This window comes from Clostridium pasteurianum BC1, from assembly GCF_000389635.1.
GTDB classification, from domain to species: Bacteria; Bacillota; Clostridia; order Clostridiales; family Clostridiaceae; genus Clostridium_I; species Clostridium_I pasteurianum_A.
In genome coordinates this window covers 4,092,979-4,208,321 of the sequence record NC_021182.1, presented here as the reverse complement: position 1 = coordinate 4,208,321, position 115,343 = coordinate 4,092,979, and the positions used below count along the sequence as shown (strand labels likewise).

At 30.1% G+C, this 115,343-nt stretch carries 105 protein-coding genes and 2 riboswitches (2 of these 107 only partly in view); of the genes, 90 read left to right on the top strand and 15 right to left on the bottom strand.

The features are described from left to right. The 16 genes from CLOPA_RS19555 to CLOPA_RS19480 form a co-directional block, all read left to right on the top strand. On the top strand, positions 1-401 hold the 3' portion of the coding sequence (locus tag CLOPA_RS19555; protein ID WP_015617157.1) for an AAA family ATPase. 472 nt of this gene lie to the left of the window's left edge; only the last 401 of its 873 coding nucleotides appear in the window; its start codon lies beyond the left edge, outside the window; its stop codon occupies positions 399-401. A gap of 82 nt (positions 402-483) precedes the next feature. Further along, positions 484-1,662, top strand: coding sequence for a methionine adenosyltransferase (gene metK / locus CLOPA_RS19550; RefSeq protein WP_015617156.1), 1,179 nt, complete (start codon positions 484-486; stop codon positions 1,660-1,662). Positions 1,663-2,015: 353 nt separating this feature from the next. Then, the gene (locus tag CLOPA_RS19545) at positions 2,016-3,050 is read left to right on the top strand and encodes an ABC transporter substrate-binding protein (RefSeq protein WP_015617155.1); all 1,035 of its coding nucleotides are present in this window, start codon (positions 2,016-2,018) and stop codon (positions 3,048-3,050) included. A 41-nt stretch (positions 3,051-3,091) separates the two neighbouring features. Then, complete coding sequence (locus tag CLOPA_RS19540) at positions 3,092-3,925, top strand: ABC transporter ATP-binding protein (RefSeq protein WP_015617154.1); 834 nt, start codon at positions 3,092-3,094, stop codon at positions 3,923-3,925. A 15-nt stretch (positions 3,926-3,940) separates the two neighbouring features. Further along, a complete protein-coding gene (locus CLOPA_RS19535) occupies positions 3,941-4,723 on the top strand; it encodes an ABC transporter permease (RefSeq protein WP_015617153.1) in 783 nt (260 codons plus the stop codon). A gap of 53 nt (positions 4,724-4,776) precedes the next feature. Further along, positions 4,777-5,811: an ABC transporter substrate-binding protein gene (locus CLOPA_RS19530; protein WP_015617152.1), complete on the top strand. Its 1,035-nt coding sequence runs from the start codon at positions 4,777-4,779 to the stop codon at positions 5,809-5,811. A 272-nt stretch (positions 5,812-6,083) separates the two neighbouring features. Further along, the gene (locus tag CLOPA_RS19525; RefSeq protein ID WP_015617151.1) at positions 6,084-6,881 is read left to right on the top strand and encodes an ABC transporter ATP-binding protein; all 798 of its coding nucleotides are present in this window, start codon (positions 6,084-6,086) and stop codon (positions 6,879-6,881) included. A gap of 140 nt (positions 6,882-7,021) precedes the next feature. Next, positions 7,022-8,155 carry an anaerobic sulfatase maturase gene (locus tag CLOPA_RS19520; protein WP_015617150.1) on the top strand — a complete coding sequence of 378 codons (1,134 nt, stop codon included), beginning with the start codon at positions 7,022-7,024 and terminating at the stop codon, positions 8,153-8,155. 84 nt (positions 8,156-8,239) lie between these two features. Continuing rightward, a complete protein-coding gene (locus CLOPA_RS19515; protein ID WP_051115673.1) occupies positions 8,240-9,031 on the top strand; it encodes a sulfatase/phosphatase domain-containing protein in 792 nt (263 codons plus the stop codon). 261 nt (positions 9,032-9,292) lie between these two features. Further along, a complete protein-coding gene (locus CLOPA_RS19510; RefSeq protein WP_015617149.1) occupies positions 9,293-10,294 on the top strand; it encodes an ABC transporter substrate-binding protein in 1,002 nt (333 codons plus the stop codon). 33 nt (positions 10,295-10,327) lie between these two features. Next, a complete protein-coding gene (locus CLOPA_RS19505) occupies positions 10,328-11,158 on the top strand; it encodes an ABC transporter permease (RefSeq protein ID WP_015617148.1) in 831 nt (276 codons plus the stop codon). A gap of 12 nt (positions 11,159-11,170) precedes the next feature. Further along, positions 11,171-11,962 (top strand): ABC transporter ATP-binding protein, encoded by a 792-nt coding sequence (locus CLOPA_RS19500; protein WP_015617147.1) that lies wholly within the window; start codon positions 11,171-11,173, stop codon positions 11,960-11,962. Positions 11,963-12,001: 39 nt separating this feature from the next. Beyond that, positions 12,002-13,210: a radical SAM protein gene (locus CLOPA_RS19495; RefSeq protein WP_015617146.1), complete on the top strand. Its 1,209-nt coding sequence runs from the start codon at positions 12,002-12,004 to the stop codon at positions 13,208-13,210. 132 nt (positions 13,211-13,342) lie between these two features. Further along, on the top strand, positions 13,343-14,761 hold the full coding sequence (locus CLOPA_RS19490) for a nitrogenase component 1 (protein ID WP_015617145.1): 1,419 nt from the start codon (positions 13,343-13,345) through the stop codon (positions 14,759-14,761). A 1-nt stretch (position 14,762) separates the two neighbouring features. Continuing rightward, entirely contained in the window at positions 14,763-16,109 is a 1,347-nt protein-coding gene (locus CLOPA_RS19485; RefSeq protein WP_015617144.1) for a nitrogenase component 1, read from the top strand. A 66-nt stretch (positions 16,110-16,175) separates the two neighbouring features. After that, positions 16,176-17,639 (top strand): aryl-sulfate sulfotransferase, encoded by a 1,464-nt coding sequence (locus CLOPA_RS19480; RefSeq protein WP_015617143.1) that lies wholly within the window; start codon positions 16,176-16,178, stop codon positions 17,637-17,639. 38 nt (positions 17,640-17,677) lie between these two features. On the opposite strand, the gene CLOPA_RS19475 is transcribed toward CLOPA_RS19480, so the two are convergent. From CLOPA_RS19475 to CLOPA_RS19455, 5 genes are all read right to left on the bottom strand, one after another. Beyond that, the gene (locus CLOPA_RS19475) at positions 17,678-19,288 is read right to left on the bottom strand and encodes a GxGYxYP domain-containing protein (RefSeq protein WP_015617142.1); all 1,611 of its coding nucleotides are present in this window, start codon (positions 19,286-19,288) and stop codon (positions 17,678-17,680) included. 266 nt (positions 19,289-19,554) lie between these two features. After that, entirely contained in the window at positions 19,555-21,123 is a 1,569-nt protein-coding gene (locus CLOPA_RS19470; RefSeq protein ID WP_242834234.1) for a transglutaminase-like domain-containing protein, read from the bottom strand. A 697-nt stretch (positions 21,124-21,820) separates the two neighbouring features. Continuing rightward, positions 21,821-22,789, bottom strand: a complete 969-nt coding sequence (locus CLOPA_RS19465; protein ID WP_242834233.1) for a DUF58 domain-containing protein — start codon at positions 22,787-22,789, stop codon at positions 21,821-21,823. 167 nt (positions 22,790-22,956) lie between these two features. Further along, the gene (locus CLOPA_RS19460) at positions 22,957-23,919 is read right to left on the bottom strand and encodes an AAA family ATPase (protein ID WP_080648350.1); all 963 of its coding nucleotides are present in this window, start codon (positions 23,917-23,919) and stop codon (positions 22,957-22,959) included. Between the two features lie 545 nt (positions 23,920-24,464). Beyond that, a complete protein-coding gene (locus tag CLOPA_RS19455; RefSeq protein WP_015617138.1) occupies positions 24,465-25,334 on the bottom strand; it encodes an alpha/beta hydrolase in 870 nt (289 codons plus the stop codon). Between the two features lie 302 nt (positions 25,335-25,636). Here CLOPA_RS19455 and CLOPA_RS25350 point away from each other — a divergent pair, with 302 nt between their 5' ends. Then, positions 25,637-25,828, top strand: coding sequence for a hypothetical protein (locus CLOPA_RS25350; RefSeq protein ID WP_155241944.1), 192 nt, complete (start codon positions 25,637-25,639; stop codon positions 25,826-25,828). 232 nt (positions 25,829-26,060) lie between these two features. Here the strand turns inward: CLOPA_RS25350 and CLOPA_RS19450 are convergent, their stop codons facing one another. After that, positions 26,061-28,286 (bottom strand): sensor domain-containing diguanylate cyclase, encoded by a 2,226-nt coding sequence (locus CLOPA_RS19450; RefSeq protein ID WP_015617137.1) that lies wholly within the window; start codon positions 28,284-28,286, stop codon positions 26,061-26,063. A gap of 346 nt (positions 28,287-28,632) precedes the next feature. Between CLOPA_RS19450 and CLOPA_RS19445 the strand changes: the two genes are divergently transcribed. The 12 genes from CLOPA_RS19445 to CLOPA_RS19390 all read left to right on the top strand — a co-directional run bounded on the left by CLOPA_RS19445 (position 28,633) and on the right by CLOPA_RS19390 (position 41,709). After that, positions 28,633-28,881 carry a response regulator transcription factor gene (locus tag CLOPA_RS19445; protein WP_155241943.1) on the top strand — a complete coding sequence of 83 codons (249 nt, stop codon included), beginning with the start codon at positions 28,633-28,635 and terminating at the stop codon, positions 28,879-28,881. 488 nt (positions 28,882-29,369) lie between these two features. Then, positions 29,370-29,468: riboswitch (TPP riboswitch) on the top strand. Between the two features lie 120 nt (positions 29,469-29,588). Continuing rightward, positions 29,589-30,890, top strand: a complete 1,302-nt coding sequence (gene thiC, locus CLOPA_RS19435) for a phosphomethylpyrimidine synthase ThiC (protein ID WP_015617136.1) — start codon at positions 29,589-29,591, stop codon at positions 30,888-30,890. Positions 30,891-30,949: 59 nt separating this feature from the next. After that, on the top strand, positions 30,950-31,144 hold the full coding sequence (gene thiS / locus CLOPA_RS19430; protein WP_015617135.1) for a sulfur carrier protein ThiS: 195 nt from the start codon (positions 30,950-30,952) through the stop codon (positions 31,142-31,144). A 238-nt stretch (positions 31,145-31,382) separates the two neighbouring features. Further along, positions 31,383-32,147: a thiazole synthase gene (locus CLOPA_RS19425; protein ID WP_015617134.1), complete on the top strand. Its 765-nt coding sequence runs from the start codon at positions 31,383-31,385 to the stop codon at positions 32,145-32,147. 11 nt (positions 32,148-32,158) lie between these two features. Further along, entirely contained in the window at positions 32,159-33,268 is a 1,110-nt protein-coding gene (gene thiH / locus CLOPA_RS19420) for a 2-iminoacetate synthase ThiH (RefSeq protein ID WP_015617133.1), read from the top strand. A gap of 2 nt (positions 33,269-33,270) precedes the next feature. Then, complete coding sequence (locus CLOPA_RS19415; protein ID WP_015617132.1) at positions 33,271-33,873, top strand: thiamine phosphate synthase; 603 nt, start codon at positions 33,271-33,273, stop codon at positions 33,871-33,873. A gap of 171 nt (positions 33,874-34,044) precedes the next feature. Further along, positions 34,045-34,135: riboswitch (glycine riboswitch) on the top strand. Positions 34,136-34,313: 178 nt separating this feature from the next. Next, positions 34,314-34,583: an ACT domain-containing protein gene (locus CLOPA_RS19410; protein ID WP_015617131.1), complete on the top strand. Its 270-nt coding sequence runs from the start codon at positions 34,314-34,316 to the stop codon at positions 34,581-34,583. A 20-nt stretch (positions 34,584-34,603) separates the two neighbouring features. Beyond that, positions 34,604-35,962 carry a PFL family protein gene (locus tag CLOPA_RS19405; RefSeq protein WP_015617130.1) on the top strand — a complete coding sequence of 453 codons (1,359 nt, stop codon included), beginning with the start codon at positions 34,604-34,606 and terminating at the stop codon, positions 35,960-35,962. 563 nt (positions 35,963-36,525) lie between these two features. Beyond that, positions 36,526-37,980 carry an MDR family MFS transporter gene (locus CLOPA_RS19400; protein ID WP_015617129.1) on the top strand — a complete coding sequence of 485 codons (1,455 nt, stop codon included), beginning with the start codon at positions 36,526-36,528 and terminating at the stop codon, positions 37,978-37,980. Positions 37,981-38,122: 142 nt separating this feature from the next. Further along, positions 38,123-38,575 carry an ABC transporter transmembrane domain-containing protein gene (locus CLOPA_RS26680; protein WP_347460022.1) on the top strand — a complete coding sequence of 151 codons (453 nt, stop codon included), beginning with the start codon at positions 38,123-38,125 and terminating at the stop codon, positions 38,573-38,575. 37 nt (positions 38,576-38,612) lie between these two features. After that, on the top strand, positions 38,613-39,869 hold the full coding sequence (locus tag CLOPA_RS19395) for an ABC transporter ATP-binding protein (protein ID WP_347460021.1): 1,257 nt from the start codon (positions 38,613-38,615) through the stop codon (positions 39,867-39,869). Positions 39,870-39,897: 28 nt separating this feature from the next. Continuing rightward, on the top strand, positions 39,898-41,709 hold the full coding sequence (locus CLOPA_RS19390; protein WP_051115705.1) for an ABC transporter ATP-binding protein: 1,812 nt from the start codon (positions 39,898-39,900) through the stop codon (positions 41,707-41,709). Positions 41,710-41,914: 205 nt separating this feature from the next. On the opposite strand, the gene CLOPA_RS19385 is transcribed toward CLOPA_RS19390, so the two are convergent. After that, positions 41,915-43,090, bottom strand: coding sequence for a M20 family metallopeptidase (locus CLOPA_RS19385; protein ID WP_015617127.1), 1,176 nt, complete (start codon positions 43,088-43,090; stop codon positions 41,915-41,917). 364 nt (positions 43,091-43,454) lie between these two features. On the opposite strand from CLOPA_RS19385, the gene cobT reads away from it, so the two are divergent. From cobT to CLOPA_RS19340, 9 genes are all read left to right on the top strand, one after another. Beyond that, positions 43,455-44,522, top strand: a complete 1,068-nt coding sequence (gene cobT / locus CLOPA_RS19380; RefSeq protein ID WP_015617126.1) for a nicotinate-nucleotide--dimethylbenzimidazole phosphoribosyltransferase — start codon at positions 43,455-43,457, stop codon at positions 44,520-44,522. A gap of 4 nt (positions 44,523-44,526) precedes the next feature. Next, positions 44,527-45,069: a bifunctional adenosylcobinamide kinase/adenosylcobinamide-phosphate guanylyltransferase gene (gene cobU, locus CLOPA_RS19375; RefSeq protein WP_015617125.1), complete on the top strand. Its 543-nt coding sequence runs from the start codon at positions 44,527-44,529 to the stop codon at positions 45,067-45,069. A 1-nt stretch (position 45,070) separates the two neighbouring features. Next, positions 45,071-45,808, top strand: coding sequence for an adenosylcobinamide-GDP ribazoletransferase (gene cobS / locus CLOPA_RS19370; RefSeq protein WP_015617124.1), 738 nt, complete (start codon positions 45,071-45,073; stop codon positions 45,806-45,808). Then, complete coding sequence (locus tag CLOPA_RS19365) at positions 45,805-46,395, top strand: histidine phosphatase family protein (RefSeq protein ID WP_015617123.1); 591 nt, start codon at positions 45,805-45,807, stop codon at positions 46,393-46,395. Before cobS ends, CLOPA_RS19365 begins: the two co-directional genes overlap by 4 nt. 121 nt (positions 46,396-46,516) lie before the next feature. Continuing rightward, positions 46,517-46,978 (top strand): MarR family winged helix-turn-helix transcriptional regulator, encoded by a 462-nt coding sequence (locus tag CLOPA_RS19360; RefSeq protein WP_015617122.1) that lies wholly within the window; start codon positions 46,517-46,519, stop codon positions 46,976-46,978. Next, positions 46,975-48,417, top strand: a complete 1,443-nt coding sequence (locus CLOPA_RS19355; protein ID WP_015617121.1) for an MFS transporter — start codon at positions 46,975-46,977, stop codon at positions 48,415-48,417. The genes CLOPA_RS19360 and CLOPA_RS19355 overlap by 4 nt, the downstream gene beginning before the upstream one ends. Before the next feature lie 196 nt (positions 48,418-48,613). After that, a complete protein-coding gene (locus CLOPA_RS19350) occupies positions 48,614-50,536 on the top strand; it encodes a PrkA family serine protein kinase (protein WP_015617120.1) in 1,923 nt (640 codons plus the stop codon). A gap of 4 nt (positions 50,537-50,540) precedes the next feature. Next, positions 50,541-51,713: a sporulation protein YhbH gene (gene yhbH, locus CLOPA_RS19345; protein ID WP_015617119.1), complete on the top strand. Its 1,173-nt coding sequence runs from the start codon at positions 50,541-50,543 to the stop codon at positions 51,711-51,713. 6 nt (positions 51,714-51,719) lie between these two features. Next, entirely contained in the window at positions 51,720-53,084 is a 1,365-nt protein-coding gene (locus CLOPA_RS19340) for a SpoVR family protein (RefSeq protein ID WP_015617118.1), read from the top strand. A gap of 235 nt (positions 53,085-53,319) precedes the next feature. Here CLOPA_RS19340 and CLOPA_RS19335 read toward each other — a convergent pair whose 3' ends face one another. Beyond that, positions 53,320-54,597 carry an FAD-dependent oxidoreductase gene (locus CLOPA_RS19335; protein WP_041710993.1) on the bottom strand — a complete coding sequence of 426 codons (1,278 nt, stop codon included), beginning with the start codon at positions 54,595-54,597 and terminating at the stop codon, positions 53,320-53,322. A gap of 224 nt (positions 54,598-54,821) precedes the next feature. Here CLOPA_RS19335 and CLOPA_RS19330 point away from each other — a divergent pair, with 224 nt between their 5' ends. Beyond that, complete coding sequence (locus tag CLOPA_RS19330) at positions 54,822-56,219, top strand: MATE family efflux transporter (protein WP_041710992.1); 1,398 nt, start codon at positions 54,822-54,824, stop codon at positions 56,217-56,219. Between the two features lie 79 nt (positions 56,220-56,298). After that, complete coding sequence (locus tag CLOPA_RS19325; RefSeq protein WP_015617115.1) at positions 56,299-56,703, top strand: hypothetical protein; 405 nt, start codon at positions 56,299-56,301, stop codon at positions 56,701-56,703. 92 nt (positions 56,704-56,795) lie between these two features. On the opposite strand, the gene CLOPA_RS19320 is transcribed toward CLOPA_RS19325, so the two are convergent. Further along, positions 56,796-57,281 (bottom strand): QueT transporter family protein, encoded by a 486-nt coding sequence (locus CLOPA_RS19320; RefSeq protein WP_015617114.1) that lies wholly within the window; start codon positions 57,279-57,281, stop codon positions 56,796-56,798. 345 nt (positions 57,282-57,626) lie between these two features. On the opposite strand from CLOPA_RS19320, the gene ade reads away from it, so the two are divergent. The 12 genes from ade to CLOPA_RS19270 all read left to right on the top strand — a co-directional run bounded on the left by ade (position 57,627) and on the right by CLOPA_RS19270 (position 68,425). Further along, on the top strand, positions 57,627-59,336 hold the full coding sequence (gene ade / locus CLOPA_RS19315; RefSeq protein WP_015617113.1) for an adenine deaminase: 1,710 nt from the start codon (positions 57,627-57,629) through the stop codon (positions 59,334-59,336). A gap of 346 nt (positions 59,337-59,682) precedes the next feature. Continuing rightward, positions 59,683-60,549, top strand: coding sequence for a tRNA 2-thiocytidine(32) synthetase TtcA (locus CLOPA_RS19310; RefSeq protein ID WP_015617112.1), 867 nt, complete (start codon positions 59,683-59,685; stop codon positions 60,547-60,549). Positions 60,550-61,093: 544 nt separating this feature from the next. After that, positions 61,094-61,573 carry a hypothetical protein gene (locus tag CLOPA_RS19305; RefSeq protein WP_015617111.1) on the top strand — a complete coding sequence of 160 codons (480 nt, stop codon included), beginning with the start codon at positions 61,094-61,096 and terminating at the stop codon, positions 61,571-61,573. 226 nt (positions 61,574-61,799) lie between these two features. Next, positions 61,800-62,258 carry a hypothetical protein gene (locus tag CLOPA_RS19300; protein ID WP_015617110.1) on the top strand — a complete coding sequence of 153 codons (459 nt, stop codon included), beginning with the start codon at positions 61,800-61,802 and terminating at the stop codon, positions 62,256-62,258. Further along, positions 62,255-62,596: an accessory gene regulator B family protein gene (locus tag CLOPA_RS26290; protein ID WP_242834231.1), complete on the top strand. Its 342-nt coding sequence runs from the start codon at positions 62,255-62,257 to the stop codon at positions 62,594-62,596. The genes CLOPA_RS19300 and CLOPA_RS26290 overlap by 4 nt, the downstream gene beginning before the upstream one ends. Before the next feature lie 41 nt (positions 62,597-62,637). Continuing rightward, on the top strand, positions 62,638-62,907 hold the full coding sequence (locus CLOPA_RS26285; protein ID WP_242834230.1) for an accessory gene regulator B family protein: 270 nt from the start codon (positions 62,638-62,640) through the stop codon (positions 62,905-62,907). A gap of 6 nt (positions 62,908-62,913) precedes the next feature. Next, positions 62,914-63,051: a cyclic lactone autoinducer peptide gene (locus tag CLOPA_RS24575; protein ID WP_015617109.1), complete on the top strand. Its 138-nt coding sequence runs from the start codon at positions 62,914-62,916 to the stop codon at positions 63,049-63,051. Positions 63,052-63,109: 58 nt separating this feature from the next. Next, positions 63,110-64,954: a sensor histidine kinase gene (locus CLOPA_RS19290; protein ID WP_041710990.1), complete on the top strand. Its 1,845-nt coding sequence runs from the start codon at positions 63,110-63,112 to the stop codon at positions 64,952-64,954. A 186-nt stretch (positions 64,955-65,140) separates the two neighbouring features. After that, the gene (locus CLOPA_RS19285) at positions 65,141-65,773 is read left to right on the top strand and encodes a DUF2953 domain-containing protein (RefSeq protein ID WP_015617107.1); all 633 of its coding nucleotides are present in this window, start codon (positions 65,141-65,143) and stop codon (positions 65,771-65,773) included. Positions 65,774-65,812: 39 nt separating this feature from the next. Beyond that, entirely contained in the window at positions 65,813-66,211 is a 399-nt protein-coding gene (locus CLOPA_RS19280; RefSeq protein ID WP_015617106.1) for a GerW family sporulation protein, read from the top strand. A gap of 571 nt (positions 66,212-66,782) precedes the next feature. Continuing rightward, positions 66,783-67,262, top strand: coding sequence for an Lrp/AsnC family transcriptional regulator (locus CLOPA_RS19275; RefSeq protein ID WP_015617105.1), 480 nt, complete (start codon positions 66,783-66,785; stop codon positions 67,260-67,262). After that, positions 67,259-68,425, top strand: coding sequence for an aminotransferase class I/II-fold pyridoxal phosphate-dependent enzyme (locus tag CLOPA_RS19270; protein ID WP_015617104.1), 1,167 nt, complete (start codon positions 67,259-67,261; stop codon positions 68,423-68,425). The genes CLOPA_RS19275 and CLOPA_RS19270 overlap by 4 nt, the downstream gene beginning before the upstream one ends. Before the next feature lie 78 nt (positions 68,426-68,503). On the opposite strand, the gene CLOPA_RS19265 is transcribed toward CLOPA_RS19270, so the two are convergent. Beyond that, entirely contained in the window at positions 68,504-69,646 is a 1,143-nt protein-coding gene (locus CLOPA_RS19265) for a DEAD/DEAH box helicase (protein WP_015617103.1), read from the bottom strand. 336 nt (positions 69,647-69,982) lie between these two features. Between CLOPA_RS19265 and larE the strand changes: the two genes are divergently transcribed. The 7 genes from larE (at position 69,983) to speD (ending at position 78,331) form a co-directional block, all read left to right on the top strand. Continuing rightward, entirely contained in the window at positions 69,983-70,804 is an 822-nt protein-coding gene (larE, locus tag CLOPA_RS19260) for an ATP-dependent sacrificial sulfur transferase LarE (RefSeq protein WP_015617102.1), read from the top strand. Next, on the top strand, positions 70,801-72,240 hold the full coding sequence (locus CLOPA_RS19255; RefSeq protein WP_015617101.1) for a DEAD/DEAH box helicase: 1,440 nt from the start codon (positions 70,801-70,803) through the stop codon (positions 72,238-72,240). The genes larE and CLOPA_RS19255 overlap by 4 nt, the downstream gene beginning before the upstream one ends. Positions 72,241-72,623: 383 nt before the next feature. Beyond that, entirely contained in the window at positions 72,624-73,787 is a 1,164-nt protein-coding gene (locus CLOPA_RS19250) for an MGDG synthase family glycosyltransferase (RefSeq protein WP_015617100.1), read from the top strand. Between the two features lie 287 nt (positions 73,788-74,074). Beyond that, on the top strand, positions 74,075-75,316 hold the full coding sequence (locus tag CLOPA_RS19245) for an SAM-dependent methyltransferase (protein WP_015617099.1): 1,242 nt from the start codon (positions 74,075-74,077) through the stop codon (positions 75,314-75,316). Between the two features lie 261 nt (positions 75,317-75,577). After that, positions 75,578-75,847 (top strand): hypothetical protein, encoded by a 270-nt coding sequence (locus tag CLOPA_RS19240; protein WP_015617098.1) that lies wholly within the window; start codon positions 75,578-75,580, stop codon positions 75,845-75,847. A gap of 108 nt (positions 75,848-75,955) precedes the next feature. Then, positions 75,956-77,413 (top strand): sensor histidine kinase, encoded by a 1,458-nt coding sequence (locus CLOPA_RS19235; protein WP_015617097.1) that lies wholly within the window; start codon positions 75,956-75,958, stop codon positions 77,411-77,413. Positions 77,414-77,518: 105 nt separating this feature from the next. Continuing rightward, positions 77,519-78,331: an adenosylmethionine decarboxylase gene (speD, locus tag CLOPA_RS19230; RefSeq protein WP_015617096.1), complete on the top strand. Its 813-nt coding sequence runs from the start codon at positions 77,519-77,521 to the stop codon at positions 78,329-78,331. Positions 78,332-78,482: 151 nt separating this feature from the next. Here speD and dapG read toward each other — a convergent pair whose 3' ends face one another. Then, on the bottom strand, positions 78,483-79,703 hold the full coding sequence (dapG, locus tag CLOPA_RS19225) for an aspartate kinase (protein ID WP_015617095.1): 1,221 nt from the start codon (positions 79,701-79,703) through the stop codon (positions 78,483-78,485). A gap of 464 nt (positions 79,704-80,167) precedes the next feature. Between dapG and CLOPA_RS19220 the strand changes: the two genes are divergently transcribed. The 4 genes from CLOPA_RS19220 (at position 80,168) to CLOPA_RS19205 (ending at position 85,250) form a co-directional block, all read left to right on the top strand. After that, a complete protein-coding gene (locus tag CLOPA_RS19220) occupies positions 80,168-82,639 on the top strand; it encodes a WG repeat-containing protein (protein WP_015617094.1) in 2,472 nt (823 codons plus the stop codon). A 23-nt stretch (positions 82,640-82,662) separates the two neighbouring features. Then, positions 82,663-83,250: a serine/threonine-protein kinase gene (locus CLOPA_RS19215; protein WP_015617093.1), complete on the top strand. Its 588-nt coding sequence runs from the start codon at positions 82,663-82,665 to the stop codon at positions 83,248-83,250. Positions 83,251-83,604: 354 nt separating this feature from the next. Further along, entirely contained in the window at positions 83,605-84,162 is a 558-nt protein-coding gene (locus tag CLOPA_RS19210) for a GNAT family N-acetyltransferase (protein WP_015617092.1), read from the top strand. 152 nt (positions 84,163-84,314) lie between these two features. Continuing rightward, the gene (locus tag CLOPA_RS19205; RefSeq protein ID WP_015617091.1) at positions 84,315-85,250 is read left to right on the top strand and encodes an NAD-dependent epimerase/dehydratase family protein; all 936 of its coding nucleotides are present in this window, start codon (positions 84,315-84,317) and stop codon (positions 85,248-85,250) included. Positions 85,251-85,382: 132 nt separating this feature from the next. Here CLOPA_RS19205 and CLOPA_RS19200 read toward each other — a convergent pair whose 3' ends face one another. The 3 genes from CLOPA_RS19200 to CLOPA_RS19190 all read right to left on the bottom strand — a co-directional run bounded on the left by CLOPA_RS19200 (position 85,383) and on the right by CLOPA_RS19190 (position 87,593). Continuing rightward, on the bottom strand, positions 85,383-85,724 hold the full coding sequence (locus CLOPA_RS19200; RefSeq protein WP_015617090.1) for a 5-fold beta-flower protein: 342 nt from the start codon (positions 85,722-85,724) through the stop codon (positions 85,383-85,385). 196 nt (positions 85,725-85,920) lie between these two features. Further along, complete coding sequence (locus tag CLOPA_RS19195; protein WP_015617089.1) at positions 85,921-86,625, bottom strand: L,D-transpeptidase family protein; 705 nt, start codon at positions 86,623-86,625, stop codon at positions 85,921-85,923. A 146-nt stretch (positions 86,626-86,771) separates the two neighbouring features. After that, on the bottom strand, positions 86,772-87,593 hold the full coding sequence (locus CLOPA_RS19190; protein WP_015617088.1) for a cell wall hydrolase: 822 nt from the start codon (positions 87,591-87,593) through the stop codon (positions 86,772-86,774). A gap of 972 nt (positions 87,594-88,565) precedes the next feature. On the opposite strand from CLOPA_RS19190, the gene CLOPA_RS19185 reads away from it, so the two are divergent. The 3 genes from CLOPA_RS19185 (at position 88,566) to htpG (ending at position 92,077) form a co-directional block, all read left to right on the top strand. Continuing rightward, on the top strand, positions 88,566-89,519 hold the full coding sequence (locus CLOPA_RS19185) for a carbohydrate kinase family protein (protein WP_015617087.1): 954 nt from the start codon (positions 88,566-88,568) through the stop codon (positions 89,517-89,519). 186 nt (positions 89,520-89,705) lie between these two features. Continuing rightward, a complete protein-coding gene (locus tag CLOPA_RS19180; RefSeq protein ID WP_015617086.1) occupies positions 89,706-89,936 on the top strand; it encodes a DUF3892 domain-containing protein in 231 nt (76 codons plus the stop codon). A 251-nt stretch (positions 89,937-90,187) separates the two neighbouring features. Next, on the top strand, positions 90,188-92,077 hold the full coding sequence (gene htpG / locus CLOPA_RS19175; protein WP_015617085.1) for a molecular chaperone HtpG: 1,890 nt from the start codon (positions 90,188-90,190) through the stop codon (positions 92,075-92,077). Positions 92,078-92,155: 78 nt separating this feature from the next. Here the strand turns inward: htpG and CLOPA_RS19170 are convergent, their stop codons facing one another. Then, positions 92,156-92,530, bottom strand: coding sequence for a hypothetical protein (locus CLOPA_RS19170; RefSeq protein ID WP_015617084.1), 375 nt, complete (start codon positions 92,528-92,530; stop codon positions 92,156-92,158). 205 nt (positions 92,531-92,735) lie between these two features. Between CLOPA_RS19170 and CLOPA_RS19165 the strand changes: the two genes are divergently transcribed. The 24 genes from CLOPA_RS19165 to CLOPA_RS19050 form a co-directional block, all read left to right on the top strand. Next, positions 92,736-93,281, top strand: a complete 546-nt coding sequence (locus tag CLOPA_RS19165; protein ID WP_015617083.1) for a hypothetical protein — start codon at positions 92,736-92,738, stop codon at positions 93,279-93,281. A 141-nt stretch (positions 93,282-93,422) separates the two neighbouring features. After that, positions 93,423-93,866: a cell wall hydrolase gene (locus CLOPA_RS19160; protein WP_015617082.1), complete on the top strand. Its 444-nt coding sequence runs from the start codon at positions 93,423-93,425 to the stop codon at positions 93,864-93,866. A gap of 39 nt (positions 93,867-93,905) precedes the next feature. Further along, entirely contained in the window at positions 93,906-94,340 is a 435-nt protein-coding gene (locus CLOPA_RS19155) for a hypothetical protein (RefSeq protein ID WP_015617081.1), read from the top strand. A gap of 77 nt (positions 94,341-94,417) precedes the next feature. Continuing rightward, on the top strand, positions 94,418-95,752 hold the full coding sequence (locus tag CLOPA_RS19150; protein ID WP_015617080.1) for an aminotransferase class V-fold PLP-dependent enzyme: 1,335 nt from the start codon (positions 94,418-94,420) through the stop codon (positions 95,750-95,752). 245 nt (positions 95,753-95,997) lie between these two features. Next, positions 95,998-96,474 (top strand): DsrE/DsrF/DrsH-like family protein, encoded by a 477-nt coding sequence (locus CLOPA_RS19145; protein WP_015617079.1) that lies wholly within the window; start codon positions 95,998-96,000, stop codon positions 96,472-96,474. 245 nt (positions 96,475-96,719) lie between these two features. Next, entirely contained in the window at positions 96,720-97,613 is an 894-nt protein-coding gene (locus CLOPA_RS19140) for an acyl-CoA dehydratase activase-related protein (protein ID WP_015617078.1), read from the top strand. Beyond that, positions 97,613-98,704: an acyl-CoA dehydratase activase-related protein gene (locus CLOPA_RS19135; protein ID WP_015617077.1), complete on the top strand. Its 1,092-nt coding sequence runs from the start codon at positions 97,613-97,615 to the stop codon at positions 98,702-98,704. Before CLOPA_RS19140 ends, CLOPA_RS19135 begins: the two co-directional genes overlap by 1 nt. Further along, complete coding sequence (locus tag CLOPA_RS19130) at positions 98,692-99,645, top strand: acyl-CoA dehydratase activase (protein ID WP_015617076.1); 954 nt, start codon at positions 98,692-98,694, stop codon at positions 99,643-99,645. Before CLOPA_RS19135 ends, CLOPA_RS19130 begins: the two co-directional genes overlap by 13 nt. A gap of 12 nt (positions 99,646-99,657) precedes the next feature. Beyond that, on the top strand, positions 99,658-101,022 hold the full coding sequence (locus tag CLOPA_RS19125) for a hypothetical protein (protein WP_015617075.1): 1,365 nt from the start codon (positions 99,658-99,660) through the stop codon (positions 101,020-101,022). Between the two features lie 154 nt (positions 101,023-101,176). After that, the gene (locus CLOPA_RS19120) at positions 101,177-101,860 is read left to right on the top strand and encodes a hypothetical protein (protein ID WP_015617074.1); all 684 of its coding nucleotides are present in this window, start codon (positions 101,177-101,179) and stop codon (positions 101,858-101,860) included. Positions 101,861-102,022: 162 nt separating this feature from the next. Then, positions 102,023-103,921: an MASE3 domain-containing sensor histidine kinase gene (locus tag CLOPA_RS19115; RefSeq protein WP_015617073.1), complete on the top strand. Its 1,899-nt coding sequence runs from the start codon at positions 102,023-102,025 to the stop codon at positions 103,919-103,921. 610 nt (positions 103,922-104,531) lie between these two features. Then, positions 104,532-105,296 (top strand): histidinol phosphate phosphatase, encoded by a 765-nt coding sequence (locus tag CLOPA_RS19110; RefSeq protein ID WP_015617072.1) that lies wholly within the window; start codon positions 104,532-104,534, stop codon positions 105,294-105,296. 171 nt (positions 105,297-105,467) lie between these two features. Further along, complete coding sequence (locus tag CLOPA_RS19105; RefSeq protein WP_015617071.1) at positions 105,468-106,709, top strand: ATP phosphoribosyltransferase regulatory subunit; 1,242 nt, start codon at positions 105,468-105,470, stop codon at positions 106,707-106,709. Between the two features lie 94 nt (positions 106,710-106,803). Further along, a complete protein-coding gene (hisG, locus tag CLOPA_RS19100; protein ID WP_015617070.1) occupies positions 106,804-107,469 on the top strand; it encodes an ATP phosphoribosyltransferase in 666 nt (221 codons plus the stop codon). A 65-nt stretch (positions 107,470-107,534) separates the two neighbouring features. After that, positions 107,535-108,845: a histidinol dehydrogenase gene (gene hisD / locus CLOPA_RS19095; RefSeq protein ID WP_015617069.1), complete on the top strand. Its 1,311-nt coding sequence runs from the start codon at positions 107,535-107,537 to the stop codon at positions 108,843-108,845. Between the two features lie 112 nt (positions 108,846-108,957). Further along, on the top strand, positions 108,958-109,548 hold the full coding sequence (hisB, locus tag CLOPA_RS19090; RefSeq protein WP_015617068.1) for an imidazoleglycerol-phosphate dehydratase HisB: 591 nt from the start codon (positions 108,958-108,960) through the stop codon (positions 109,546-109,548). Positions 109,549-109,641: 93 nt separating this feature from the next. Then, positions 109,642-110,253, top strand: a complete 612-nt coding sequence (gene hisH / locus CLOPA_RS19085; RefSeq protein WP_041710985.1) for an imidazole glycerol phosphate synthase subunit HisH — start codon at positions 109,642-109,644, stop codon at positions 110,251-110,253. Beyond that, positions 110,254-110,967: a 1-(5-phosphoribosyl)-5-[(5-phosphoribosylamino)methylideneamino]imidazole-4-carboxamide isomerase gene (hisA, locus tag CLOPA_RS19080; RefSeq protein ID WP_015617066.1), complete on the top strand. Its 714-nt coding sequence runs from the start codon at positions 110,254-110,256 to the stop codon at positions 110,965-110,967. It abuts the gene before it with no gap. A 191-nt stretch (positions 110,968-111,158) separates the two neighbouring features. After that, complete coding sequence (hisC, locus tag CLOPA_RS19075) at positions 111,159-112,238, top strand: histidinol-phosphate transaminase (protein ID WP_015617065.1); 1,080 nt, start codon at positions 111,159-111,161, stop codon at positions 112,236-112,238. Between the two features lie 75 nt (positions 112,239-112,313). Next, a complete protein-coding gene (gene hisF / locus CLOPA_RS19070; RefSeq protein WP_015617064.1) occupies positions 112,314-113,075 on the top strand; it encodes an imidazole glycerol phosphate synthase subunit HisF in 762 nt (253 codons plus the stop codon). Positions 113,076-113,141: 66 nt separating this feature from the next. Further along, positions 113,142-113,612, top strand: coding sequence for a GNAT family N-acetyltransferase (locus CLOPA_RS19065; RefSeq protein WP_015617063.1), 471 nt, complete (start codon positions 113,142-113,144; stop codon positions 113,610-113,612). A 99-nt stretch (positions 113,613-113,711) separates the two neighbouring features. After that, complete coding sequence (gene hisI, locus CLOPA_RS19060; RefSeq protein WP_015617062.1) at positions 113,712-114,041, top strand: phosphoribosyl-AMP cyclohydrolase; 330 nt, start codon at positions 113,712-113,714, stop codon at positions 114,039-114,041. Positions 114,042-114,300: 259 nt separating this feature from the next. Further along, complete coding sequence (hisE, locus tag CLOPA_RS19055) at positions 114,301-114,627, top strand: phosphoribosyl-ATP diphosphatase (protein WP_015617061.1); 327 nt, start codon at positions 114,301-114,303, stop codon at positions 114,625-114,627. A 465-nt stretch (positions 114,628-115,092) separates the two neighbouring features. Then, positions 115,093-115,343 carry the 5' portion of a class I SAM-dependent methyltransferase gene (locus tag CLOPA_RS19050; RefSeq protein WP_015617060.1) on the top strand. 376 nt of this gene lie beyond the right edge of the window, so only the first 251 of its 627 coding nucleotides appear in the window; its start codon is at positions 115,093-115,095; its stop codon lies off the right edge, out of view.

Sequence of the window (115,343 nt, the reverse complement as noted above, 5' to 3'; positions counted from 1 at the left end):
CAATCTATGCTGCTAATAATCTTTTTAAAGCAATAAATAAATATGCTCCTTCAGGAGGAGCAAAACTTGGAGGAGTTATTGCAAATGGTTTAACTGCAACTTATTCAGAATCATTAGTAAATGATTTTGCATCACGAACAGGAACAAAAGTAGTAGGATATGTCCCACGTTCTTTAGTAGTTTCTCAAAGTGAATTATATGGAAAGACTGTAATTGAAGCAAATCCTGAATCGGAACATGCAGACATTTATAGAAACTTAGCAAAGTTTATAGCAAATGATGAAGACTTAAATGTTCCAAATCCATTAAATGTTACAGAATTAAGAGATTGGGCAAGAAATTGGGGAGATAAAATATTTAAATTAGAGTCTGGCGAGGTAAGTGGAGCAGAAGCAATATAATATTTATATATAAATATGGTATAAAAGAGAGTTAATGAGAGGGTAAATATATATTTAATTTAAAAATGGAAGGTGATTTAAAATGGGAAGATTATTTACATCAGAATCAGTTACTGAAGGGCATCCAGATAAAATTGCAGATCAAATATCTGACTCAATACTAGATGCAATAATTGAAAAGGATCCTAATGGTAGAGTTGCTGTAGAAACTACAGTTACTACAGGTTTAGTTTTACTAGTAGGGGAAATATCTACAAGTGCTTATGTAGATATTCCTAAAATAGCTAGAAAAACTATTGATGAAATAGGATATAATCGTGCAAAATATGGTTTTGATGCTAGTACTCTTGCAGTATTAACATCAATAGATGAGCAATCCGCTGATATAGCCTTAGGAGTAGATGAAGCTTTAGAATCAAAATTAGGAGAAAAAGATGAGATTGAAGCTATAGGTGCTGGAGATCAAGGAATGGTTTTTGGTTTTGCTACTACTGAAACACCAGAATATTTACCAACACCAATAGCATTAGCCCATAAACTTTCAAGAAGACTATCAGAGGTTAGAAAAAATGGTACACTTAAATATTTAAGACCAGATGGTAAAACTCAAGTGACTATTGAATATGATGAAAATGATAAACCTGTTCATGTAGATACTATAGTAGTTTCAACACAACATAGTCCAGATGTTACCTTAGAACAAATAAAAGAAGATATTATTGAACATGTAATAAAAGCTGTAGTACCAGAAAATTCGTTGGATGACAAAACAAAATATTTTATAAATCCAACAGGAAGATTCATAATAGGAGGTCCACAAGGTGACTCTGGATTAACAGGTAGAAAAATCATAGTAGATACATATGGTGGCTACGGAAGACATGGTGGCGGTGCATTCTCAGGAAAAGATCCAACAAAGGTAGACAGATCAGGAGCTTATGCTGGAAGATGGGTTGCAAAGAATTTAGTAGCAGCGGGAGTTGCAGAAAAGTTAGAAATAGAAATAGCATATGCAATTGGAGTTGCAAGACCAGTGTCAATTACTGTAGATACTTTTGGAACAGGAAAGATTCTAGAAGAAAAGATAGTAGAAATAGTTGGAAAAGTATTTGATTTGAGACCTGCAGCTATTATAAGAGATCTTGATTTGAGAAGACCAATATACAAACAAACTGCAGCTTATGGGCATTTTGGAAGAACTGATGTAGATTTGCCATGGGAGAGACTTGATAAGGTAGAGGAAATAAAAAAATATTTATAAACCAATTATTCAAATAAGCCTAATGAAAATAATATCAATATAGTTAGTGTTAAATGTAATGAAGGGAAGAAGTATATTAAGTAAAATTTTTAGAGAGAAGTTCTCAAAGGCTGAGAGGAACTTTAAATAGAGCTTAATGGGAGTGCATCCTGGAGCGCTGGATTGAATTATAGTAGATTTAAGCAGGTACGCCTGTTATAGCGTAAAAGTATTGTTGTACTTTATATGAGATACTATGTTTTATTTATGCATGGTAATCAGAGTGGAATCGCGGAAAAAGTCTGCCTCTGTTTAAGGGGAAAGGCTTTTTTTGCTTATAATTTAAAATAAAAGGATAAAAGGGGTAGAAAAAGATGAAAAATAAAAAACTATCATTAATAGCAGTATTTATAGTAGGAATAATGTTAATAGTTACAGGTTGCGGAAATAGTGGTGCAAAATCCTCTGCTGATAATAACAGTACTAGTGGAAGTCAAAAGCCAATACCTGTAAGATTTGGTGTAGATGCAAGTGCATTTTCTATAGAATTTCAGGTAGCAAATGCAAAGAGTTATTTTACTAAAAATGGAATACAACCACAATTAGTTAATTTTTCTTATGGTATTGATACTATAAATGCAGCTTTGGCAGATCAGGTTGATGTAGGATTAGCAGCAGATTTTGCGGCTCTTTCAAGATTTAACAGTGGAGATTTAAGACTTTTAAGCTTCCTTAATACTGGTAAAGCTGAGAATACCAAGTATGTAGCACGTGATGGTATAACTTCTCCAGAACAGTTAAAGGGAAAATCTATTGGAGTTGCGAGGGCTACCGTAGGTGAGTATGCTCTAGCTAGATATTTAGAAAAATATAATATAAAATCAAATGAAGTTAAAATACAAGGTTTTACATCAACTGCTGAAGAAATAGCAGCATTTGAAAGAGGAGATATCAAAGGAGGATTTTTTGGTGGAGTTGATCTTGACAAAGTGGTACAAACTCCAGGGGCTAAGGTTATAGGAACTCAAGCCGATATACCTTTTCAATCACGTGGTTTCTTAATAGTAAAGGATAAACTTTTAAAGGAAAAACCAGAAGCAGCTAAAAAGATAATATTGGCTTTAGATGAAGCTGCAAAATTTATAAATGCAAATCCAGAAGCAGCAGCTGAAATTGATGCTAATGTAATCCATGCACCTAAGGATGGAGTATTAAGATCATTAAAAGATTCTACTCAAGATATCCGTTTGAATGATGATGATGTTAAACAATTGCAAGATGTTTATGATTATGCTACAAAGAACAATTTAATTAAGGGTGGTTTTAATTTAAAAGATAAAATAGTAACAGACCCATTGAAGCAGGCCCTTCCATCAAAGCTCACGTATAATCCTGATAATTTTAAATAGAGTTTTATACCATAAATTTTATACAAGGGGGATATGATAAAATGTCAAGAGAAAATTCCATAGTAATTGAGCATTTAAATAAAAGTTATAATGAATCATCAAAAAATGAGTCTAAATATGTTTTAGAGGATATTAATCTTAATTTAGATGGTGGACAGTTCTTTATTCTGCTAGGACCAAGCGGTTGTGGTAAATCAACATTATTAAATATAATTGCGGGATTTATAGAAAAAACTGATGGGAATGTATTAATTAGCAATAAGAAAGTTAATAAACCAGGTAGAGAAAGAGCAGTAGTATTTCAGCATCCAGATGCTTCACTTTTTTCTTGGCTTAATGTTAAAGAAAATGTGGAATTTGGTTTAAAAATGAAAAAAATAAGTAAAGAAGAGAGAAGTAAGATATCTAGTAAATATATAGAGCTGGTTGGATTATCTGGTCATGAAAAAAAATTTCCACATGAGCTTTCAGGTGGTATGAAACAGAGAGTTCAATTGGCAAGAGTATTGGCAAATGATCCACAAATATTATTGATGGATGAGCCCTTTGGAGCCTTAGATGCACAGACTAGACGTATTATGCAGAAGGAATTAGTTAGAATATGGCTTGACACCCAAAAAACCGTTATTTTTGTTACACATGATATTCAGGAAGCCCTTGTATTAGGACAAAAAATAGGTATTATGTCAAAGTCTCCTTCTGCAAGTATTTATAAAATTTATGATGTTGATTTTCCTTATCCAAGAAATGTGACAAGTACTAAATTTAATGAGCAGTATAGAAATCTTTTAGCTGAATTTGAAGATGAACCAAAACATGAACAATTAAACACAGAAAAGAGTAATTATTATCAACCAAAAGTAAGTGTATTGTAATAGGGGGTTAAATAAATGAAATATTTTGGTAAATTGCTTAAATTAGGGATTATATCTTGGATTTTTATAATTGCAGTATGGGAAATTGCCTCACTTTTTTCCAGACCTGATTTCTTACCAGGACCTCTAGCAGTTATAACAGGCGCAAATGAGTTGGTTAAGGACGGAACTTTGTTTAAATTTATTTTTATAAGTTTTCGTAGGGTACTTACTGGATGGGTATTGGGAAGTCTCATAGGTGTACCAATTGGTTTGCTAATTGGAAAGATAAAAGCTGTGAAGTCTTTTGTAGAACCTATTCTAAATTTCTTTAGATTCGTGCCTGCAATTGGTTTTATAACATTGTTTATACTATGGTTTGGTATTGGAGAAGCAGGAAAAATTGTTTTAATAATGTATGCAACTACCTTTATTGTTATGTTAAATACGTCAGTAGGAGTAGCTAATATTCAGGAGGAAAAGATAAGAGCAGCTAGGTGCTTAGGAGCATCAGAAAGCCAAATATTATTTAATGTGATAATACCTGCTTCTGTTCCTCATGTTTTTACAGGTGTAAGATTGGCTATGGGTAATTCATTTGCGGCTATTGTAGGAGCTGAAATGCTTGCTGCAAATGAGGGAATAGGTTATCTTATATGGACTGCAAGATTGTATTTTAAAACTGAGTGGGTATTTATTGGATTAATTTCATTAGGATTAATGGGCTTTTTTACAGATAAGGTCTTAGGAGTTGTAGCAGGAGTAGTTTTTAAAAATTACGGAATTACCAGAAAAGGTGGTTTGAAAAGAGCTGCTTAGTGGATAAAAGAAAATTTATATATTAAACAAAAGGATAAAAGGGGTAGAAAAAGATGAAAAATAAAAAATTATCGTTAATAGCGGTATTTATAGTAGGAATAATGTTAATAGTTACAGGTTGCGGAAATAGTGGTGCAAAATCCTCTGCTGATAATAACAGTACTAGTGGAAGTCAAAAGCCAATACCTGTAAGATTTGGTGTAGATGCAAGTGCATTTTCTATAGAATTTCAGGTAGCAAATGCAAAGAGTTATTTTACTAAAAATGGAATACAACCACAATTAGTTAATTTTTCTTATGGTATTGATACTATAAATGCAGCTTTGGCAGATCAGGTTGATGTAGGATTAGCAGCAGATTTTGCGGCTCTTTCAAGATTTAACAGTGGAGATTTAAGACTTTTAAGCTTCCTTAATACTGGTAAAGCTGAGAATACCAAGTATGTAGCACGTGATGGTATAACTTCTCCAGAACAGTTAAAGGGAAAATCTATTGGAGTTGCGAGGGCTACCGTAGGTGAGTATGCTCTAGCTAGATATTTAGAAAAATATAATATAAAATCAAATGAAGTTAAAATACAAGGTTTTACATCAACTGCTGAAGAAATAGCAGCATTTGAAAGAGGAGATATCAAAGGAGGATTTTTTGGTGGAGTTGATCTTGACAAAGTGGTACAAACTCCAGGGGCTAAGGTTATAGGAACTCAAGCCGATATACCTTTTCAATCACGTGGTTTCTTAATAGTAAAGGATAAACTTTTAAAGGAAAAACCAGAAGCAGCTAAAAAGATAATATTGGCTTTAGATGAAGCTGCAAAATTTATAAATGCAAATCCAGAAGCAGCAGCTGAAATTGATGCTAATGTAATCCATGCACCTAAGGATGGAGTATTAAGATCATTAAAAGATTCTACTCAAGATATCCGTTTGAATGATGATGATGTTAAACAATTGCAAGATGTTTATGATTATGCTACAAAGAACAATTTAATTAAGGGTGGTTTTAATTTAAAAGATAAAATAGTAACAGACCCATTGAAGCAGTCCCTTCCATCAAAGCTTACGTATAATCCTGATAATTTTAAGTAAGAAGCTAGTAGCTATGGTGTTTGTTACATATAGTATTTTAGGAGTTGAAGAAGGACTAGCTTTGAAAAATAGTAATTAAAGTGGAATTGTGGAAAATCTGCCTCTAGTTAAGAGGCGGATTTTCTTATAAAGTTTAGATATAATATTTGATAAGCTGTCATTAGCTTTAATTAAAAAAATAAAATGATAATATAAAAAGACTTAATAATTTGAATAAGTACATATGAATATTAGTTCATTAGAACTTATAATTTGTTTTGGGGTGATGATAAATGGGAAAAGATAATTCAATAGTAATTGAGAATTTAAATAAAAGTTACAGTGATGAGTGGTCAGAAGGTGGATCACAATATGTAATTGAGGATATTAATCTTCATTTAAATGGTGGTGAATTTTTTATTCTGTTAGGGCCAAGTGGTTGTGGTAAATCTACATTATTGAATATAATTGCAGGATTTATTGAAAAGACTAATGGTAAATTAGCTGTGGACAGTGAAGATATTGATAGACCAAGTAGAGAAAGGGCAGTAGTATTTCAACATCCAGATGCCTCACTTTTTTCATGGCTTACTGTAAAAGAAAATGTGGAATTTGGTTTAAAAATGAAAAAAATTAATAAAAAAGAAAGAAGTAAAATTTCAAATAAATACATAGATTTGGTCGGATTATCAGGGCATGAAAAAAAATTTCCACATGAGCTTTCAGGTGGCATGAAGCAGAGGGTTCAACTGGCAAGAGTATTGGCAAATGATTCTAAAATTTTATTAATGGATGAGCCTTTTGGAGCCTTAGATGCGCAGACAAGAAGAGTCATGCAGAAAGAATTAGTGAGAATATGGGGTGAAACTAAAAAAACTGTTATTTTTGTTACTCATGATATTCAAGAAGCAATTTTATTAGGACAAAGGATAGGAATTATGTCTAAATCACCATCAGCTAGAATTTATAAAACTTATGATGTTAATTTGCCTTATCCAAGAAATGTAACCAGCAGTAAATTTAATGAGTTGTATCAAGATTTATTATATGAATTTGAAGAGACAGTTGATAAGGGTGGTGAAAGAATTTAAATATAAGAAAACATTTATATAATTATAAGTTAAAAACATGTGGTAAAATTTTATATTAATAGTGGTTAATAATTAAATTACCACTATTTTCATGTAAATAGAAATTATCATAATTTACATATATTTAAGAGGTGAAAAATGTGCCGCCGTTAAGTATACTAATAAAGCCGTCTTCTAGCGATTGCAATTTAAGATGCAGATATTGTTTTTATCACTCAATAAGTGAAAATAGAAACATTAAATCATATGGATTTATGAATAAAGATGTTCTGGAGGAAATTGTTAAAAAATCCCTTCAGTATGCTGATGAATTTTGTACTTTCGCATTTCAAGGAGGGGAACCTACTCTAGTAGGCTTGGATTTTTATAAGCAGTTAATTGAATTTCAACAAAAATATAACACTAAAAATTTAAAAATAAATAATACATTACAAACAAATGGTATAGCTATAGATGATGAATGGGCTCAATTTCTTGTAAAAAATAAGTTTTTAGTAGGGATATCTTTAGATGGAAATAAAGATATACACGATTTATCGAGGATAGATATTAAGAATAATGGATCCTTTTACTCTGTAATGAAAACTATAAAACTTTTTAATAAATATAAGGTTGAATACAATATTTTGTGTGTTGTTACTTCTTATTTGGCAAGACATATAAACAAGGTATATAATTTTTTCAAAAAAAACAATTTCGGATATTTACAATTTATACCTTGTCTTGACCCTTTAGATGAGGAGCCTGGCAGATATGATTATTCACTTAAGCTTAATAGGTATGCATATTTCCTTAAAAACTTGTTTGATCTTTGGTATAAGGATTTTATTAATGACGATATTTTAGATATCAGGTATTTTGGAAATTTGATTCAAATGGCAATGGGATATCCTGCTGAATCCTGCGGAATGATGGGACAATGTGTGTGCTATTACGTTTTTGAAGCTGATGGAGGAGTTTATCCTTGTGACTTTTATGTTACGGATGAATGGTTTTTAGGTAATATAAAATCTCACGGTTTTGAAGAATTACGTAATTCTACTGTTGCTAAAAAATTCGTAGAAGTATCAACACATGTGAATAAGGAATGTGTTGATTGTCAGTATTTTGCATTATGTAGAGGTGGATGTAGGAGAAATAGAGAGTCATTAGAAGGGAAAGAACTTCAGTTGAATTATTACTGTTCAGCATTTAAAGAGTTTTTTGCTTATACGGAAGAAAGAATATATGGGTTAGCATATAGATTAAGTAGAAATTATAGAAGGATTAATTAAAAGTACTTTAGGGCATCAGGTACTGCACCAATAGAATCAAATAAAATAACTGAAATTAATTGCAAAGTTAACCAGGATTATGTGATGCCGCCTTTTCCAATTTATGATAATAAGCAAAATAGGGAAGATATGGCGGGATTTATATCTTCCGTAGCTGTCGCTGATGAGTGTGTAGGAATTGTGATGGAATCATTAAAAGAATCTGGATTGGATGAAAATACAATAGTAATTTATACAACCGATCATGGAATTGCATTTCGAAAAATGAAATGTAATTTGTATGATACTGAAATTGGAGTTTCGTTGATAATCCGATATCCTGGTAATAGAATGAAAGGTAAAGCAGTGGATTCGTTGATTTCCCAAATTGATATTTTCCTCACAATTTGTGAGATTTTAAAACTTGAGAAACCTTTATGGCTGCAAGGAAAGTCTATGCTTCCACTTTTAGAAGGAAGCGCTGTGAAGATACGAAATGAATTATTTTCTGAAGTTAATTTTCATGCAGCATATGAACCAATGCGGTGTATACGCACTGAGAGGTATAAACTAATTAAGTTTTATGATAGCCATGAGACGGTGGTTCCAGCTAATATAGACGATGGCTTAAGCAAGGATTTTCTTATTCAATCTGGATACTTAGAGGATAGAAGGGAAAGAGAAATGCTTTTTGATCTTTATTTAGATTCAGTAGAAAGGGTAAATCTTGTAGAAGAGGAGAGATATAAAAAAGTATATCATGTGCTATCTAAACAGCTTGATAAATGGATGAAGGAGACGAAGGATCCAATCCTTTCTGGAAGAGTGCCAAAGCCTAAAAATGCAATAGTTAATACTCTGGAATGTTTAAGTGCGGAGATGGATATTTTTGAATAGATGATTAAAATAAAAAAACAATTTAGTCAACTTTTAATTTCTTTTTATTTTCTATTGACAAGTTTAATTGAAAGGGTTATTATAAATTAAAACATATAATATTGATATGAATACTTGGAAATAACTGCTGACTAGAAAAACTAGAGGCATTCGAAAAAAAAGTAATTTTTTTGAATGCCTCTTTTTATTGTTAAAAGTGAAATAAAAAGTTTATTAGACAGCTAGGTATCTTAGGCAAAATTTAAGGGGGATGGCATTAACGTGGAAAAATATTCAAAAAATTTTTTTTTAGGAACTTTAGTAATATCTTTAATAACACTTGTAGGATGCTCAGGAAAAGTAAATAGTGGAAATTTATCAGCAAGTAAAGTTAAAACACCTATAGTTATAAAATTTGGATATCAGCCTGGTCATGCTCAAATTGTTGTGGCAAGAGATAAAGGATGGCTTAAAGATGAATTTGAAAAGGATGGAATCACATTTGAATTTGAAAAGTTTGTTTCAGGACCACCACTAATTGAGGCAATGACAGGAGGAAGACTTGATTTTGGTCAAGTTGGAGATCAACCTGCAATTCAAGCAAAAGCTAATAATGTGGATATAAAAGCTATTGCGGTGTATAACAGTACTGAAAAAGGAAATGCACTGCTTGCAACAAGTAAATCAGGTATAAATTCTTTAGCGGATTTAAAAGGTAAAAAGGTAGGTGTAACTATTGGATCTGTAGGGCAGCAGCTTTTATACATATACTTAAAATCAGTGGGATTAAAGATTACTGATATTCAACAAGTCAACCTTCAACCTGGAGATATAAAATCTAGCTTAGCTTCTAATAGTATAGATGCGGCAGTTACTTGGGAACCAAATATCACCCAAATAGTCAATTCAGGTTCAGCAAAAATAGTTACAGATGGTACAGGATATAAAAATAATGTCAATGTTATTATAGCAAAAAATTCATTTTTAAAAGAACATCCTGATGTAACAGTACGTCTTTTGAAAGTTCTTGATAAATCTGCAAGATGGATAAAAGATAATAAAAAAGAAGCAGTTGATATAGTTTCTAAAGATACCGGGATAAGTCCATCTGCATTAGAACCAATATTTGATAAAAATATATTGGATATCAATTTTACAGATGAAGAAGTGAAATCTGTAGATGATACTACAAAATTTTTAAAAGAGAATAATGTTATAAGAAAAGATGTTAAGGTTACTGATTTAATAGATAGAAGTTATTTAAAAAAAGCTGGGATTAAGTAAATAAGATATGTACATCAATAAAGGAGAGGTAACATGTTGAAGCTAGAAAGTAAAAAGCCAGAAAATAAAAAAATTAAAAAAAAAGATATAACTAGAAATATTTCAAAGGCATTGGACTATATTTTGATGTTTTTAACTCCTGTAGTGATTGTGATATTATGGGAAATATTTAGTGATAAGGGTTTTATTAATCCATCAATATTACCTTCTCCGATTATTATATGGGATACATTGGTGCAAATGGCCCAAAGTGGTGAATTGTTGAAACATCTAGTGGTGAGTTTGATAAGAGTACTAAAGGGATATGCCATAGGCTGTATTCTTGGGATTTCAATAGGAACGTTAATGGGATTGATAAGAAAATTTGAAAGATCCATAGTTCTTCTTATTGGATTATTAAGACCAATACCTGTAATTGCATGGGTGCCTATGCTTATACTTTGGCTTGGTATAGGTGAAATATCTAAGGTAACGGTCATAGCTATAGGTACATTTTGGCCAGTTTTACTTAATACAGTGCATGGAATTGTAAGCACAAATAAAAAATATTTGGAAGTTGGAGAAATACTTGAGAAAAATAAAGCAACAGTTTTATTAAAAGTTATTTTTCCATCTGCAATGCCTTCAATATTTACTGGACTTAGAATAGGAATAGGAAGTGCTTGGATGAGTGTTGTTGGAGCGGAACTTATTGCGGCCTCTTCGGGTATAGGTTATTTGATTTCTTATGCAAGAGAGTTATCACAGCCAGATGTGATGATTGTAGGTGTTATTTCTATAGGAATTATTGGGCTTTTAATAGATACTTTAATAAAGATAATACAGAAAAGAGTTTTAAGATGGAATACCAGTATACAAGATTAAGGAGGTGTTTTTATGCAGTTAGAAAAAAATTATGAAAAAGCTTTAACAATTAAAGGACTATATAAAAATTTCACAATAGATTCTGGTGAAGTAAAAGTTCTTAATAATATTAATTTAGAAATTGAGAAAAATGAATTTATATGTATTGTTGGAGCCAGTGGTTGTGGTAAAAGTACTCTTCTTAGAATCATAGGCGGACTTGAAAGACAATATGAAGGAAATGTGCATTTGAAAGAAAAACCTATAAATGGACCTGGCGTTGACAGAGGAATAATTTTTCAGGAGTCTAGGCTTTTTCCCTGGCTTACTATTGAAAAGAATGTTGAATTTGGATTGCCGGAAAAACTTGGTTCAAGTGAGAAAAAACCTATTGTTAAAAAGTATTTAGAGCTAGTTGGGCTAGAAAATTTTGCAAAGGCATATCCTTCTCAGTTATCTGGTGGTATGCAGCAACGTGTGAGTATAGCAAGAGCGCTTGTAAATAATCCTGATATATTATTGCTTGATGAACCTTTTGGTGCCCTAGATGCTTTTACTAGAATGAACATGCAGCAGGAGGTATTAAAAATATGGGAAAAAGATAAAACAACTATGATTCTGGTTACACATGATATTGATGAAGCCATTTTTTTAGCTGATCGTGTAGTTGTTATGTCAAGTCGTCCTGGAACAATTAAAAAGATAATAGACGTAAATATTTCAAGACCTAGGAAAAGGAATAATTACGATTATATAAAGATTAAGAATGAAATTTATGGTGAATTTTTTGGTAATTCTGAATCAACTGTGGAGTATTATATTTAAATTTTAATATATATTTATAAATTAGGAGGAATTAAAAAAATGAGTGATATAAAAAATCAATTGTATAAAGAATTAGAAATTAAAAATGCAGCAATGGTTGAAGGAATTGACGTTAATCCTGCAATATTTAAACACCTTAACTTAGGATTAAGCAATAGTAAATATCAAGAACAGATACACACATTATTTGAATATGATCACGAACCACATGCAGGTATAGAGTTTCCTGTGGGCTTTACTTCACCAAATGGCTTGAAAATAGCCTTTAGATGGGATAGAAGATCAAATTATGCTATCAATTACGATGGAAATAAGTATTATTTAACTTATAAAGGTAACGAAGTGTTTCCTATCGAATTTTTAAGTCGACCTGAATACTATAAATTAAAAACAACTGATGGTACAGAGATGTCTCATGTAGCTACTTATAATAGAGAAGGCACTATTTTTGTATCCTATAGTAATGAGTGCTCTTTAAAGGAAAAAGGATTGGACTGTAAATATTGCAATATAAATGCTACAAAAGATACTTATGGAGAAAAGCAGAATATACAATGGAAGTACCCAAAGCAAATTGGTGAAGCAGCAGCAGCAGCTTATAAAAATGGTGCTAAACATATAACTATAAGTGGAGGATTTGTTCCAGAGAGGAGAGAAGTTGACTATTATATTGATGTAGCTGAAGCTATAAAAGAACATACTGGATTAGAAGATTTTAATGGTACTGGTGTTATAGGAGCTCCAGCAGATCTTGAGGTTATCGATAGATATAAGGAAGTTGGATATAGAACCATTGGAATTAATATTGAAATTTGGGATAAAAATATTTTTAAAACAATTTGCCCTGGTAAAGAGCAGGAATGCGGTGGATGGGAACATTGGGTTAAAGCACTGGAACATGCAGTTAAAGTATTTGGATATGGAAGAGTAAGATCCAATATAGTTGGTGGAATTGAGCCTAAAGCTTCTACGCTAGAAGGAGTTGAATATCTTGCATCCAAAGGAGTTATATGTGGTGTAGCTGCGTGGTGCCCAAATCCAGGGTCAGAATTAGAGGGTCATCGTACTCCAGAACCTGCTTGGCATCTTGATATGGCTCATAAAGTTTATAATATATACAGGAAAGCAGGATTTACTTACGATCAATTATATGATTGCAATGCAGCGCCAACAACTTTATGCCATGATTTATATAAAATAAATGATGAGTTATTACCAGTATTCCAAGAAAAGGTTAAAGTTGTTTAAGATTAATTAAAATATATTTAAGAAAAAATAAATTCTGTTTATAAATTATAACAACAGAATTTATTTTTGAATTTTTTTAAAATTGATTATTATATTTTTAGGTTGTATAAAAGAATGTCAGGAGGAATATACATGGGACTTTTATCTACAAAAAGACCTCAAATTAGAGAAAAAAGATTAAATACATTAAGTGCATATTTAGGAAATGTAGATTTATTATTAGAAGATATAGAAAAGGAAGATGCTAGGCAGAGGATAAGAACTTTTTCTCAGACTACTTTTGATGATATTATATATACTTTGAAAGCAATTAATGGAATAGAAGATGCTGCAATAGTAATTCATGGACCATCAGGATGCAGTGCTGTTCAATTAGATTTTTTATCTAAAGATATTAGCACTAATTGGGCTGTAACTAATTTAAATGAAAAAGATTCTATACTGGGTGGGGAAAGAAAGCTAAGAGAAGCTGTTATAAAATTACAGGAAAGGTATAAACCCAATGTTATTTTTATTGTGGCTACTCCAGTAGTTGCCATAAATAATGATGACATTTTAGCAGTAATTTTAGAACTGGAAGCAAAATTAAATATTAAGATTGTTCCTATTTTCTCAGATGGATTCAAGTCTAAAAGTAGTGTACTGGGGAGTGATTTGGTATTCCATTCCCTTGTGAAATATTTAGTTGCAGATAAAGAAGAACATAATAATGAACCAAATCTAATAAATTTGGTTTCAGTGCATGAAAATCAGCAGGAATTAGATGAAATTGAAGATATTTTGAGTGAAATTGGAATAAAAGCAAATATATTACCACGCTTTGCAAATTTAAAAAATATTGAGCAGGCGTCTAAGGCTGCTCTTTCAGTGGGTATAGATAGTGACAATAGTGATTATCTGTTAAAAGCTTTAAATGAAAAATATGATACTCCATTTCTACAACCACAGCTTCCGGTTGGAATAAAAAGAACAGCTGATTGGTTTTATACTATAGGAGAAGCTTTAGGATTAAAAGAAAGAACAGAAGAAGTAATTTCTAAAACTATTAGTGAATCTAAAGAATATACTGATAGAAATAATTTAAATGGTATAAATGTATATATTAGTTTGCCTACCAGATTAGGATTTAGTGTTGCTAAATCCATAGAAGAGTTTGGAGGAAATGTAATAGGATTAACAGTTGATCATATAGACAAGTTAGATAAAGATGAATTAAAAGAATTTAAGCTAATAGATGAAAATATAAAAATACACATAGCAGATGGTCAAGATTTTGAAGAAGCAAACATTCTAAATAAAGTAAAACCTGATCTATATGTGGGTTTAAGCTATAAGAGTTCACTGGCAGCAAGGCTTGGTATTCCTGCTATTGCTATTGATAATTTAAATATAATTGGGTTTGAAGGAGTAAAAAGGTTTATTAGTCAAATTCAGAAGGCGTTGAAAAATAAATTTTTTGTTGATAGATTAAGAAAAATTAAAAATATACCTTATGAAGATAGCTGGTATAAAAAAAGTTCAAACTGGTATATTAAGCAGGAGGTAAAGTAATATGGGAGATATTAATTCTATTGAAGCATCACGTAATAGTTGCCTATTACATGGTGCAATCGAAACAATACAGGAAATAGGAGGAGCAGTACCTATTTTACATTCTACTGCTGGGTGTGGATTACAGCAGCATCTTGGAGTTAACAAAGTAAGTGGATGTAATGGTGGTGGGTACATTGGAGGTACAGCTTTACCTTCTACTAATGTTACTGAGAAGCAAGTTATATTTGGTGGAACCTCAAGGCTTCGCGAGCAAATAAAGAATACAGTAAAAATTATAAAGAGTGACCTATATGTAGTTTTAGGTGGATGTACTACGGAACTTGTGGGAGATGATATACCTGCTATGACAAAAGAATCACAAGAGCAAGGGTATCCTATTATAAATGCTAATACACCAGGATTTAAAGGAAGTATTTATAATGGATATGAAATAGCAGTTAAGACTATAATTAATGGACTACCTAAGCTTTATGATTTATCTTCTGAAAAAATTGATGGTCTTGTAAATATATTTGGGATAGTTCCAAAACAAGATGTATACTGGCAGGGAAATCTTCTAGAATTAAAAAGATTACTTGAAGCTATTGGACTTAAGGTTAATACTCTTTTTGGATTTGGTCAAGGTGTTCAGCAGTGGAAAGATATACCTAGAGCAGAATTGAACATTGTATTTTCTCCTTGGGGTGAAGAGATAGGAAAATATTTAGAAGAAAAATATGACATCCCTTATTTAGATTTTCAAAGTTTGCCTGTTGGTAATGATGATACAAGCTTATTTATAAGACAAGTAGCTAATAAAGTAAATTTAAATGAAGAAAATGTAGATGAATTTATAAATTTTGAGGAAAACAAAATAAATCATTATTTAAATAATATATCTGAGTTTTATTTTGAATATAATTTCCAAAAAGAGTTTTCCATAGTAGGAGAATCTTCCAGTGTAATAGGAATAAGTAGGTTTTTAGTGAATTCTTTAGGATTAATACCTAAAACTGTTATCATTACGGACAATCCACAGGAATCTTATTTAAATAAAATAAGAAATGAAATTAATAATTTATTACCACAAACAGAAATAGCACTGTATTTTACTGATGATAGGGGAGAAATTAATAATATTATTAAGGATAGCAAAATTGAATTATTATTTGGAAGTTCTATAGAAAATGAAATTGCTTCTAAATTAAATATACCATTACAGCATATATCTTTTCCAATTTGGAATAGTGTTGTTTTAGACAAGACGCATATAGGTTTTAAAGGAGCAATTACTTTATTAGAGGATTTAGGTACTTTAATTCGCAATTTTAAGGCTGAACCTTTAGATAAAAGTTTAATATCGTAATTTTAGATTAAGAAATAATGGTGCTGAATAGATAAAGTAATTGAATTTTATGGGGAGGTAATAACCATGGGATATCCAACTATATACCCAACCGGGGTTACAATTTATAACCCTAAAAAGGCATGGAGTGGCTACACTATTTTTCAGGCAGCAGATTTAGGTGCATTATTAATAAGTATGAATGGTGAAGAAGTTAAATTGTGGAGAAATTTAAGGGGATTTCCAAATAAACTATTTCCAGGTGGATATGTACTAGGTAGTACAGGTGAGCGAAATCCTAAATATGGATTTCAAGATTTGATTGATTTGGTGCAGGTAGATTGGGAAGGAAATGTTGTTTGGAAATTTAACAAAACTGAACTCATAGAGGACCCTGGTGAAGAGTCTCAATGGATAGCCAGACAGCATCATGATTATCAAAGAGAAGGTAATCCAGTTGGGTACTATGCACCTGATTTAGCTCCAAAAGTGGACAAAGGTAATACTTTTATTCTTACACATGAAAATGTTAAAAATTCTGCGATATCTGATAAGGTTCTTTTAGATGATAAAATTATTGAAGTTACTTGGGATGGAAAAATTGTTTGGGAATGGAGAGCAAATGAGCATTTCGATGAATTTGGTTTTGACGAAGCAGCTAAAACTACTATATATAAAGATCCTAATATAAGACCTTTAGGTGACAATGGTGTAGGAGATTGGCTTCATATTAACTCAATATCATTACTTGGACCAAATAAATGGTTTGATAATGGAGACGAAAGGTTCAGTCCAGAAAATATTATTCTTGATAGCAGGGAAGCAAACATTATAGCAATAATAGATAAGAAAACAGGAAAAATTGTTTGGAAAATAGGACCACATTATGATACAAGTGAAGAACTTATTAATTTAGGATGGATAATAGGTCAGCATAATGTACACTTAATACCTAAGGGATTACCAGGAGAGGGTAATATACTTATATTTGATAACGGTGGATGGGGTGGATATGGTGCTCCAAATCCAAGTTCACCAAATGGTATCAAAAATGTTCATAGGGATTATTCAAGAGTACTTGAAATTGATCCTATAACCTTAAAAATTGTATGGCAATATACACCTAAAGAAGCTGGACTTATAGAACCTTTAGATTCTGTTAGATTTTATAGTCCATTTATAAGTAATGCACAGCGTTTACCAAATGGTAATACTCTTATAACAGAAGGCTCAGATGGTCGTATATTTGAAGTTACAAAAGAACATGAAATAGTTTGGGAATATATAAGTCCTTATGATGGTAAAGGTAAGGCAAAAATGAATATGGTTTATAGAGCTTATAGAGTGCCTTATGAATGGGTACCACAGTTAGATAAACCAGTAGAGACAGCTATAAATAAGCTTGATAAAAATACTTTTAGAGTTCCAGGAGCAGCTGGCTTAGGGCGTAAAATAGAAACTGAGGTAAATGGAACTCAAGAATATAGAGGAAGAGATGAATCTAATTTTTGTGTTATAACAAATAAAGAATTAGATGAGGAAAATAATTAAGTCTTAGCAATGGTTCTAAGGTTTATCCCCTAACTAATTCAATGTTTAACATTCTCCATTACATGCTGCATAAATTCATCTGGAGTAACAATTCTTACTTTTGAATTGTTACTCAGTTGATCTACTACATACTGTACATCACTCATAGTTTTACTCCAAGCGTGTACATATACGAAAGTATAGGCATCTGTAAAATTTACATCTGTATAACCAGAAGAAACATAGGAATTAATTTTATTAACTAATTGATCATTATCTTCAAGTTTGGACCAAAGCAAATCTCTACAGGATACTATGGGTTTATTATTAGACCATATAATTTTTCCCTTATAATCATTTTGCTTGCTAAAATTTAAGTAAAATAAGCCATGTATATTAGGCTGCTTTGTGTATTTATCCCAAAGATTTACGTTATCCAATGCCCAATCATCTAGAATTGATACATATTTTTGGTCTGTATTTTTCATATAAGTATTTAGCTTTTTAATTTGTATATTTAAAGCAGTTTCATCAAATTTGCTTGGATACATATAACCATTGCCGGAAGGTGATACAACAAAATTATCATTGTTAATACCAAATTTGGCATTTTTATAATATAGTTTTAGTACAGTTGGAGCTAAATCATAAAGTGATGGTGTAATAGTCCAGCCCATATTGAAATTTCCTCTATCTTTAGATCCATACCATTTGGGAGAAGCATAATTTTTACCAAGATTCCACTGTTGGTTGTCTCCGTCAGACATTATAAAGGTCACATAATGTACATTGTTTTCCTGAATTACTTTAGGATGACTGTTTTGAGTTATGGGTAAGGATGGAAAGCTGCTTAATACAGTTAGATTATAAGTCCAGTCTGAAGGTACTGTATTTACGCCATATTTTGAGGCTTCCTTTATATTATTGTATTCATCTGGACCCCATCCAAGACAAATGGAATCTTTTTTTGCAGCCTTAAATACCTTATCTCTAAGGGAAAAATCCTTTGGATTATCTTCATAAAATATTAGAGATTTCGTCATAATGGCGTAATCTCGTAAAGGGCCTGCTTTAGTTGGAGATAATTGTACTATAATAGAATGATTTAGTCCTTTGTTCCACAGGTTATCATATGCCCAGTACTTATCTGTATTACTGCAATCTCCCTGCAACTTAGTTATACCCTTTGATTTTACTTTTTCCTCAATGGATTTTTCTACAATAATTGAGTTCTTTAAAGCTGCCAGAGAGGAAGCATTATTTATAGAAGGATCATTTTTATTATTTTTACTATATATTACATAGCCATCTACATAATCCTTAAATTTATTTAATACTTCCCAGGGGTCTTCAATTAATTCATATTCTATAGAGTAATTATCCTTTAAATCTCTTAACCATATTTCATAGTCTGGTTCTCCAAGGCTTAGAGTGTAAATTTGAGAAGTAGAGCGATTATTTACCTGACCTTGAAGTGTAACAATCATAGCTTTTTCGGCATCAGTCATTTTACTTAGAGATATTACATAAAGCTTTGTAGGCTTTATACTGTTTTTTATATAATATGAACTAGGTGCTTTAGCATTTACTTCTGAAAAAATTAGAGAAATAAACAACATTAAAAATGCAAATACAATAAAAATATTAGTAAAGAATTTTTTTGAATCCAAGGTTATCTCCTCCTACAAGGGTAGTATAAACATCATTGTAGGATTTATGTAATTATTATTAAACAAGAAAAAAGAGTTGTCTACAATGTACATTAATGCATTTTAAGACAACTTCAGTATATTTCTTAGAATTAAATTCAAGTATACATGCTGTAATATATGTTGCAGTAAATTATATTCATAATAATAAAATATTTATTGTATTTAAGCAGCTGCTATCTAAATGTTATTTATTAAATGAACAAGTTTAATTGCAATGTATATATCTAAAAAAATATATAGTATTTAAAAATATTTGAATTGTTTTTTACGGTTTTTTCTACATCTGTGATAATAGAAGTTTTTTCTAAAACAATTTTTTCATTTCCGTATATTTCCTTGTATACAGCCTCTACAAGGAATTGAATATTTAACCTGTCTTTTATTCTAAGAGCAAATTCTCTGTCGGTTTCATAGGAATATTTTATTATATTTATAGTTTTTAATCTTTTTAATGTAAAATTATATAAAGGTATTAAAGATTCACTATTTTTTATTTTTTTAATAATGAATTTTCTTCTTATAAATCTAATTAGTATATATAAAATAATTATACATATGATTATAATTATATATTTGTAATTTTGAATTTTTTTAATAAAATCAATATTGATTATTTTTCCATTTAGATTATTCTGTTTTTCTTTATCAGTGATTTTTTCATTTGCAGCATTAGTTGTATTCATTTGATTGACAACATTAGGACCCCTTAATTGATTATTTCCTGTTTGAGTAGAGGTTTGGTTATTTCCTGCATTTCCTTGCTGTGGAGTAGTCTCTACGTCATTTGCAGCACTATTTTCATAGTCGGCAGTGGGAGTAGTTTCTAATATTGACCAAAATCCTTTATCTGCAGAAGTAAGTACTTCAGCCCAAGCATGAGCATCATAGGATCTTATAATGTATCTTCCTCTATTGTCTACTTTTCCTCTAACTTTAAAACCTTCTACATATCTAGCAGGTATGCCAACAGCTCTACATAACATTACGGCAGCTGTAGCAAAAGATTTACAGTAACCCTTTTTTTCATTAAACAAAAAGAAATCAACATAATCTGGAGAGTTAGTATTCATTGCATCGGGCTGTAAGCTGTATTTATAATTATTAAGTAAATAGTTCTTAATAAGTTTTAATCTTTCATTATTATCGGAAGCTGAAGCAGTTATTTTATGTGCCAATTCACGTACTCTTTGAGAACTGGTAAATTTTAAAGAGTCATTAATTATATCGTATTTCATGTTATTCTGAGTAATACTTTGATAGATGTTATTTATATCATTTTTGTATGGTGAATTAAAATAATCATCAGTAGTTTCTGTATCACTGTAATCATAGTAGTTTATAGTGTAATTAGATTGAAGTTGTCCTACTAAATAATTTTCGTTATCATACATAGAAATACTTGAATTCTGTGGAGAAATTACCTTTGTAATATAATTAGGTGACATCATAACATCACCAAAACTGTTGTCCAAATTTTGAATGGAAAGAGTTTTAATCTTGGTTCCCTTCTCCTTATTATATTGAATATTTCTTTTTGCAAGTCCATTATTAGACATGGAATCAGCTGCGTTTAATACTTGATTAGCCTTTATTGAAGGCAGGGATCTATTTTCTATCCATCTATTATAATTGTAATCATAATATACTTTTGTTTTCATATAACTAGGTACATCTCCACTTACGAGAGAAAGCTTTATGTTATTTACTTGTAATTTACTGCCAAGAAAAGATGTTTTACTTGTATTTAAACCAATGGTAGCAAAGTTTGAGGGAATATCTTGATTAATATTCACTAGATTATTAAATTTATATTGGAATAAATCTGCTTCTTCACCAGATTTAGAAGGCGTAAACCAATATATAATAGTGGAAAAGATAATACATATTATTAGATAATAAATAATTAAGGATTTACTATAGTTCTTTTTAACCTTCGTACTAAGTTTAAATAAACTGTAATTTATGAATATCAAAAAAATATATAGTGGTAGTACATATTTTACTGCATCATTAAAATTTAATAAATCATATAATACTAATAGGCAAGTATTAATTAATGTTACTACTATTCCTAGATTTAGTTTGCATAGAATTAAATATAAAAATGTTAATATAGGTATTATAAAAATATAAAATGAAGAAATTAATGAAAAATCTACAGGAGAATTTGTAGTTGTTAAGCTATTTATTTTTAGTGCCAAATTCATCAAATTATTAGACAATGACATAATATAAACGTATTTGTAAATAGTCACACATACAATTGATAGTAAAAGTGCAGCTAATAAAAATAAAAGGAATTTTTTATTTCTATTTATGATAATAATATAGCTTATTAACTCAAATACTAATAAAGTTATTGCAAATAATACTATTATATTTTTGTAGGAGATATTTATGACAATATATGCCTTATTAATTAAAATAATAGCCAATATAACATTTAATACAGCTATGGGTATATAAAATTTTTTCAATGTATCACTTCCTCTAAAGGGTTACCTTCACTACTTTTACATTAGTATTACGCAGTAAATTCTTTGTTTTATTGGGGACATCTAAAAGTGTAAAAATAATTAAATTTTCACAATCAGCTGATATTTTTGAAATTGTTTTTGCGTGCATAGGTAATATTGTGTAAGTTATTATAAATATGAATTTATGATTTTCAATAGTTTGAAATTCTTTTTTCAGTACTTTATCAAAAAAATTACCATGCCCTAGACTTTTGTGCTCTAAATAATAGGATAAAATAGAGTAATAATCTTCTGTATTTTCCAATTGGAAAGAAGAAGATTTTAGATTTTCAATATATAAGTAAATAGCTTCATTTTTCCACAATAAATATTTGATTATGGATAAGGAAAAAGAAACTAGGCCTTCATCTGTTACAGTAGGAAAAGTACCTGGTAGTGATAGGATGTTTGTCATATCTACATAAATGGCAATATTACATTTTTTTATAGTATCGAATTTTTTTACATACAAATTATTTTTTTTAGCACTTAATTTCCAGTGTATATTCTTAAAATTATCTCCTTCCATATATTTATCAATGTATGAATAGGTATCCGAAGTATGTGTATTTGGATTATTTTTAGAGAAATTACTTACATTGTCTATAAGCTTTTGAATTTCTAAAGGTAATCTGATATTTCTTGGGTATACAGTGAAAGTAAATTTGTTATTAAAATTTATTTTTCTTGAAGATATTAAAAATAAGTCATGTATTTCCAGTAAATAATTTTCTGCATTATAAATTCCTCTGGAAGGTACTTTAAAGTTTAATTGAATGTCAAGCTTTTTAAAGGGTAACAAAGTAACACTTTCATTTAAATTTCCCTTTGCATCAATGAAATTGGACAAAAAGTTTACATTAGAATATAAGAATAGACTTCTATTATGAAAATGTAAGGAAATTTTTATATTCTCGCCTGTAAAAAATTTCTTATTTTCCAAATTTAGATTAGATGTTATGTATCTTTTGGAGAATAGCAGCGAAAGCAATGAAACTAGAAACATTAATAAAAATACTAAGAATAAAGAATTAATTGTTTCTTTCCCATAAAAATAGTAAGCTGAAATTAGTAAAGCTAAAGTAATTATAAAAGAAAGCTTAAATTTTATCATGCATATTTAATATTTGGTACTGATATTTCTTTCATTATGCTGTCGATAATGTCGGATATATTAGTGCCGTTAAATTTTTCTTCTTTTGATAATATTATTCTATGGGAAAGTACTTTTTTTACATTTTCTTTAACATCATCTGGAATTACATAATTTCTTTCATGTATATATGCAGTTGCTTGTGATATCTTTAATAATGCAATAGAAGTTCTTGGGGATGCTCCTAAAAATAATTCATTACAATTTCTTGTTTTATTTACAATATCAACTATAAATTCATATATTCCAGTGCTTACATTTACCTTTTTAGCCTCACTTTGATGCTGCTTTAATTCATCAAGAGTTATAACTGGCAGTATATGCTCTAGTGGATCTTTTGTTCTATAAGTAGAAAGTATTTTTATTTCTTCATTTTTTGTAGGGTAGCCTAAAGATAATCTTAGTATAAATCTGTCAAGGACAGCTTCTGGCAAGGAAAAAGTACCGGAATACTCCAATGGGTTTTCAGTAGCCATCACTATAAAAGGGGGAGCCAATAGGTAAGTATTATTTCCATCACTAACTTGACCTTCTTCCATTACTTCAATTAGTGCACTTTGAGTTTTAGGAGAAGTTCTATTTATTTCATCTGCTAAAATCATGTTGGCAAAGATTGGCCCTTTTTTGAAATTAAATTCATGAGTATTTGGATTATAAATAGAAACTCCTAATATATCGGAAGAAAGTATATCTGGAGTAAATTGAATTCTGTTAAAATTTAAATCTATGCTTTTGCTTAAAGCTTTTATTAACATAGTTTTACCAACACCAGGCACGTCTTCAATGAGAACATGTCCTCCAGCTAAAATTGCCTTTAATATATCTAAAACTACTGATTCTTTTCCAATTACCACCTTTGATACATTTTCTATGTCTTTTCTCAAACTAATCTCCTCCAAACATTTGATGATATTAGGCATATGAAAATAAATAGACCTGGCATACTGACTGGTTATTTATCTGAATGTGCCTTATTAATAGTATAATATTATAGTTATGTATAAGTTAATAAATTGCTTTTATTAATAAAATATTTATTGTGATCAAATCTTTTCTATTAATATTATTAATTAAATGCATAATTTTTAATCATAATTTGCATACTATATTAATTATAATACTTTAAAATGATTAAATAATAAAATTTTTTGAATTTTGCATAATTATTATATCATAAACAGAGTTCTAAGTATCAGTATTTTTGATACTTAGAACTCGTTGTCCTTTAGGGTAAATCGTTATCCAGGGACGTAGCCACTCTTTAATCACACAAGTAGAGAACCAAAATCTTCGATTTTATGTGAATGGATTTTATAGAGTATAATGGGAATATTAGAGTGGGTAGTCATCGGACAAAAATAGACTTCTTAGATTTACAGAAATTTTACTACCTCTGAATTTAAGAAGCCTTTATTATAATGAGTATGGTTAATGCTCATTGAAATAATTAAAAGAAATTTTAAATTTATAATTCTTGTGAAAGAAGTCCTTTATTAGAAAAAATAGTTTTGGTATTTATCCATTCGCCTATATTTGAAAATATCTTTTTATTGCATAATTCATTATGCAGAGAATGATATAATCCCTCATAAATTTTAAGAGTACACAGATTATCAGGAACTCTTTGTGCAAAAAGTTTACTTGCCTCAGAGGAAGTTATTTTATCTGAATCGCCATGAATTAGTAATAAAGGTACATTAAATTTTGAAGCGTTATCTATAGCCCATATGCCTGCTTTATATGCTGCAGTAAAAAGTCTAGCTGAAATACAGCTGTGGGTCAATGGATCTTTTGAATAGGCCTGCATAATTTCTGGATTATGGGATAATGCAGCTTCATTAACTATATTATCTACTAAAAATGATGGACATATTTTATTGAGTAAAAATGCAAAATATAGTTTTGATTTTGGCGGATTTGAATAAAGACTGAGCCATGGACTACTTATTATTACACCAGCTACCTTTGGCCTGCGCCTTAATATATAATTCAATGTTAAATTACCACCAAAGCTATGGCCATAAAATAATATAGGCAAATCTTTAAAATGATTTTTAGTAGAAGTTAACAATATATCTATATCGCTCATAAAAGCTTCATAAGAAGGGGTATGACCTCTTTTACCTTCAGATTTTCCATGACCTCTAAGGTCAAAGGCTGCTACTGCAAAATTATTTGTATTAAAATAATTTACTAATCCTTGGTACCAATTACTATGATCACCAAGACCATGAATTATACATACTACACCTTTTACATTTCCATCAGGAATCCATTCTCTAAAAAATAATGAAGTACCATCTATAGCATTATGTGAAAATTCTTTTATTTTCATATATAATCACTCCAATTCATAAGTATTTTAGTGTTATTTCTATATAAATTACCCACACATTAAAGTGGTTTTTTATTTTAATATTAGTATTTATATATACATATTTTATACAATACCAAGTATTCCTATATGCATTATATAAAATATAACATTATAATTTCTAAATGTCTATAGTTTTATAAAAATAAATGAAATATATAAGACATATGAAAATAAATATATTAGAAAAAATAGATAAAATTAGTATAATAGCATATGATAGCTTTTTTATGAATGATTATTAAACTAATGCGGAGGTCACAATGCGTATCAAGACAAGACTGCCGTTGATGATAATTTTATTATCTTTAATATCTTTATTTGCAGTGAGCTTTTTAATATATAATTATACTTCCAAAACTCTTACAGATAATGGTAAAAATAATATATTACAGATAAGTAAAGGAGAAAGTTATACTTTAATAGAAATTATTGATGGACAAAAAAAGAAGTAGAACTTTTATCAGAGAATTCAAATGTAAAAAGTGTATTAGAAAATAGGCTTATAAATAGAGATAATTCACTTTTTAGTTCACCACAGGCAATAAGTTTGAGAAATGAGCTTAAACAGAGAAAAGCTAATCTTTCTGAAATTCAACATTCCTTTGTAGTTGATTTGCAAGGTAATATTATTCAAGGATATATAAATGAAATAAATATCCATTAAATTTGAGAACGACCTTATTTTTATTTTGGGACATAACCAGCTATTTGATTTCTTCCTCTTTCTTTTGCTGCATATAAAGCGGTATCAGCTTGCCTTATAAATTCATTTATAGTTATATTGTCATTTGGGATAACGGAGGCTGCTCCAAGGGTTATAGTAACTATATTTTTGATATTTGAAAATTCATGTTTAAGATGTAGATTTTCTATTTCAGTTCTAAATTTTTCACCAAGCTTTAATACATTATTTAAAGAAATATTTGGAAAAATTATCACAAATTCATCGCCGCCGTACCTGGCAACTATATACTTTTTATCAATATAATTTGAAAGGGCAGAACCAATTGCAGCCAAACAATTATCGCCTTCAACATGGCCATAATTGTCATTATACTGTTTAAAGCAATCTACATCTAGCAAAATTAAAGATAAATTATGTTTGTTTTTCTTTGCTAAATCCCATTGAATATTCATAACGCTATCAAATTTTCTTCGATTAGGAATACCAGTAAGACTATCATTTTCTGATATGTATAATAGCTTATTATTTAATTCTTCAAGTTCCTGCTGGATTTTCTTCCTATAATCAATTTCAATTTTAAGACTGGTAGATTTGATAGCATTGTTTACGGCAATTGATGCATAGGCGGAAAGAGCCTTTAGCATTTCTATATGGATAGTCTTAAAAGCTCCTATTTCAGTACTTTGGGCTGTCATAACTCCTAATAAATTATTATCTATTATAAGTGCAAAGTAAACAGCTGAGTTTATTATAATTCTACCAGTATAGTTATGAAGATAATTTGAGTCATCTACATATTTGGAATATTCATTCTGTATATCATTTATAACTACAAAATGTTTATTTCTCAGGCAATAAGCTGCTATACTAGATTTACTGTCAATAGAGGCATCTGCCATGCCAATGATTTTGTTGTCTTCATTATAATAATTATATTTAAGAAGCCCATTGTCTTCATCATATAATGCAATACCAAAGGTAGATATATCAACAAATGTTCTAACACTATTGCAAAGTATATCTAGAATTTCATCCAGATTGAGAGTAGAAGTAATTCTCTGCCCTAACTCACTAATTATAGATATATTTTTCAAGTTTTCCATAAGCTTTTCGGATTTTTTTCTGAAATTCTCACTTTTTTCCATTATGTTAAGTTTTTCTCTTTGCAATTCTTGCAGTTTGATTTTTGCTGTTATGCTATTAAGTCTTTGAGCATGTATAGTTTTTTCAAATTTTTCTTGATACTGAAAGTATAATTTATAGTATTTGTAGGAATTTTTTATATCTCCTATTTCTTCATATAATTTAAAAAATCTTTTACAGATTTCTATTGTTTTAACAAGAATATTATTTTTTATAGATATATTAAAGGCAATTTCTAGTTTATCCAGTGCACTATTAATATTTCCTCTATTTTTAAGATAATTACTATAGTCTAAGAGTACAGTAGCTTTGTAATATATATAAGTTTCCTTTAGGTCCACATCTAATGCTTTACAAAAGTATTGGTTTGCACGCTTAAAATCTTCTTTTCTTTCATAAATGAGGGCTGATATCCTATAAGCTTCAGGTAAAGCTAATTTGTAATTAAATGAATTCATTAGTTCAATGGATTTATTTAAAAGTGTAAGTGCTTTTTCATAATGGCCTTTTATATAATTCATTTCTCCAAGATTACATAATGAGATACCAAGAGTGGAGATATAATTTAATTTTTTATTAAAGGTTTCAGCTTTATTATAGAAGATAAAGGCATTTTCATAATCTCCAAGAGATTTGTATATTTCTCCAATGTTTGTGGATGTTTTTGCTAAGTAAAATTTATAAGTTGAATAACTATAATAGTTTTTGTTTACATTTATTTTTAAGGCTATTTTTTCAGCATTATTATAAAAATTAAAGCTTTTTTCATAATCTCCAAAATTAAGTAAATTATTTCCTATATATATCAGGGATAAAACTTGTATATCACAAATAGATTCTTTTTGTGATATACTTAAAGATTTAAAAAGAAAAACTAAAGATTTTTCATAATTACCTATATTAGTTAAGGCTTCACCAATTCTTAAAAGTGAAACAGCCATACCCGTAGTATAATTGATTTTTTTACATAATTCATAGGCTTTCTCACCTAATTCTATTGTATTAATACAATTCTCATATTTAAATTTATCAAGTTTCCATAAAATTTTATCTATGCTGGTTGTATCATCCATGTTAACCATAAGAATCAATCACTCCAATGTATTTTAATGAGTTTAATATATTAAAAATATAACAGTAAAATAAGATAAATTCAATTATTACTTCATATATGATTTAATTATAAAAATATTTAATATTTTAGAATGAGTATACATTATTAATGTTATTATCCATATATTTTCTTGTGAAATTTTGGCAATGAAATCGACCTCTATAAACATAGTTCTTGGCATCAGATAGAGTTTTTATTTTATAAAACAATTTTAAATTGTTTTATAAAAATCAACCTTTAGGTTGATTCATACATTAGAGTCAATAAAAAAACTTAAAGACAGGGGTGCAACCATTATATACACCACTCATTATATGGAGGAAGTGGAGGAAATATCAACCACAATTATTATGGATCATAATGAAGAATTTTTAACTAATAAAGAAACGGAAGTAATGTTAGAGATTAGTAAGGGACTTTCCAATAAAGAGATAGCAGAAAAACTTTGCATATCTTTAGCTACGGTGAAGACACATATTATAAATATATATTCTAAACTTCAGGTCAACAGTAGAGTAGCCGCTGTTGAAAAAGCAAGAAAAATGGATATCATCAAGAATTAGGAAACAGATAAATATAATGAAATGAACGTACATTTCATTATATTTAATATTTTGATTAATGCTGAAAATACAGAATCTCTTTTAATAAAGTTTTTTGCTTTTAAAACTATTAAACAATACAACTATTCCAATTAATATAAATAAAGCTGGTACTATTATACTTTCATTAATCCACCAAAAAAAGTCATTCATTATTATAATCGCCAAAGAAATTAAAGAAATTCCTCCTAAAATGAATACTGGAATTAGCAGCCCCTTGTGTTTATATCCAAATAAGTACAATTGAAATAAGCCTATGGCTACTGCTAAAGGATATATAGGCCAAGTATCTGCGGCAAATTGCCAATTAGTAAAGGTTTCAAAGAAAAATAATAAACCTAAATATGAAGTAGATGATGATTTTTAAAATTTAAACTAACTATATAATTTTTGAAAAATAATTTTACAATGAGTAGTTTTAGGAGTATACTATATACAATAATTAAATGATTATTTGCTAGGGGTGCCGTAAGGCTGAGAAGGAGGATTCCTAACCCTATGAACCTGATATGGCTAACACCATCGTAGGGAAGCAAGGGTTTGTATATTACAGAGCTTGCTTTATGCAGGCTTTTTATTTTATAAATGCATAAAGAAACCAAACCTGATGTTTATCCTACATCAGGTTTGGTTTCTTTTTAAATTAAAGATAAAGGAGTGTTACTATTATGAATTATACAACACAAATGGATGCAGCAAAAAAAGGAATAATCACAAGAGAAATGAACATTGTTGCAAGAAAAGAAGGTATGGAAGCAGAAAAATTAAGAGAATTGATTGCAGAGGGAAAGGTAGTAATACCAGCTAACAAGAATCATAAATCTTTAAATCCAGAAGGTATTGGAGAAGGACTTAGAACTAAGATAAATGTAAATTTAGGAATATCAAAGGATTGCTGCAGCATAGAAAAGGAATTGGAAAAGGTCAGAGTAGCTATTGAAATGAAAGCAGAGGCCATCATGGATTTATCCAACTATGGAAAAACTGAAAACATGAGAAAAAGAGTTATAGATATGTCTACCGCTATGCTTGGAACTGTTCCTATGTATGATGCCATTGGATTTTGTGATAAAGAACTTAAAGATATAACTGTAGATGAATTCTTTGAAGTGGTAGAAAAACATGGACAAGACGGCGTGGATTTTATTACAATTCATGCAGGACTTAATCGAGAAACTGCAACGGCAGTTAAAAATAATCCTAGATTAACTCAGATAGTATCCAGAGGTGGAAGTCTTTTATTTGCATGGATGGAACTGAATAATAGGGAAAATCCATTTTATGAATATTATGATAGACTTTTAGATATATGTGAGAAATATGATATAACTATTTCTTTAGGAGATGCTTGTAGACCTGGTTCCTTAAAAGATGCTACAGATCCAGCTCAGATTAAAGAACTTATTACCTTAGGTGAACTTACTAAAAAGGCTTGGGAAAGAAATGTACAAGTTATGATAGAAGGACCTGGACATATGGCTCTTAACGAGATAAAAGCCAATATGCTCCTTGAAAAGAAATTATGTCATGGTGCACCTTTTTACGTATTAGGACCTTTGGTAACTGATGTAGCTCCTGGATACGATCATATTACTGCAGCTATAGGCGGTACAGTAGCAGCTTCCAGCGGAGCAGATTTCCTATGTTATGTTACTCCAGCAGAGCATTTACGTCTGCCATCTTTAGAAGATATGAAGGAAGGAATAATTGCCTTTAAAATTGCAGCTCATGCAGCAGATATAGCTAAAGGAATAAAAGGAGCTGTGGAATGGGACAATGCTATGAGTAAAGCAAGAGCAGATCTTGACTGGGAGACTATGTTTGATTTAGCTATAGACGGAGAAAAAGCTCGTAGATATCGTATGGAGTCTTCACCGGAAGATCCAGAAACCTGCACAATGTGTGGAAAGATGTGCTCCATGAGAACTATGAAAAAAATATTGAATAATGAAGATCTAAATATAAAGTAAACTTTTAAATATTATTTTCAAATAAGAACAGATGTATGAGTTTTAGGAGGTGATATTACATGTTAGTCAACGGAAAAGAAATGAGCTTTAAAGATGGTATAACTATAGAAGAATTGCTGAATGAACTTAAAATAGAAGCTTATAAGGTAGTAGCAGAAGTTGATTTGAACATCATAGACAAAGAAGAATATGCAGCAACTAAGCTCACTAGCGATTCTAAAGTAGAATTAATAAGATTTGTAGGTGGGGGCTAATAAATTAATAAGGATTTACGTGCAAGCTAATTTATCAATACTGTGATATATTGGAGTATTTCTTATTTAATATATAACTTGGCATGTTGTCATTAGATAATATTAAAATTAATATATTACATTTATTTAATGTTTTTAAGATGGATGTATTCAAATTAATTAAGGCATCTTAAAAAAATAACTAGCTTCTTTAACTTGTTATTTATTTTCAGATGCCTAAAGTGAGGAGATAATTAAAATGGACGAACTTATTATTGGCGGGAGAGAGTTAAAAAGCAGACTGTTTATTGGCAGTGGAAAATATTCTTCAAATAAAATCATACCTGAATTATTAGAAAAGAGTGGAGCTGGGGTAATTACTGCAGCGCTTAGAAGGGTAGACTTTGATTCTGAAGCAGAAAATATTCTAAACTATTTAGGTAAGGATTCTATAATAATGCCTAATACTTCAGGCGCAAGAAATGCAGAAGAAGCTATTAGATTGGCTAGAATAGGTAAAGCAGCTGGCTGTGGAAACTGGGTAAAGATAGAAGTTATTTCAGATAATAAATACCTTCTTCCAGATAATTTAGAAACTATAAAAGCTACAGAAGTACTGGCAAAGGAAGGCTTTGTTGTTTTACCATATATGAATCCTGACTTACCAGATGCAAGAAGAATGCTGGAAGCAGGTGCAGCAGCAATAATGCCATTAGGTTCTCCTATAGGAAGCAATAGGGGGATTAGAACAAAAGAGATGATTAGAATTTTAATAGAAGAAATAGATTTGCCTATAGTAGTAGATGCAGGAATAGGAAAACCATCTGATGCTGTTCTAGCTATGGAAATGGGAGCATCAGCAGTACTTGTTAATACAGCACTGGCAACAGCTGGAGATCCTGCTCTTATGGCAGAAGCCTTTAAGCTTGCCGTTGAAAGTGGAAGAAAAGGTTATTTGGCAAAATTGGGTGTGGAAAAAAGTTATGCTGAGGCATCCTCACCATTAACAGGATTTTTAAGATAGGAGATGGGATAATGAGTTTTTTTGATGTAGCCAGTAAACTACAAGATTATGATTTTGATGGTTTTTTCAATAGTGTAACTGAAGAACAGGTGAAATATGTTCTAAGTAAGGATACCTTAGATAAAAATGATTTCATATGTTTACTTTCACCGGCGGCAGAAAAATTTATTGAACCTATGGCACAAAAGGCTCATAAAATTGCAATTAATAATTTTGGTAAAGCAGTCACCTTGTATACACCTATATATATAGCTAATTATTGCGTTAATAAATGTGCATACTGTGGCTATAATGTTGAAAATGATGTTCATAGAAAAAAACTTAACATGGAAGAAATCGAAAAGGAAGCAAAGGCAATACATGCATCTGGTTTAAGGCATATAATTCTTCTAACTGGAGAATCAAGATTTCACAGTCCAGTATCCTATATAAAGGACGCTGTAAAATTATTGAAAAAATATTTTAGTTCCATCTGTATTGAGATATATCCTTTAGAGGAAGATGAATATCGAGAGCTTGTAGAAGCTGGAGTAGATTCACTTACCATATATCAGGAAACCTACGATATGAAGAAATATGATGAAATTCATCTAGCAGGACCTAAAAAGAATTACAGATATAGAGTAGAAACGCCAGAAAGAGCTGCCAGAGCAGGTATAAGAGGAATGGGAGTAGGTGCTCTTTATGGCCTTGATAACTGGAGGAAAGAAGCTTATTTTTCTGGACTTCATGCAAGATATATACAGGATATGTTTCCCTACATGGAAATAAGTATGTCTGTACCAAGAATTAGACCGCATGCAGGAAGCTTTACCGATATTAAAGATGTAAATGATAGAAATTTAGTACAGATAATGTTGGCCTTTAAAATATTTCTCAAGAGATCAGGAATAAATGTGACTACCAGAGAAGCGGCTGAATTGAGGGACAATCTTATACCTTTGGGAGTAACTAAAATTTCTGCTGGTGTTTCTACAGAAGTTGGCGGTCACTCTTGTAAGGCTGAAGATCAAGGGGAAAAACAGTTTGAAATATCAGATAAAAGAAGTGTGAAGGAAATAAGTGATATGCTGAAGGCTAAAGGGTACTGCCCTGTTATGAAAGATTGGGAGTACGTTTAGTTATGGATAGAAAACTATTTGTAGTTACTAATAGAAAGCTTATAAAAGATGGAAATCTAATTAATGTGACAGAGGCTATAGTAAAAGGCGGCGCAGATGCTATTATTCTAAGAGAAAAAGACCTTTCTTCTAAAGAACTTTATAGTTTAGCAGTTAAAATGCAGGAAGTTGTTATGGATAGAATTCCACTAGTGATTAATGGAGATTACAATGTTGCTGTTAAATGTAAAGCAGATGGTATTCAACTGAGTTACAATACATTTTTAGATTTTGATAAAGCTTATGATAAGCTAAAGGGGGTTTCCATACATTCTTTAGAAGAAGCAAAAAAGGTTTATGATATAGGAGCAAATTATGTTTTAGCTGGCCATATATTTAATACAGCTTGTAAAGCCGGACTTCCAGGTAGAGGAATAGAATTTTTAAATGAAATTTGCAGTGATGTATCTTTGCCGGTAATTGCCATAGGTGGAATAGAGCTTAATAATATAGATAGTATTTTAAGAGCAGGAGCTAAAGGTGCAGCTCTCATGTCTTCTGTTATGGAAGCTGAAAATCCAGAAGAAACTGTTTATAATATGAAAGAGGCTATTGACAATTATTAGAAAAGAAAATGCATATTTTTACAAAGAAAAATGTATATAATGCGAATATATGCATTTTTCTTTGTAAAATTTGTTTTTTTTATTGCTTTATGTAATTGTATTGTGTTAGAATAGGTTAGACAATTTAATAAGTCGAATGAAGGTAGTGGGATAATTATTTAAACCGCTATTGGACGAGACTCTGGAGAGACTCAAAGGAGCACCGAAGGGGAAAACTAAAATTTTTAGTGAAACTCTCAGGTAAAAGAACGGAGATTATATGTTAAAGAAATCGTCTATGTGATATAGATACTTTTAATTCTCACATATGAAGTTGTTCTTAAATTTTCACGCTTCTCAGAGACTAATTTTAAATTTAGTCTTTTTTTATTTCTACATATTAATTCTTTTGAGTTTATTGCTTATTAATAAAATTCATTATTCAGGAGGAATTTGTTAAAATGAAATCATTTATTACAGTAATCGGAGAAGACAAAATAGGTATTATTCAAGGTATAACTTCAATATTATCAGAAAATAAAATAAATATTATGGATATAAATCAAACTCTTTTGCAAAACTATTTTACGATGATAATGTTTGTGGATCTATCTGAAATGGAAATAGATGCTAAAGAACTTAAAGAAAAGCTTGATATTGAAGCTGGCAAACTTGGAGTTTCAATTAAACTTCAACGTGAGGAAATATTTAGATCCATGCACGAAGTATAATAGATTGGAGAATTGAAGAAATGATTAATAACAAAGACATACTTGAAACCATAAATATGATCGAAAAAGAAAATCTTGATATTAGAACAATAACTATGGGTATATCACTTTTGGATTGCTGTGATTCCGATGGTAAAAAATCAAGACAGAAGATATACGATAAGATAACAAGAAAAGCCGAAAATCTGGTTAAAATAGGTGAACAAATAGAACTGGAATACGGAATTCCAATAATACATAAGAGAATATCTGTAACTCCTATGGCATTGATTGCTCAAAGCAGCGGTGATACAGATTATGTGGAATATGCAAAGATAATGGATGAAGCTGCAAAAACAGTGGGCGTTAACTTTATAGGTGGATTCTCTGCACTGGTACATAAAGGCTGTACTAATGGAGATAGAATACTTATAAAATCCATTCCAGAAGCATTGGCAGTTACAGAAAGAGTTTGTTCTTCAGTAAATGTTGGGACTTCAAAAGTTGGAATAAACATGAATGCTGTAAGGGATATGGGAGAAATAGTAAAACAGGCAGCTTATCTTACAAAAGATAATGGAAGCATTGGCTGTGCAAAGCTAGTAATCTTCGCCAATGCAGTAGAAGATAATCCGTTTATGGCGGGAGCTTTTCACGGTGTTGGAGAAGCAGAGTGTATAATAAATGTAGGTGTTAGTGGACCTGGAGTTATAAAATCTGCTTTGGAAAATGTGAGAGGTGAAAAATTTGATGTAATAGCTGAGACTATAAAGAAAACTGCTTTTAAGATAACTAGAGCTGGCCAATTAGTTGCTACTGAGGCGTCAAAGAGACTTGATATACCTTTTGGAATAGTAGATTTATCTTTAGCACCTACTCCGGCAGTTGGTGATAGTGTAGCTAGAATACTAGAGGAAATTGGTCTTGAGGCTTGTGGTTGTCCTGGTACAACTGCTGCACTAGCTATGCTTAACGATGCAGTTAAAAAGGGTGGAATAATGGCATCTTCTCACGTTGGGGGATTAAGTGGTGCTTTCATTCCTGTAAGTGAAGACGAAGGTATGATAAATGCGGTAGAAATTGGTGCATTAAATATAGAGAAGCTTGAGGCTATGACTTGTGTTTGCTCAGTAGGCCTTGATATGATTGCTATCCCTGGTGATACACCAGCAGCAACCATTTCTGGAATTATTGCTGATGAAGCGGCCATTGGAGTAGTAAACAACAAGACTACAGCAGTAAGAGTAATACCTGTCTATGGAAAAGATGTGGGAGACAGAGTAGAATTTGGTGGACTTTTGGGAGCTGCACCAGTAATGGCTGTAAGCAAGTTCTCCAGTGAAGATTTCGTTGCAAGAGGTGGAAGAATACCTTCACCAATTCACAGTTTTAAGAATTAGAAACTATTTTAAGCTTATAAAATTAACTGTCTTATAATAAAAATTGTTTTTTTATTATAAGACAGTTTTTATTTAAGGCATATGAAAATAAATACTAAGATTTATTTTCATATGCCTAACTTTAACTTGGCAGCAGCATTTTCAAATGATACAATAATACTGTTGACATATCAACTGTAAATTTAAATTATATTTTTATTAGTAATATTGGTTAAAGTAAGTGTTGCTTTATAATGGAGGTAATTTGTCACTGCATAGGCAAATATGGCAGAGTATACAAAATATATTTTCACAAGAATTTCTCATTACATAGCTATAAAGAATTTCATGTAAGGCATGTGAAAATAAATAAGAAGTCAAAGATGCGACGAATATTTTGAATCCTACAAGGAAACAGGTTCCGAAAATAGTAAGCTATTTGAGGGTTCTGCTGACGTAGAAGGATTCAAAATAGGCTAGCATACTGACTAGTTTATTTTTTGAACATGCCTAAGTAAAAGAAATGTATCTATTTTAGCTTATTTGTTTTTGGATGACTAATAAATAAAGGATGATATGTAAGTATGAATACAAAAAAGAGTAATATAATCATAGCATTAATGGTGGCAATGTTTTTAGGAGCAGTGGAAGGAACCGTGGTAACTACAGCTGTACCAACTATTGTTAAAGAATTGAATGGTTTCAGTGAAATAAGCTTAGTTTTTTCTATGTACTTATTGACTTCAGCAATTTCTACCCCTATATACGGAAAATTATCTGACTTATATGGAAGAAAAAATACCCTCACTTCAGGTATTATAATTTTTTTAATTGGAAGCTCTTTATGTGGATTTTCACAAACTATGTATGATCTCATAGTATTTAGAGCTATACAGGGTATAGGTGCTGGAGCTATATTCACAGTAACTTATACTATAGTTGGTGATTTATTTACTCTTTCTGAAAGAGCAAGAGTTCAAGGCTGGCTGAGTACAGTTTGGGGTATAGCAAGTATAGGTGGGCCATTTTTAGGTGGATTTTTAATCCAATATCTGTCCTGGCATTGGATTTTTTTTATAAATATCCCCTTTGGTATAATGTCTATAATCCTTTTACAAAAAAATTTAAAGGAGAGTCTTGAAAAAAGTAAAATTACTATAGATTTTTTAGGCATAATAACATTATCCTTATCTATTATAATATTTTTATATGGTGTTTTCTCCATTTCAAATACTACTAAAGGGTATTCGATGTCTTTAATCCTTTCTTTAGTTGTAACCAGTATCTTTTTATTTATATTTTACCGTGTTGAAAAAAAGGCAAAAGAACCTATTGTACCTTTTGAAATTTTTACTAAAGCCAATATAATCGCTAATTTTATTAGTTTATTAGCTTCTGCTATTCTAATAGCTTTAGATGCATATATGCCTTTATATATACAGAGTGTTTTAGGTTTTAGTGCGGTAATTTCGGGTCTAGCTATGGCACCTGTTTCTGTTGCATGGCTTTTGTCATCTTTTATATTATCAAAAATTATTGATGTATATGGTAAAAAAGCAATGGTATGTATATCATCTATGGTTTTATTTTTCAGCTGCATACTTTTAGGTACATTGTATCTAAAGGCTTCTTTGACGCTAGTTATATTATATACATCTCTTATGGGATTCGGCTTTGGGGGAGCTTTTACAACCTTGACAATAATAGTGCAAGAATCTGTGGATTATAATAAAAGAGGAGCGGCCACTGCTTCAAATTCATTATTGCGAACTATAGGACAAACCGTAGGGGTAGCCGTTTTTGGAATTGTATTCAATCTTAATATCATAAAATATTTTTATGGATTGGGAATAAAAAATATTGATCCTAATAGTCTATATAATTCAAATGAAACCAAGAGAGGGATTCCTATTAATGAGATAAGAGAATCTCTAAATTACGGTATGCATGTAGTTTTCCTGATATTAGTAGCTGCTGCTATAATAGGCTTGATATTATCTTTTATGCTTCCGCATAATAAGATATCATCTACAAAATGATCATCTAGTATTTTACATCATGTATACTGAGGTTTATTAGTAAATTTAGTTTAAATTATTATTGATAATTACATACCTCTAAATCATTTAATAGGAATGTATAATAAGTTGTTTCTTCATCAATTAAAAAGAGGTGCAGTGAATGGAATTTTTAAAGAAGTATTTTAAAAAGTATTGGAAGGGATTTTGCTTGGCAATAGCATTTCTTACTTTAGAGGCAGGCTGTGACCTTATGCAGCCTACTATAATGTCAAAAATAGTAGATGTAGGTGTAGTAAATAGACAAATGGATTATGTGCTTAAGATGGGAGCAGTAATGCTTATGATTACTGCATTAGGTGCTTTGGCAGCCTGTGGCCGTAATTTCTTATCCAGCAGTATTTCTCAAAAATTTTCAGCAGACATAAGATTAGATCTATTTAAAAAGATACAGGGATTTTCCTTTGATAATGTAGACAGATTTTCTCAGGCTTCACTTATAACAAGAATTACAAATGATGTAACGCAATTGCAAAATTTCGCCAATGGACTTATGAGAATCTTCGTAAAATCCCCTATTGTATGCATAGGGAGCATTATTATGGCTGTTAGTTAGGCTTAATATTAAGCTTTCTGTAGTTTTAGCTGGTGTATTGCCTGTAGTTGCCATACTTATATTTTCTAATATGAATATAGGATACCCGTATTTTGTAAAGGTACAGAGAGCTTTAGATAATGTTAACAGCATAATGAGAGAATATTTATCTGGCGTAAGAGTAGTTAAAGCTTTTAATAGATTTAATTATGAAACAAACAGATTTAGAAAAGTCAATGAGGAATATAGTGGTCTGTCCACTACAGCTATGCGTATAATGGCAGTATTCTCACCAATCAATGCCATTGTTGTGAATATTGGAATAATAGCAATACTGTGGATTGGTGCAGTTAATGTGAATAGAGGTAATATGCAGGTGGGTCAGATAATAGCCTTTATAAATTATATGACTCAGATACTATTTTCAATAATGATTATATCTATGGTGTTCAATACCTTTGTAAGAGCTAGAGCCTCAGCAGAACGTATAGGAGAAGTATTTATGGAAGAAAGTACTCTACTATACAATAAAGATAATCAGCATAAAAAATTTAAGTACAGGGGAAGAGTGGATTTTGAACATGTGTATTTTTCCTATAACAATCAAAGTAAAGCAGTTATGAAGGATATTAGTTTTACTTGTATGCCTGGAGAAACTGTAGGGATTATTGGGGCTACAGGTTCAGGAAAAACTACTTTGGTTAATCTTATTCCACGTTTTTATGATGTTAAGTCCGGCAGTATAAAGGTTGATGGTGTTGATATAAAATATATAGACAAAGACATATTGATGGATAAAATAGCCATAGTCCCGCAGAAAACTATATTGTTTACGGGAACAGTTATAGATAATGTAAGATGGGGTAGGGGAGATGCCACACTTGAGGAAGTGAGAGAAGCTGCAAAAATTTCTATGGCAGATGAATTCATCTCAAGTTTTCCAGAGCAATATGATACAAGGCTTGGGCAAGGGGGAGTGAATTTTTCTGGAGGACAAAAACAGCGTGTTTCTATAGCCAGGGCATTAATTAAAAAACCTGAAATACTTATACTTGATGATTCCACTAGTGCTGTAGATGTTACTACAGAAGACAGTATAAGAAGAGGATTGAAAAGATATTCCCAAGGACTTACCTGTATAATAATTGCTCAGCGTATTACTTCTGTAATGGGAGCAGATAAGATAATTGTACTTGATGAGGGTAAAATAAAAGCTATTGGAAAACATGAAGAACTTATGAAAAGCTGTGATATATATAAGGATATTTTTAATTCTCAAATGGTAAAGGAGTTGACCTCTATTGTCAGAGAATAATAAAGATGTTAGAAGAGAAAATGTTAATATGCCTGGTATGGGACCAAGGCGTGGTGGAAGAAGAAATATGGGCCCCGTAGAAAAACCCAAAAATTTCAAAAGAACTCTAAAAAAATTATGGTCTTATTTTGGAAAAGAGAGGAAATTATTGACAATTATATTTGTACTTATAATTATTGATGCTGTAGTAACATTAATGGTTCCTTATTTTATTGGTAAGGCCATTGATGCTATGTCCATTAACAATAAAGTAAATTTTAAAATGATGGAAATAATTTTAATTGCATTGATAGTATCATATTTCTCTGATGCCATATTAACTTTTATTCAGGGCTGGGTTATGGCTGGAGCTGCCCAGCGTATAGTAAAAAATATGAGAGCGGCTCTTTTCGAAAAACTTCAGAAACTTCCTATAGCATTTTTTGATATAAATACTCATGGTGAAATTATGAGTAGACTATCTAATGATATAGATAATGTAAATAGTACTATATCCCAATCAACAACACAGTTAATGTCTGGTGCAATTACTATCTTAGGTTCATTGATTATGATGATTATACTTAGCCCCTTACTTACTTTAGCCAGTATGATTACAGTACCACTAGTGTTTTTGCTTACTAGAGCCATAGCTAAAAATACTAGCTTTTTATTTAAAAGCCAGCAGAAAGAATTGGGAAGGTTAAATGGCCAGATAGAAGAGGCCATTTCAGGAATTCATATAGTAAAGGCCTTTAATCATGAAAATAAGGAAATAGAAAAATTTGAAAAAATTAATGATAATTTATGTACAGTAGCTTTAAAAGCACAGATATGGTCTGGATATTTAATGCCTCTAATGAATGTAATTAATAATGTGGGTTTTGCAGTAGTGGCAGGCGTGGGTGGAATACTGGCGGTAAAAAATATTATTACAGTAGGTATTATAGCTAGCTTTTTAAGTTATTCAAGACAATTTTCAAGACCATTAAATGATTTAGCAAGTGTATTCAATACTCTTCAATCGGCAATAGCAGGGGCAGAGAGAGTATTTGATATATTAGATGAGAAAAATGAAATGGGAGATATTGCAAATGCTAAAGTATTAGATAGCCCTGAAGGCAATGTAATATTTGAAGGAGTCAGCTTTGCTTACCGTAAGGATATAAAAATACTTAAAGATGTTAGCTTTGAAGCAAAAGCAGGAAGCAGTATTGCTTTAGTAGGACCTACAGGAGCAGGAAAGACTACTATTGTGAATTTACTTACTAGGTTTTATGATGTTTCTGAAGGAAAGATATTAATTGATGGTATAGATATAAGGGAATATACAAGAGATAGTCTTAGAAAATGTTTTGGTATAGTACTTCAGGATACTTATTTGTTTACAGGAACTATAAAAGAAAATATTAAATATGGAAAACTGGATGCCTCTGATGAAGAAATAGAGAGAGCAGCCATTATGGCAAATGCAGATGCTTTTATAAGGGAGCTACCTGGGGGATATGATACTGTATTATTGGAGAGTGGAAGCAATTTAAGTCAAGGACAGAGACAGCTCTTAGCTATTGCCAGGGCAATACTGTCAAATCCGGCTATACTAATTTTAGATGAGGCCACCAGCAGTGTAGATACTAGAACTGAGATGAGAATACAGCAGGCAATGATAAAACTTATGAAAGGAAGAACCAGCTTTATTATAGCCCATAGATTAAGTACTATCCGTGATGCAGATATTATTATGGTAATAGACCATGGAGAAATTGTTGAACAGGGAAACCATGAGAAACTTATAGAGGAGAAAGGCATACATTACAATATGTATTTTAGTCAGTTTAACAATAGAGATGATTATGAGTAAATTAAGAAAGTTGCGTACTAACTTGAAAGTTTCTGCTCATTAACCAGTGAAAGCTTTTGTGCTGTAAAGTCCCGAAAAACATGGGATTTTACAGCCACAAAACGTTAAAGATTTCACTTCGTGAAAGGTGAAATCTTTAACGTTACTTAGCTGGTTAAAAGTGATAGATTTGGCTAAAGCCAAAAGTGAAGGAGATTTTTTCTCACTACTTTGAATTTTCTAAATATTCATAAGCATATTCAGCATATAGACTACTTGATATCTGTAGAGCATCTTCATCTATATTGAATCTATCATTGTGCAGAGAATAAATTGCATCTTTTTCAGGATTTCTTGCACCAACTAGTGCAAAGACACCTGGAACCTCTTGAAGATATTCTGAAAAATCTTCTGATATTAAAAATGTCATTTTATCAGCTATAGCATCTCTTGATAATATTTCTTCTACAGCATGCCTACCAATTAATGCTAGGGTATAATCATTTATTACTGGAGGAACAGTAAAATCATATTCTAATTCTGCTTCTGCTTTGTAAGACCTTGCTGTACTTTGGATTATTCGTTTCAAATCATGAGGAATATTTTTTCTTATTTCATTATTAAAACATCTAGTGGTACCATGTAATACCGCAGTATCTGCTATTATATTGTATTGAGTTCCAGCGGTAAAGGTACCTATACTTACTACTAATGGCTCTAGAGGATCTACTTCTCTACTTACAATAGATTGTAAATTTAAAACTATGGCAGAAGCTACAACTAAGGCATCTACGGCCAAATTTGGCTTTGCACCATGACCACTTTTACCCTTTACAGTTATTTTAAATTTATCTGAGGATGCCATTCTTGGACCACCCTCAATGGATATTTTTCCACAGTCTATATCGGGAATTAGATGTATCCCAAATACACTATCTACTCCATCTAAAAAGCCTTCAGTAACTAAAGTTTTAGCTCCGCTCCCAGCTTCTTCACCTGGCTGAAATATGAGTTTAACTGTACCGCTCAGTTCTTCTTGTATTTCTTTTAGTATTCGTGCAGCTCCAAGCAATGAAGCCATATGACCATCATGACCACAAGCATGCATATATCCTGAAACTTTTGATTTATAATCTATCAGGTTACACTCAGCAATAGGTAAGGCATCTATATCTGCACGTAGAGCAATAGTTTTACCTTCTTTACCACCTTCAATTGTTGCTAGTATGCCTGTACCAGTGCTGCTGGACACCTTATAGGGTATTCCCAATTTATCAAGTTCACTTCTTATCTTTTTGGAAGTTTCAAATTCCTGTAAGCTTGGCTCAGGATATTTATGAAAATGTCTTCTTAGTTCTATTATATAATCCTTGTATTTTGGCGCAATATTTTTAATATTCATTTATTTCATCCCCAATCGTTTGTTAAATTAACAATATTATTATTGATTATAAGACAATAGCACATAGATTATCATTGATGTTAATGGATTTCATAATTTAATTATACTACAATACTGACAGTTTTAATATGATAAAAGAGTTGGTAAAAATAAAAAGTTAAGTTTTATATTGACATTAAAATATCAGTGTGCATATAATCAGATATTAATAAAGGCTACTTGATGGGGGGCTGTACCCCAACATAAGTTAGATGAATTATCCAGGGACATGCTACTGGTCTTTCCACCTTTAGAAAAGCAGAGGAATATTACAGCAGCTAGTCATGAGATAAAAATTGGAGTCGTTTTGTTTATTGGAGGATTTATGGATTTATTAACTGAAACATTAGAAAATATAACGCCACTATATGGTGAAAAAGTTATTCTTGCAAAGAAAAGACTTGATTCTTTGGCAAAGCCTATTGGAAGTCTTGGTGGACTCGAAGAAATAGCCTGGAGAATGGCTGGAATAACAGGAAAAATTAAAAATAGTATAAAAAAGAAAAATACAATCATAATGTGTGCTGACAATGGTGTAGTGGAGGAGGGGGTTAGTTCCTGCCCTAAAAACTTAACAGCTATTGTAACGGAAAATTTTACTAAAGGTTTATCAGGTGTCTGTGTGCTTTCAGCACAGGAAAAAGCTGATATAACTGTTGTGGATATAGGAGTAGATTATAATTTTAACAACCATGCCATAATTAATAAAAAGATTGCCCATGGAACTAAAAATATGAAAAAGGGCCCGGCAATGACTAGAAATCAAGCAATTACAGCTATAGAAACTGGTATAGAAATAGTTGATGATTTAGTGAAGAAGGGCTATGATATTTTTGGTACAGGAGAAATGGGAATTGGTAATACTTCTACCAGTGCAGCAGTATTAAATGTACTTTTAGATATTGATTTACAATATGTTTGTGGAAAGGGCTCCGGTATTACGGATGAAATGCTTGAAAATAAAAAAAATGTTATAAGAGAATCTATTATACTTAACAGGCCAGATAAAAGTGATGTAATAGATGTATTATCAAAGGTAGGTGGATTTGATATTGCTGGACTATGCGGATGCTTTTTAGGCGCAGCTAAAAATAGAGTACCAATTGTTATAGATGGCTTTATAGCCTCTGTGGCAGCCATTTGTGCATACAGGCTGAATAAAAATGCTAGAGAATTTATGTTTCCATCTCATTTATCAATGGAGCCTGGAGCAGCACATATAATGAAGGAACTCAATATAAAGCCATTTTTACATATGGAAATGAGGCTTGGTGAAGGTTCAGGATGCCCACTGGCTTTTAATATAATAGATGCCTCTTTGGCTATAATGAATAATATGAAGACCTTTCAGGAATTAAAAATGGAAACAGATTATTTAGTAGATATAAGGTGATGACATGGGGAGAATAATTTTAGTTACTGGTGGAGCTAGAAGTGGAAAAAGCAGTTTTGCAGAATCCATATTTGATGGAATTAAAGAGGTTGTATACATAGCTACAGCAAAAATATATGATGAGGAGATGGAGCAAAGGATAGAAAGGCATAAAAAATCAAGACCGGCAGAGTGGATTACCTATGAAGGCAGCTATAATATTGAAAGGGCAGTCAAAGACAAAAAAAATTATATTTTAGATTGTATTACAGTTATGAGTTCAAACATTATGTTTGATATTACCAGGGACTGTGAGATAATACCGTTAGAAAAACAACAGGAAGTAGAAGAAAAGGTTGAAGGTGAAATAATTGCTCTTATAGATAAAATTAAAGCTATAGACGGTAATCTGGTTATGGTTACAAATGAAGTTGGTTACTCTATAGTACCTGAAAATCATGTAGCAAGAGTTTATAGAGACATAATTGGAAGAATAAATCAGAAAATTGCTAGACTCTCTACAGAAGTCTATCTTGTAACCTGTGGCATACCAAGGAGGATAAAATAATATGCTTAAAGCGTTTATACTTGGACTTCAATTTTTAACAAGGCTGCCAGTAAATATACAAGTGGATTTTCATAAGAAAAATCTTGCTAAAACTCCTGCTTTTTTTTCAATAATAGGAATGATAATAGGTGGAATAGCAGCCATAGTATATTATTTATTGAGTTTTTTTAATAAGGACTTTGCAGCAGCTGGGGCAGTTTTAAGTCTGATAATAGTTACTGGAGGACTTCATATGGATGGACTTTCTGATACCTGTGATGGCTTTTTCTCTTCAAGGGGCAGGGAGAGGGTGCTTGAAATCATGAAGGACAGCAGAGTGGGAAGCTTTGGAGTTATTTCCATAGTATTTGATATATTGTTTAAATATGTTTTGTTAAAAAGCATGACTATTGAAGTAGCAATACCAGCGCTCATTCTTTCCTGCGGCATAGGAAGGACTATGATTGCAATGCTGCTTTCCTTTGGGAGGTCTGCAAGGCCGGGTGGTATGGGAGAGATATTTATGAGTAAAAATTCAAAATTATTTTTTGCTATAACACTTTTAATATTGATTCTTATTGGAGTGATTATTAGTAAATACGCTTTTTTAGCAGCATTATTTGTAGCAATCATTTTTTCACTGCTGTTTATGAAGTATTCTTATAAAATAATAGGAGGGGTTACAGGAGATGTGTATGGAGCTAACTGCGAGCTAAGTGAAATAGTGGCTCTTACAGTATTTCTTGTATTGATGAGATGAATATAGTTTTTATAAGACATGGTAGTACTGAATTAAATCATAAACATGTATACGCAGGTGTAATTGATTCAGAAATATCTCAGAAGGGAATAGAAGAAATAAAGAGTATAAAAAAGCATCTGCAAAAAATAAAATTTCACGAAGTTTACAGCAGCCCTTTAAAAAGAGCTGTTCAAACCACGAAATTACTAGCTGAAAATTATAAAATAGATAGCAGGCTTTCTGAAATGAATTTTGGAATATTTGAAGGGTTAAACTATTGCCAAATAGAAAGCAAATATGCAAATGAAAGCAAGGCATGGGCACAGGATGTACTGAATTACAGCATACCAAAAGGAGAAAGCTTAGCGGAGGTTTTCAATAGAACCAAAGTCTTTATTGAAGAGGTAGGCAGTAAGAAGGGTGATATACTTGTAGTTACTCACGGTGGAGTAATTGCCTGTGCTCTATCTTTGGTTTTTAACCAATATGATTATTTTTATAAATTTAAAGTTATGCATGGGACTGCTTCTGTGATTTCAATAGAGGATGGGTATATGTATATTAAAGCAATAAATTGTATAGATAATATAGTGGATGTTTTGTAAATGAACTATTACAGATTTAAAGTTAATCTAAAAGTATGAAGAAAAATTTTTATCGATGGTTGACTAATCAACTATACTGTAGTAATATATATTTTAGAAAGTTAAATGAAAGGATATTATGATGAATGATAAAATAACATCTTTAACCAAATTAAATGGAAAAATATATAGAAGTACTCAATGCTATATAGATAAAAGACTGGAAAAGTTTAAATTGAGCACAGGGATATATCCATATTTACTTATATTAAATGAAACTGAAGGCATAAGCCAAAATGAAATAAGCAGAGAACTGAGCGTGGATAAAGCTATGTCCGCCAGAACTATTAAAAAGCTTATAGAATTAGGATATATTGAGAAAAGGGAAAATAAGGAGGACATAAGAGCTTATAGATTATTTTTAACTGATAAGGGAAGAGAGGTTATTCCGGAGATTATTAAGGTTATACATAGCTGGATAGCTATCTTAGTGGAAGGCTGCAGTGAAGAAGAAATGGAAATAGGAATAGAATTTTTGGATAAGGTATTATTAAATGCCAGAAAACACAAGGAAAAATGTAAAGAAAGGATTGATGGAATTTGAAAAGTGAAAGTAATTTAAATAAAAACAGATGGTTTATTTTGCTTACAGTAGTATTAAATACTTTCATGTGTTGTTTAGATGGAAGTATTGTAAATGTAGCTTTACCTGTGATGGCTAAAAGACTTAATGTAAATATGGCATCTATTGAGTGGGTAGTTACAAGCTATCTTATAGTCATATCTGCTATGATTCTCATATTTGGAAGATTGGGTGATATTAAAGGTAAAACTAAGATATTTAGATTTGGAATAATTCTATTTACTATTGGATCTTTTTTATGCGGAATGACAAATTCTCTTTTTGTATTAGTACTAGCAAGGGCTATTCAGGCTATAGGAGCGGCGGCTACTATGTCTACAAGTCAGGGAATTATAACTCATGTATTTCCAGCTAATGAGAGAGGCAGGGCACTAGGTATGTCTGGAACATTTGTAGCTTTGGGAACAATGGTAGGACCACCTATAGGTGGATTTATTGTTTCTGCATTAAGTTGGGAGTACATATTTCTGATAAATGTACCTATAGGTATAATTACTTTTATATTTTCAATGAAAATCTTCCCTAAGAATACAGAGGAATTAAGTGAAAAATTGGATATTAAGGGAGCAGCTCTATTTGTAATAGGTATAGTATCATTATTTGGTGCATTGGTGCAGGGGCAGAATACAGGATATAGTCAACCTATAATAATTATTGGATTTGTTGTGGCAGTAGTAGCTTTAGCAGCTTTTGTAATTATTGAAAAGAGAGTAAAAATACCTTTACTTCAGTTAAATATTTTTAAAAATAAGTTATTTTCTTTGAGCATATTTTGTGGGTTTGTTTCATTTATTGCTCTTAGTGCAGTAACTATTATTTTACCTTTTTATTTCCAGGATGTGCTTAAATTATCACCAGCTATAACTGGATTATTTATGATGATTTCACCAATAATTTTATCTGTGGTTGCCCCTATAAGTGGATATTTATCTGATAGGATAGGTTCAGAATTTCTTACGCTTTTGGGACTTATACTTATGAGCATAGGTTTTGTATTCATGGGTAGTTTAAATGAAAATTCCAGTTTGTTCATTGCAGCTATATTTATAGCTATCATGACTGTAGGAAATGGCATGTTCCAATCACCTAATAATTCCCTGGTTATGTCAACTGTAGCTAAAAACAAGCTGGGAATTGCGGGAAGTGTAAATGCACTGGTTAGAAATTTAGGAATGGTACTAGGCGTTTCGCTGTCTACATTGATTTTATATAATAGGATGAGTCACAAAATAGGATATAGGGTAGTTAATTATGTAGAAGGAAGAAATGATGTATTTATTTATGGTATGAGATATGTATTTATAGGAGCAGCAGTATTATGTGGTATAGGGGCTGTAATAACCGCTGTAAGATTATATTCCAATAGGGAAAATAATGAGGAAGTAATAGAAGAGTATTAAAGTATGATGTTATGAGGTTTCAAGGAACAATATATTTATATTAAATACTTGTTAAAAAAACGTATTAGAAAAAAATCTAATACGTTTTTTTTAATTATTTATCATGTTAGGGCAGGGTAATGACATATATATCTTATAAACAAGTAATTAAAAGACTATATGTAATTAAATATAAATTAGTTTCAGGGGGTGCAGTATGGAATTTAGAGACTTAATACAAAATGACAGAGAAAGTAAAAGCAATACAAAATTTGAAGGTACATTTTTGGATTATCTTGATATTGTGAAGAAAAATCCAGATATAGCACAACTAGCACATAAAAGGTTATATGACATAATCGTTAAAAGTGGTTTTGATGTATTAAAGCCAGAAGAAAATCCTAGGATAAGAAAGATATATGGAAATGATGTTATCAAAAGATACAATTTCTTTAAAGATGATTTTTTTGGAATAGATAAAGTTGTTATGAAGATAGTAAATTATTTTTATTCTGCTGCTATGAGAGGTGAAGAATCAAGACAGGTATTATATTTAGTAGGGCCAGTTGGAGCAGGAAAGTCATCCTTAGTAGATGCACTTAAAAAATCTTTAGAATCTGCTCCTCCTATTTATCATTTGAAGGGCTGCCCTTTACATGAAGAACCCTTACATTTAATACCTAATCACCTTAGAAAAAAATTCAATGACCTTTTAGGTTTAGAAATTGAAGGGGATTTGTGCCCAGCATGCAAATATAAATTATTACATGAATATGATGGTGAATATGAAAAGTTCCCTGTGGTAACTAGTACTTTTTCTATAAGATCAAGAAAGGGAATAGGGGTTGTGCCACCGGTAGATCCAAATAACCAAGATACGTCAATTTTGACAGGTTCTGTTGATATTTCCAAGATGGATATGTATTCAGAGGATGATCCTAGAATATTTTCTTTGAATGGAGCTTTTAATGTAGGTAACAGAGGACTTGTAGAATTTATAGAAGTATTCAAAAATGATGTGGAATATTTACACACTATTATAACTGCTACTCAAGAGAAGTCTGTGCCTTCACCAGGAAAGGGTTCAATGATATATTTTGATGGTATAATTCTTGCCCATTCCAATGAAGCTGAGTGGAATAGATTTAAGTCAGATCATACAAATGAAGCTATACTGGATAGAATTGTTAAAGTGGAGGTACCTTATTGCTTAGAATTAAATGAGGAAGTAAAAATATATAATAAAATACTTAATAAGAGTAAGTTCAAGGCACATATAGCACCACATACTATAGAAACAGCAGCAGAATTTGCTATATTGAGTAGATTAAAGCCTTCGAACAAGGCAGACCCGCTTACTAAACTTAAGATATATAATGGAGAAGATATTGTAGAAAAGGGAACTACTAAAAAAATAGATATTTCTGAACTTAGAGAAGAAGCAGGTCTTGATGAAGGTATGCATGGTATTTCCACAAGATTTATAATAAAAGCCATAGATAACGCTCTTTCAGTTTCTGAATATGATTGCATAAATCCACTAAGTATTATGGAGAGTATAATTAGATCCGTTAAAGATCTAGACATAGCAGAGGATGAAAAGAAAAAGTATTTAGGCTTTATACAGGATACAATCAGAAAAGAATATAACAAGACTTTAGAGAAAGAAGTAACTAAAGCTTTTATAAATAGCTTTAGAGAACAGGCAGAAAGCTTATTTGATAATTACCTGGATAATGCAGAGGCTTTTGTAAACAAGACAAAACTTAAAGACAAATCTACTGGAGAAGAACTTCAACCAGATGATAAATTTATGAGATCTATAGAAGAGCAGATTGGAGTATCAGAAAATTCGGCTAAGGGATTTAGAAGTGATGTTACTTCATATATGTTCTATGTAGTTAGAAATGGAGGTAAAATTGATTATACTTCCTATGAACCTTTAAAGGAAGCTATAGAAAAGAAATTAACTACTTCTGTGAAGGATCTATCAAGAATAATAACTAAATCAAGAGTGCGAGATGAAGAGCAAGATGAGAAATATAATGCTATGGTGGAGCAGATGAAAGAAAATGGTTATTGCGTTTACTGCTGCGATGTTATATTAAAATATGCTGCCAATAATTTATGGAAGGATTGATAGCATGACATTATTCAGAGATCATAACTCAACATCACTTGGGCATGATAGGGCAGTAGAAGACAGAAGAAGACATCGTCAGCTTGTTGAAAAGTCCATAAAAGATAATTTAGGAGATATACTATCAGAGGAAAGTATAATAGGTCAGAGTAAGGACAAAAAGATTAAAATACCTATTCGTGGTATAAAAGAATATCAGTTTATCTATGGGAAAAATGTACCTGGTGTTGGCAGTGGCGACGGAAGTGAAAAAAGAGGTCAGGTAATAGGTAAGGATAAATCTCAAAATGGGGGAAAAGGCAATCAGGGCGCTGGTAATGATGAAGGTGAAGATATTTATGAAACGGAGATCACCTTAGAAGATGTAATGAACTATATAATGAATGATTTAGAGTTACCGAAAATGGATAAAAAGAAATTTGCAGAAGTGCTTACAGAAAACGGAACAAAAAAAGCTGGATACCAAAGACATGGAATTAATCCCAGACTTGCAAAAAAGAGAACCACTGTTGAAAAATTGAAAAGACAGCAGGGAAAAAAGAGGGCATTAAGAGAAGAAGATATAGATGAGGAGATAGAGAGATTTCCTTTTAAAAATGAAGATTTAAGATATTACAGGATAAAAAAGACCATGAAAAGAGAATGTAATGCAGTAATCATATGTGTTATGGACGTTTCAGGTTCTATGGATAATACAAAGAAATATTTAGCAAGATCTTTCTTTTTTATTCTATCTCAATTTATAAGAACAAAATATTCTAATGTGGAAATAGCTTTTGTGGCACATTCTACTGTTGGAAGGGAAGTAAATGAGTTTGAATTTTTCCATAAGGTGGAATCCGGTGGGACCTATATATCAAGTGGATTAAATACAGCCCTGGAAATCATTGAAAAAAGATATAACCCAGTTTATTGGAATATATATACATTCTATGTCAGTGATGGGGATAATTGGACGGAAGACAATAATAGAGCAGTAGCATCCGCAAAAAAACTTTGCGAAGTTTGCAATATGTTCGGATATTCAGAAATTATGAGCGGATATTATTCTACTAACATTAAGGATAAACTTGTTAAAGAAGTACAAAATAAGAATTTTATTGCTGTGTCCATAAAACAGAAAAATGATTTATGGAATGCACTTAAAGATATGTTAAAAAAGGAACAAGTGGGGTGATAAATTGTGGAATATACTGTAGCGGATTTAGAAGCTTGGAATAAGAAAATTGAGAAAATAGTAAATGATATTGGTCTTGACTATTATGAACAGGAATTTGAAACAATAGGGTATAAAGATATGCTTGGATATGAAGCATATCTTGGGATGCCATCAAGATATCCTCACTGGAGCTTTGGTAAAGCCTATGAAAAAAATAGTACCACTTATAAATATAATTTAAGTGGTCTTCCATATGAAATGGTTATAAATTCGGATCCCTGTATTGCATATTTAATGAAGGAAAATACATTGCTGCTGCAAATATTAACAATGGCACATGTATACGGACATAATGATTTTTTTAAGAACAATAGACTTTTTGCAGAGGGTACTAGAGCAGATTATACTGTGGAGCTATTTAAGACTGATGCAGATATGGTAAGAGGGTATATAAATGATCCCAGCATTGGATATGAGACAGCTCACGCCATAAAATTACAGACTTCAAGGGTAGTGGGAGAAAAGAGAATAAGTGATGAAGCACTTAAAAGCAGGATTATGCAGGAATATGTGAACAAAAATACAAATAAGAGTATATTGGAACCATATGTAAAAGATACGCCTCCTAACATAAGTAAAATACCCCTTGAACCTGAAGACGATGTACTATACTTTATTATAAGATATGGAAATCTTAGTGAATGGGAAAAAAACCTGCTTCAGGTTGTGCGTAAAGAGACCGCTTATTTTATACCACAAATTGAGACTAAAATTATGAATGAAGGTTGGGCCAGTTATTGGCATTACAATATTTTAAAGCGCTTGAATTTGCCCGATAAACTACATTTGGAATTTCTTAAGCGTCATAATGATGTTATTGCACCGGGTATAGGCTTTATAAATCCTTATTTTATAGGTTTCAAAATGTTTGAATATCTTCATGAAAAATATGGTAAGGAAAAAATATTTGAGATTAGAAAGCTTGAAAGAGATGAATCCTTTATAAGAAGGTATTTGACAAAAGAATTATGCTATGACCTGAATTTATTTGAGTATGCAAAAGAAAATGAAAACTATGTTATAAAAGATGTACCTGATGAAAAAGGATGGATTAATATAAGAAATACCTTGTGCAGTTCCTGTGGTATGGGCATGATTCCCTATATTAGAATAATAGATATGTCTACAAGAGATAATACTTTAACTTTAGAACACGTGTATGATGGAAGAGAGCTTAATATGGGATATGCAGAAGCTACTATAAAATATATATATGAATTATGGGGGCATACAGTAATTTTGAAAACTAAAATGGAAGACGGAGAATTAAGTTTAATATGTGAGTCAAAGGATAGAGTTATAAAGAGGATGACACAGATGAAAATATAAATCAAAAAATTTAAGAAAGCTTAAGGCTGGTTTTATACTGGTCTTAGGCTTAAGTTCATTCTATGGAAATATATAGTAAAAATAGGAAGAATTTGTATTTTTGTATTGTAAAATAAGAAGATGGCGAACCCAAATTACCATGTATTAGCCTAACTAATCTGATAGTTAGTTCGCCTTTTATTTTTAGTTTCCATATCATACTAAAATTTAACCATGCTTTTAAAGAAGGACAGTTCTATATTAACTTTTTCCCATAAAGTCCTGTAAGTCCTAAATTTTCTATCCTATTCTTAATTTCCTTATTGTCAATAGAATAAAGACCTACTCTTTTCATTCTATTAAAATATTCAGCTCCAGAAAAAGTGTATTTAATCTTTTTGCCATCTTTTGCTTTTAATCTATAATTTGCATAGGAAATTAAATCTCCTGTGGCAGTGGAATTGGGCAATATTATGGGCTCTAAATTAGCTAAATATCGTACGGCATTGTGACCAGCAAGAGAGCCGGTACAGATGGCTTCAGTATGTCCTACAAAAAATCCTGACTTCTCCCCAGCACAAAATAAATTGTCTATACCAACAACTTTAAGATCATTAGTTCTTGGAGCGGCTGCCAGGTATCTAACAGAATTACCTCTACCGCCGGAATAGGGATCAATAAATCTAACTTTGTCTAATCCCTTAATTTTTCGTAATTTATCCAGTGGGTAAAAGGGTGTCATAATTTTTATATGCCCTGTATCTAATAGAATTAAATTTTCGGCGAATTTTTCAAGGGCGTATTGCTGACAAACTTTAAGTTTTAATTTCTCAAGATTTACATCTTCCTCAGGAATTTTGAAAATAACTATACCCTTATCATCTAACTGATCTGCTATTTCTTTAGATAGACTATCTTTTGATATTTCACAAGAACCACTAAAAGCTCCAAAACTACCATCATCTCTTTCAGATACTATATCCTTTGCACCTGCAAGGGAACTGATACTTACCCTTGATCCAAAGGTAGGGCATCTTAAAATGCACATTACACATCCATTGCCATGTTTAAAGCAGTTATTCATTCCACCAGTAGAACCGGTGGCGTCTATAAATACATCTCCATCTACAATACCTCCATTTTCAAGCTTTATACCTGTAATTTTATTTTTTTCTTTTTTTATGTTTACTACTCTAGATAATGTTTTTACATCTATTCCTAAAGAGACTAGATGACTTTTTACCTCGGGTTCAATTTTATTGACATCGTAGAACCAGGCATGTTCATGACCGGGAAAATCTACATTTTTATGTGTAGTATTATTATCTGTTATGTGAATTAAATCTCCGGCACCAAGATTTATAAGTTCTTCTGCAGCAGTGTACCTTCCATTGTTTCTCATTATGCCGCCTACATTTCCAAGACCAAGTAATAAATCAGTTCTTTCATATAAACTTACTTCAGCTCCTGCTCTTTTAGCTGTAATAGCTGCCGCACAGCCAGACCAGCCACCTCCAATTATTATAACCTTCAAAAAACTCACCCTTTCAATTAAGGCATCCGGAAATAAGTGAAAGATGCCTAAAGCTATTATTACTATCATATTCATGTCTTTGAATTTTTTTACACTTTTTTCTCTAGTTTGTGTATTGAATTTTATATTTGTTTGATTTATCCTAGAAATAATAAGGTATTTATTTATTGTAAATTGTGTTAAAACGTATACATATTTCGAAAAAGAAAAGAGATGGCTCAAAATTGAGATTTGTAAGAAAAGACGTATTTAATTTGACAATACCTATATTTACCGAGCAATTATTTGTTATGTCCATGGGAATGATTAATACCATGATGGCCGGTCATATAGGGAAAGAAGCTGTGTCGGCCATCGGAATGGTAGATTCAATAAATAATATATTTATTGCATTTTTTTCTGCTCTAGCAATAGGGGGTACTGTTGTAGTTGCACAATTTATAGGACAGGGAAATAATAAATTAGCTAATGAGTCAATGAAGCAGGTATTATATTCTGGAATTTTGATATCCATTGGAATAACTTTACTTACATATGTGTTTCATAATCAGCTTATATCACTTTTGTTTGGTTCAGCAGAGGGTACAGTAATAAGAGATACTTATACTTATCTTACTATAACCCTTTTAACCTATCCGTTAATAGCTGTGGATTTAATTTGTAATGGAATATTAAGAGGTGCTGGAGATACTAAAACTCCAATGAAGAACAGTATTTTTATGAATTTTATAAACGTAATCTTAAGCTTCATTTTTATATATGGAATAAATATTCATGATGAATTTATTGATATTCATACTAGTGGTTTTGGAGTAAAGGGTGCAGCTCTTGGTATAGCTTTTGCAAGGATAATTGGTGCAATGGTAGTCTTGGTGGTTCTACTAAGAGGAACTAAAATATTAAAATTAACTAAGTTAACTGTATTTAAATTCAATAAGGAATTATTGAAGCCTATTTTTGGTATAGGAATTCCTGCCAGTGTGGAATCTTTATTGTTTAATTGTGGAAAATTAATTACTCAGGTATATATTGTAGATATGGGTACAATAGCCATAGCTTCCAATTCCATAAGTGTTTCTATAACTAATATGTTTAATATACCAGGTAATGCACTAAGTATAGCAGCTACTGCCTTGGTAGGCCAGTATATGGGCAAGGGAAGGACTGAAGAAGCAGGAAAATGTTTAGCGTATATAACTAAAATTTCCACTGTAGGATTGATGACAGTAGGGCTTATATCTATACCTTTTGCAAAATTAGTCTCAACACTATATACTCAAAATTCAGATATTATACATTTAACCACTAATATTTTAATAATAAATGGTATAGGTACTTCACTTTGGGCTATTGGTTTTGTGTTACCAGCAGGACTAAAAGGGGCAGGAGATGCTAAATATACTATGATTACTTCAATTATAGGTATGTGGTTAATTAGAATTACTCTCGGATATATACTTGGAATACCTTTGGGTCTAGGATTAATAGGGGTTTGGCTTGCAATGTATATAGATTGGCTTGTAAGAGGAATTTTGTATATCATAAGATTTAAAAAAGGTGCATGGAAAAATATTGTAGTAATAAAGAAAAGTAATAATATTTCTAAAAGTGAATCTACATAATTTTATTTAAACTATATAAATTGTGAAAATAAATCATATGATATAGTGATATATAAATAATATATAGGGAGTATTATTCATGGCACATTTAAATATTTCTATGGAGGAAGTTCTGATTTTAATTGAAAGAAATGCAGATTATGATAAAAAAAGGGTAAGAAAACTAACGGCCATTAATGATAGGGAAATTGAAATAACAGTGGGTATAGGCTTTTTACCAAATATTAAGATTATTCTTATGTTCAACAAATTTGAGAAAGGTAAAATTTATTTCAATTTAAACTCTAATGAGGGTATTATAAATATGTTTATGGGATTTTTAAAGAAAAATGACAGTGAGGATTATATATATATACACAACAAAATAGTTATAGTGAAAGCAAATAAATTTCTTTTAAAACGATTTTCGGGAGTACAGATTACAGATTTGAACATAGCAAATAAAGAGGTGAATGTAAAATTCTATATCAGCAATAATGTGTAGAGTAACAAATTTTATATGTTATGAATAGCTGCTGTAATACTCCAATCTTTAGTGTGAGATAACAGCAGCATGTAATTACAAATTAATATATTTTAATTGAATTTTAGTAAAGTCACTAATTTTTTATTTTTTAATATAGCTTTAAAAATTGGATAACCTAAGCAAGTTACAACTATAAATTCTCCTAGTGCCACTTCGCCAAAGCTTAGCAAAAAAGGTAATTTCAATATAAAATATAACTCAATAGCTATTATTATACCATTGGCAATAGTAGGGTATAATGTTGCTAGGAATAGATTTTTGGTTTTGCTTATTAAAAAAACAGCTATAAGTGTGGCGAAACTTCCAAAAGCCATATCTACAAAGCCCATTGGACTGAATATGTTTGCAATAATACATCCAAGAACGAGACCTGGTATGTAGGCAGAGTCTATAAAAGCTAATAAAACCATAATTTCTGTTAATCTAAATTGAATGGGACCATAGCTTAAAGAAGAAAGTGCCCAGGTTAATGCACCATATAGGGCTGCAACCATAGCTGTTCTCACTAAATTTTTTGTCTGAAAGAAAATTTTCATAGTAACCTCCAAATTTTTTTAGTAAGCCTCTTAAATTCAAAAGTTACAGCATTATAATATCAATGAATCTTACTTAATTTAAATAAAACATTTTGGTTATAGACATATTAAAATTATAACAAAAAAGGCTGTCTAAAAGACAGCTTATCCATCTAAGTTATTCTAGATTTCAATGCCGTAGTTTTGTTTAATGACAGGAGGCTTTCGAACTGTCACTGAAAATTGTATCAGGTTAGTAAAGAAGTTTCAATAGATTTTTATATAAGGCATATTCAAATAAATCTAAAATAATATATGATTTTGCCTTAAAGCAATAATATAGACAATTATACAAGGAGTAATGAAATGAGTGTAGAATTAAAAAGACAGAGAATAAATATGGCCATGAAAAGAGAAAAATCGGATTTAGTTATTAAAAATGCAAATATAGTTAATGTATTTACAAAGGAAATAATAAAGGGAGATATAGCAATTTGTAAGGATCAAATTGTTGGAATAGGTGATTATTCTGGGACTCGGGAAATAGATGTTAATGGAAAATATGTCTGCCCGGGACTTATAGATAGTCATATGCATATAGAGTCTACCATGGTCACTCCACCGGAATTTGCTAGAACAATAATACCACATGGAACTACAACACTTATAGCAGATCCACATGAAATAGCTAATGTTTGTGGAATTAACGGGATAAATTTTATGCTCAATCAATCAAAAGAATTACCATTAAATGTTTATTATATGATGCCTTCCAGTGTACCTAGTACATCCTTTGAAAATAATGGAGCCGATTTAACGGCAGAACTTATTGAACCATTTCTATCAAATGATAAAATACTAGGACTTGGAGAAGTTATGGATTATCCAGCAGTGACAAGCGGCAATGAAAAAATGTTAAAAAAGATTGATTTGTTCGATAATAAGATTATTGATGGACATTCACCAAATCTTACAGGAGATGCACTAAATGCTTATAAAACCGCTGGAATTATGACTGATCATGAATGCTCCACCATAGAAGAGGCACTGGAACGCATAAGGCTTGGAATGTATGTGCAAATAAGAGAAGGTTCGGCAGCCAGAAATCTGAAGAATCTGGTTGAAGGTCTTATTAAAAATCATATGGGATTTGATAGATGTGTTTTCTGCACAGATGATAAACATTTAGAGGATATAAGGCAAAATGGACATATAAGTTATAATATAAAAAAGGCAATAAAATATGGAGTGAGCCAAATTGATGCCATATGTATGGCCACCATAAATGCCGCCCAGTGTTATAAATTAAAAAGATTGGGAGCTGTAGCACCAGGATATTCTGCAGATATTTTAATATTAAACAGTTTAGAGGATTTCAATATAGATAAAGTGCTCTATCGTGGAAAGATGATTTATGAACATAAGAAAATTTGCACCAAAATTCACTTAAGCATAGATGATAACAATGTACTCAATACTGTGAGAGTACGAGATATAAGTGATGAGGATTTAAAAATAAAACTTGTCAGCAATGTAGCTACAGTAATAAAAATTAAGGACAATGAATTGATTACTAAGAAAGAAAATAAAAAAGTGACAGTAGAAAATGGAGCTTTTATAGCTGATGAAAATTTTTCAAAAATAGCAGTTATAGAAAGACATAAGGCTACAAAAAATATAGGACTTGGCATAGTGAGTAATTTTAATATCAGAAATGGAGCCATTGCCAGTACTGTGGCTCATGATTCTCACAATTTAATTGTAATCGGAGATAATGATGATGACATGATAACAGCTGTTGAAGAGATTAAAAAGGTAAATGGTGGCTATACTGTTGTAAGTAGGGGAGAGGTTAAAGGAACATTACCACTTCCCATAGCTGGTCTAATGAGTGATAAAAATGCAGAATATGTGGAAAAGACCCTAAGTAAAATGATTGAGGAAGCATTAAAGCTTGGAATTAATAAGAATATAGACCCCTTTATCACGTTATCTTTTTTAGCACTGCCTGTTATACCGGAGATTAGAATTACAGACAAGGGACTTTTCGATGTAACACAATTTAAATTTATTTAATATAGCATGATTATCTCACAAAAAGTATATTTAATAAAAGATATATACTATAATCCTGAAGATTTCACATTGAAACTACTATAAATGGTATAGTGCAAATTAATCTACAGCTTTTTGTGGTTTAATCATAGTATACATTTTAAAAATAATGTTGAAAAATATTTTAATAATACTTAAAATAGGTATTATTAGTTCTATTGGTGATTTGTTGGATTACTTTGTATATGAAAGTTAAATTATTTTGAAAGAGGGCATAGCAGAATTTAAAATGGCTTTAAATTGTTATGCATTTTGCCAATACTTTAATAAAAAACTATAGATTAATTAAATAAAATGAGGTGTAAAAATGAGTAGTATTGGAGGAAGCGGTTGCGAGTTATTAATACCATTATGCGAAAGAAAACCGCTGCAGGATATAGAACGCAGCATTGTTAAAAAATATAGAAAATATTTATGGACAAAATTCATCAGGGCAATTAAAGATTTTAAACTGGTAGAAGAGGGAGATAAAATTGCAGTAGCTGTCTCTGGAGGTAAGGATAGTCTTCTTATGGCAAAATTATTTCAACAGCTGAAATATCATCCTCAAATCAATTTTGAATTGGAATTTATTGCTATGGATCCAGGCTTTCATGAAAGTAACAGAGAACTGCTGCTTAATAATTGTGAATATTTAAATATTCCAGTGCATCTTTTTGAATCTGGCATTTTTGAAGTAGTAGAAAATATAGCTAAGGACTATCCTTGTTATATGTGTGCTAGAATGCGTAGAGGAGCACTTTATACTAAGGCTAAGGAACTTGGATGTAATAAATTGGCTTTGGGACATCATTTTAATGATGTCATAGAAACCACTATGTTAAATGTTTTATATTCAGGCAATTTTAAAACTATGAAGCCAAAGCTGAAATCAAAAAATTTTCAGGGCTTAGAGCTAATTAGGCCACTATATTATATTGAGGAAAATGATATTAAGAAATTTGTTCGTAACAATGGATTGTCTACTATGAACTGCGGGTGTATAGTAGCAGCAGAAAAAACTTCAAGTAAGAGAAAAGAAGTAAAGGATTTAATAAGTGAATTAAAAAAGAACTTTAACGATGTAGATAAATCCATATTTCAATCAGCACAAAATGTAAATTTAAACTCTATTGTAGGCTGGGAAAAGAATGGAGAAAAATATTCTTTTTTAGATATTTATGATGAAGAATAAATGTACATTTAAAATAATTAGTCTGTAAGTAAAATATGTGCTTGATATTAATAGCATGTAATTTTAATGTTAAGCACATATTTAACGCTGATATAATAGACAAGATAAAAAATTTACTTAAATTTAAAAAAATTGTTTGAAAAAATTGAATATTGTTATATAATTTATTTATTGAAATGTATAATTTATCAAGAATTGGGGGAGAGAGTTAGCTCGGTGATCCTATGCCAACCTACAAACGAAAGGTGGCTCTGCTAGCATCGATAAGAAACATATAGAACGTAGACTCTTCTTATCGGATAAAACCAATCAGAGGAGTTTTTTATTTATCAATGAATCTTACTCAGTGGGAATTTGTACTTCCACTGAGTTTAGATGAATTATCCAGGAACATGCCGCTGTTATCTCCATGGAGTGTTACAGCGACTAGTTATCAGATAAAAAACTAATTAATTTCTTTTATAGATATATTTTTTACATATATTATATTTTTTTACAAAGTGGTATAATAATTTTAAAAAATAATGTTGGAAGGATGTTCTATATGTTGAGATTAACACCCCTGGAATTTTTTTTTAGAAGTATACCAGAGTGCTTTTTAATAGTAATGATGGCACATATATTTTGTAATAAAACTATTTCTAAAAAATTAATAGCTGAAGCTACAATTATTTTATCTATTTTAATATATTTAATACGATTATTGCCAATTGTATTTGGTGTACATACTGTACTGGGTAGTATAGCGTTTATAATTATAGGAGTATATATTCTTAATATATCTATTAATACCAGTGTTGCGTCAATACTTGTATCTGTGATTTCAATTATAATTTGTGAGTTTATAAATAATTTTATATTGGTATATATATTTAAAATAAATAAATTTGACAATGTGGGATTAAGGCTTATATATACTACTCCATCTTTAACTATGTTTATGTTTATAGTTGCAATGTTTTATATATTTATGGATAAAATTAAGAAACAACACTCTCAAATATGCTTTACAAAAAAATGTTAAGAATTACGATAAAACCTATATTTAGCTATGGAATTCTTATAATTTATGTAATTTTTGTATAAAATTAAGGAAATTGACAATGTTAAAAAGTAAATATCAGAAAATAGTATAATGATTTCCACAAAAAACAATTAGTTTACTAATAAATATATTTTTGACATATATTTTATTTTTTATTATAACGTGGTATAATTATTTTAAGGATATTGTTGGAAGGATGTGCTATATGTTAAAATTATCAGCATTGGAGTTTTTCTTCAGAGGTATTCCCGAATCTTTTTTGTGCGTACTTTTAGCCTATATAATCTATAATAAAAATATTCGTAAAATTTTAATTGTTGAAGCAGCAGTTAGCTTTGCTGTTATAACATATTTAATAAGATTATTGCCTATTAGCTATGGAGTTAATACTATAATTAGTATGATAGCTTTTATTTTGATAAGTATGTATGTTATGAAAATATCTATGAATGTAAGCATTTTTTCAATATTTGTTTCTGTAATTTTAATGTATTTTTGTGAATGGATAAATATGCTTACAATAGATAAATTATTTAAAATTTATGGTTTTACTAATGCTTATTGGAGATTTATATATAACATCCCCTCTTTGATTATGTTTATGATTTTAGTTTTAATATTTTACTTAGTTATAAATAAAATTAGTAGGAGATTCGGTAGATGATTTTTATTGAAAGATTAACTAAAAATATTAGTTCAATTATTTATGATAATTCTAATATAAAAAATGATGAAAAGGAAATAATAGAATATGGTATAGTAATTCTAAGTTTAAAAATATTTGGGATATTATTTATAATTATATTTGGAAGTCTATTTAAGGTTCTTTTACAGTCCATAGTATTCTATTTTGCAACAAGTGAATTGAGAAAATTCTCTGGAGGAGTTCATTCAAATTCACCAAGTAGATGTATATTTATTGGTACATTTATATCAATCATTATTTCATTATTTATAAGTAAAATTTATATATCATTACCAATTTACATAATACTTTTTTAGATATATTTATTTTAATATTTTGTTATTACATTATATTAAAATTGTCACCTGTAGATAGTCCAGCTAAACCTATATCTAGTATAAAATTAAGAAAACAATTAAAGAAAAAGTCAATGTTAATTTTATTTTTTATGTCATTGATATCATATATATTAATAATAGTATATATTGCTGTTAAGTATAGTATTTTATTGCAATTATCGCAATGTATTTTTATTGGTGTACTATGGCAATGTTTTACTCTCACCAATAATGGACATGTTATTATGGGAAAAGTCGACGATATTTTAAAATATATTATAAGGAGATGAAAAAGGATGAAAGACAAAATTAAAAAAGTTGTTAAAAATTTATCTGTTTCTCTTTTTAAATCCGTTGCTCTTAATAATTCTGTTTCAGCATGTACAAATTTTTTATATCAGCCAAAAGAACCAAAATGCTTGCAAAAGAAATAATATAAAGGATCATATGATCCTTTATATTATTTATTTTAAAAATAGGTGTGTGAATAATATGGAGCAAATTCAACAAAATGGTGAAAAAAGAATAAATGATATAATTTCTATTGTAAAATTAGCATCATTATTTTTTTGTGTAATTATTATATATGAGAAGGTATATCAAAATAATTTATTTGGATATACCTATAATAACTTTTTAAAGATAAATTTTACTGGATTACTTATGTTTTTAGCAATATTTTTATGGTGGTTACTTTCACATATAACATCAAACATATATAAATTTAAATATGTTATTATAATAAGAAGTATTGAAAATGTTGTGCTTACTATAATTTATACAGCATTGATACTAACAACAAATACCTATTCCAACCAAATTAAATGCCTTTTTTTGCTTGTAATTATCTCATCAACACTTCAACTTGGAAAGAGAATGGGCATGCTTACAGCTTTTATTTCCTCGGCTATAATTTTAATAATAGATTTTACTTACGTTCCTAGTGGAGATATAAACTATTATTTTCAAAATGATTTGATTATAGTTGGAGTTTTTATTTTAACAGCTTGGCCTTTAGGGCATTATAAGGAAATTGAAGATAAGAGAATTGAAAATAAGGATGTGCAATTAAAGCTTTTAAACAATAAATTAGAAAAAAATCATGAGCAGAGAAAACTTATGGAGGAAAATTTATTAAAAAATAAATCCTGCTATAATTTGCTTATTGAAAATTCCTATGAAGCTATTTTGGTACATCGTAATAATAAATTAATATTTGTAAATGAAAGTGCAGCCAAACTATTGGGATTTTCAAGTTACTCAGAACTTGTAGGAAAATCCATTTTATCCTTTTTACCTGAAGAAGAAAAGATACATTTAAAGGATCAATTTTGCAGAATATACAAAGAGAAATTGCCTAAATTAGTTTTCGAAGAGAAAGTATTAAATTCTAGTAATAAAATTATAGCTATTGAAAACACATCTTCTTTTTTTATATATGAAGGGAAGCCTACTATTCTCAGTATTTTAAGAAATATAACTTCCGAAAAAGAAGTAGTAGAATTACAAAAAGATGTGGAAAGAAACTCAAAGTTATTGGAAGAATCAATAGAGTCTAATAAAACTATTACAGAATTTTTTATAAATATATCTCATGAGTTAAAAACACCACTTAATCTCATATTTTCCGCATTGCAGATGATAAAATTATATAATAAGGATGGAGATTGCAATTATATAAAAAAGAGAAATGATTATGTAGATATTATGAGAACAAATAGTTATAGATTACTAAAGCTCATAAATAATTTACTTGATTTAACAAAATCAGATACTGGTTTTTTAAAAATTCAATTAGAAAATACTAATATTATAAATATGATAGAGGATATAACCTTGTCTATAGCAGATTATGTAGAAAACAAAGGTATCAAACTTATTTTTGATACTAATGTGGAAGAAAAGATAACAGCAGTAGATGGAGATAAAATTGAAAGAATTATGTTAAATTTACTATCAAATGCTGTGAAATTTACAAACTCTGGGGGGCAAATACTAGTTAATGTAATAGATAAGGGAGAAACGGTTTCTATAATTGTTAAAGATACGGGTATAGGCATACCAGAAGATAAGAAGAATTTAATCTTTGAAAGATTTGGACAAGTTGATAAAACCTTGAGTAGAAATAGAGAGGGAACGGGGCTTGGTCTTTGTCTGGTAAAATCCTTTGTAGAACTGCATGGAGGTACAATTGCTATTGAAAGTCAAGTTGGACTGGGGAGTAGTTTTATCATAAATTTGCCAGTGAAGCATGTGGAAAAAAATGCTGAAAATAAGGCTTTCTATGAAACGGATACGGAAAGAATTAATATTGAGTTTTCGGATATATATTCCTAGATTTTAGTATAAATGTTAAATGTAAAGATATTCTGAAACTGCACCGTTAGGCTAAAGAGTTCTAAGTATCAGAGGTCATAAACAAAAACCCCACCTGATGCTTAGAAATCTGTTTATATGTTTTGAAATTACCAGTTGCAAATGGCATATAAATAGAATTTTTAATTTTAAAGGTAGGTAGAAATAATGTATGGAGTAATATTAGCTTTAAAGATTTTTATTACAATATTATTTATAGCTATAATCTTAATAATTATGTTATTAGTCATTCCATATAATTACATTATTCGAGGGGATATTAATGAAGACCTTAAGGGAGAAATTGAAATAAATTGGTTTTTAGGATTACTTAGACTTAATGCCTTAAAAACATCGGATAATTTTGAAATAAAGTTTTATTTTATAAATTTTTGTGTTTATTCTAATTTAAGAAAAAATAGCAATAAGCATATAGAAAAAAATTCAAATAAAAACAGGAAAATTTCAGTGAATTTTCAACTTTTAGAGTTGGATACTTTGAGAAAATTGTTTTTATACTTAAAGGATATAATTTTAATAGTAAAACCCAGAAGCATAACTATTGAGGGTGTGTACGGTTTAGATGATCCCTTTGCCACTGGGACTATAAGTGCGGTGATCTCAGTAATAAAATCAAATTTTTCAGCAATAAGAATAAATATTTCTCCTGTGTTTGATGAGGTGATTTTAGATGTTTTCATTGAGATTAAAGGTAGAATAAATCTTTTTATTGTGATATTGAGAACTGTAAAATTATTATTAAAAAAAGATTTAAGGAAAATTGTATTAAAAGGAGCCTGATTTAGGGTATAATTTAAATATATGTAGGGAGGGGATTAAATGGATAATCAAGCGTCATTAAAGGAAAATTTAGATGCTTTATTTGGTAATCTTGAGAATTTTTTAAAGACTGAAACTGTTGTAGGTGAGCCAATAACAGTGGGGGAAACTACCTTAGTTCCTATAATAAGTCTTTCTTTTGGCTGTGGTACAGGTGCTGGAAATAATGGTGATAAGGGAATTGCAGCAAATGGAACAGGTCTTGGAGCGGCTGCTAAGGTTACTCCTAATGCAGTAATTGCAATCACTGGGGATAAGGTTAATCTTTTGCCTATATCCGGTAAAAACAATTTGGATAGTCTGCTTAATTTAGTGCCAGAAATAGTTTCTAAATTTAAATCAAAGAAGTCTGATAAAAATAAAGAAGAAGTTAAATCATCTGAAAATAGCAATAAATAAAATATAATTAAAAAATATTAGAGTGAAAATAAATATTAAAAATATTGAATAGTGGCAGTGCTTTTGATATAATTGATAAAAACTAGTTGTAAAAAACTATGATGAGAAAGAGTACATAAGAATTATATACAAAGAGAGTTGGAAAAGGTATCAAATAAAACAACCAAATTGGTTATAGATTATTTTTTAGAGATACCTTAGCTGAAAGTCCAATAATATATCTTATGGAAGGCAGTCTCTGAGTTTCCTATTGAGAAATTGGAATGAACTAAGTGGTATGACATAAAATAACATGTAATATTAATTGTTTTTTAATATACCTGTTCGTCCTAAAATAGATAAAGACGTGTCCTCACGTTATAGGGGAAAGAAATATTTTCTACTAAAGAGAAAGTCTGAAAAGACTTTAATTAGGGTGGTACCGCGAATACTCCTTCGTCCCTTTCCGGGATAAAGGAGTATTTTTATTCATGCATAGAAAAGAAATAGCAAGTTAAATTAAAATATTGGCTGGTTATTTTGAAATATGCGTTATATAAAAAATAATTTTTAATTAAGGGGAGAAAATTTTATGGAAGAGATTCTTGAAATTCTTGAAAGAAATAGTAAGTATACAGCAGAGGAAATAGCACAAATGACTGGAAAAAGTGTAAATGAAGTCAAAGAAGCTATTAAAAAATATGAGGATAATAATACTATTGTAGGTTATACTGCACTGGTTAATTGGGAAAAGACCAGTAAGGAAGAAGTGCTTGCACTAATAGAAGTAAGGATAACGCCTCAAAGAGGAGAGGGTTTTGATAAAGTTGCAGAGAGAATATATAAATTTCCGGAAGTCAAATCCTGTTATTTAATGTCTGGAGGATTTGATTTGACAGTTATAATAGAGGGTAAAACCATGAAGGAAGTGGCTTTATTTGTGGCAGAAAAACTAGCTGTACAGGAATATGTATTAAGTACTTCCACTCATTTTGTGCTTAAAAAATATAAGGATAAAGGGACTATTTTTAGAGATAAACCAAAGGATGATAGGGAGGGCTTGTTTATATGATGCTTCAGGACATGATACGTGAAAATGTAAGAAATATGCCTCCTTCAGGTATAAGAAAATACTTTGATATGGTAAATGATATGGAGGATGCTATATCGCTTGGAATAGGTGAACCGGATTTTGTTACACCTTGGAATGTAGTTGAATCTGGGATATATTCTCTAGAACAAGGTCATACTCATTATTCCTCCAATGCTGGTTTTATGGAATTGCGTAGAGAAATAGCTAATTCACTAAAAAATAAATACCAATTAAAATATGATCCAAAAGACGAAATTATTGTAACTGTTGGAGGTAGTGAAGGCATAGATATAGCTTTAAGAACCTTAGTAGGACCTGGGGATGAAGTCATAATACCAGAACCAAGCTTTGTTGCCTACAAAGGTTGTACAGCTTTCACAGGGGCAACTCCTAAAATATTAAATCTTAGAGCTTGTGATAAATTTAAATTAACACCAGAACTTTTAGAAGAAGCTATAACATCAAAAACGAAAGTTGTTATAATACCCTTTCCTAATAACCCTACAGGAGCTACTATGACAAGAGATGAACTACATTCAATTGTAGAGGTGTTAAAGGATAGAGATATAATAATTATATCCGATGAGATATATTCTGAATTAACCTATGAAAAAAAACATGTATCTATAGCTAGTTTTCCAGAGATAAGGGATAAAACTATAGTAATAAATGGTTTTTCAAAAGCCTATGCTATGACAGGTTGGAGACTTGGATATGTTTGCGGAAATAAAATACTAATAAATGCCATGAAAAAAATACATCAGTATGCCATAATGTGCTCTCCTACTACCGCTCAATATGCTGCTATTGAGGCACTAAAAAATGGAGAAAACTCCGTAAAGGAAATGGTTAGTGAATACAATAGAAGAAGGCGTGTGATGGTAAGCAGCTTTAAAAATATGGGATTACAATGCTTTGAACCCCTAGGCGCATTTTATGTATTTCCATCTATAAAATCCACGGGTATGACCTCAGATAAATTTTGTGAAGAACTTTTGAAAAAAGAAAAAGTTTTGGTGATTCCTGGTAATGCATTTGGAGAATGCGGCGAAGGTTTTATTAGAGCCTGCTATGCTTCATCTATGGATCATATATTAGAAGCTATGAAGAGGATAGAGAGATTTATAAAGTCAATAAAATAAATAATTTAAGAAAAAGGCGAACTAACTTGGTAGTTAATTCGCCTTTTCTTACAAGTATGAATCACAAAAATATGATAATCATTTAATTCTATCAATGATTTTGCCTTTAAATATATATTTTTCTTTAATTTCAAGGCTAAATTTATTTTCATATTTTTTTATAGTAGGCAAATTGTCTTTTGTAATAATTGAAATAGTTGTACCGGCTTTATTCATTCTTCCAGTTCTGCCTACTCTGTGAAGATATTCCTGTGGGTCTTCTGGCAAATCTAAGTTAAATATGTGAGTTATATCTTTAACATCTAGGCCTCTTGCTGCTATGTCGGAAGCCACTAAAAATTGAATTTTGCCATTTCTAAAATCTGCTAAGGCTTTTTTTCTTTCCTCTTTTCCAGCATTTCCATATAGACCATAACAGCTTATATGATGATATTGAAGCTTAGATACTATAAATTCTATTTCAACAGGTTTGTTTATAAATATGAGAGATTTTTTAGGATTTTCAGAGGCTATTATCTTTCTAAGTAATTCAAATTTATCTCTTAGTTCTGATAAGAAATACATATGCTGAACATTGGTGTTAAGTATTTCATCCTGAATTTTTATAATTAAAGGTTCTTTCATCAGGGAAGAAGCAGAACTTAATGCAGTTTCATTTATACTTGCAGAAAAGGCCATTAATTGTCTGTCTCGCAGAGTAGTTTTTATTATATCCTTTACCTTAGATATATTATTTTTGTCCAGTAATTTGTCACATTCATCAATAACGATGGTTTTAATGGTGTGACTTGATATTTTTCTTTTTTTGATAAGTTCAAAAATACGTCCTGAAGAACCTACTATTATATGAGGTTTTTTCTTTAATTTTTCAATTTGTCTTGACATATTAACATCACCTATTATAGTGCAAGATGTTACATTTATCTGAGAATTTTGTGATAATAGCTGTATTTCTCTATCTATTTGCATTACCAATTCATGAGTAGGTGCCAAGATGATACACTGCATTTCTCTCTTCTCAGAATCTATTTTTTGAAACATGGGAAGAAGGTAAGCAAGAGTTTTTCCAGTACCAGTTTGAGATTTTGCTATTATATCCTTGTTTTCTAATGCTAGAGGTATAACTTTAGCCTGTATATCTGTGGGGATTTTTATATCCTGCTTTTTCAGGCCATTTATTAAGTCTATATTTAATCCTAATTCTTCAAATGAAATAGTCATTTTATTCTCCTTGTACAATTATATTTTCATTCTGCTAAAAACTTTAATAATTGTATACTTTGTATAGGTTTTTGTCAATTTATCTAGAGCTTAGTTATCTTGACAATTAATAAAGTAATATATAAAATTGTTTTAATAATATATGCAATTTAAGGGATATTTAAAGATATAATTAACTAGCTAGTGGTCCATTTTGTATTATACTGTATTTTGAGGATATTCTCATAGTGTTATTATTTTTACATTTCTATTTTTGTATAGCACAAAATATGGTTAATATTTTTCAATTAATGTGCAGCTTTGTATGTCTTAAATTATATAAAGAGGAGAATAAATATGAGTATTGATTATAAATTAAATATGTTAAAGGATAACATAAGAAAACTTAAAAGTGCAGCCATAGCGTATTCAGGTGGAGTTGACAGTACTTTTTTATTAAAAGTTGCTCATGATGTTCTTGGTGATAAGGTTATTGCAGTAACAGCCAAATCTTCTACATATCCTGAAAGAGAATTTAAGGAGGCAAAGCAATTTGCTGAAGAAATAGGAGTAAAACATATCGTTATAGTTTCAGAGGAATTAGATATTGAAGGTTTTTCAAAAAATCCTACAAATAGGTGTTATTTTTGTAAAAAAGAATTATTTACAAAAATAAAAGAAGTAGCAAGAGAAAGCAATGTGGAAAAAATTTTAGATGGGTCAAATTTAGATGATACTAGGGATTATAGACCAGGTATGGAGGCTGCTAAAGAACTTGATGTAATTAGCCCTTTAAAGGAAGCAAATTTGGATAAAGAGGATATAAGAGAGTTATCAAAATCTATGGGTTTAAGAACTTGGAATAAGCCTTCTTTTGCATGTTTATCCTCTAGAGTTCCCTATGGTAGTGAAATAACTACCAGTAAATTGGAAATGATAGAAGGATCAGAACAATTTTTATTGGATTTAGGTTTTCGTCAGGTGAGAGTAAGACATCATGGAGATATTGCTAGAATAGAGGTTTCACCTGAGGAGAGAAAAAAATTTTTTAATGTGGAATTAATGGACAAAGTTGTGGATAGATTAAAAGATATAGGATTTAAATATGTAACTTTAGATCTTTTTGGATATAGAACTGGAAGCATGAACGAAGTACTTACGGAGAAGGAAAAAAAATGAATGATTTTTATGAATTTAATATAGCAAAGGAAATTTTATTATCTTTAGAAAAGTTGGGGTATAAAAATCCCACGGAAGTTCAGAAGAAAGTAGTTCCATTAGTTTTAAAAAATAAAGATATAATAGTGGAATCCCAAACGGGCAGTGGAAAAACAGCTGCTTTTGCCATACCAATATGTGAAAGAGTAGAAATAGAAAATAGTAATCCACAAGCATTAATACTTACTCCTACAAGAGAATTAGCCGTACAGATTAAAGAGGATATATCCAATATAGGAAGGTTTAAGAAAGTTAGGTGCACTGCTATTTTTGGAAAACAAATTTTTTCATCTCAGGTTAGAGAATTGAAACAAAGGATTCATGTGGTAGTAGGAACCCCTGGTAGAACACTGGATCATATAGAAAGAGGTACTATAAATTTAAGTGGTATAAACTATTTAGTTATTGATGAAGCTGATGAGATGCTGAACATGGGATTTATAGATCAGGTTAAGAATATAATTAATAAGCTGCCCCCAAAAAGGGTAACCATGCTATTTTCAGCCACCATGTCAGAAAAAATACAAATACTTTGCCATGAATATATGAAAGATCCTGAAGTAATAAATATAAAAGCTGAAAAACCAATAACTGAAAAAATAAAGGATTATTATTATATTGTTGAAGGAAAAGATAAGTTTGATTTACTTAAAAAGATAATATATACGGAAAATCCTGATAGTGCTATGATATTTTGCAATACTAGAAATTCAGTGGAAACTTTATTTTCTATACTAAGGGATAAAGGATTTTCATGTGTTTCCATACATGGTGGTATGCTTCAGCAGGACAGATTGAATGTAATTAAAAGCTTTAGCAGAGGTGAATTTACCTTTTTAGTGGCTACAGACATTGCAGCTAGAGGGATTGATATAGCTAATGTAACCCATGTTATAAATTATGATTTACCCTTCGAGAAAGAAAGCTATGTACATAGAATAGGAAGAACAGGACGTGGAGAAAATAATGGTAAGGCTATAAGTTTTGTCACACCTAACCAGTGTAGATTTTTAAATGAAATTGAAGAATATATTGAAAGAACTATAAATAAAGCTCAGTTGCCTGAACTAAGGGACATAGAAGTTGGAAAAAATTTATTTAATGAAAGACTTAAAAATAAACCTAAACTAAAAAAAGAGAAAAGTTTTGAATTAAATAAAAATATTTTAAAAATATACATAAATGCGGGAAAAAAGAAGAAAATAAGAAATGTAGATATTGTTGGCACTATATCTAATATAAATGGAGTTGAAAGTGAAGATATAGGAATAATAGATATACAAGATAATTTGTCGTATATTGATATATTAAATGGAAAAGGTTCTTTAGTAATAGAGGCATTAAGGGAAAAAACTATGAAGGGTAAAAAAATTAGATGTGAAAGGGCGGAAAGATAGTAGAGTGTTAATTATATTATGACAATGTAAATAAAATGATGCAAATGTAAATAATTGTATTAATTATAAAAATTTAAAATGTTAGCAATAGTGAACTATTGCATTTTTATATTAGTTAATGCATAATGAATATGTACATGAAACTTAATTTATGGAATTATAAGAGAAGCTTACTTAATGAGAGTTCCTTATTTTTACTGAGTTTAAATTAATTATTCAGAGACATGCCGCTGTTATCTCCAGCTTTCAAAGATGGAGTGTTACAGCGGTTATTCGTGGGATAAATACGCTATTATACAGTTATTGAAAATTTAATAATATGGTTTAGATTTATATATTTTGAAGATTTTAGTTATCTCTACACAAAATAAGGAGGAGAAATCGTGAATATATTAATTATATCTTCAAATAATACTGGTTGTGGTCATAAAAGTATTGCAGAGGCATTAATGGAACAGTTTAAAGAAATTCCAAATGTAAATGCAAAGGTTATTGAGGGGTTTGATACAAATGGTATATTGCTAAATACAGTTAGCAAATCCTATGGTTTTTTTACCAGAAGAGCAAGAGTTTTATGGAAAGCTGTATGGAATATTTCATTGAAGAAACCAGAGCTTTTAACTAAGTTAACTGAAAGAACTATGGAAAAGAGATTTCTAAAAATTTTAGACGAGGAAAAGCCAGATCTGATATTATCCATACATCCTAATTTTAATGCTCCTGTATTAAATATACTATATAAAAATGAATATAATATACCCTTTATTACGCTTATAGCTGATTTAATAAGTATAACACCTTTATGGGTAGATAGAAGAGCAGACTATATAATTTCCCCAACAAAAGAGGCTAAGGAAAGATGTATTAAATTTGGAGCTTATGCTTCAAGAGTAACAATTGATAAGTTTCCTGTAAGATCAAGATTTTATAATGATAATGTGAGAAAAAATCCTATTATAAATGATGATCCTAAAAATGCCTTGAATTTTCTGCTTATGAGTGGCGGTGAAGGGGTAGGTAATTTGGGGAGCATTGCTGAGATTTTATTGGAAAACTTCAATTGTAATGTTAAAATTGTTGCTGGAAAAAATTCTGTTTTAAAAAATAAACTTGAAAATAAATATAGTGAAAAATATGGTAATAGATTAGACGTTTATGGATATGTAAATAATGTTAATAAGCTTATGGAAGAAGTGGACATACTGATTACTCGTGGAAGTCCTAATGTTTTAATGGAGGCTGTGGCTTCAAATTTACCTATAATAATTACAGGTGAGCTTTTAGGGCAGGAAGAGGAAAATTCATATTATATAGAGGAAAAAAGGCTTGGAATAGTTTGCAAGGATTACAGAAATTTAAATGATTCAGTACAAAGATTATTATCTGAAAATGGAAAGATGTTAAAAGAAATAATGGAATCACAAAGAAAATATAGAGATCCAGAGGCAACTAGAAAAACAGTGGATTTTATTGTAAAAGTTGTATCAGATTTCAAGTTGCACGAAGAACTTGATGATATAAATGTTCAATTGGAAAGATTGGTATAGTTTTAAAAAAAACAATTTTTGTATTATAGTTGAATGATAAATATATATTTACAAAAATGTAAAATTGCAATGATTACATATGCTTGCAGTAAAAATTGCAATAATTCGAGTAAAGATAAGTATAATCTAGTATTAAAAAGGACGAAACGATTACAATGGCACTTTTTTCTACTAGACTAGCTTGAATGAAAAAAAATCGAATATTATAATTAGTATGTTTAAAAAATTTTTTATATGGTTAATGCCTATAAAAAATTTTTTTGATATTTATATTTGGAGGGGATATAATGGCTTTTGATACTAAAAAAAATAAGGACAAAGATTTACTAGAAGCAGTTGGACGTATTTTTGAACAAACTAAGAAAAATTTTAATATGGTATTTTGGAATAATGAAACTATTAATTATACAGAAAATCCAGAATTTATATTGAAGTTTAATGATAAGAATACTTTTAAAAAGATATTGGCGAATCCTACAACCATGATTTTTGCAGAAGCATTTATGGATGGAACTTTTGATATAGAAGGAAATATTATAGAAGCATTAACTTTAAAGGATCAGTTTGAAAATATAGAAATATCAAACAAAGATAAAGTTACCTTGCTATTAAAGGGAACATCTTTTCCAAGTATAAACTTACACACAAAAGAAAAGGATAGAGAAAATATATCTCATCATTATGATATATCTAATGATTTTTATAGATTGTTTTTAGGTTCCAGTATGACATATTCCTGTGCTTATTATAAAAATCAAGAAGATGATTTAACTACAGCGCAAGAGAATAAAGTAGATCATATATGTAAAAAATTACGACTTAAGCCTGGCGAAAAGCTTCTTGAAATAGGTTGTGGCTGGGGTACTATGATTACATGGGCGGCGAAACATTATGGTGTTGAGGCTCATGGAGTAACAATTAGTGAAGAACAATATAAATATGTATCTCAAAGAATAAAAGATGAAAATCTTGAAGGAAAATGTTTTGTTGAACTTAAAGATTATCGTGATGTTGAAGGTGAAGGCGTATACGATAAGATAGTAAGTATAGGGATGTTTGAACATGTAGGAATAAAAAATCTTCCAACTTATTTTAGTACAATGCATAGGCTTCTGAAAGATGATGGACTATTTTTAAACCATGGTATAACTCATTCCAAGAATTCACAAGTAGGCAAGGATGAAAGTGAATTCATAGAAAAGTACATATTCCCAGGTGGAGAATTACATACAATAAGCGGTGGAATATCTATAATGGAAGATGAAAATTATGAAATTTGTGATGTGGAGTGTTTAAGAGAACATTATTATAAAACCTTAGTTCAATGGGTTAAAAATCTAGAATCAAATAAAGAAAAAGCAATAGAATTTACTTCAGATAAAACTTATAGGGCATGGCTATTATATATGACAGGCTGTGCAATAAATTTCAGAGCTGGTCTTATATCTATATATCAGGTGCTTTTAAGCAAGTCACCTAAAAAACCTGGATTTAATATACCATTGACAAGAGAGTATATGTATAAATAGTATTAATTATCAGCATTATGAGAATGAGACTATTTATATTATTTTTTAAGTACATTTATATATAAGCATAGAAAATAATCTATTTGTATTCAATTATTTTACAAGATGAGTTGTAAATTGAATATATATAGATTATTTTTGTATGTATAAAAATTTGACAGAAAAAAGATTAAATTATAAAATTAATTAAAAAATTAATTTTAGGTATCAAAAATTAATACACTTTACTAAGATTCATTAATAAATAGGAGAATAAAAATTATGAGAATATGGGGAAAGGTTATAAAAAATAATAAGATTATAAAAGATGAAGTTGTAATCTCTGATGGAGAGGGAAGTTATCAGGATAATTTAAAATTATGTATAAAAGAATTATGCTATAAATTAGATATTTCAAAGCCCTATTGGCTGCCTCCTAATGTGAAAGAATACAATAGAAGAAGAAAAACTACTTTTAATGAAAATCACTTTATAGATGAAATTGATTTTGATAAATTTATTATAGAAGAAATATCATCTGAAGAAAATTAATAATTTTAATATTTTTTGTTTATAATAATAAAAAATTCTGTTACAATGAATAAAAGAGATGTATTTTGACGTAAATTGTAGAAAATAATTTTTTATGGAGTGTTTTTAATGCATAATATTATGTTTTTTCTGATTATGTTATTTATTTACTCAACTTTAGCACTTATTTCTATTGTATTTAGTACTATATATTCTAAAAAATACATAGGTTTAATATCTGTAAGTCATGTATTAGGCATATTTACAGTTATTTTTTCTATACTCAATAATATTATAAAATTAAATCCTATCATTAATAGTGTTACAGTTATTTTTTTTCTAGCAACAAATTTTGTTGCAATTTTAGCTTTATTTAATTTTATGAATATAAGAATAAAATCAAGCTGCAAATACATAGCTATAATTATTACTTTAATAGATATAATTTCTTTGAATTTTATTCCAAGCCTAAGTGTATTTATTCATAAAGTATTAATTATGTCTATTTATATATTTATAGGTATACTTGTGCTAAAAAGTAATAATAATAATATAAGTAAAAAGTGTTTAGGAATTTCTTGTATTGTTTTTCCTATAAGTCAAATAATATTTGAAATTTTGATGATATCAGTAATTGATAATGGTTTTAATTTAGACTTAGCTCTTTATGTAATTCAGTCATTAGCTTGCTCTTTATTCCTTATATTAATCACCTTGGATAATGAACGCAAAGACTTCAATAAGCATGTAAACATACTTGAAGAAAAGGTTAAGGATAAAGATGAAATTATCAACAGAGCAAATGAAATTGACAAAATGAAAATGGAATTTTTAGCAAATATATCTCATGAACTTAGAACTCCTGTAAATGTCATATTTAGCAGCATTCAATTGGTTGAACTAGACTTAAATAAGAATAATTTAAGTAGTAACAGGAAAACTTTAAATTATCTTAAAATTATGAAGCAAAATTGTTATAGACTTATAAAACTCTCAAACAATTTTATAGATATGAGTAAAATAGAAGCAGGTTTTATGGAATTAAATTTGCACAATGTGGAGATCGTAAAGGTTATAGAGGATATCACTCTTTCTATCGTACCTTTTGCGGAGGAGAGAGGTATCAATATTATATTTGATACAGAAATTGAAGAAAAAATAATAGCCTGCGATGTGGAAAAAATTGAAAGAGTAATGTTAAATTTACTGTCTAATGCTATAAAATTTACACCAAAGGATGGAGAAATAGAAGTATATATGTATGAAAGTGATAATAATTTATATATATCAGTAAAAGATAATGGAATAGGCATACCTAAATATATGCAGGACAGAATATTCGATAGATTTACACAAGTCAAGGACGGGCTTTTAAAAGAAAATGAAGGAAGCGGCATAGGACTTTCACTAGTTAAATATTTAGTTGAAATGCATGGTGGTAGAGTTATTCTAGAGAGTGATATGAATAAAGGCTGTAAGTTCAGTATAATACTTCCTTGCAATATTATTAAAGGAGAAGATATAGGTAATTTTAATGATAATGGAATTGGAATGAAAAAGATCGAAATAGAATTTTCTGATCTTTAAAAGCTGTTAAAATATTTTAAATACAGAAATAAATTTTCATATTGTTTTAATGGATGTGTATGTGATAATATTAAGCATATAAATTATAGGAAAAGGTGAAGAAAATTGTCAGCAGCTAATAACGACAAATTAAAATTATACGGATTTAACAATTTAACCAAATCACTTAGCTTTAATATATATGATGTATGTTATACTGAAAATGATCAGGATCGAAAAAAGTATATTGAGTATGTAGACGAACAGTATAATTCTGAAAGGTTAACAGGAATTTTAATGGATGTTACAGAGATAATAGGTGCTAGTGTACTGAACATTGCAAAACAAGATTACGAGCCACAGGGTGCCAGTGTAACATTGCTTATCTCAGAGGAAGAAGTACCTCTATATGTACTTGATCCATCCTGTAATAAGGGAGTAGTGTCACCAATTAGAGAAAATCTAGTAGGACATCTAGACAAAAGTCATGTCACTGTGCATACATACCCGGAAAGTCATCCACAAAACAACATAAGTACTTTTAGGGTAGATATTGATGTGGCAACCTGTGGAACTATTTCTCCACTTAAGGCTTTAGATTATCTAATTGATAGTTTTGATTCGGATATTATTACTATAGATTACAAAGTTAGAGGATTTACTAGAGACATGGATGGACATAAGCACTATATAGATCATAAAATAAATTCAATACAAAATTTTATTGCAAGCAGAACTGTAAATAGATACATTTTAACAGATATGAACATATATCAATCAAATATATTTCATACAAAGATGAAGCTAAAAGACATTAATTTGGAAAATTATTTATTTGATATGGAAGAAAAAAGTTTAAGTAAAGAGAAGAAAGATAACATAATAAAGGCCCTAGATAGAGAGATGACAGAAATATTCTATGGCATAAATATCAACTAGAATTAGATAACATTTTCATTAAAATTTCTAAAAATAACACTATCAAAAATTACCAATTAATAATGGCTTTTGATAGTGTTTTTTTATTTAGACATATTGAAAAATAATTAGTTATCTAATAGTTTTCCATGGTCAATTATTTTAAGATATCTTATTTAATAAAGCTAAATTCATTTTCTAATCCAAATTCATGATGAAGAGCATTTATAGCAGTAGTTGCTGAGTCGCTTTTAACAAGGAACCAAATAGTTGTATTGGAATCGGCAGTTTGTAAAATTTCTATCCCTTCTTTTGTAAGTATTTTCAGAATAGTTGCCATAACGCCAGGTACACCTTTCATACCATTTCCTATAAGTGCAATTTTACTGCAATCATCTAGATACGTGTATCCTATATTTAAATTTTTCATTACTGCACTAAAAGATAAAAATTGATTTTTATTTATAGTAAAAATTTTTTTATCTGGAAAAACATTTATTAGATCTATGCTTATTTTATTTTCACCCAGTGTATTTAGAATATTAAAATAATTTTTGTTACTCTTGTTATCCTCTAGGGAAACCTTAATTTGAATTCTATCATCCATATTAGCTATTCCAGTTATTAAACCATTATACTTATTGCTGATCTCTTTACTTATTACAGTCCCACTGCAATGATTAAGGGTGTTTTTTACAACCAAAGGAATATTGGATTTTGCGGCAATTTCTACTGCTCTAGGATGAATCACTTTGGCACCCTGATGGGCAAATTCAAAAACCTCATTATAACTTATTTCTTTTATTAATGAGGCATTTTTAACAATTCTTGGGTCGGCGGTCATTATGCCATCTACGTCTGTGTATATTTCAATTTTACTAGAATTTAATGCTGAACCTAAAAGGCAGGCGGTAACATCACTGCCACCTCTACCTAGGGTAGTTATATATCCATCTTCCGTTAAACCTTGGAAACCGGCAACCACTGGAACCCTTCCTTCATTTAATATATTTAAAAGTTTTTTTGTATCAATTCTTACCACGGAAGCGTTACTGAAATTGTTATCTGTGATTATGCCAGCTTGCCCGCCAAGTAGAGGTACTGCATCTATAGAAATTTTATTTAATTCATTACTTATAACTACAGTGCTTATAATTTCACCGCAGCTCATAAGTAAATCACTTGCTTGCAAATTATTATCTCTAAAACTTTTGTCTACAAGAGATAGAAGAGTGTCTGTAGCATAAGCTTCACCTTTTCTGCCCATTGCGGATACTACTACTACGGGACTATAGCCATTTTTTTTTGCTTCAAGTATTTTTTCTAATGCTAATAATCTTCTTTCTTTGGTGGAAACAGAAGTACCACCAAATTTCTGCACTACTATTTTCATAGCCAACCTCCAAATATCTATATAAAACTATATTAGAATCCTATATAGTAATATTATATATACAATTTTTGCAAAAATTATTGTATAATATGCTATAAATATTGCAAAAGATGCTTTTGATAGATGTATATTTTTTTATTATAGTCTTTAGGCATCTAAAAATAAACAACAAATTAAAGACGCCTTATATTATCAATAATATGAATTTAAAATCAAATATGGAATTATTTATTAACAATAACATTTTCATATTCTGTTTTTTCAAACTTAATATTATCATCTTACATATAAATTTGTAGTTAAAATTGTACTTATCTGTATAAAGGTTGTATAAAGATTTTAGTTTATACCATGACTATCTAATTAATATTCCAATGGAAAGAATTTAACAATTTTAAAATTCACCATTTCTATAGATGATTCATAGAATAAATATGAAAACATATGGAATGGAGTGAGGTTAATTGCTTCAAAATAATGAAAATATAGATTACCTTACCGGGCTTTTACCTAAAGGCGCAATAATTGTAACTCCTTTGAATATTAAGGAAACATCACCTATAAAGGTAGGTGATTTAGACCAAGACGGAAATTTAGAGGCAGTAATACCCTATAAATTATCAGACGAGTATTATTTAATGGTTCTAAAAAAATATAATGAACAATGGTATAGTGTATTTTCAATAAAAGGCAAAGGTATAGGAATAAATTATTTAGACTATGTGGATTTTGAGGGAAATGGTATAAAAGATATTGTAGTTGGTTGGCAAGAAGGTGCTATTTGGTCTGAACTCAATATATTTACTTGGAAAGCATATGGATTAAAGCGAATAGTGAAGGAACTAAATTATAGTATTCTACAAGTTTTCCCTGTAGCCAATACTAATAGAAAAGATTTTGCTATATGGCAGCATGATACTGGTGAAGCTTATAAAATAGAAGTCTTTTGTAAAAAGGAAGATGGTATTTTTAAGGATAAGGGAATTTACAAAGATTATTTTAAAATGGTAGTAAGATATTATGAGAAAAAAGTTAAAGAGATGCCAGATGCTGCTTTTTACTGGTATTACCTAGGGGATGCTCAAATTAAGGCTGGAGAAAATGAAGCAGCATTAAAATCAATAAAAAAAGGTATAAATTTGAATAGGGAATATCCTTCTAAAGAGGCTTTTCTTATTTTAAAAGATAGAGTACAGAGAGCGCAGGGAAAGAGAAATATTATAGGCTATGTTTCCAGTGAACTTTATCCAGCTTCAGTTAGAACTATAGAGGGAATTAAATGGGGATATATTAATAATACGGGGCAGCTTGTTATTAAACCGGATTTTCAGTCATCCATGGACTTTCAGGATAATGGATTGGCTATAGTTTCTAAAAATGATAATATGGGAGTTATAAATGGCGATGCTAATTTTGTTATAGATCCGCAATATGATTACATTGAGAAGTTTAGAGAAGGCATAGCAATTGCCAATAATAGAAACGGATATTATGCCTTTTCTGATACCGGTAAAAAAATATTTCAATACAAGAACTACATTGGAAATTTTAATGAGGGGAAAGCTACTTTTGTAGAGATAGGTATAGATAGTCAATGGATATATGGTTATGTAGATAAGAACGGTAAAGTAGTGATTGCAGCAAAGTATGAAGTGGCAAATAATTTTAATAATGACAAAGCTGTAGTTAAACTTGTAAAAGGACCTTACGAAATAATAGATCCAAAGGGAAATACTATACAAAGCTTTAAATATCCTTTTGTAGGAGATATAAGTGAGGGTTTATTGATATTTAAGGAGAAATCTGATGGGAAATTTGGCTATATAAATGAAAAAGGTGGGGTTGTCATAGAGCCTAAATTTGGATCAGCTGAGCCTTTTAAAAATGGATCAGCAGTTATAAATTTATCTACAGATTTTGAAAATAAATATGGGTTAATAGATAAAAATGGAAGCTTTATTATACAACCTATCTATAATAATATAAAACTTTTAGGTGAAGATATGGTGGCGGTAGGAAAAGCTATTGACAAAAATAATCCTCCCAAAGGATCAATATATGCTTTAGCAAATATTAAAGGTAAGATTATTACTGATTTCATATATTATGAAATTGACAATTATAATGGAGGAATAGCATCAGCCTATGATAACAGCCATACATTTTTCATTGATAAATCAGGTGAAATAATATCAGTTTTACCTAAAGTAAAAGGTACAGGAACCCTCACTTTAGAGAATGGTTTAGTTAAAGCTGATATAGATAATAGAATCTCATACCTGGATAAAAAAGGTACAGTACTTTGGAAACAAAATAGTGATGTTGAATTAAATGATTTGTATAAAATACAGGAAATTAAATATAATCCAAATAGAAATTATTTAGTATACTATCCTAAAGTTTTAGGAATTAAGGATGCAAAAAGGCAAAGACACATAAATGAAAAAATTGCTAGTTTAGCACAGGTAAAAAAAATTGATCCTAAAAAACAACTTGATTATAATTATTTTGGAGACTTTTCTATAGAGTTTTTTAATAAGCAGTTGGTGGTATTAGAATTATCCGGGTATAACTATCCTTTTGGAGCAGCACATGGTATGCCTACACTAATTTATGTACATGTAGGATTAAAGGATGGGAAAATATATAGTTTAGAAGAATTATTCAAGAAAAATAGTCACTATGTAAGAGTACTAAGTGATATTATTAAAAAGCAAATTGAGGCACAGGGATCAGATTCAGATATATGGCTTGATGAATACAAGGGAATAAAACGAGACCAGCCATTTTTTATTTCTCAAGATGTATTAAATATATACTTCTATCCTTACGAAATAGCCCCTTACGCGGCTGGCTTTCCTACATTCCATATACCATTTACAGAAATTGAAAATATAATAGATACTAAGGGCGTTTTTTGGAGATCTTTTAATTGAGCAGCGATAAAAAGAGGTGTTTTATGAAGCATTCTTATAGAAAATATATAGAGAATTTTGATGTAAATCTTTTACAATGTATGGTTTTAGGGAGAGGACATAATGGAATTGTATATTTACTTCCAGATGGTAAAGTAATAAAAGTATGTTTTACAGAGAAGAGTTGTAAAAGTGAATATTATATTTTGAATAAAGTAAATGGGAATAAGTATTTTCCAAGAGTTTATGGGATGTGTGGAAATTATATGATAAGAGATTATGTAGGTGGAAAATCATTAAGGGACTATATAAAAGAATATGGATTTAATAGGGATATTGCGTTAAAAGTTATAGTACTATTTGAAGAATTCGACAAACTTAAATTTACTAAAAGAGATATTCGTTGTAAAGATATCTTTGTGCAGCCAGATGCTACTCTAAAAGTTATAGACCCTAAAAAATGTTATTCTAAAGATAGAGATTTTCCAAGGCATTTATCAAAAGGCTTTGAGAAATTAGGCGTTTTAGACTATTTTATGGAAGTAGTAAACGAAGAAAAGCCAAAATTATATAGAAGGTGGTTTTCTAAAGTTAAGGAATATATTAGAGAAATTTCAGAAGAGGATGATTAAGTGTAGATAGATGGTTAAAGTAGTGTTTAATTCTTTGAGAATATATAGCTTAAAGTCTAAAATAAATATTGTATATACATTTTAATCATAAAATTACATTTTTAATATTATCATATGGACTAGAATGTATATACAATATTTTTAGGTTAAAATATTGTATATAAGAAAAGTTTGTAAATTGTAATTTGTAAAAGTGTGTTTTCAATAATTGTTTTGTATAATATAGACATTGACTGACAGATTATATTTATAAAATTTATAGTACAATTTAAAATAAACGAGCATATTTACTTGTTGTTTCTTTAAATATGACTTAATATAAAACATATGTATTTATGATTTGGAGATGATTAATTGTTAATAAATAGCTTATTAAAAGGAAAAAAAGTCAGACTGACTTCATTAAATGAAGAAGATTTCTCTAAAATTTATGAATGGTATAATGATGCATATTCCCTGAGGCTTTTTGATACAATTCCAAGCTACCCATATAGCCAGGAGCATATTAGCAATTGGATTAAGGATAAGCAAAAATCTAGTAATGATTATGTTTTTGCCATAAGAAATATAGCGAATGATGATTTTCTAGGGTACATAGATTTAAATAGTATTTCATGGAATAATAGAGTCGCTACACTTTCAATAGGAATAGGTGCATCAGATGTAAGAGGTAAAGGATACGGCACTGAAGCTATGCAGCTTATTTTAGAATTCGGTTTTCATGAATTAAATTTACACAGAATTCAGCTTTCCGTATTGAGTTATAATGAGCCTGCTATTGGACTTTATGAAAAAGTTGGTTTTGTGAAAGAAGGCTGCTTCAGAGAATACGTGCAAAGAGATGGCAAAAAATATGATATGTATTTATACGGTATATTATATGGGGAGTGGATTAAGCTCAATAAAGGGTAGTAGTAAATTTTGTTGCAGCTGTTAATAAACTGTATGGTAATATTTGTAATAGAATATAATATTTCTATTTGAAAGAAAATTTAATCTATACAGTATTAATTATAGCTTAAGTTTTAGAGAGTATTAGGTTGATGCACTTGAGGAGGAAAAAAATGAATGTATTAATAACAGGTGGAGCTGGATTTATAGGCTCACATATAGTGGATTTATTAGTTGAAAAGCATTATAAGGTTTCCATCATCGATAATTTAAGTCATGGCAAAAAAGAAAATATAAATTCCAAAGCCGTTTTTTATGAAATGGATATAAGAAATGAAAAAATATTAGAAGTTTTTGAAAAGGAAAAACCAAAATTTGTAATTCATAATGCGGCTCAAATAAGTGTGCCAAATTCTATAGTTGATCCTGTAAATGATGCAAGTATAAATATTATGGGAACTATAAATGTTCTTGAAGCTGCTAGAAAATTTAACGTAAAAAAAATTATATATCCAGCTTCAGCAGCAATTTTTGGTGAACCTTCATATTTGCCAATAGATGAAGAGCATCCACTGGAAATGTTATCCGGTTACGGTGTTACAAAACATACTGTTGAGCACTATTTAAAAGTGTATAAATCACTTTACAATATAGATTATGTGAGCTTGAGATGCTCAAATGTGTACGGACCAAGGCAGGATTATTCAGGTGAGGGTGGAGTAATTGCCATATTTTGTGAGAAATTATTGAATAATGAAAGACCTTTTATATATGGTGATGGATATCAGATAAGAGATTTTGTCTTTGTAAAGGATGTGGCAAGGGCATATTTAATGGCTATTGAATCAGAAGCACAGGGCATATTTAATGTTTGTACAAATTCTAAAGTTACGGTGAATGAATTGCTAAGTAGTATAAATAGTATTTTACATAAAGACATAGCACCTATATATACTGATTCAAGAGAGGGTGATATAAGGGATAGTTATATGTCCTATGATAAAATCAATAGGCTTTTAGGATGGAAACCAGAAAAAAGTTTAATTGAGGGTCTCAAAGAAACTTTAGATTACTATAACAAATATTCAAAAAGTGAAAGCATAGTATAAGAAAGTCATGAAACAACTTTCTTAGTTGAATAAAAAATTAAGAACTAGAATTTAGTAAAACTTTCTATAACTTAATTTTCCAACTAGAAAGATGTTTCAAACTTTCAGTTCAATTTAATAATTTCTATAAGACTACCAGAAAAAACTACTAGTTCTTCTACGTCCACCAAATATTCCACCTAATAGAAGAAATAAGCCAGCAGCTGCAACTAATGAAGTAAAGGTACTGTGTACATGTCCTACATGCTGGCGGCTGCCATCATAAACAGTATAATCGGATTGACTAGCATATCCTACAGGATATCCATAGCAATTGTAAACAACACCATCATTGACGTAGCCTGCTAATTGTCCATTAGGATTATAAAGACTGTTTCCATATACATATCCCATTAGCTTATTTTTTTTGCAGTAAATTCTATTTCCACGTAAATATCCATAGGTTGAATCTCTATGATCATAAATTCTTTCCACCTACTTAACCCTCCTTTAGTTTACCCAAGGCATCGTAAATAAATAATCAGTATAGGATCCATTTTCACTTACTATTTATTTTCAAATGCCTAATTTATCATCCCACTAATAATATATGCATGGTTAAGATTTATTGGGAATCAATATTATTATTTAGTTAATATAGTAGGATTAATTGAGGATACATAAGAAATAATTATTCAAAAGGTGAAATTCCTAGTAATCTATAAAGTTCATAATCTATTTTATGACTTATTTTTAAGTTATTATCTTTTCTAAATTTTATAATAGAACTTTTCATGGCTTCACCGTATTTACCATCTATGCTATATGGATAATAGCCTATATCTTTTAATTTTTGTTGGACTTCCAAAACATCACTACCTGTGTCGCCAGGCACTAAAGTTCTAAAATGGTTATACATAAGTCCGTAGGGACCACCATATATCATTACGCTAGTTCCACAACTGACTTTTTCATATAAATCCTCTACATCTCTATTATGCATCCTTATACAACCGTGAGATGCATGTTGGCCAATAATTGAAGGCTTATTTGTACCATGTATTCCATATTTACCCCAGGGAACATTTAGTGCCATCCATCTAGTTCCAAAACCACCAGACCACATTTCTTTGTTTACTATTGTCCATATTCCCACAGGAGAAGGTGTGGAAGGCTTACCCGGTGTTATAATATAGGTTTTAATTATTTCTTTTGAATTATTTTTAATTAAAAATAATTTGCACTCATTTAAATCTATAACAATAACATAAGGTTTATTATATTCTTTATCAGAGTTTTCATTTATGGCAAAAGCTCTTAAATAGGTACAATTTATGAATAAGGAAAAAGTAAATATAAATATTAGTATTTTGTAAATACGCTTGTAATTTCTCATTTGTATAACACCTCTGAAGTTTAAAATATAATATTTAGATACCTATCTATTATTCCCAATGAGATTTTTTGTATGTGAAGATTTACTGAAAAGCATAATAAAAAATAAAGCCGTACTCTGCCAGAAGGGCATGTACGACTTTAAAATTAATAAGTGAATATCATTTTATCTATTCTTAATGCGATTGGTTTTGACCAAAGCCATTTGTTTGTAGCACTATCATCAAAATAATAAACAGCTCCCTTTGTTGGGTCTTCTCCTTTTAAAGCAGCATAGGCGGCTTTAATTGAATCTTGGGAGGCTGGTTTGTTTATTGTACCATTTAATACTGGTGTAAATTGATAATGACCTGAATCTATTTGATAGATTACACTGTTTATTGTATTTGGAAAACGTGAATCAGCTATTCTGTTAAGAACAACTGCTCCTACGGCTACCTTTGCATTATAAGGTTCTCCTTCAGCTTCTGAGTTTATAAGTCTAGCTAAAAGATCTATGTCGGCTTGAGAATAAGCTGTCTTAGAGGAGGTATCTGTAGCAGCAGAGGTATTATTAGATTTAACTGATGACTTAGTTCCTGATGCTGTTTCTGTGGCAGTATTAACTTTAGAAGCAGAAGGTATATTAAACGTTTCACCGGGATATATTGTGTCTGTCCATCGATTGTTTGCTTTTCTTAGAGAAGCAAGTGATATATTAAATTTTTGAGATATTAAAAATAAACTGTCACTCTTTTTAACTGTATAAGTATCAGCTGAAATTTTTAATACTTGATTAGGATATATCATATCCCCAGACAAATTATTGTCTTTTGCTATCTGAGTGTAGGATGTGTTAAATAATTTACCAATTTTGAATAGAGAGTCACCAGATTCCACTGTGTAGGTGCTGGCATACGCAGGCGTAGCCAGCATAAGCGTTATACCTAAAGTATAAAGTAACGTTTTTAATTTGTTTGATTTTAACATAAAAAATTTCCTCCTTAGCCTTCGAGGTTAGCTCAGGCATCTTCAAAAAATAACCATTCAGTATGCTAGCCTATTTTGCGTCATACTGCGTCAACAGAACCTTCTGATAGAACTACTATCATCAGAACCTATTTCCTTATATGACACAAAATATACGTCGCATCTTTGAAGTGTTATTTATTTTCAGATGCCTTAAGGGTTCGGGTTGAGGTACCCTACTCATTTTAATAAAGGCATCGTAAAGAAATAATTGTATCTTTATCTTGATATTTCTTTATGATGTCTAATGAGATTCACCCAAAGAATGATTTCCCCCGTACTCCTTTTTGGAGATTCGGCTTTATTTTTAGTGATTTTATCTGCTGCAATTACTTAGTTGTTTATTGGTAATAGCAGCATGATATATATAACGATTCTTAAGCTTAAAGGTAAGTGAATTCTTTACAAAGCTAAGAGCACCGTTCATATTGGTATTGTAACAAAGCTTGTACTATTGTTCTATATTAAATCATAGGTAAACAAAGCTAATTAATACTATAAAGTAATTTTGTGGATAAATTTTTGTTAATATAATACTATTGTATAAATTTATTAAAAAATTTTTTTCTAAAAATACAATAATTATCCTATAAAAAGGACACTAAACAAAAATCACTAATTATGTACTGTAAAGAATTAATATGGAAAATACAATGAGTTTTATAGTGAAATTTTATTTACAGATTAGTGTGATTTAATAACATGCCTAAATAATAACATTTTTTAACTTTAATTGTATGGATATTTTGTCATTGCTAATTATAGAAGCTGATGGTAAAATTAGAGGTAATGAAATATACTATGGATAACAGCAGTACATTTCTAGATAATTCATCTAAACTTAGTAAGGATACAAACTCCAACTAAGTAAGATTCATTGATAATGGTGAGGAGGTGTATACCAGGGCATAAAATTTATCCTGGTAAATTTATATGAATAATGTTTTGTGTATAGGAGAACTATTAATTGACTTTATATGTTCAGATGTAAATACTAGTTTAGACTTAGGAGATAACTTTAAGAAAAAAGCAGGTGGCGCACCAGCAAATGTTACTGCAGCCATTTGTAAATTGGGTGGCAAGGCATCCTTCGTTGGTAAGGTAGGGGATGATCCTTTCGGCAAATTCCTAAAAGACACTTTGGATAACTTAAATGTAGATACATCTATGTTACTCATGGATAAAATTGAGAAAACTACATTGGCCTTTGTTTCGCTTAAGGCAAATGGAGAAAGAGATTTTGTATTCAATAGAGGGGCAGACGGATGTCTTAAATATAATGAATTGGATTTAGATAAAATATATTCAAATAAGGTATTGCATTTTGGATCTGCAACAGCGCTTCTTGGTGGTGATATGAGAGAAAGCTATGTTAGAATTATGCAGGAAGCTAAAAGGAAAAATATTTTTATATCCTTTGATCCTAACTTTAGAGACAACCTTTGGGAAGATAATGTAGAGGATTTTATTCATATATCAAAAAAATGTATTGAATTTGCAGATTTCATAAAGGTTAGTGATGAGGAATTAAAAATAATAACTGGTAAGGAAGACCTGTATGCAGCTGTAGATTCATTGAGAGCTGGTGGAAATAAAATTGTTGCAGTAACTTTAGGCAAAGATGGTACATTAATTAGTACTGATGAGAAAACGGAAATAATACCTAGCATTAAAATAAAATCTATTGATTCTACAGGCGCAGGAGATGCTTTTGTAGGTTCTTTACTTTACAAAATTTCCTTATTGGAAGATTCAAATGAACTTTATAAAAATTTTAATGAACTAAAGGATATTGTAAAATTTGCTAATAAGGTGGGGGCTATAGTTTGCACAAAACTTGGAGCAATTGCAGCACTTCCTACACTTGAAGAAGTGGAAAATATGTAGTCATACTGTAAAAATTATTGAGTTCCCAATTAAGACGCAGCTTAAAATAAATAATAGGTCAAAGATTTAACGTATATTTTGAATTGTACATATTATTTTTTATAATTTATGAATATTTATTACAGTTACCTCAAATAATATAATAGACAAATTATTGTCAGTTAATATTATAGGAGGGGTATAATTATGAGTGATAAATCTAAAATTCTAAAGGTTAAAAAAAATGGTCAAGGTGACATAACAGATGTAATGCTTGAAAATGGAAGTGTTCATTCTATAGAAGAAGCCATTACTATGACAAGAAATGGTGATATAGAGGGAGTAAATATTGGAAAAGCTAAAAATGGAAGAGAATTCCTAAGAAGCAATCCCAATGAAGATGAAAATGATAATTTAGATAGCAAACCTACATTTTAATAAAAAAGAATTTATAAAAAATACTATAAGACCCGTAAAGCTCACCAAAGGTATGAGATTTTACGGGTTTAATTTATGATTTTTATATTAATTAAATTTTATATTCTTTGTATGAGTGAATAAATAATATTATAGCTTGAAGTCGTAGTATAAGGGAACTTGACTTACGCGTTATAAAATAATAAAATATTTTATGATGAAGAATTTCAATGTGCCTTAAATGGTTATTGATTATACAAGGAGTGATTTTGATGAATGAGGAAAAGGGAAATATTTCAATACATACTCAAAATATTTTTCCTATAATAAAAAAATGGTTATATTCAGATAGGGATATTTTTGTAAGAGAGCTAATAAGCAATGGATGCGATGCTATAAGTAAGCTTAATAGATTAGCAGCTATAGGAGAGGCTAAAGTAAGTGATGATACAAAGTATAGTGTTAAAGTAAAATTTAATAAGGATAAAAAAACACTTAAATTTATTGATAATGGTATAGGAATGACTTCTGAAGAAGTAAAAAAATATATTAATCAGGTAGCTTTTTCAGGGGCAGAAGATTTTATTGCAAAATATAAGGATAAAATGGATGAGTCAAATCAAATAATAGGACATTTTGGCTTAGGATTTTATTCAGCATTTATGGTATCTGATACTGTTGAAATAGAAACACTTTCATACATAGATGGTTCAGAAGCAGTGAAGTGGATTTGTAGTGGTGGTACTGAATATGAAATGTCTGGCTCTGATAAGAGTGAAAGAGGAACTACAATTACGTTATATTTAAACGAAGAAAGTGCCGAATTTTTAAATGAATATAAGCTTCGTGAAATAATTCAAAAGCATTGTTCATTTTTACCTATAGAAATATATTTAGAAGATGAAAATCCTAAGGAAGATGAAAGTGCTAAAGATAAAGAAAATAAAAATGAGGATAAACCTTTAAATGATATTCATCCATTGTGGATGAAAAACCCTAAGGAATGTACAGAAGAAGAATACAAGCAGTTTTATAAGGATGTATTTCATGATTTCAAAGATCCATTATTTTGGATACATCTAAATGTAGATTATCCTTTTAACTTAAAAGGCATACTTTATTTTCCTAAATTAGATCATGAGTTAAATACCATTGAAGGGCAAATTAAGCTTTATAACAACCAGGTTTTCGTAGCAGACAATATTAAAGAAGTAATTCCAGAATTTTTGATGCTTTTAAAAGGAGTTATAGATTGTGCCGATTTACCTTTAAATGTTTCAAGAAGCTTTTTACAAAATGATAGAAATGTAACTAAGATTTCAAAACACATAAGTAAGAAAGTAGCAGATAAGCTTACTGAACTTTATAAAAAGGAAAGAGAAACTTATAATAATTTCTGGAATGATATAAATATGTTCATTAAATATGGTTGTATGAAAGAGGAAGACTTCTATGACAAAGTAAAAGATATAATTATATTTAAGAATACTGAAGGAGTTTATGTGACGCTAAAAGAATACCTGGAAGCTAACAAAGAGAAACATGAAAATAAAGTATTCTATGTAGATAATGAAAAGCAGCAGTCTCAATATATAAGAATGTTCAAGGAAAATGGATTGGAAGCTATTATATTGGATTCAAAAATAGACAGTCATTTTATAAATTTCCTTGAAATGAAGGAAAGCGGAGTTAAATTTAACAGAATAGATTCAGATATATCTGATACTCTTAAGGATACGGATTCTAAAGATGAAAATAAAGAGGAAATAGAAAAGGAAACTAAGACTTTAGAAGATCTATTTAAAAATATTTTAAATAATGACAAAATAAAAGTTGATGTAGAAAGTTTAAAATCACAAGATATACCAGCGGTAATACTACTTTCAGAGGAATCAAGAAGGATGCAGCAAATGAACAGCATGTTCCCTGGAATGGATACTGCAAGTATGTTTCAAAATGAAGAGACCTTAGTACTTAACAGAAAGAATAATTTGGTTAAGGCAATACTTTCAAAAAATAATGATGAAAGTAAAAAAGAAGATATAAAATTAATAGGTGAACATATTTATGACTTAGCTATGATGAGCCACAAACAACTAGATGGTGAAGCTATGGCTAAATTTATATCAAGAAGTAACAGGATATTGACAAAGCTTATATAAGGCATCATCAATGAAGCTAAACTTAGCAGGATTTTGTACTCCAACTAAGTTTAGCTGAATTATCTAAGTATATGCCCGTTATTTTAACGTATTAAGAGTATCTTTTCTGTTTTCCTGTCTATCTTTTAAATTCTGAAGATCAGATTCATTCATATTATCTGCATTATGATTTATATATCCCTCACCATACTGAATATTCTTTTTTAAATTTTCTTTTTCATTAGTTGCCCCTCCTTCTCCATGAATAATTTTATTTTCTAAGGATTCAATTTTATCTTTTCTCTTTCTTTGCTTATCTTTAGCTTCATCAATAGAATCATTGTTTGCAATATCACTATGTTGCTCAAGATGTCTTTCTGTTCTTGTATATTTTTCTACAACATTTTCAAGTTCATTTATTCTATTTGATTTTTCCTGATCCTTTGAAGATTTATTTTTTGTATTAATTATCATAAATGTACCTCCTCATAATATGTTAATTCACATTTAATAACTATATAACATCGATATATAATGTAACCTGATAAATTAAAATATATACTTTGTAATAAATTAAAATAGAAATTTATTATATAAAATTTATATTATCCTGCACATTATTGTATGTTGAGAATAACATGATAGTATCAGTCTTAATATTTTAGGAGGAAATTTTATTATGCAAGAGTTTTATTATAATTCTTTATATAGACAGGATTCTTCATCAGAAGAAATACCAGCTGTACCAATGGAAGAGAAAGATGATATATTTGATGATAATAGAAATCAGAAGTATTCTGTAGGCAGTACACTCGGAAGTAATAATCCAAATATGAGTGTTACTCCCACACCTATAACAACTTCCAGTCCCATGGGAACCAGTGTTAGTCCAGCAAGTACAACTATGCCTGCAGCAGGTGGTGGAATGGGCACTGTAGGTACTCAGGGAACTACAACCCCCTCTGTGTCATTACCTACAACATCTACTGGTTGTGGTGGAGCTGCACCGGCAGTAGATAGTATAGAGTACACCCAAGGTTATCTAAGGACTCAAATAGGTAAAAGAGTTAGGGTACAATTTTTGCTTGGAACGGGTACATTTCAGGATAGAACAGGAGTATTGCTGCAAGTTGGTATAAGCTATATAATTCTTAGAAATGAAGAAACTAATACCAATGTATTATGTGACATTTATTCCATAAAATTTGTTGATTTTTTTAATTAAAATAATTAAATCACAATAAGCTGTAAATAAATTTACACTATGCAATCTATAGTATTTTTGCATTAATTATTTACAACATACAGTGAATAATTTTTACTTAATGTATTTTTATATATTGTTTTTGATTAATGAGGTGAAAATATGGCGTACTCAGATAGAGAGCTTATTGCAAGACTAATTAAATGTGAGGCTGGTGGTGAAGGGGACAATGGAATGAAAGGAGTAGCTACCGTCATTATGAATAGAGTTAGAGTACCTTATGGGGAATATCAGAGAATAGGTCAAGGAGATCCTAGAAAGGTAATATATCAACAGGGACAGTTTGATTGTGTAAGATCTGTACTGGGTGGAGTGGCTAATCCACAGACTATTTGGGCTAACCCTCCAGATCAAATTCATTATGACATAGCAGATTGGGCACTTGCTGGAAATCGATTATTTACTATAGGAAATTCATTGTGGTATTTTAATCCCTTTAATCCAAATTGTCCTACTAATTTTCCATATAATGGAACAGGTATTTTTCAGGTGAGAGTGGTACAGCATTGTTTCTATAATCCTACAGAATTATATGCTCAGACATAGATAATGTACCATGCAAGCAAGTTTTAAGGAGGAAGTTCTATGACCCATGAAGACTACAATGATGATTTCTATAGGCAGAAAAACACAGATATATATGATGATGAAATATTTACACCTGATAATAATTTATCAGAAATTGAAGAATGTAAAAATGAAGATAGTAATACTTTTAATAATAGAGGAGTTACTCCAGTGCAAAATCAGGTAAGTACTGTTGAGGAACGTCAAGAGTTATTCACAATAGCACCAGGATCTCCAACAGTTCTTGGAATTGAATATACTCAGGGATATTTAAGAACAATTATAGGGAGACGAGTTAGAGTTACATTTTTATTGGGAACAAGTTCATTGACTGATAGAAGTGGTATATTAACGCATGTTGGCATAAGTTATATTATTTTGAGGCAAACTCAAACAAATACAGATGTGCTCTGTGATATATATTCTATAGAATTTGTCAATATATTTGATTAAGTAAAATGCTATATAGTGTAACAGTATATATTTTTTTTAATATATTATTAGGGAATTAATATTTTAAAGGAAGGAATATGTACCATAATCTTAATAAATCTATATACAGAAATTTAATTATAGGTGTAGATACTAAAATTCCAATAAGTAATGGAGATATTGTAACAGCTATAAATTTTGATAATGCAGCTACCACACCTCCCTTTATTTCAGTACTTAAAGAAATTGTTAACTACTCTCCATGGTATTCATCAATTCATAGAGGAATTGGATATAAATCTTTAGTTTCATCTAAGATCTATGAGGGCTCAAGGAAAACTGTATTGGATTTCGTAGGAGGAGATATTGAAAAGGATACAGTTATATATGTAAAAAATACTACGGAAGCCATTAATAAATTATCCAATACCTTGTGCAAGGATAGTAAGCAGAATTTTCTACTTTCGAGTGATATGGAACATCATTCTAATGATTTACCCTGGAGAAATAAATATAATATAGATTATGTGTCAGTAGATCAATGTGGAAAACTGAGATTAAAGGACTTAGAATATAAATTGAGAAAAAATAATGGAAAAGTTAAACTTGTAACTGTAGCTGGTGCATCTAATGTTACGGGATATGTGAATCCTATATATTCTATTGCAGCACTTGCTCATAGATATGATGCAAAAATTCTAGTAGATGGAGCACAACTTGTACCACACGCACCTATAGATGTAAAAGCCCACCATTCAGAAGAGCATATAGACTATTTAGTTTTTTCTGCTCATAAGATGTATGCACCCTTTGGAACTGGAGTATTAATTGGTCCAATAGATACATTTAAAGATTCAGCACCGGATTATGTTGGTGGAGGTACGGTGGAAATAGTTAATCGCAATTATATAAAATGGAAATCACCACCTGATAAAGAAGAGGCAGGTTCTCCTAATATTATGGGGGTAGTAGCTCTGCTTTCAGCCATTAAAACCTTGGGAAGTTTAGGCATGAATAACATTAGGAATTATGAAGAGTCATTAACTAAATATACAATAAATAGACTTAAAGCTTTGCCAGGGGTTAAGCTGTACTGTGTATCTGATAAATTTGCTGCTAGAGTTGGGATAATATCCTTTAACATTAGAGGAGTTCCCCATGATATAACAGCTAAAATACTCTCTTACGAATGGGGGATAGCTGTAAGAAATGGATGCTTTTGTGCCCAGCCTTATGTAAAAAAATTATTGAATATAAGTGAAGAGGCAGAAGAGCATTATATAAAAGATAATTCAATAAAGCGTCCAGGTATGGTTAGAATAAGCTTTGGAATGTATAATGACTACAGTGAAATAGATTTAATGGTAGATGCTATATCAGAAATTATAAAAAATAAAGAATATTATTTAGATAAATATGGAAAAGAAGTATAAATGGTACTATCATTTGTACTTCTTATTTTTATACCATAACTATTCTTATAATATATATAAGTCTAAAAGAAGTAGTAAAATTTATTGTTTAATTTGCATAAAAAAGTTATTTTATGCAAATTATAAGTTGAAAGTAGTGAAAACGGGTTTTATAGTTATCAAATTAGGCAGCTTCAAAAAAAGTAACCAGTATTTATTTCACGTGGTATTTATTTTCGGATGCCTTAATGAAAGGAGCATTATTAATGAATAAGAAATTAAATTTATTGATGTTTAGCGGGGAGTATGACAAAGCCCTGTCAGGATTAATACTAGCAAATAGTGCCAAAAATGTAGGCGCTGAAGTGTCTATTTTTTTTGCGTTTTGGGGATTGTGTCTTGTAAGGGATCCAGAAAAGATGAATTTAGAAGATAAAACAGCTTATGAGAAAATGTTTGATATAGTTACACCTAAGGGGCCGGATAGTCTTCCACTTTCAAAGATGAATATGAGTGGTATTGGCAAAAAAATGCTTGTGAAGATGATGGAGGAATCAGATACACCTACTTTAGATGCATTTTTAAAAGGAGCAATTAAAAAGGGAGTAAATTTCTATGGCTGTAAATTATCTGTGGAAGTTATGGGATTTAAGAAAGAAGAACTTCTGCCTGAAGTTAAAATTATTACAGCTGACGAATATTTAAAGGATGCTTTTGATTCAGATATTCAATTATTTATTTAATTTATTTGCGAGGGATGAATATTTTATATCTGGGAAGTCAAAAATTTATAATGAAAATAAATGAATAAGGCATGAGAAAATAAATAGTAAGTCAAAGATGCGACGAATATTTTGAATCATACAAGGAAACAGGTTCCGAGGATAGTGGGCTATCTGAGGGTTCTGTTGACGCAGTAGGATTCAAACTAGGCTAGCATACTGACTAGTTATTTATTGAATATGCCTAAAGGAAGGATGTGTTCCTAATGAAAATAGGTATTCCTAAGGGCCTTTTATATTGCAAGTACTATCCTTTTGTAAATAATTTTTTTAGTGAACTTGGCGCAGAAATTATAACTTCAGAAGATACAAATAGAGAGATACTTGATTTAGGCGTGAAATTTTCTGTAGATGATGCATGTTTACCGGTTAAAATCTTTCATGGACACGTAGCTTCCATAAAAGATAAATGTGATTTTATATTTATACCACGTTTTATGGAGGTAGATAAAGGGCAGTCTATATGTCCCAAATTTTGTGGACTTCCTGAGATGGTTAAAAATAGTATACCTGAACTTCCACAGATTATCACTGAACCCATTTATGGACTCAATGATAAAAAATTGTGGGAATTTTCAAGAAAAATTGGTAAGAGATTAAAAAAGGATAGAAAGAGTATAGAAAAAGCTTTCATTGATTCATTGGCTATTCAAAAAAAATTTAACGTTGGTAAGTACGATAAAAATTACAAGCTTAAAATTGCTTTAGTAGGTCATCCTTATAATATATATGATAATTTTACAAATATGGATATAATAAAAAAATTAAATAAAATGAATATTGGGGTTGTGACGGAAGAATATGTCGAAAAAGAGTCTATAGATGAAGAAGTAAATAAATTATTTAAAAGGCCCTTTTGGACCTTTGCAAGAAATTCCTATGGATTTGCTGCTCATGTTGGAGAACATAAAAAAGTTGATGGAATAATATACATATCTTCTTTTGCCTGTGGCATTGATTCTGTAGTAATAGAACTTATAAAGGATAAATTGAACAATTTTCCAATACTTGTACTTAAAGTGGATGAACAGACAGGAGAGGCTGGAGTGGAAACAAGGATAGAAGCCTTTACTGATATGTTGGAAAGAAGGTGCAGTTAATGAAGTTAACTATGCCTCATTTAGGCAATACATACTTAGGAGCTAAGGCTTTATTTGATGGACTTGGCATCGAATTTATTGTACCTGAATTTAGTAATAGGGAAGCTTTAGAAATTGGAGCAAAATATGCTCCCGATGAGATATGTCTGCCTTTTAAAATTATGTTTGGCAATATAATACAAGGGTACAAAGCTGGGGCAGATACTGCCATAATAACTGGGAGTTGTGGTCCTTGCAGGTACGGCGAGTATTGTGAAATATTCAGAAATACCCTTAAGAGGGCTGGATGTGATATTGAGTTAATAGTAATAGATCAGCCTAAAGACATAGGGGTAAAAGAATTTCTTAGAAGAATTGGAAAGGTAGCAGATGCTAGTGATAAATCCAGAAATGAACAAATTAAAGCTTTATTCAATGCCTATAAAGTTATAAAGCTTATAGACTATATCGAAGGTGAAGCACGATACTTAGCCGGATATGAATTAGAAAAAGGTCAATTTAAAAAGCTTTTGCATAATTGCAAAATAGATGCTGCTAGTTGTAAAGATCCATTAAAGATGATAGAAATCTTAGAAAAATACAAAAAGAATTTAAAAGATATTAAGATTGATAAAACTAAAAATCCAATTACTATAGCAATAATAGGAGAAATATACACTATATTAGAACCTTTCGCAAATCTTTATATAGAAGATAAACTTATGGATTATGGTGTTTCTCTTAAAAAGGGAATAACTCCTAGTTGGTGGGTTAAAGATGCTGCATTAGTACCCTTAAAAATTAACTCAATAAATATAAGAAGGGCATCTAAAAAGTATTTGCCATTATATATAGGAGGTCATGCAAGAGAATGTATAGGGGAAACAGTTTTAGCTGAAAAAAACAATATGGATGGAGTAATACAGATATTTCCACTTGGCTGCATGCCAGAGATAGTGGCTAAGGCTATATTACCGAAAATTTCAAGGGATAAAGATTTTCCAATTATGAGTCTTGTAGTAGACGAAATGACAGGTGAAGCTGGCTATTCTACAAGGATAGAGGCATTTATTGATTTACTTGAGAGGAGAAAAGAAAAATGTATTATATAGGTGTTGATGTTGGATCTGTGAGTACAGATATTGTGCTTTTAGATGAAAGTATGAATGTAATTGAGTCACTATATCTAAAAACAAAGGGAAATCCATTAAAAACAATAAAAGAAGGATTTAAAAGTTTACAAGATAAGTATTGTGATGAAGAAATTAGAGCGGTAGGAACTACTGGAAGCGGAAGGCAGATTGCTTCATTTTTAATTGGAGCAGATGCAGTAAAAAATGAAATAACTGCTCATGCAGTGGCTTCCTTGGAAATAGAAGAAGATGTAAGAACCATTATTGAAATTGGTGGTCAAGATTCTAAAATAATAATTTTAAAAGATGGAATTGTTACAGATTTTGCCATGAATACCGTATGTGCAGCTGGGACTGGTTCCTTTCTTGATAGGCAAGCTGAAAGGCTTTCAATACCTATAGAGGAATTTGGAAACTTAGCATTACAATCCAAAACACCTATAAGAATAGCTGGGCGATGTGCAGTATTTGCAGAGTCAGATATGATACATAAACAGCAGGTGGGCTACAGCGAAGAGGATATTATAAGGGGTTTATGTGAAGCCTTAGTAAGAAATTATTTAAATAATATTGCAAAGGGAAAAGAATTAAAAACAAAAATATTTTTTCAAGGTGGAGTAGCTGCAAATATAGGGATGAAACACGCCTTTGAAAGGGAATTAGGTGTTGAACTGTATGTTCCTAAATATTATAACGTAATGGGAGCTATTGGAGCAGCTATAATTGGGAAAAATACAGTTGAAAAAAATAGGGATACTACTAAATTTAAGGGATTTAAAACCGCCAGTGGAAATTTTCACTCAAAGAGCTTTGAATGTGATGGATGTTCAAATAGATGCGAAGTAGTAAAAATTATTGATGAAAAAAATAGTAGTGGATGTTTTGGAGACAGATGTGGGAAATGGAGTAATTGCAGCTAAGGAGAGTGAATTATGATACATTTGGAATTAATACACTACATCTATGTGGCAGTGATAATTGCTATAATTACCATAATGTGCTTTAAAAAGGATGTAGTTCTTCCCTGCATAGTTGGTATTTTCATCATAGGTTTCATTTATAGTGGAAGCGTAATGTCATCCATCCAGATTTTATATAGAGCAATAGTTACCTCTAGTAAAGCATTTTTAGAAATAGTAATAATTATAGCTCTAGTTAATGCAATGTCTAAAGCATTAAGTGATTTGGGAGCAGATGTAATAATGATAAATCCCATTAGAAAACTTATGCTTAATGGCAAAAGAGCATTTTTTATATTAGGCTTTACTATGCTTATATTCTCATGGTTTATTTGGCCTTCACCAGCAGTAGCTTTCATAGGTTCACTTATGGTTCCAGCTGCCATAAAAAGTGGTCTGCCAGAAGTGTGGGCAGCTGTTGCTTTGGACTTATTTGGAAATGGCATGGCACTGTCCAGTGATTATTTTATTCAAGGAGCACCATCTATAACTGCAAAGACAGCGCATATTCAAGATCCACTTAGAATTGTAAAGGCAAGCTTTCCTCTATGGATAGTAATGAGTTCTGTAACTGTAATATCCTCTGCCATTATTATGGGGAGGGATTTAAAGAAAATTAAAAATATAGAAAAAAGTGAAATTGAAAATATAGATAATAATTCAGGCCTAGGTAGTAAAATTGTTGCCATAGGTACTCCACTTTTTTTTATGGCAGATGTTATAATAATGTACATCTTTAAACTAAAAGGTGGAGATGCAACTGCTCTAATTGGAGGAACGGCCATAATCATAATGTGTTTAGCTTCTATAGTAAACTATAAGTTTAAAAACGCATTGGGAAAAGTACCCTTGTATATTAAAGATGGAGCTATGTTTAGTATGAAGGTTTTTGCGCCTGTAATTATAATAGGAGCTTTCTTTTTTTTAGGGAGTAAAGAAAGTGCTCAAGAAATACTTGGCATAAATACAAATGGATTTTTAACAGATATAGGTGTTTTTATATCACAACATATAAAAATGAGCAGGATTTCAGTTATATTAATTCATTCTGGGATTAGTGGTATGCTTGGAATAGGAGGATCTGGATTTTCTGGTTTACCCTTAATAGGAACTTTAGCTCAGGTTTTTTCTTCAAATGTACACATAGATGAGGCTTCACTGGCGGCATTAGGGCAAATTATAACTATATGGATAGGTGGAGGCACTATAATTCCATGGAGTGTTGTACCTGTGGCTGCTATTTGTAATGTAGAACCTTTTGAGATAGTGAAAAAAAATATAATTCCTGTTTTATTAGGTATTACAGCAGTAATAGTCACTGCAATATTTATATTATAGGTATATGAAATTAGTATATTTTTATATTAGGCATATGAAAATAAATGTTGTTTTACATAAGTGTGATTGTAAAAAAATAGAAAATATACTATAATATGCATAAGAGGAAATTAGTATAATAATATGTTATACTGAAAAAGGGGGAAGTTTCAATATGCTTACTGAAATTAATATACATAAAAATGATATAAAACAAAAGTTGTGTATTAGAAAGATTTTAAACTGCTTTAAAAAAAATATTTTTTCCCTAGTAATTATTTTATTGTGCATATTCTTAGTGTTCAATTTACTAATGTATGATACTGGAACAAATAATGTAAACTTAAAGAGTTCATTTAATGTAAGTAGAGTATATATCGTTAGTATAATAACAGGTATTTTAATAGGTTTTTTATTAGCTTTGTTTGTGGAAGTATGGTATAGAAAAAGGATTTTACAGGATAGAAATAGGGAAACGTCAAAAAATTATGCCAGAATTTTTAAAGCTGATATTGAAAGAAGCTATAGGTTATTTCGAAATAAGAGATTTGAATTAATAAAAATAACAGATATAACTATTGTGAAGAATTGGCTTCAAGGCTTCGGATACATATCTACTGAACTTAACAGAGAAGAAATACAACAATTTATAAATTATTATTCTAGAATAAATAAGTTAATGGAATATGAAGAAAGAATAAATGAACATCTTGAAGGAATGCAGTATACTACTTTAAAAAATTATCCTTACATGAAAGAGTATAGAAATCTCGTTGCAATATTTAGTTTTGAGATTAATAATCTTTTTAAAGTTGATATTTCTAAGATAAAAGAAAAATTAATTATGTTATGTGGATAATTAATTTTCAAAACTATGATTATATAATAAAATACATAAATAGTCTAAAAACAAATGGCAAATTAAATATTCAGTATATTTAATTGCTACTGTTTTAATGATGGATAAGTAATAATGTAATTAAAATATTCTTATAATAAGAAGTCTATAAAGGAGTATATTATGGAGAAAATTCATAAAATTAAATTTAATTCAAATATGGTTAAAGAAATTAAATTAGAAATAATAGCTATACTTGTTTTTTTTGTTATATTAATATTATTAAGTAAAAATGATATTTCATCATTTAATATTATTGTAGATATTATATCTGCTGTTGTAGCTTTAAATATATTTATTACATCAGTAAGTACTAGTAAATATTTAAAACATAACTTAATAATTTTAGCTGGGATATCATATGGATTTATAGGGATTATTAATTTGTTATATGTTATTACCTATAGAGGATTAGTCTCACCAGGTTTAGATAGTCTAGGCCTTTTAAAAAATTTTGAGTTTATAAGAGAATGTGTACAAGTTATTTCGGCTATATTAATAATCTTTGTAGCTATTAAGAATAGAAAAGACTATAATAAAAATATTTTTAACATGATGATTATTTCAAGTATATTTATAGTTATTTCTCAGTTCATATATAATTTTTATGGAAATGCCTATGAAAGTATATATATAATTAGTAAGTTTGTTGAAATTATAGGGTTTTATTTAATTTATAAAGTTATTATAAATTTTTCAATAAGAAAACCTTACAATGAATTGTTTTCTAAATTAAATAATTTAAACAGTGAGTTAGAAAAAAAAAATGTAGAATTGCAAAATATAAATGATAAGTTAAAGAAAGAAAATTTTAAGAGGAAAGCTACATCATTGATTCTTAAAGAAACTATACAAAGATACAGAACAGTTTTAAGTTTAACACCCAATTTAATCATAATAACTAAAAATAATAAATGTATTTTTGCAAATAAAGCTGCATTAAGTTTATTTAAATTAAAAAATACGAAAGAAATCATGGGAAAGAACATATTGAATTTTGTGCATAAAGATTATCAGCAAATAGTAAAAAAAAGAATGGAAACTATAAAAGTCAATGGTGGAGAGTGTCCTTTTATAGAGGAGAAATATATAGCAGCAGATGGAAGTATGTTTTTTGTAAAGGCAACAGCTGCCTCTGTTCCCTATGATAGTGAACTTGCAATAACCATAGCAAGGGATATAACTGAAAGTAAAAGAGCAGAAGAAAATGAAAAGCTTTTGGAGAAGGTGCTACAATCCGATAGAATAAGAAAGGATTTTTTTGCTAATATATCTCATGAACTTAGAACACCATTAAATGTTATATTTACATCTGTGCAATTATTGGATATGAATTTTAAAAAGCTTAATATTACTGATAAAAATTTGAATAAATATTTAAATATGACTAAACAAAATTGCTATAGACTTTTAAAACTTATAAATAATTTAATTGACATAACTAAAATTGATTCAGGATACTTAAATATAAGTCTACAAAATTGCGATATCGTAGAAATAATTGAAGATACTGTAATGTCTATAGCTGAATATATTAAGAGTAAAGATATCGAAATTATATTTGATACTGAAATAGAAGAGAAATATCTTGCTTGTGATGAAGAAAAAATAAGCAGAGTAATCATAAATCTCCTTTCAAATGCAGTTAAATTTACAAAGCCAGGTGGGAGGATAACAGTAAATGTTTATGATAAAGGAAATAAAATACTGATATCTGTTAAAGATACTGGCATAGGTATTCCTACAGAAATGAAAGATAGTATATTTGAGAGGTTTATACAGGCAAAGGAATCTTTAGCTAAAGAATGTGGTGGTAGTGGTATAGGACTTTCCATAGTAAAAGCATTAGTAGAAATGCATAAGGGTGATGTTTGGGTTGAAAGTGAAGAGGGGAAGGGAAGTGAGTTTTTTATTGAAATCCCAGTTATATTATTAGATAAAAAACAGATTTCAAAAAATCATGATTTAGTGAATGATAAGAAAAATATTGTAAATATAGAATTTTCAGATATAATGAATTAATTAGCCTACAAGAGTTTTTTGAGAGGCTCTTATGGTGATTTTAATATTTTAATTACAATATATAACAATAATCTTTACTAGCTAATACTTATATTCATTAATACATTACAATGGTAAACGTTTTATTACAATATGTATAATCTATTGGCAGGCATATTTTAAACTTATAGGGTTTTAGAATATGCCCGTTAGTTTTTAGTTTCAATTTATATAAAAATTTATCCCATGACTAGTCACTGTAATACTTCACCGCACACAGCGAAAGCGATTCACATAAAATCGAAGATTTTGGGTCTCTGCTTGCGCTCTGTGAAAGTGATTCGCACAAAATTAAAAATTTTGGCTCTCTACTTGCACACAGCGAAAGCGATTCACACAAAATCCAAGATTTTGGTTCTCTGCTTTTCTAAATGTAAAGATAACAGCGACACGTCTCTGGATAATTCATCTAAATATTATTTATTAAATGAACAATTTTAATTACAACTTATATATGATAAAATAAATTATAAATTTAATTCTTGCAGTTTATTTCATAGCTAGCTTATGTAACACTTCAGCGACCCTACAGGGAAAGTTAACAAATAAAAATAAATAGGAGGCTTTGTATATGTTTGATACTCATGTCCATACTACCTTTTCTACTGATTCTAAGCTTACTATAGATGAGGTTATTAAAAAGTCACAGGATGAAAATTTAGGAATTATTATAACAGAACATATGGATTTGAATTTTCCAGTAGCTGGTGAATTTGTATTTGATATAGATAAATATTTTGAACAATATAGTAAATACAGAAATGATAGACTTCTTCTTGGAGTAGAACTGGGGATGAGAGATGACTGTATAGATGAAAATTCTAAAATAGAAAAATCTTATCCTTTTGATTATGTGTTAGGATCTATACATTTTGTGAACCGTATAGATATATATGAAAAAAGTTTTTATGAAGGAAAAACTAAGAAAGATACTTATGATGAATACTTTGAAAATATGCTAAATAATATTAAAACTCATAATTATATTGATAGCCTCGGACATATTGATTACATATGCAGATATGCTCAATACGAAGACAAAGAAATATATTATAGAGAATATAGTAGTATAATTGATGAAATATTTAACACTCTCATTGATAGAAATATAGCTATAGAAATAAATACAAGGAGACTTTCAAATAAATATACTGCTAGAAGCCTTATAGAAATATATAAAAGATTTGCAGACCTTAAGGGTAAATATGTAACCATAGGCTCTGATTCTCACAGCGAAAAAAGTATAGGTAATAATTATAAAGATGCATTAGAAATTGCTGAGCTATGTGGATTAAAACCAGTATATTTTAAAGATAGAAAGATAGAATATATTTAAAATATTTATTGTTAAATATAAAGTAAAAACATTAATAACATATATTATTTTATTTATGTTGGAAATGTTTTTGATTTTTTGTTGACATTTTCAATTTTAATTGATACTATTTTAGTATAGTAAAGTAATAAAGTGATAAATTAATAAAGCTGAATTTATGGAGGAGTTATAGTGGCGAATTTAAAAAAATATATACCAGAAGGAACAAAAGATATACTTTTTCAAGAATGTACATCAAAGGTTAAAATAGAAAATTTAATAAGAAATGTTTATATAAATTATGGATACCATGAAATCATTTCTCCTACCCTGGAGTTCTACGATGTATTTAATATGCATAATCAACCAATTCCTCAGGAACAAATGTATAAATTATTTGATAATAGAGGAAGAATTCTAGTTTTAAGATCTGATATGACAACTCCTATAGCAAGAATAGCAGCTACAAAAATAAAACCTGAAATGTATCCATTAAAACTTTGTTATAGCCAGAATATATTTAGAATAAATGAGGTTTTAAATGGCAAGCTAAGTGAGTTTACTCAATCAGGTATTGAAATAATAGGAGTGGACAGTATAAGGGGAGATATAGAAGCTATTATTACGGGAATAGAAGCTTTAAATAAAATAGGACTTAAGAATTTTAAAATAGAAATAGGAGATTCACAATTTTTCAGGCAGCTAACAGAAGATTTGCCTTTAAATATTGAAGAAAAAGAAAATATTAGAATACTTATTCAAAATAAGAATATCTCCGGTCTTAGAGAATTTTTAAACAATAATGGTAAGGTCATAGATAAAAATACTTTGGAAATATTACAAAGGATTCCAGAACTGTTTGGTGGGAAAGAAGTTATTACGGAAACTAGAGAACTTCTAGGTAAATCTTACGGGGTAAAGGCTCTTGAAAATATAGAAAGAGTTTATGAAATAATGGAAAAATTAGGCTTTAGCAAATATATATCAATTGATTTGGGTATGGTACAGAATTTGAATTATTACTCAGGGCTTATTTTCAGAGGATATTGTATGGATGCAGGAGATAGTATACTAAGTGGCGGAAGATATGATAAACTCATAGAGAATTTTGGAGAGAAATTGCCAGCTACAGGTCTTGCAATAAATGTTGATACAGTACTTGAAGCCTTAAAAATTCAAGAGACAGTATTCGAAGATAAAAAGATTGAAAAAATTATACATTGTAATTTTGATGATTTACATAAAGCATATAGTTTACTGAAGAATTTAAATGAAAAGGGTATTAAGGCAGAAGTAAGCTTAATGAAAAAGGAAGAAGAAACCATTAAATATGCAGAAAAGATAAATTCAAAATTTGTAATAAATGTATCAGAGCAAACTGAAATTAAATTTGAAGACAATAAATGGATAAAGTATCATGAAAAAAATAGCTAGTTTATATATTAGCATATTTTGAATTCTTAAATTATTGTTTAGGTATAGATGAATCAGAGAAAATATAAATTTTAGAAATGGAGAGCTAATCAATATGGAATGTATAAAACCTTTAAGAATAGCACTTACTAAAGGAAGACTTGAAGAATTTTCAATAGATATATTTGAAAAAGTTGGTATTGATACTGAAGAATTAAGAAATAAAGGCAGAAGACTTGTACTTTGTGATAAGAAAAATAACATTCAATTTGTACTTGTAAAGGCCGTTGATGTATTAACCTATGTAGAGCATGGCGCGGCGGATATAGGAATAGTCGGTAAAGATACCTTACTGGAAGAGGGAAGAGACTTCTATGAGGTTATGGATTTAAAAGTGGGTAAATGCAAATTTGCATTGGCTTCCATACCAAGTTTTAATGTGAATGAAGGCTATAATAGAAAAAAAATTGCCACTAAATATCCAAGAGTTACAAGAGACTATTTTAGAAAACTAGGCATGGATGTGGAAATCATTAAAATAGAAGGTTCCGTAGAACTTGCACCTATTTTAGGACTTTCAGATGCCATTGTAGATATTGTTGAAACAGGAACTACATTGAAAGAAAATGGTCTCATTGTATTCAACGAAATATGTGACATAAGCGCTAGAATGATTGTAAACAGAGCTAGTATGAAGATGAGAAAAGATGAAATTAAGACCTTGATTGATAATGTACAACGTGTAGTAAATGATTCTGATAAAGCAGCTAAAAAAGAGTAGTAAATTAAAATGTATCAGCATAATAGGTTATTTATTTAGATATACCTAAATAGGAGGTAATTTTGGTGAGTGAACTAATAAATATATTACAAGCTAATAGTAAAGAGGGAAAAGAATATTTAGAAGGCTTAAAAAAGAGAGCTGAAGGAATTGAAGATGATGTTAATGTAAAAGTATTAGAAATACTTTCTGAAATAAAGAAAAATGGAGACAATGCAGTAATAAGTTTTACAAGAAAGTTTGATTGTGAGAACATAGAAAGTTTAACAGTAGCAAGTGAAGAAATAAAAAAAGCCTATGAGGTAGTAGATGATGAATTTGTAGACGCTCTAAAAACAGCAAAGAAAAATATAACAGAGTTCCATGAAAAGCAAAAGGATAAGTCCTGGATCATGACAAAAGAAAATGGAGTGGTTATGGGACAAACTGTTAGAGGACTTTCAAGAGTTGGAATATATGTACCAGGTGGTACAGCAGCCTATCCTTCTTCTGTACTTATGAATGCACTTCCTGCAAAGGTAGCTGGAGTAGAAAAAATTGTTATGGTTACCCCGCCTAGAAAAGATGGTACTATAAGTGAAAGTATACTTGTAGCTGCAGATATTGCTGGAGTTGATGAAATTTATAAAGTAGGTGGAGCACAGGCAATTGGAGCACTTGCCTATGGTACAGAAACTATAGAAAAGGTCGATAAGATAGTGGGACCAGGAAATATTTTTGTAGCTTTAGCAAAGAGAAGCGTCTTTGGATTGGTAGATATAGATATGATTGCAGGTCCTAGCGAGATACTTGTAGTCTCCGATGAAAATGGAAATGAAAAATTTATTGCAGCTGATTTAATGTCTCAGGCTGAACATGACAAACTTGCTTCTGCAATTTTAGTAACTACTTCAAAGGAATTAGCTTTAAAGGTTCAAAAGGAGATAAAAAGACAGGTTGAAAACTTGAGTAGAAAAGAAATAATTGAAACTTCCTTGAGGGATTTTGGGGTAATACTTGTGGTAGATAATATGGATGAAGCAATTGATCTAGGTAATAAGATAGCGCCTGAGCACTTTGAGCTTGTAGCAAAGGATCCATTCTTATACCTTGGAAGAATAAAAAATGCAGGATCAATTTTTCTTGGCTCCTATTCACCAGAGCCTTTAGGAGACTACATGGCAGGACCAAACCATGTACTTCCAACTAGTGGCAGTGCTAGATTCTTTTCTCCGCTTTCTGTAGATGACTTTATTAAGAAATCAAGCTATATATATTATAGCGAAGAGGCTCTATATGGAGTTAAGGATAAAATAGTAAAGATTGCTGATACAGAGGGATTAACAGCACATGCAAATTCAATTAAAGTAAGATATGAGGATGTTTCACAGAAATAAGATACTTAATTGTGCTGAATTTATGGCATAGTAAATATTAATTATTTTTCTATAATAACAATATTAGCCATCTGAAAATAATATGTTTATATTATGCAAGGGAGTGATTTTCATGGATAAAAGAGAGTCTTCTATTTCAAGAAAAACTATGGAAACAAATATAGAAATGAGTTTAGACTTGGATGGAGAGGGAAACTCTAATATAGAAACTGGTGTAGGATTTTTTGATCATATGCTTACACTTATGATAAAGCATGGACTCATGACTTTAAAGCTTAAAGCAGAAGGAGATACCTATGTAGACTCACATCATTTGGTGGAAGATGTAGGTATAGTTCTTGGAAAATGTATTAATGAAGCTTTAGGAGATAAAGTAGGAATAAAGAGATATGGAACAGCATATGTGCCAATGGATGAAAGTCTGTCCCTTGTATCCATTGACATCAGTGGAAGACCTTACCTAGTTTTTGAAGGTGATTTCAGTACAGAGAAATTGGGAATGTTTGAAACGGAAATGGTAGAAGAATTCTTTAGAGCTGTAGCATTTAACGCAGGAATAACTCTTCATGTAAAATTATTGTATGGTAAAAATACTCATCATATTATTGAGGGAATGTTTAAAGCTTTTGGAAGGGCGCTTCGTGAAGCTGTAGAAAAAGATGAAAGAATAAAAGGTGTAATGTCCACTAAGGGAAGTCTATAGATTTTAGAAGGTGGAGTGTTACAGTGGTTAGTCATCGGATAAACAATTACAGTGCTTTAGAATTAATGAAAATAATACTAAGGGGTGATAGATTTGAAGGAAAAAACATTGAGTATTGTTGATTATGGTATGGGAAATTTGAGAAGTGTTCAAAAAGCCTTTGAATCCTTTGGTGGAAAATGTAATATAACATCTAAGGTGGATGAAATTTTAGATAGTGATGGTATTATACTTCCTGGAGTAGGAGCTTTTCCTGATGCTATGGAAAATATAAATAAATTAAATATAAACAAAGCTTTAAAAAATGCAGCGGAGTCTGGAGTACCAATACTTGGAATATGCCTTGGAATGCAGCTTTTATTTGATGAAAGTGATGAAGTGAGGCTTACAGAAGGTCTTGGATTAATAAAGGGAAAGATAAAAAAATTTGATATTAATTTAAAAATACCTCATATGGGATGGAATTCTTTAAATATATTAAAAAATTCACCTATTTTAGAAGGTGTAAAAGATGGAAGCTATGCATATTTTGTTCATTCTTATTATGCTGAGTTAGAGGAAGATAGTCTTGATGCAGATAGTTTTTATGGTATTAATGTACCGGCTGCTGTAAGTAAAGGAAATGTATTTGGTTTACAATTTCATCCTGAAAAGAGTGGGGATGCGGGAATAAAGATGCTTAAAAATTTTTGGGGGTTGTTATAAATGATAGTATTTCCAGCTATGGATTTAAGAGATGGCAAATGTGTAAGACTTTATCAAGGAGAATTCAGTAAATCAGAGGTAGTAGGAGAAAACCCACTGGATGTAGCTTTAAGCTTTAAAAAAAGCGGAGCAGAATATATACATATGGTGGATTTAGATGGAGCATTAAATGGCGAAGTTAAAAATCTGAATATTATATCTGAAGTAATTAAAGCTGTAAATATACCAGTAGAACTTGGCGGCGGTATAAGGAATATGAAAACTGTTGATATGCTTATAGGTGTAGGTGTTTCCAGGGTAATATTGGGTACTGCAGCATTAAAGGATATGGATTTTGTAAAGCAGGCAGTAAAAAAATATGGAGAAAAAATAGCAGTAGGAATAGATGCAAAGAATGAAAAGGTAGCAGTAAACGGATGGATTAACGTAAGTGATGTAGATTATATTGATTTTGCAAAGCGAATGGAGAGTATAGGAGTAAAAACTATTATATTTACAGATATAAGCAAGGATGGAACACTACAGGGGCCTAATTTGGAGCAGCTTGGGAGAATTGAAGAGAGTGTAAGCTGTAATATAATAGCTTCTGGTGGCATTAAAAGTGTAGAGGATTTAAAGAATATAAAGAATATGGGCGTTTATGGAGCTATTACGGGGAAGGCAATATATTCTGGAAATATAGATTTAAAAGAAGCTATAGATTTCTGTAGATAATATTAAAAAGCAGCTGTCTCAAATTATACAAAATATCAATAATAAATATAGCTGACTTGTAAAATGTATTTAACAGTATGGTTTTTGATAAAGTTAATACTATGTATCATAGAAGACAAGAAAAAGTTTGTCACTAATTTATATTTATATTAATGAATTTTGAGACAGTAAAAATCAGGGAGGAATTTTTTATGAGTAAATATTGGAGTGAAATAACTAAAAATATAGAACCCTATGTTTGTGGTGAACAGCCTAAAGATAAAAAGTATATAAAATTAAATACCAATGAGAATCCTTACCCTCCCTCACCAAAAGTGATAGAAGCTATAAAAAATGCAGCAAATGAAGATTTAAGGTTATATCCTGATCCAAACTGCGATGAATTAAGAGAAACTATTGCAAAATACTATAAACTAGATAAAAAGCAGGTGTTTATAGGAAATGGTTCAGATGAAGTATTGGCTTTTTCCTTTTTAACTTTTTTTAATCAGGATGAGGATATTATATTTCCCGATATAAGCTATAGTTTTTATCCAGTCTATGCTAAATTATATAAATTGGATTATAGATTGGCAAAATTAAAAGAGGACTTTTCCATAAATGTAGAAGATTTTTTGTGTGAGAATGGTGGAGTCATTATTCCAAATCCTAATGCACCTACAGGAAGAACTTTAGATATTGAAGCTATAAAAAGGATTCTGGAGTATAATTCTAACAAGGTAGTTATAATTGATGAAGCCTATGTAGATTTTGGTGGTGAGTCTGTAGTAAAGCTTATAAAGGATTACTCTAATCTATTGGTAGTGCAGACTTTGTCAAAGTCAAGATCTTTAGCAGGAATCCGTATTGGCTTTGCCCTTGGTCAGGAGGAGCTTATAGATGGTTTAAATAGAATTAAAAATTCTATGAATTCCTATACCGTAGATAGAATTGCAGCAAAAGCGGCAGTTGCCGCTATTGAGGATGAAACATATTTTAAAGAGTGTGCATCAAAAATAGTGAACACAAGGGAAAGGGTAGTAGAAGGATTAAAAAAAATTGGCTTTGAAGTAATACCTTCCAAAGCAAATTTTATTTTTGCGTCTCACCCTGAAATAAATGGAGAAAAACTTTTTCTTATACTGAGGGAAAATGGACTTCTTGTAAGATATTTTAATAAGCCTAGAATTAATAACTATCTGAGAATAACTATAGGCTCTGAAGAAGAAATGGGAATTTTCTTAGAAAAGCTTAAGATGATAGTAGCCGAGATTATATCTAAAGATAAGTAAGGCGTGTGAGAATGAATAATAAGTCAAAGATGCCTAAATATAAAAAACTGATTATATTTTAAGGATGTGATAAAATTGCTTACCAAGAGAATAATACCTTGCCTTGATGTAAATATGGGAAGAGTTGTTAAGGGAATAAATTTTGTAGACTTAAAGGATGTAGGAGATCCTGTTGCAATAGCAGAGTTCTATAATAGTGAGGGTGCTGATGAAATAGTGTTCCTTGATATAACGGCAACTTCTGATGGTAGAAAGACAATGATAGATGTGGTAAAGAGAACGGCGGAGAAAGTTTTCATACCATTGACCGTCGGTGGAGGAATAAGAACTGTAGATGATTTTAGAGATATATTAAAGGCTGGAGCGGATAAAATATCTATAAATTCATCTGCAGTAAAGGATCCTACTCTGATAACCAGAGCAGCTGAAAAATTTGGAACACAGTGTGTAGTAGTAGCTATAGATGGTAGAAAAAGAGAAGATGGGTCCGGATGGAATGTAGTTATTGCTGGTGGTAGAACAGATACAGGTCTTGATGCTATTGAGTGGGCTAAAAAGGCAGAAAGACTTGGCTGCGGTGAGATACTGCTTACCAGTATGGATGCTGATGGAACAAAGAATGGTTATGATATAGAATTTACAAGTGCAATTACTGAGGCAGTTAATATCCCAGTTATAGCATCTGGTGGTTGTGGAAAACTGGAACATTTTTATGATGTATTTGAAAAAACTAACTGTGATGCCGCTTTGGCTGCTTCTCTATTTCACTATAGAAAACTTACAATTAGACAGGTGAAAGAATATTTAAAAGAGAAAAAGGTTAGTGTTAGATTATAGATGGTGCGGTATCTAATGTAACTTAAACTTGTTATAGTAAGATAGTGTGATAAATGGGAGTAATTTATGTTAATAAGAGAAATAGAAGAAAAAGATAATAAGCAAGTAGAGTTACTTATTAGAACTTGTTTAATAGAATTTGGAGCAGATAAACCTGGGTGTGCTTGGTCTGACCCTAATTTAGGATGTTTTTTTCAAGTCTATCAAAATGAAAAATCTAAATATTGGGTTGTTGAAGAAAATAACAAAATAGTAGCTGGTTGTGGTATAGGCCCACTAACTAATACAGAAAACATATGTGAATTACAGAAAATGTATTCTCTAAAAGAGGTAAGGGGTACTGGAATTGCAAGTAAATTAATGAAAATTTCTTTAGAATTTGCAAAAAAATATTATGAAAAATGTTATCTGGAAACCTTTAGTAATATGGTGGCAGCCAATAAATTCTATAAAAAACATGGATTTATTCAATTAGAAAAACCTTTAATTGAAACTGAACATTATGCTTGCGATGTATGGTATATAAAAACATTATAATTTCATTGCAATTTTCTATTAGGTTGAATTAAGTAATGTTGAAGATTATATAAATGCTAATAAATGATTAAATTTTAGATGCTTAAAGTAGGTGAAAATATGAATGCAAATGAATTGCTAGAGTCTGTAGATTTTACTAAAGGTTTAATACCAGCTATTATTGTAGATGTGGAAAACGATGAGGTTTTAATGCTGGCATATATGAATAAGGAATCCTTAAAAAAGACTATAGAAACTAAAACTACCTGGTTTTGGAGCCGTTCAAGAAATGAATATTGGAATAAAGGTGCGACTTCAGGCCATTTTCAATATGTTAAAAGTATAAGTTTAGACTGTGATAATGATACATTGCTCATAAAGGTGGAGCAGGTAGGTGCAGCTTGTCATACAGGAAGCAGAAGTTGTTTTTTTAAAACAGTTGATATTTAGAGTAATTGTTATATATTTAATTCGTAAAAATAAAAAAAGACGAACTAATAAAAAGGGGATGGGAGTTTATTGGGCACTTTGTTCTTACTTATTATAATTATACCAACCGTAATAGTAATTTATTTAATTTATCTTCTAATCAAAGCATTAAGAATATACATAAGGAAAAATTCATAATTTTCTAATATTACGAATTGAAACGCTGTGTAGTATTAATTTACTTATGAAAATTAATTATTAAAGAGGGGAATGTAGGTATATGAAAGAAATTATTGAAGAACTTTATGCCACTATTATAAATAGAAAAGCTAATCCAATAAAAGATTCCTATACAAATTATCTATTTGAAAAGGGAATAGACAAGATACTTAAAAAAGTGGGAGAAGAAAGTACTGAAACAATAATAGCAGCAAAAAATAATAATCCTGAAGAACTTGTAATGGAAACCTGTGATTTAATCTATCATTTGATGGTTCTGTTGGCAAATCAAGGAATAAATTTAAAAGATATTGAAGCTGAATTAATTAAAAGAGAGGCTAAAACAGGAAATAAAAAGCCTGAGAGAAGAGAAATAGAAAATCTGTAATAAAAATATTATTGACAAATTTTAAACTTTGGAATATTATGTACTAAAGAATTAAGAATAATTTTTAAATGCTTTGATAAGAATTAGTAGCATAATGTAAGCTAAAAGAGAAAAATCTCCTAGGCTGGAAGGGATTTTTAGTGTGATTTATGTGAATGCATCTTTGAGCACTGTTTCGAAAATGAAGTAGATTTGTAGATTTCAGCGTGTACGCCCGTTATAGCGTTAAGGTATGATAGTACCGAAACTTAAGATGTCATATATTTATTTATATGATAAATAGAGTGGAATCGCGGAAGTTACTTCTGCCTCTATATAGGGGTAGGAGTTTTTTATTTGAACTATATAATCTATATCCTCAATAAATAATTAGACTGTAATATTCATATTACAGTTAGTATGCCAATTTTTTTATAGTTATTCATAGTATATCAATAGGAATAATACAATAAGGAGGAATATACAATGAACTCTACTCAGTATTTCAACAATATTGCACAAAAGTGGAATGTGATTAGAAGTGAGTATTTTGAGGAGAGATTAAAATACAAGGTTTTATCTAAAGTAAATGTAAAGGATAAAATTGTTGCAGATTTGGGTTGTGGAACAGGCTTTATTTCTATAGCCTTAGCTAATGATGCAAGTTTGGTATTTTCCATAGATAATTCAGTTAATATGCTAAAAGAGTTAAAAAATTCAGCGGTAAAAAGTGATCT

What these genes read in the sequence shown, in the direction of transcription:
- CLOPA_RS19110 (WP_015617072.1), top strand. Translation starts at nt 104,532, where the DNA reads ATGTTTGATACTCATGTCCATACTACCTTTTCTACTGATTCTAAGCTT.
- thiS (WP_015617135.1), top strand. Translation starts at nt 30,950, where the DNA reads ATGTTAGTCAACGGAAAAGAAATGAGCTTTAAAGATGGTATAACTATA.
- CLOPA_RS19490 (WP_015617145.1), top strand. Translation starts at nt 13,343, where the DNA reads ATGGGACTTTTATCTACAAAAAGACCTCAAATTAGAGAAAAAAGATTA.
- CLOPA_RS19310 (WP_015617112.1), top strand. Translation starts at nt 59,683, where the DNA reads ATGAGTAGTATTGGAGGAAGCGGTTGCGAGTTATTAATACCATTATGC.
- CLOPA_RS19425 (WP_015617134.1), top strand. Translation starts at nt 31,383, where the DNA reads ATGGACGAACTTATTATTGGCGGGAGAGAGTTAAAAAGCAGACTGTTT.
- CLOPA_RS19245 (WP_015617099.1), top strand. Translation starts at nt 74,075, where the DNA reads ATGGCTTTTGATACTAAAAAAAATAAGGACAAAGATTTACTAGAAGCA.
- hisG (WP_015617070.1), top strand. Translation starts at nt 106,804, where the DNA reads ATGGAATGTATAAAACCTTTAAGAATAGCACTTACTAAAGGAAGACTT.
- thiC (WP_015617136.1), top strand. Translation starts at nt 29,589, where the DNA reads ATGAATTATACAACACAAATGGATGCAGCAAAAAAAGGAATAATCACA.
- cobU (WP_015617125.1), top strand. Translation starts at nt 44,527, where the DNA reads ATGGGGAGAATAATTTTAGTTACTGGTGGAGCTAGAAGTGGAAAAAGC.
- CLOPA_RS19505 (WP_015617148.1), top strand. Translation starts at nt 10,328, where the DNA reads ATGTTGAAGCTAGAAAGTAAAAAGCCAGAAAATAAAAAAATTAAAAAA.
- CLOPA_RS19135 (WP_015617077.1), top strand. Translation starts at nt 97,613, where the DNA reads ATGAAGTTAACTATGCCTCATTTAGGCAATACATACTTAGGAGCTAAG.
- CLOPA_RS19410 (WP_015617131.1), top strand. Translation starts at nt 34,314, where the DNA reads ATGAAATCATTTATTACAGTAATCGGAGAAGACAAAATAGGTATTATT.
- CLOPA_RS19170 (WP_015617084.1), bottom strand. Translation starts at nt 92,530, where the DNA reads ATGATAATTAATACAAAAAATAAATCTTCAAAGGATCAGGAAAAATCA.
- CLOPA_RS19255 (WP_015617101.1), top strand. Translation starts at nt 70,801, where the DNA reads ATGAATGATTTTTATGAATTTAATATAGCAAAGGAAATTTTATTATCT.
- CLOPA_RS25350 (WP_155241944.1), top strand. Translation starts at nt 25,637, where the DNA reads ATGCGTATCAAGACAAGACTGCCGTTGATGATAATTTTATTATCTTTA.
- CLOPA_RS19400 (WP_015617129.1), top strand. Translation starts at nt 36,526, where the DNA reads ATGAATACAAAAAAGAGTAATATAATCATAGCATTAATGGTGGCAATG.
- CLOPA_RS19265 (WP_015617103.1), bottom strand. Translation starts at nt 69,646, where the DNA reads ATGACTATTTCATTTGAAGAATTAGGATTAAATATAGACTTAATAAAT.
- CLOPA_RS19385 (WP_015617127.1), bottom strand. Translation starts at nt 43,090, where the DNA reads ATGAATATTAAAAATATTGCGCCAAAATACAAGGATTATATAATAGAA.
- CLOPA_RS24575 (WP_015617109.1), top strand. Translation starts at nt 62,914, where the DNA reads ATGAAAGACAAAATTAAAAAAGTTGTTAAAAATTTATCTGTTTCTCTT.
- CLOPA_RS19480 (WP_015617143.1), top strand. Translation starts at nt 16,176, where the DNA reads ATGGGATATCCAACTATATACCCAACCGGGGTTACAATTTATAACCCT.
- hisC (WP_015617065.1), top strand. Translation starts at nt 111,159, where the DNA reads ATGAGTAAATATTGGAGTGAAATAACTAAAAATATAGAACCCTATGTT.
- CLOPA_RS19460 (WP_080648350.1), bottom strand. Translation starts at nt 23,919, where the DNA reads ATGCCTAATATCATCAAATGTTTGGAGGAGATTAGTTTGAGAAAAGAC.
- CLOPA_RS19140 (WP_015617078.1), top strand. Translation starts at nt 96,720, where the DNA reads ATGAAAATAGGTATTCCTAAGGGCCTTTTATATTGCAAGTACTATCCT.
- CLOPA_RS19280 (WP_015617106.1), top strand. Translation starts at nt 65,813, where the DNA reads ATGGATAATCAAGCGTCATTAAAGGAAAATTTAGATGCTTTATTTGGT.
- ade (WP_015617113.1), top strand. Translation starts at nt 57,627, where the DNA reads ATGAGTGTAGAATTAAAAAGACAGAGAATAAATATGGCCATGAAAAGA.
- hisB (WP_015617068.1), top strand. Translation starts at nt 108,958, where the DNA reads ATGGATAAAAGAGAGTCTTCTATTTCAAGAAAAACTATGGAAACAAAT.
- CLOPA_RS19240 (WP_015617098.1), top strand. Translation starts at nt 75,578, where the DNA reads ATGAGAATATGGGGAAAGGTTATAAAAAATAATAAGATTATAAAAGAT.
- cobS (WP_015617124.1), top strand. Translation starts at nt 45,071, where the DNA reads ATGCTTAAAGCGTTTATACTTGGACTTCAATTTTTAACAAGGCTGCCA.
- CLOPA_RS19515 (WP_051115673.1), top strand. Translation starts at nt 8,240, where the DNA reads ATGCCGCCTTTTCCAATTTATGATAATAAGCAAAATAGGGAAGATATG.
- CLOPA_RS19445 (WP_155241943.1), top strand. Translation starts at nt 28,633, where the DNA reads ATGGAGGAAGTGGAGGAAATATCAACCACAATTATTATGGATCATAAT.
- CLOPA_RS19415 (WP_015617132.1), top strand. Translation starts at nt 33,271, where the DNA reads ATGGATAGAAAACTATTTGTAGTTACTAATAGAAAGCTTATAAAAGAT.
- yhbH (WP_015617119.1), top strand. Translation starts at nt 50,541, where the DNA reads ATGACATTATTCAGAGATCATAACTCAACATCACTTGGGCATGATAGG.
- CLOPA_RS19325 (WP_015617115.1), top strand. Translation starts at nt 56,299, where the DNA reads ATGGCACATTTAAATATTTCTATGGAGGAAGTTCTGATTTTAATTGAA.
- CLOPA_RS19190 (WP_015617088.1), bottom strand. Translation starts at nt 87,593, where the DNA reads ATGTTAAAATCAAACAAATTAAAAACGTTACTTTATACTTTAGGTATA.
- CLOPA_RS19545 (WP_015617155.1), top strand. Translation starts at nt 2,016, where the DNA reads ATGAAAAATAAAAAACTATCATTAATAGCAGTATTTATAGTAGGAATA.
- CLOPA_RS19130 (WP_015617076.1), top strand. Translation starts at nt 98,692, where the DNA reads ATGTATTATATAGGTGTTGATGTTGGATCTGTGAGTACAGATATTGTG.
- CLOPA_RS19160 (WP_015617082.1), top strand. Translation starts at nt 93,423, where the DNA reads ATGGCGTACTCAGATAGAGAGCTTATTGCAAGACTAATTAAATGTGAG.
- thiH (WP_015617133.1), top strand. Translation starts at nt 32,159, where the DNA reads ATGAGTTTTTTTGATGTAGCCAGTAAACTACAAGATTATGATTTTGAT.
- CLOPA_RS19195 (WP_015617089.1), bottom strand. Translation starts at nt 86,625, where the DNA reads ATGAGAAATTACAAGCGTATTTACAAAATACTAATATTTATATTTACT.
- CLOPA_RS19540 (WP_015617154.1), top strand. Translation starts at nt 3,092, where the DNA reads ATGTCAAGAGAAAATTCCATAGTAATTGAGCATTTAAATAAAAGTTAT.
- CLOPA_RS19115 (WP_015617073.1), top strand. Translation starts at nt 102,023, where the DNA reads ATGGAGAAAATTCATAAAATTAAATTTAATTCAAATATGGTTAAAGAA.
- metK (WP_015617156.1), top strand. Translation starts at nt 484, where the DNA reads ATGGGAAGATTATTTACATCAGAATCAGTTACTGAAGGGCATCCAGAT.
- CLOPA_RS19145 (WP_015617079.1), top strand. Translation starts at nt 95,998, where the DNA reads ATGAATAAGAAATTAAATTTATTGATGTTTAGCGGGGAGTATGACAAA.
- CLOPA_RS19180 (WP_015617086.1), top strand. Translation starts at nt 89,706, where the DNA reads ATGAGTGATAAATCTAAAATTCTAAAGGTTAAAAAAAATGGTCAAGGT.
- CLOPA_RS19535 (WP_015617153.1), top strand. Translation starts at nt 3,941, where the DNA reads ATGAAATATTTTGGTAAATTGCTTAAATTAGGGATTATATCTTGGATT.
- hisI (WP_015617062.1), top strand. Translation starts at nt 113,712, where the DNA reads ATGAATGCAAATGAATTGCTAGAGTCTGTAGATTTTACTAAAGGTTTA.
- hisE (WP_015617061.1), top strand. Translation starts at nt 114,301, where the DNA reads ATGAAAGAAATTATTGAAGAACTTTATGCCACTATTATAAATAGAAAA.
- CLOPA_RS19485 (WP_015617144.1), top strand. Translation starts at nt 14,763, where the DNA reads ATGGGAGATATTAATTCTATTGAAGCATCACGTAATAGTTGCCTATTA.
- CLOPA_RS19495 (WP_015617146.1), top strand. Translation starts at nt 12,002, where the DNA reads ATGAGTGATATAAAAAATCAATTGTATAAAGAATTAGAAATTAAAAAT.
- hisA (WP_015617066.1), top strand. Translation starts at nt 110,254, where the DNA reads ATGATAGTATTTCCAGCTATGGATTTAAGAGATGGCAAATGTGTAAGA.
- CLOPA_RS19525 (WP_015617151.1), top strand. Translation starts at nt 6,084, where the DNA reads ATGGGAAAAGATAATTCAATAGTAATTGAGAATTTAAATAAAAGTTAC.
- CLOPA_RS19300 (WP_015617110.1), top strand. Translation starts at nt 61,800, where the DNA reads ATGTTAAAATTATCAGCATTGGAGTTTTTCTTCAGAGGTATTCCCGAA.
- CLOPA_RS19500 (WP_015617147.1), top strand. Translation starts at nt 11,171, where the DNA reads ATGCAGTTAGAAAAAAATTATGAAAAAGCTTTAACAATTAAAGGACTA.
- CLOPA_RS19320 (WP_015617114.1), bottom strand. Translation starts at nt 57,281, where the DNA reads ATGAAAATTTTCTTTCAGACAAAAAATTTAGTGAGAACAGCTATGGTT.
- dapG (WP_015617095.1), bottom strand. Translation starts at nt 79,703, where the DNA reads ATGAAAATAGTAGTGCAGAAATTTGGTGGTACTTCTGTTTCCACCAAA.
- CLOPA_RS19155 (WP_015617081.1), top strand. Translation starts at nt 93,906, where the DNA reads ATGACCCATGAAGACTACAATGATGATTTCTATAGGCAGAAAAACACA.
- CLOPA_RS19150 (WP_015617080.1), top strand. Translation starts at nt 94,418, where the DNA reads ATGTACCATAATCTTAATAAATCTATATACAGAAATTTAATTATAGGT.
- CLOPA_RS19285 (WP_015617107.1), top strand. Translation starts at nt 65,141, where the DNA reads ATGTATGGAGTAATATTAGCTTTAAAGATTTTTATTACAATATTATTT.
- larE (WP_015617102.1), top strand. Translation starts at nt 69,983, where the DNA reads ATGAGTATTGATTATAAATTAAATATGTTAAAGGATAACATAAGAAAA.
- CLOPA_RS19455 (WP_015617138.1), bottom strand. Translation starts at nt 25,334, where the DNA reads ATGAAAATAAAAGAATTTTCACATAATGCTATAGATGGTACTTCATTA.
- CLOPA_RS19235 (WP_015617097.1), top strand. Translation starts at nt 75,956, where the DNA reads ATGCATAATATTATGTTTTTTCTGATTATGTTATTTATTTACTCAACT.
- CLOPA_RS19065 (WP_015617063.1), top strand. Translation starts at nt 113,142, where the DNA reads ATGTTAATAAGAGAAATAGAAGAAAAAGATAATAAGCAAGTAGAGTTA.
- CLOPA_RS19365 (WP_015617123.1), top strand. Translation starts at nt 45,805, where the DNA reads ATGAATATAGTTTTTATAAGACATGGTAGTACTGAATTAAATCATAAA.
- CLOPA_RS19405 (WP_015617130.1), top strand. Translation starts at nt 34,604, where the DNA reads ATGATTAATAACAAAGACATACTTGAAACCATAAATATGATCGAAAAA.
- CLOPA_RS19360 (WP_015617122.1), top strand. Translation starts at nt 46,517, where the DNA reads ATGAATGATAAAATAACATCTTTAACCAAATTAAATGGAAAAATATAT.
- cobT (WP_015617126.1), top strand. Translation starts at nt 43,455, where the DNA reads ATGGATTTATTAACTGAAACATTAGAAAATATAACGCCACTATATGGT.
- CLOPA_RS19305 (WP_015617111.1), top strand. Translation starts at nt 61,094, where the DNA reads ATGTTGAGATTAACACCCCTGGAATTTTTTTTTAGAAGTATACCAGAG.
- CLOPA_RS19205 (WP_015617091.1), top strand. Translation starts at nt 84,315, where the DNA reads ATGAATGTATTAATAACAGGTGGAGCTGGATTTATAGGCTCACATATA.
- CLOPA_RS19450 (WP_015617137.1), bottom strand. Translation starts at nt 28,286, where the DNA reads ATGGTTAACATGGATGATACAACCAGCATAGATAAAATTTTATGGAAA.
- CLOPA_RS19275 (WP_015617105.1), top strand. Translation starts at nt 66,783, where the DNA reads ATGGAAGAGATTCTTGAAATTCTTGAAAGAAATAGTAAGTATACAGCA.
- CLOPA_RS19165 (WP_015617083.1), top strand. Translation starts at nt 92,736, where the DNA reads ATGCAAGAGTTTTATTATAATTCTTTATATAGACAGGATTCTTCATCA.
- CLOPA_RS19185 (WP_015617087.1), top strand. Translation starts at nt 88,566, where the DNA reads ATGAATAATGTTTTGTGTATAGGAGAACTATTAATTGACTTTATATGT.
- CLOPA_RS19215 (WP_015617093.1), top strand. Translation starts at nt 82,663, where the DNA reads ATGAAGCATTCTTATAGAAAATATATAGAGAATTTTGATGTAAATCTT.
- CLOPA_RS19350 (WP_015617120.1), top strand. Translation starts at nt 48,614, where the DNA reads ATGGAATTTAGAGACTTAATACAAAATGACAGAGAAAGTAAAAGCAAT.
- CLOPA_RS19270 (WP_015617104.1), top strand. Translation starts at nt 67,259, where the DNA reads ATGATGCTTCAGGACATGATACGTGAAAATGTAAGAAATATGCCTCCT.
- CLOPA_RS19530 (WP_015617152.1), top strand. Translation starts at nt 4,777, where the DNA reads ATGAAAAATAAAAAATTATCGTTAATAGCGGTATTTATAGTAGGAATA.
- htpG (WP_015617085.1), top strand. Translation starts at nt 90,188, where the DNA reads ATGAATGAGGAAAAGGGAAATATTTCAATACATACTCAAAATATTTTT.
- CLOPA_RS19390 (WP_051115705.1), top strand. Translation starts at nt 39,898, where the DNA reads ATGCCTGGTATGGGACCAAGGCGTGGTGGAAGAAGAAATATGGGCCCC.
- CLOPA_RS26290 (WP_242834231.1), top strand. Translation starts at nt 62,255, where the DNA reads ATGATTTTTATTGAAAGATTAACTAAAAATATTAGTTCAATTATTTAT.
- CLOPA_RS26680 (WP_347460022.1), top strand. Translation starts at nt 38,123, where the DNA reads ATGGAATTTTTAAAGAAGTATTTTAAAAAGTATTGGAAGGGATTTTGC.
- CLOPA_RS19120 (WP_015617074.1), top strand. Translation starts at nt 101,177, where the DNA reads ATGCTTACTGAAATTAATATACATAAAAATGATATAAAACAAAAGTTG.
- CLOPA_RS19125 (WP_015617075.1), top strand. Translation starts at nt 99,658, where the DNA reads ATGATACATTTGGAATTAATACACTACATCTATGTGGCAGTGATAATT.
- CLOPA_RS19290 (WP_041710990.1), top strand. Translation starts at nt 63,110, where the DNA reads ATGGAGCAAATTCAACAAAATGGTGAAAAAAGAATAAATGATATAATT.